At 41.7% G+C, this 115,343-nt stretch carries 94 protein-coding genes, 18 tRNA genes, 3 rRNA genes, 1 other RNA gene and 3 pseudogenes (2 of these 119 running past the window's edge); 27 read left to right on the plus strand and 92 right to left on the minus strand.

The annotated features are described in order from the left end of the window. Positions 1 to 228, minus strand: the start of a protein-coding gene (locus ACWPWY_RS17635) for an NAD-dependent epimerase/dehydratase family protein (RefSeq protein WP_454193017.1). It extends 561 nt beyond the left edge of the window; the window shows 228 of its 789 coding nt (coding positions 1–228); the start codon lies at positions 226 to 228; its stop codon lies beyond the left edge, outside the window. Positions 229 to 295: 67 nt separating this feature from the next. After that, positions 296 to 2,602, minus strand: coding sequence for an AraC family transcriptional regulator (locus ACWPWY_RS17640; protein WP_454193018.1), 2,307 nt, complete (start codon positions 2,600 to 2,602; stop codon positions 296 to 298). Positions 2,603 to 2,777: 175 nt separating this feature from the next. Between ACWPWY_RS17640 and ACWPWY_RS17645 the strand changes: the two genes are divergently transcribed. The 5 genes from ACWPWY_RS17645 to ACWPWY_RS17665 all read left to right on the plus strand — a co-directional run bounded on the left by ACWPWY_RS17645 (position 2,778) and on the right by ACWPWY_RS17665 (position 9,302). Then, entirely contained in the window at positions 2,778 to 4,286 is a 1,509-nt protein-coding gene (locus ACWPWY_RS17645) for an extracellular solute-binding protein (protein WP_454193019.1), read from the plus strand. 288 nt (positions 4,287 to 4,574) lie between these two features. Beyond that, on the plus strand, positions 4,575 to 6,125 hold the full coding sequence (locus ACWPWY_RS17650) for an extracellular solute-binding protein (protein WP_454193020.1): 1,551 nt from the start codon (positions 4,575 to 4,577) through the stop codon (positions 6,123 to 6,125). 195 nt (positions 6,126 to 6,320) lie between these two features. Then, positions 6,321 to 7,265, plus strand: a complete 945-nt coding sequence (locus tag ACWPWY_RS17655) for an ABC transporter permease (protein ID WP_454193021.1) — start codon at positions 6,321 to 6,323, stop codon at positions 7,263 to 7,265. A 19-nt stretch (positions 7,266 to 7,284) separates the two neighbouring features. Next, the gene (locus ACWPWY_RS17660; RefSeq protein ID WP_454193022.1) at positions 7,285 to 8,160 is read left to right on the plus strand and encodes a carbohydrate ABC transporter permease; all 876 of its coding nucleotides are present in this window, start codon (positions 7,285 to 7,287) and stop codon (positions 8,158 to 8,160) included. A gap of 41 nt (positions 8,161 to 8,201) precedes the next feature. Next, positions 8,202 to 9,302 (plus strand): glycoside hydrolase family 88/105 protein, encoded by a 1,101-nt coding sequence (locus tag ACWPWY_RS17665; protein WP_454193023.1) that lies wholly within the window; start codon positions 8,202 to 8,204, stop codon positions 9,300 to 9,302. Between the two features lie 136 nt (positions 9,303 to 9,438). Here the strand turns inward: ACWPWY_RS17665 and ACWPWY_RS17670 are convergent, their stop codons facing one another. From ACWPWY_RS17670 to ACWPWY_RS17690, 5 genes are all read right to left on the minus strand, one after another. Next, positions 9,439 to 10,578, minus strand: a complete 1,140-nt coding sequence (locus ACWPWY_RS17670; protein ID WP_454193024.1) for a DUF2087 domain-containing protein — start codon at positions 10,576 to 10,578, stop codon at positions 9,439 to 9,441. A gap of 201 nt (positions 10,579 to 10,779) precedes the next feature. Beyond that, positions 10,780 to 11,622 carry a manganese catalase family protein gene (locus ACWPWY_RS17675; protein ID WP_454193025.1) on the minus strand — a complete coding sequence of 281 codons (843 nt, stop codon included), beginning with the start codon at positions 11,620 to 11,622 and terminating at the stop codon, positions 10,780 to 10,782. Between the two features lie 291 nt (positions 11,623 to 11,913). Then, on the minus strand, positions 11,914 to 13,884 hold the full coding sequence (locus ACWPWY_RS17680) for a methyl-accepting chemotaxis protein (protein ID WP_454193026.1): 1,971 nt from the start codon (positions 13,882 to 13,884) through the stop codon (positions 11,914 to 11,916). Between the two features lie 162 nt (positions 13,885 to 14,046). Then, positions 14,047 to 14,700, minus strand: a complete 654-nt coding sequence (locus ACWPWY_RS17685; RefSeq protein ID WP_454193027.1) for an amino acid ABC transporter permease — start codon at positions 14,698 to 14,700, stop codon at positions 14,047 to 14,049. A gap of 104 nt (positions 14,701 to 14,804) precedes the next feature. Then, a complete protein-coding gene (locus ACWPWY_RS17690) occupies positions 14,805 to 15,638 on the minus strand; it encodes a basic amino acid ABC transporter substrate-binding protein (protein WP_454193028.1) in 834 nt (277 codons plus the stop codon). A gap of 362 nt (positions 15,639 to 16,000) precedes the next feature. On the opposite strand from ACWPWY_RS17690, the gene ACWPWY_RS17695 reads away from it, so the two are divergent. After that, entirely contained in the window at positions 16,001 to 17,431 is a 1,431-nt protein-coding gene (locus tag ACWPWY_RS17695) for a serine hydrolase (RefSeq protein ID WP_454193029.1), read from the plus strand. Between the two features lie 72 nt (positions 17,432 to 17,503). Beyond that, the gene (locus ACWPWY_RS17700) at positions 17,504 to 18,703 is read left to right on the plus strand and encodes an acyl-CoA dehydrogenase family protein (RefSeq protein ID WP_454193030.1); all 1,200 of its coding nucleotides are present in this window, start codon (positions 17,504 to 17,506) and stop codon (positions 18,701 to 18,703) included. 222 nt (positions 18,704 to 18,925) lie between these two features. Here ACWPWY_RS17700 and ACWPWY_RS17705 read toward each other — a convergent pair whose 3' ends face one another. Together ACWPWY_RS17705 and ACWPWY_RS17710 are read right to left on the minus strand one after the other, a co-directional pair. Next, positions 18,926 to 19,762 carry an ABC transporter permease gene (locus tag ACWPWY_RS17705; RefSeq protein ID WP_454193031.1) on the minus strand — a complete coding sequence of 279 codons (837 nt, stop codon included), beginning with the start codon at positions 19,760 to 19,762 and terminating at the stop codon, positions 18,926 to 18,928. A gap of 46 nt (positions 19,763 to 19,808) precedes the next feature. Continuing rightward, on the minus strand, positions 19,809 to 20,588 hold the full coding sequence (locus ACWPWY_RS17710; RefSeq protein WP_454193032.1) for an ABC transporter ATP-binding protein: 780 nt from the start codon (positions 20,586 to 20,588) through the stop codon (positions 19,809 to 19,811). Positions 20,589 to 21,062: 474 nt separating this feature from the next. Between ACWPWY_RS17710 and ACWPWY_RS17715 the strand changes: the two genes are divergently transcribed. From ACWPWY_RS17715 to ACWPWY_RS17725, 3 genes are all read left to right on the plus strand, one after another. Further along, a complete protein-coding gene (locus ACWPWY_RS17715; RefSeq protein WP_454193033.1) occupies positions 21,063 to 21,986 on the plus strand; it encodes a TauD/TfdA dioxygenase family protein in 924 nt (307 codons plus the stop codon). A 63-nt stretch (positions 21,987 to 22,049) separates the two neighbouring features. After that, the gene (locus ACWPWY_RS17720; RefSeq protein WP_454193034.1) at positions 22,050 to 23,072 is read left to right on the plus strand and encodes an ABC transporter substrate-binding protein; all 1,023 of its coding nucleotides are present in this window, start codon (positions 22,050 to 22,052) and stop codon (positions 23,070 to 23,072) included. A gap of 254 nt (positions 23,073 to 23,326) precedes the next feature. Then, the gene (locus ACWPWY_RS17725; RefSeq protein WP_454193035.1) at positions 23,327 to 24,241 is read left to right on the plus strand and encodes a TauD/TfdA dioxygenase family protein; all 915 of its coding nucleotides are present in this window, start codon (positions 23,327 to 23,329) and stop codon (positions 24,239 to 24,241) included. 72 nt (positions 24,242 to 24,313) lie between these two features. Here ACWPWY_RS17725 and ACWPWY_RS17730 read toward each other — a convergent pair. From ACWPWY_RS17730 to ACWPWY_RS17880, 31 genes and pseudogenes are all read right to left on the minus strand, one after another. After that, positions 24,314 to 24,384, minus strand: a tRNA-Gly gene (locus tag ACWPWY_RS17730). Positions 24,385 to 24,393: 9 nt separating this feature from the next. Further along, a tRNA-Pro gene (locus ACWPWY_RS17735) sits at positions 24,394 to 24,467 on the minus strand. Positions 24,468 to 24,476: 9 nt separating this feature from the next. Further along, positions 24,477 to 24,553, minus strand: a tRNA-Arg gene (locus ACWPWY_RS17740). 9 nt (positions 24,554 to 24,562) lie between these two features. After that, a tRNA-Gly gene (locus ACWPWY_RS17745) sits at positions 24,563 to 24,637 on the minus strand. 8 nt (positions 24,638 to 24,645) lie between these two features. Next, positions 24,646 to 24,732: transfer RNA gene (locus tag ACWPWY_RS17750), tRNA-Leu, on the minus strand. A 13-nt stretch (positions 24,733 to 24,745) separates the two neighbouring features. Next, a tRNA-Lys gene (locus ACWPWY_RS17755) sits at positions 24,746 to 24,818 on the minus strand. An 11-nt stretch (positions 24,819 to 24,829) separates the two neighbouring features. After that, positions 24,830 to 24,904, minus strand: a tRNA-Gln gene (locus ACWPWY_RS17760). 20 nt (positions 24,905 to 24,924) lie between these two features. Further along, positions 24,925 to 25,000 (minus strand) — tRNA-His (locus ACWPWY_RS17765). Between the two features lie 29 nt (positions 25,001 to 25,029). Beyond that, positions 25,030 to 25,115, minus strand: a tRNA-Tyr gene (locus ACWPWY_RS17770). 10 nt (positions 25,116 to 25,125) lie between these two features. After that, positions 25,126 to 25,201 (minus strand) — tRNA-Thr (locus ACWPWY_RS17775). A 50-nt stretch (positions 25,202 to 25,251) separates the two neighbouring features. Further along, positions 25,252 to 25,328, minus strand: a tRNA-Asp gene (locus ACWPWY_RS17780). Positions 25,329 to 25,339: 11 nt separating this feature from the next. After that, positions 25,340 to 25,411: transfer RNA gene (locus tag ACWPWY_RS17785), tRNA-Met, on the minus strand. Between the two features lie 10 nt (positions 25,412 to 25,421). Continuing rightward, positions 25,422 to 25,497 (minus strand) — tRNA-Val (locus tag ACWPWY_RS17790). Between the two features lie 8 nt (positions 25,498 to 25,505). Then, a tRNA-Glu gene (locus ACWPWY_RS17795) sits at positions 25,506 to 25,577 on the minus strand. A 32-nt stretch (positions 25,578 to 25,609) separates the two neighbouring features. Then, positions 25,610 to 25,698, minus strand: a tRNA-Ser gene (locus ACWPWY_RS17800). A 5-nt stretch (positions 25,699 to 25,703) separates the two neighbouring features. Beyond that, a tRNA-Asn gene (locus ACWPWY_RS17805) sits at positions 25,704 to 25,779 on the minus strand. 4 nt (positions 25,780 to 25,783) lie between these two features. Next, positions 25,784 to 25,859 (minus strand) — tRNA-Ala (locus ACWPWY_RS17810). A 22-nt stretch (positions 25,860 to 25,881) separates the two neighbouring features. Then, positions 25,882 to 25,958: transfer RNA gene (locus ACWPWY_RS17815), tRNA-Ile, on the minus strand. Between the two features lie 50 nt (positions 25,959 to 26,008). Further along, positions 26,009 to 26,125, minus strand: a 5S ribosomal RNA gene (rrf, locus tag ACWPWY_RS17820). Between the two features lie 135 nt (positions 26,126 to 26,260). After that, positions 26,261 to 29,192, minus strand: a 23S ribosomal RNA gene (locus ACWPWY_RS17825). A gap of 371 nt (positions 29,193 to 29,563) precedes the next feature. Continuing rightward, a 16S ribosomal RNA gene (locus ACWPWY_RS17830) occupies positions 29,564 to 31,115 on the minus strand. Together the 16S, 23S and 5S rRNA genes with 18 tRNA genes alongside form the textbook arrangement of a ribosomal RNA operon. A gap of 450 nt (positions 31,116 to 31,565) precedes the next feature. After that, positions 31,566 to 32,258, minus strand: coding sequence for an MBL fold metallo-hydrolase (locus ACWPWY_RS17835; protein WP_454193036.1), 693 nt, complete (start codon positions 32,256 to 32,258; stop codon positions 31,566 to 31,568). Then, a complete protein-coding gene (locus tag ACWPWY_RS17840) occupies positions 32,255 to 32,896 on the minus strand; it encodes a TetR/AcrR family transcriptional regulator (protein WP_454193037.1) in 642 nt (213 codons plus the stop codon). Before ACWPWY_RS17840 ends, ACWPWY_RS17835 begins: the two co-directional genes overlap by 4 nt. A 268-nt stretch (positions 32,897 to 33,164) precedes the next feature. Next, positions 33,165 to 34,097, minus strand: coding sequence for a hypothetical protein (locus ACWPWY_RS17845; RefSeq protein ID WP_454193038.1), 933 nt, complete (start codon positions 34,095 to 34,097; stop codon positions 33,165 to 33,167). Between the two features lie 151 nt (positions 34,098 to 34,248). Then, positions 34,249 to 36,327 (minus strand): annotated as a pseudogene (locus ACWPWY_RS17850) (alpha-amylase family glycosyl hydrolase); the annotation flags it as partial. Between the two features lie 225 nt (positions 36,328 to 36,552). Beyond that, positions 36,553 to 36,927, minus strand: coding sequence for a prenylated flavin chaperone LpdD (gene lpdD / locus ACWPWY_RS17855; RefSeq protein ID WP_454193039.1), 375 nt, complete (start codon positions 36,925 to 36,927; stop codon positions 36,553 to 36,555). Between the two features lie 157 nt (positions 36,928 to 37,084). Continuing rightward, entirely contained in the window at positions 37,085 to 37,750 is a 666-nt protein-coding gene (locus ACWPWY_RS17860; protein WP_454193040.1) for a nitroreductase family protein, read from the minus strand. Between the two features lie 126 nt (positions 37,751 to 37,876). Continuing rightward, positions 37,877 to 38,929: an ABC transporter substrate-binding protein gene (locus ACWPWY_RS17865; protein ID WP_454193041.1), complete on the minus strand. Its 1,053-nt coding sequence runs from the start codon at positions 38,927 to 38,929 to the stop codon at positions 37,877 to 37,879. Positions 38,930 to 39,031: 102 nt separating this feature from the next. Next, the gene (locus tag ACWPWY_RS17870; protein ID WP_454193042.1) at positions 39,032 to 39,916 is read right to left on the minus strand and encodes an ABC transporter permease; all 885 of its coding nucleotides are present in this window, start codon (positions 39,914 to 39,916) and stop codon (positions 39,032 to 39,034) included. A 21-nt stretch (positions 39,917 to 39,937) separates the two neighbouring features. Further along, positions 39,938 to 40,738 (minus strand): ABC transporter permease, encoded by an 801-nt coding sequence (locus ACWPWY_RS17875; RefSeq protein WP_454193043.1) that lies wholly within the window; start codon positions 40,736 to 40,738, stop codon positions 39,938 to 39,940. 302 nt (positions 40,739 to 41,040) lie between these two features. Continuing rightward, positions 41,041 to 41,631 (minus strand): DJ-1/PfpI family protein, encoded by a 591-nt coding sequence (locus ACWPWY_RS17880; RefSeq protein ID WP_454193044.1) that lies wholly within the window; start codon positions 41,629 to 41,631, stop codon positions 41,041 to 41,043. 184 nt (positions 41,632 to 41,815) lie between these two features. Between ACWPWY_RS17880 and ACWPWY_RS17885 the strand changes: the two genes are divergently transcribed. The 3 genes from ACWPWY_RS17885 (at position 41,816) to ACWPWY_RS17895 (ending at position 44,154) form a co-directional block, all read left to right on the plus strand. Then, positions 41,816 to 42,706, plus strand: a complete 891-nt coding sequence (locus ACWPWY_RS17885; RefSeq protein ID WP_454193045.1) for an NAD(P)-dependent oxidoreductase — start codon at positions 41,816 to 41,818, stop codon at positions 42,704 to 42,706. Between the two features lie 168 nt (positions 42,707 to 42,874). Then, a complete protein-coding gene (udk, locus tag ACWPWY_RS17890) occupies positions 42,875 to 43,501 on the plus strand; it encodes a uridine kinase (protein ID WP_454193046.1) in 627 nt (208 codons plus the stop codon). A 188-nt stretch (positions 43,502 to 43,689) separates the two neighbouring features. Beyond that, positions 43,690 to 44,154 (plus strand): hypothetical protein, encoded by a 465-nt coding sequence (locus ACWPWY_RS17895; RefSeq protein WP_454193047.1) that lies wholly within the window; start codon positions 43,690 to 43,692, stop codon positions 44,152 to 44,154. A 97-nt stretch (positions 44,155 to 44,251) separates the two neighbouring features. On the opposite strand, the gene ACWPWY_RS17900 is transcribed toward ACWPWY_RS17895, so the two are convergent. The 3 genes from ACWPWY_RS17900 to ACWPWY_RS17910 all read right to left on the minus strand — a co-directional run bounded on the left by ACWPWY_RS17900 (position 44,252) and on the right by ACWPWY_RS17910 (position 48,032). Beyond that, a complete protein-coding gene (locus ACWPWY_RS17900; RefSeq protein ID WP_454193048.1) occupies positions 44,252 to 45,508 on the minus strand; it encodes an L-lactate MFS transporter in 1,257 nt (418 codons plus the stop codon). Positions 45,509 to 45,638: 130 nt separating this feature from the next. Next, complete coding sequence (locus ACWPWY_RS17905; RefSeq protein WP_454193049.1) at positions 45,639 to 46,367, minus strand: LytR/AlgR family response regulator transcription factor; 729 nt, start codon at positions 46,365 to 46,367, stop codon at positions 45,639 to 45,641. Next, complete coding sequence (locus ACWPWY_RS17910) at positions 46,368 to 48,032, minus strand: LytS/YhcK type 5TM receptor domain-containing protein (RefSeq protein ID WP_454193050.1); 1,665 nt, start codon at positions 48,030 to 48,032, stop codon at positions 46,368 to 46,370. A 214-nt stretch (positions 48,033 to 48,246) separates the two neighbouring features. Between ACWPWY_RS17910 and ACWPWY_RS17915 the strand changes: the two genes are divergently transcribed. Then, positions 48,247 to 48,498, plus strand: coding sequence for a GlsB/YeaQ/YmgE family stress response membrane protein (locus ACWPWY_RS17915; RefSeq protein WP_454193051.1), 252 nt, complete (start codon positions 48,247 to 48,249; stop codon positions 48,496 to 48,498). A 158-nt stretch (positions 48,499 to 48,656) separates the two neighbouring features. Here the strand turns inward: ACWPWY_RS17915 and ACWPWY_RS17920 are convergent, their stop codons facing one another. From ACWPWY_RS17920 to ACWPWY_RS17935, 4 genes are all read right to left on the minus strand, one after another. Beyond that, positions 48,657 to 49,382: an ABC transporter permease gene (locus tag ACWPWY_RS17920; RefSeq protein ID WP_454193052.1), complete on the minus strand. Its 726-nt coding sequence runs from the start codon at positions 49,380 to 49,382 to the stop codon at positions 48,657 to 48,659. Continuing rightward, positions 49,379 to 50,227, minus strand: coding sequence for an ABC transporter ATP-binding protein (locus tag ACWPWY_RS17925; RefSeq protein WP_454193053.1), 849 nt, complete (start codon positions 50,225 to 50,227; stop codon positions 49,379 to 49,381). The genes ACWPWY_RS17920 and ACWPWY_RS17925 overlap by 4 nt, the downstream gene beginning before the upstream one ends. Positions 50,228 to 50,451: 224 nt before the next feature. Next, positions 50,452 to 51,684: a LytTR family transcriptional regulator DNA-binding domain-containing protein gene (locus ACWPWY_RS17930; RefSeq protein ID WP_454193054.1), complete on the minus strand. Its 1,233-nt coding sequence runs from the start codon at positions 51,682 to 51,684 to the stop codon at positions 50,452 to 50,454. A gap of 279 nt (positions 51,685 to 51,963) precedes the next feature. Further along, entirely contained in the window at positions 51,964 to 52,284 is a 321-nt protein-coding gene (locus tag ACWPWY_RS17935; RefSeq protein WP_332086148.1) for a winged helix-turn-helix transcriptional regulator, read from the minus strand. 679 nt (positions 52,285 to 52,963) lie between these two features. On the opposite strand from ACWPWY_RS17935, the gene ACWPWY_RS17940 reads away from it, so the two are divergent. After that, entirely contained in the window at positions 52,964 to 54,226 is a 1,263-nt protein-coding gene (locus ACWPWY_RS17940) for an MFS transporter (RefSeq protein ID WP_454193055.1), read from the plus strand. Between the two features lie 69 nt (positions 54,227 to 54,295). Here ACWPWY_RS17940 and ACWPWY_RS17945 read toward each other — a convergent pair whose 3' ends face one another. The 9 genes from ACWPWY_RS17945 to ACWPWY_RS17985 form a co-directional block, all read right to left on the minus strand. Further along, positions 54,296 to 55,519 carry an amidohydrolase gene (locus ACWPWY_RS17945; RefSeq protein WP_454193888.1) on the minus strand — a complete coding sequence of 408 codons (1,224 nt, stop codon included), beginning with the start codon at positions 55,517 to 55,519 and terminating at the stop codon, positions 54,296 to 54,298. 181 nt (positions 55,520 to 55,700) lie between these two features. Then, positions 55,701 to 56,699, minus strand: coding sequence for an SPFH domain-containing protein (locus ACWPWY_RS17950; protein WP_454193056.1), 999 nt, complete (start codon positions 56,697 to 56,699; stop codon positions 55,701 to 55,703). A gap of 19 nt (positions 56,700 to 56,718) precedes the next feature. After that, complete coding sequence (locus ACWPWY_RS17955; protein WP_454193057.1) at positions 56,719 to 57,513, minus strand: TPM domain-containing protein; 795 nt, start codon at positions 57,511 to 57,513, stop codon at positions 56,719 to 56,721. After that, positions 57,510 to 58,541: a TFIIB-type zinc ribbon-containing protein gene (locus tag ACWPWY_RS17960; protein WP_454193058.1), complete on the minus strand. Its 1,032-nt coding sequence runs from the start codon at positions 58,539 to 58,541 to the stop codon at positions 57,510 to 57,512. Before ACWPWY_RS17960 ends, ACWPWY_RS17955 begins: the two co-directional genes overlap by 4 nt. 31 nt (positions 58,542 to 58,572) lie before the next feature. After that, on the minus strand, positions 58,573 to 59,259 hold the full coding sequence (locus tag ACWPWY_RS17965; RefSeq protein WP_454193889.1) for a PspA/IM30 family protein: 687 nt from the start codon (positions 59,257 to 59,259) through the stop codon (positions 58,573 to 58,575). 159 nt (positions 59,260 to 59,418) lie between these two features. Beyond that, the gene (locus ACWPWY_RS17970) at positions 59,419 to 59,643 is read right to left on the minus strand and encodes a DNA-binding protein (protein WP_454193059.1); all 225 of its coding nucleotides are present in this window, start codon (positions 59,641 to 59,643) and stop codon (positions 59,419 to 59,421) included. A gap of 110 nt (positions 59,644 to 59,753) precedes the next feature. Continuing rightward, on the minus strand, positions 59,754 to 59,966 hold the full coding sequence (locus tag ACWPWY_RS17975) for a cold-shock protein (protein WP_454193060.1): 213 nt from the start codon (positions 59,964 to 59,966) through the stop codon (positions 59,754 to 59,756). A gap of 81 nt (positions 59,967 to 60,047) precedes the next feature. Further along, positions 60,048 to 60,248, minus strand: a complete 201-nt coding sequence (locus ACWPWY_RS17980) for a cold-shock protein (protein WP_191804286.1) — start codon at positions 60,246 to 60,248, stop codon at positions 60,048 to 60,050. 310 nt (positions 60,249 to 60,558) lie between these two features. Continuing rightward, positions 60,559 to 63,345 (minus strand): glycoside hydrolase family 3 protein, encoded by a 2,787-nt coding sequence (locus ACWPWY_RS17985; protein ID WP_454193061.1) that lies wholly within the window; start codon positions 63,343 to 63,345, stop codon positions 60,559 to 60,561. Positions 63,346 to 63,964: 619 nt separating this feature from the next. Here ACWPWY_RS17985 and ACWPWY_RS17990 point away from each other — a divergent pair. The 4 genes from ACWPWY_RS17990 to ACWPWY_RS18005 all read left to right on the plus strand — a co-directional run bounded on the left by ACWPWY_RS17990 (position 63,965) and on the right by ACWPWY_RS18005 (position 68,547). Beyond that, a complete protein-coding gene (locus ACWPWY_RS17990) occupies positions 63,965 to 65,140 on the plus strand; it encodes a M20 metallopeptidase family protein (protein ID WP_454193062.1) in 1,176 nt (391 codons plus the stop codon). Between the two features lie 35 nt (positions 65,141 to 65,175). After that, positions 65,176 to 66,417, plus strand: a complete 1,242-nt coding sequence (locus tag ACWPWY_RS17995; protein WP_454193063.1) for an MFS transporter — start codon at positions 65,176 to 65,178, stop codon at positions 66,415 to 66,417. A gap of 201 nt (positions 66,418 to 66,618) precedes the next feature. After that, positions 66,619 to 67,830 (plus strand): MFS transporter, encoded by a 1,212-nt coding sequence (locus ACWPWY_RS18000; protein ID WP_454193064.1) that lies wholly within the window; start codon positions 66,619 to 66,621, stop codon positions 67,828 to 67,830. A 117-nt stretch (positions 67,831 to 67,947) separates the two neighbouring features. Then, positions 67,948 to 68,547, plus strand: coding sequence for a TetR/AcrR family transcriptional regulator (locus ACWPWY_RS18005; protein ID WP_454193065.1), 600 nt, complete (start codon positions 67,948 to 67,950; stop codon positions 68,545 to 68,547). A 178-nt stretch (positions 68,548 to 68,725) separates the two neighbouring features. On the opposite strand, the gene ACWPWY_RS18010 is transcribed toward ACWPWY_RS18005, so the two are convergent. From ACWPWY_RS18010 to ACWPWY_RS18020, 3 genes are all read right to left on the minus strand, one after another. Next, entirely contained in the window at positions 68,726 to 68,926 is a 201-nt protein-coding gene (locus tag ACWPWY_RS18010) for a cold-shock protein (RefSeq protein ID WP_160036793.1), read from the minus strand. Positions 68,927 to 69,218: 292 nt separating this feature from the next. Further along, entirely contained in the window at positions 69,219 to 69,893 is a 675-nt protein-coding gene (locus ACWPWY_RS18015; protein WP_454193066.1) for a YdeI/OmpD-associated family protein, read from the minus strand. A gap of 227 nt (positions 69,894 to 70,120) precedes the next feature. Further along, on the minus strand, positions 70,121 to 70,321 hold the full coding sequence (locus tag ACWPWY_RS18020; protein WP_160036789.1) for a cold-shock protein: 201 nt from the start codon (positions 70,319 to 70,321) through the stop codon (positions 70,121 to 70,123). Positions 70,322 to 70,727: 406 nt separating this feature from the next. On the opposite strand from ACWPWY_RS18020, the gene ACWPWY_RS18025 reads away from it, so the two are divergent. Next, positions 70,728 to 71,366: a nitroreductase family protein gene (locus tag ACWPWY_RS18025; RefSeq protein WP_454193067.1), complete on the plus strand. Its 639-nt coding sequence runs from the start codon at positions 70,728 to 70,730 to the stop codon at positions 71,364 to 71,366. Between the two features lie 293 nt (positions 71,367 to 71,659). Here the strand turns inward: ACWPWY_RS18025 and ACWPWY_RS18030 are convergent. The 18 genes and pseudogenes from ACWPWY_RS18030 to ACWPWY_RS18115 all read right to left on the minus strand — a co-directional run bounded on the left by ACWPWY_RS18030 (position 71,660) and on the right by ACWPWY_RS18115 (position 91,012). Beyond that, positions 71,660 to 71,859, minus strand: a pseudogene (locus tag ACWPWY_RS18030) (cold-shock protein). Positions 71,860 to 72,056: 197 nt separating this feature from the next. Further along, positions 72,057 to 72,236: pseudogene (locus tag ACWPWY_RS18035) on the minus strand (cold-shock protein); the annotation flags it as partial. 126 nt (positions 72,237 to 72,362) lie between these two features. Beyond that, positions 72,363 to 74,168, minus strand: coding sequence for an ABC transporter ATP-binding protein (locus tag ACWPWY_RS18040; protein WP_454193068.1), 1,806 nt, complete (start codon positions 74,166 to 74,168; stop codon positions 72,363 to 72,365). Positions 74,169 to 74,197: 29 nt separating this feature from the next. Then, complete coding sequence (locus ACWPWY_RS18045; RefSeq protein ID WP_454193069.1) at positions 74,198 to 74,680, minus strand: lasso peptide biosynthesis B2 protein; 483 nt, start codon at positions 74,678 to 74,680, stop codon at positions 74,198 to 74,200. Continuing rightward, positions 74,680 to 74,973 carry a lasso peptide biosynthesis PqqD family chaperone gene (locus tag ACWPWY_RS18050; protein WP_454193070.1) on the minus strand — a complete coding sequence of 98 codons (294 nt, stop codon included), beginning with the start codon at positions 74,971 to 74,973 and terminating at the stop codon, positions 74,680 to 74,682. The genes ACWPWY_RS18045 and ACWPWY_RS18050 overlap by 1 nt, the downstream gene beginning before the upstream one ends. A gap of 158 nt (positions 74,974 to 75,131) precedes the next feature. Beyond that, positions 75,132 to 76,313, minus strand: a complete 1,182-nt coding sequence (locus ACWPWY_RS18055) for a nucleotidyltransferase domain-containing protein (protein ID WP_454193071.1) — start codon at positions 76,311 to 76,313, stop codon at positions 75,132 to 75,134. A gap of 42 nt (positions 76,314 to 76,355) precedes the next feature. Then, entirely contained in the window at positions 76,356 to 77,495 is a 1,140-nt protein-coding gene (locus tag ACWPWY_RS18060) for a glycosyltransferase (RefSeq protein ID WP_454193072.1), read from the minus strand. Then, positions 77,495 to 78,691 carry a glycosyltransferase family 4 protein gene (locus tag ACWPWY_RS18065; protein ID WP_454193073.1) on the minus strand — a complete coding sequence of 399 codons (1,197 nt, stop codon included), beginning with the start codon at positions 78,689 to 78,691 and terminating at the stop codon, positions 77,495 to 77,497. The genes ACWPWY_RS18060 and ACWPWY_RS18065 overlap by 1 nt, the downstream gene beginning before the upstream one ends. Next, on the minus strand, positions 78,688 to 79,878 hold the full coding sequence (locus ACWPWY_RS18070; protein ID WP_454193074.1) for a glycosyltransferase family 4 protein: 1,191 nt from the start codon (positions 79,876 to 79,878) through the stop codon (positions 78,688 to 78,690). The genes ACWPWY_RS18065 and ACWPWY_RS18070 overlap by 4 nt, the downstream gene beginning before the upstream one ends. A gap of 27 nt (positions 79,879 to 79,905) precedes the next feature. Then, entirely contained in the window at positions 79,906 to 80,958 is a 1,053-nt protein-coding gene (locus tag ACWPWY_RS18075) for a glycosyltransferase (protein ID WP_454193075.1), read from the minus strand. Between the two features lie 84 nt (positions 80,959 to 81,042). Next, positions 81,043 to 82,401: a lipopolysaccharide biosynthesis protein gene (locus tag ACWPWY_RS18080; RefSeq protein WP_454193076.1), complete on the minus strand. Its 1,359-nt coding sequence runs from the start codon at positions 82,399 to 82,401 to the stop codon at positions 81,043 to 81,045. Positions 82,402 to 82,544: 143 nt separating this feature from the next. Continuing rightward, positions 82,545 to 83,663 (minus strand): glycosyltransferase family 4 protein, encoded by a 1,119-nt coding sequence (locus ACWPWY_RS18085; RefSeq protein ID WP_454193077.1) that lies wholly within the window; start codon positions 83,661 to 83,663, stop codon positions 82,545 to 82,547. After that, positions 83,660 to 85,105 (minus strand): O-antigen ligase family protein, encoded by a 1,446-nt coding sequence (locus ACWPWY_RS18090; RefSeq protein WP_454193078.1) that lies wholly within the window; start codon positions 85,103 to 85,105, stop codon positions 83,660 to 83,662. The genes ACWPWY_RS18085 and ACWPWY_RS18090 overlap by 4 nt, the downstream gene beginning before the upstream one ends. Positions 85,106 to 85,130: 25 nt before the next feature. Beyond that, complete coding sequence (locus tag ACWPWY_RS18095; RefSeq protein ID WP_454193890.1) at positions 85,131 to 86,201, minus strand: glycosyltransferase family 4 protein; 1,071 nt, start codon at positions 86,199 to 86,201, stop codon at positions 85,131 to 85,133. Beyond that, the gene (locus ACWPWY_RS18100) at positions 86,165 to 87,109 is read right to left on the minus strand and encodes a glycosyltransferase family 2 protein (protein WP_454193079.1); all 945 of its coding nucleotides are present in this window, start codon (positions 87,107 to 87,109) and stop codon (positions 86,165 to 86,167) included. Before ACWPWY_RS18100 ends, ACWPWY_RS18095 begins: the two co-directional genes overlap by 37 nt. A gap of 235 nt (positions 87,110 to 87,344) precedes the next feature. Next, complete coding sequence (locus ACWPWY_RS18105; RefSeq protein ID WP_454193080.1) at positions 87,345 to 87,941, minus strand: CpsD/CapB family tyrosine-protein kinase; 597 nt, start codon at positions 87,939 to 87,941, stop codon at positions 87,345 to 87,347. Between the two features lie 16 nt (positions 87,942 to 87,957). Further along, positions 87,958 to 88,713, minus strand: a complete 756-nt coding sequence (locus ACWPWY_RS18110) for a YveK family protein (RefSeq protein ID WP_454193081.1) — start codon at positions 88,711 to 88,713, stop codon at positions 87,958 to 87,960. A gap of 502 nt (positions 88,714 to 89,215) precedes the next feature. After that, positions 89,216 to 91,012, minus strand: a complete 1,797-nt coding sequence (locus tag ACWPWY_RS18115) for a glycosyl hydrolase family 28-related protein (protein ID WP_454193082.1) — start codon at positions 91,010 to 91,012, stop codon at positions 89,216 to 89,218. Between the two features lie 495 nt (positions 91,013 to 91,507). On the opposite strand from ACWPWY_RS18115, the gene ACWPWY_RS18120 reads away from it, so the two are divergent. The 5 genes from ACWPWY_RS18120 (at position 91,508) to ACWPWY_RS18140 (ending at position 96,471) form a co-directional block, all read left to right on the plus strand. Beyond that, the gene (locus ACWPWY_RS18120) at positions 91,508 to 93,457 is read left to right on the plus strand and encodes an asparagine synthase-related protein (RefSeq protein ID WP_454193083.1); all 1,950 of its coding nucleotides are present in this window, start codon (positions 91,508 to 91,510) and stop codon (positions 93,455 to 93,457) included. A gap of 19 nt (positions 93,458 to 93,476) precedes the next feature. Then, positions 93,477 to 93,602, plus strand: coding sequence for a paeninodin family lasso peptide (locus tag ACWPWY_RS18125; RefSeq protein WP_454193084.1), 126 nt, complete (start codon positions 93,477 to 93,479; stop codon positions 93,600 to 93,602). 98 nt (positions 93,603 to 93,700) lie between these two features. Continuing rightward, positions 93,701 to 94,621 (plus strand): aldolase, encoded by a 921-nt coding sequence (locus tag ACWPWY_RS18130; protein WP_454193085.1) that lies wholly within the window; start codon positions 93,701 to 93,703, stop codon positions 94,619 to 94,621. A gap of 408 nt (positions 94,622 to 95,029) precedes the next feature. Next, complete coding sequence (locus tag ACWPWY_RS18135; protein ID WP_454193086.1) at positions 95,030 to 95,995, plus strand: glycosyltransferase family 2 protein; 966 nt, start codon at positions 95,030 to 95,032, stop codon at positions 95,993 to 95,995. Positions 95,996 to 96,306: 311 nt separating this feature from the next. After that, on the plus strand, positions 96,307 to 96,471 hold the full coding sequence (locus ACWPWY_RS18140) for a hypothetical protein (RefSeq protein WP_454193087.1): 165 nt from the start codon (positions 96,307 to 96,309) through the stop codon (positions 96,469 to 96,471). A gap of 138 nt (positions 96,472 to 96,609) precedes the next feature. Here ACWPWY_RS18140 and ACWPWY_RS18145 read toward each other — a convergent pair whose 3' ends face one another. From ACWPWY_RS18145 to ACWPWY_RS18215, 15 genes are all read right to left on the minus strand, one after another. Further along, a complete protein-coding gene (locus tag ACWPWY_RS18145; RefSeq protein WP_454193088.1) occupies positions 96,610 to 97,428 on the minus strand; it encodes a methyl-accepting chemotaxis protein in 819 nt (272 codons plus the stop codon). Between the two features lie 172 nt (positions 97,429 to 97,600). After that, a protein-coding gene (locus ACWPWY_RS18150) for an IS3 family transposase (RefSeq protein ID WP_454193089.1) occupies positions 97,601 to 98,955 on the minus strand; the annotation gives its coding sequence in 2 pieces (ribosomal slippage) (positions 97,601 to 98,502 and positions 98,502 to 98,955; 1,356 coding nt in all). A gap of 76 nt (positions 98,956 to 99,031) precedes the next feature. Next, entirely contained in the window at positions 99,032 to 99,667 is a 636-nt protein-coding gene (locus tag ACWPWY_RS18155; protein WP_454193090.1) for a 2OG-Fe(II) oxygenase, read from the minus strand. 494 nt (positions 99,668 to 100,161) lie between these two features. Further along, positions 100,162 to 101,028, minus strand: coding sequence for an Nmad3 family putative nucleotide modification protein (locus ACWPWY_RS18160; RefSeq protein WP_454193091.1), 867 nt, complete (start codon positions 101,026 to 101,028; stop codon positions 100,162 to 100,164). 13 nt (positions 101,029 to 101,041) lie between these two features. After that, on the minus strand, positions 101,042 to 101,287 hold the full coding sequence (locus ACWPWY_RS18165; RefSeq protein ID WP_454193092.1) for a DUF7669 domain-containing protein: 246 nt from the start codon (positions 101,285 to 101,287) through the stop codon (positions 101,042 to 101,044). A gap of 537 nt (positions 101,288 to 101,824) precedes the next feature. After that, positions 101,825 to 103,168 (minus strand): hypothetical protein, encoded by a 1,344-nt coding sequence (locus ACWPWY_RS18170; RefSeq protein WP_454193093.1) that lies wholly within the window; start codon positions 103,166 to 103,168, stop codon positions 101,825 to 101,827. A gap of 570 nt (positions 103,169 to 103,738) precedes the next feature. Next, a complete protein-coding gene (locus tag ACWPWY_RS18175) occupies positions 103,739 to 104,131 on the minus strand; it encodes a site-specific integrase (RefSeq protein WP_454193094.1) in 393 nt (130 codons plus the stop codon). 403 nt (positions 104,132 to 104,534) lie between these two features. Further along, positions 104,535 to 104,898, minus strand: a transfer-messenger RNA (tmRNA) gene (gene ssrA, locus ACWPWY_RS18180). Between the two features lie 257 nt (positions 104,899 to 105,155). After that, positions 105,156 to 105,635, minus strand: coding sequence for an SsrA-binding protein SmpB (gene smpB, locus ACWPWY_RS18185; protein WP_160036738.1), 480 nt, complete (start codon positions 105,633 to 105,635; stop codon positions 105,156 to 105,158). A 285-nt stretch (positions 105,636 to 105,920) separates the two neighbouring features. Further along, on the minus strand, positions 105,921 to 106,949 hold the full coding sequence (locus ACWPWY_RS18190; protein WP_454193095.1) for a Gfo/Idh/MocA family protein: 1,029 nt from the start codon (positions 106,947 to 106,949) through the stop codon (positions 105,921 to 105,923). 63 nt (positions 106,950 to 107,012) lie between these two features. Beyond that, on the minus strand, positions 107,013 to 108,080 hold the full coding sequence (locus ACWPWY_RS18195; RefSeq protein ID WP_454193096.1) for a Gfo/Idh/MocA family protein: 1,068 nt from the start codon (positions 108,078 to 108,080) through the stop codon (positions 107,013 to 107,015). A 57-nt stretch (positions 108,081 to 108,137) separates the two neighbouring features. Next, on the minus strand, positions 108,138 to 109,049 hold the full coding sequence (locus tag ACWPWY_RS18200) for a sugar phosphate isomerase/epimerase family protein (RefSeq protein WP_454193891.1): 912 nt from the start codon (positions 109,047 to 109,049) through the stop codon (positions 108,138 to 108,140). Between the two features lie 86 nt (positions 109,050 to 109,135). Beyond that, positions 109,136 to 109,960, minus strand: a complete 825-nt coding sequence (locus tag ACWPWY_RS18205; protein ID WP_454193097.1) for a carbohydrate ABC transporter permease — start codon at positions 109,958 to 109,960, stop codon at positions 109,136 to 109,138. 44 nt (positions 109,961 to 110,004) lie between these two features. After that, positions 110,005 to 110,967 carry a carbohydrate ABC transporter permease gene (locus ACWPWY_RS18210; protein WP_454193098.1) on the minus strand — a complete coding sequence of 321 codons (963 nt, stop codon included), beginning with the start codon at positions 110,965 to 110,967 and terminating at the stop codon, positions 110,005 to 110,007. 24 nt (positions 110,968 to 110,991) lie between these two features. Next, positions 110,992 to 112,368, minus strand: a complete 1,377-nt coding sequence (locus ACWPWY_RS18215) for an ABC transporter substrate-binding protein (RefSeq protein WP_454193099.1) — start codon at positions 112,366 to 112,368, stop codon at positions 110,992 to 110,994. A gap of 135 nt (positions 112,369 to 112,503) precedes the next feature. On the opposite strand from ACWPWY_RS18215, the gene ACWPWY_RS18220 reads away from it, so the two are divergent. Both ACWPWY_RS18220 and ACWPWY_RS18225 read left to right on the plus strand, forming a co-directional pair. Then, the gene (locus ACWPWY_RS18220; RefSeq protein ID WP_454193100.1) at positions 112,504 to 114,297 is read left to right on the plus strand and encodes a sensor histidine kinase; all 1,794 of its coding nucleotides are present in this window, start codon (positions 112,504 to 112,506) and stop codon (positions 114,295 to 114,297) included. A 79-nt stretch (positions 114,298 to 114,376) separates the two neighbouring features. Beyond that, positions 114,377 to 115,343: the 5' portion of a response regulator transcription factor gene (locus ACWPWY_RS18225; RefSeq protein ID WP_454193101.1), read on the plus strand. The gene runs 101 nt beyond the window's last position; 967 of the gene's 1,068 nt are visible here — the first part of the coding sequence; the start codon lies at positions 114,377 to 114,379; its stop codon lies off the right edge, out of view.

The raw sequence follows: 115,343 nt of genomic DNA on the forward strand, positions 1-115,343 counted from the left end.
TTTAGCCCACCCTATATGGAGGATGGTATCCACCCCCTTGGTAAGTTCCAATAGCTGATCTGAGTTCGTAACATCGAGTGGTTGGATCTTCTTCGTTTCGTCCCCCACGATATCCGTTGCGAGCACGTCGTATTTGCCCGTCTCTCGTAAACCAGCAGCGAGGCAGCTTCCGATTTTCCCTGCGGCACCGGTAATTAGTATTCTTTTACGATCTGAATGATTCCCCATCCCAATCCCTCCTGTTTTGTGTCATCACAGAAAGTATTAACCAAAAACCTATTAACTTATCACAAGGTCAGGCTTCCATTTGCATCGTTTTTTGTCTGTACTGGCCAGGTGTTAAACCTTCCTGCTTACGGAAGGAACGGATGAAATTCTGTGAATTGTTGTAACGCAGCTTCGCAGCAATGTCTTTTACAGGAATATCCGTTTCGGCCAGCCACTTCTTCGCAATTTGAAATCGGTAAACAGATAAGTATTCGCTGAAAAAATAATTCGTTTCTTTCCGAAACACACTGCTTAAATAGTTAGCATTGTAGTGAAGCCTAGAAGCACATTCCTCCAGTGTCAGATCGGTATCATAATAACGATGAATAAGCTCGATTATTTTCTCTGATATGTTGTGATACTGCGCATCCTGACGGTCTCGGAACACTTTAATCATCGGATGGATCACAGCTGTCCAGAACCAATCCTCAATTTCAGCTACAATATGGCAATCTAGCAGATCTTCAAATAGTGTCCCTGTTCCATAATAAATCTGCTTCAAACTAATGCCTGACTCTTGCATGGTAATCAGCAGGTTATTAAGCAATCGCGATAACGGAATCTGGTATTCCTGCGGTGACATCTCGGTTGCAAACACATGCCTGAGCAGCTGTTCGAGCAGTTCCTTTGCTTTCTCGGCGTTTGCAAGCTTAACCGCATCGAGCAGTTCATTTTCTAAATGATTAGGATAATTAAGCTTCAAGTAAGGTTTCCCAGAGTTAATATTCTCAAACTGAATAATAATACCGTCTCCAAGAGTCATGCGATGCTTTAACGCCTCTAACCCTTCTTTATAAGCGATCGAAAGTGTTCGGATATCGTGGAACGGAAGACTCATGCCAATACTGACCTGCACGCTTAAGTAACTTGTTATTTCGCTCATTAGCTGTTCCGTTGCGGTGTAGATTTTAGCTTGGAAAGCAATTTTCTCGCTCTCCCTGCTACCGATAAGGGCAACTACCGTGTGGTCAATCATCACAGGTGCCAGCTGTTCTTCCTCCGGAATAAGCTCTTCCACCATATTCTGAACCGCAAATAACAAGAGCTCTAAATCTTGCTTCTCATATCTCGTTTGCTCAAGTGTCCCCATTTGTATCGTAAGCACCGACATCGTCTTCCACTCCTCAAGCTGCCGGCTGTAGTCAAACTGCTCCAGCTTGTCATGCAGCTCCTTCGCCTTCACCTTGCCCTGAAAAGCGCGAATTAAGAAGAAGGTACGCACTTGCTTAAGCTGCTTTCTCACTTCATCTTCCAGCCTCGATTTCGATTGAAATAAGGCATGAACCTGTTCTCCGATCAGTTGGAACTCGTTGCTTGTCTTCTCATCTGCTTTACGGTGGCCAAATTGCTTCAGCAGTAATTTAATAGGCGAATACATCCGTTTTGAACCCAGCCAAGCAATGGTGATGCAGATAAGTAGAATGAGTAAACAGGCATAAAGTGTGTACGCTCCAATTTTTTTAGATTCACTGGTCATACTTTGAATAGAATCATAACTGACATAAGTCCAGTCGTTAAATTCAGAACGATAATAGGTTATGGAAAAAGGCTCCTCGCCAATGTGCGATTCATATTGCCCCGAAGTACCGCTCAGTTGCGTTAGACTATTAATACCTGTCTTCTCCGCAGACTCGCCAATTAACGATTTATCGGAGTGCAAAATAATCTTCCCCTCCTCATTCACAATCATCAGTCCACTTAGATCGGTATGATTCGTACCCAGCAAGGACTGCATATCACAGGCGGGAATGTTGGCAATCGCCAGCCCATGCGGATCAAGCCCTGTTGAAGGAAGGTGTTTAACAAGATTTATACTGTAGGAGCAGGCTGGATTATTTGCATTTTCTTCGCTGTAAAACCATGTCGATGGATTCAAAGACCAAGAGGTTGCGTCTGGAAGCCTCATCAGGCTCGCCAGCTGGTCATGATAAGGGTACTCATCAAACTTATAGAGACCCGAATTTTTAATCATCCAGTTATAACGCTCATTAATAAGAATGACATCTTCGAGCTTTGTATCGAATGATTGCATGTAGCGGATTTCGGTACGTAAGTCGTTGTACATAATGAAATCGTTTTCAGTTATGTTTAAATTAAGAGCCTTTTTCATAAAAGAGGAATTGATCACTTGATTAAGTGTTTGGTTGACAGTCGTTAATTTTTGCTCTACATTGGATTTAATTTGCATGATTAACATTAACTTGCTTTCATTTACGTTTTTCTGTATTTCATTGGATGATGTTAAATAAGAGAATGCACCGATAAAAATAACCGGAAGCGTGCTTAATAAGAACCCGAATATCGTCATTTTGGAAAGGAAACTTAAAGAACGCACTTAAGCATCACCTACACTTCATTTATCATATTTATCGTACTGTTATTGTAGTGGAACAGCCCTTTTGCGAGCAATAATCATCTACCTGTCGGATAATCATTAGATTAGATTACAGGCAAGGACCGAGAGGAACCAACGCTTCTCTCATTCTAAATAAGAAGGAGGCAGAATGCTTATGAAAGGGTTCCAATCGGAGAAAAGAATATTTACTATCACTTCCATATTTACCATTATACTTTTAATTGTAAGCGCATGCAGTAATAATTCATCTGAAAAACCAAATGCTGCTTCGATAGAGGATTCACCCATTTCCATTATGCTCCCCCTTCACTTCCCTACACCCCCAAGTGATGAAATGCAGTCCTTGCTGGAAGATTGGAGTGGCTTTACATTAGATCTCAACTGGGTTCCGGATGGGATCTATAGCGATAAAATGAATACCGCACTGACAACGAACTCCTTAAAGAAAGTGACCTTTGTTAGAAATACGGACTTCCTTCTCCTGAAAAACACAATAAGATCTGGTGCATTCTGGGAGATCGGCCCTTACTTAGAGCATTATCCTAACCTTAAATACTTAAATAAAAATATTCTGAAGCAGGCTGCCGTTGATGATCGCATCTACGGTTTATATACAGAGCGTCCATCGTCACGTCAAGGCGCAATCATCCGGCAAGATTGGCTAGAACATTTAGATCTTGCCGTGCCGCGAACCCTTGATGAACTGTATGAGGTTCTTCATGCGTTTACATATCGTGACCCTGAGGGAAACGGGAAGGCAGATACGATTGGCCTTGCAGACCGTAATGATCTTATATACGGAGCGTTCAAGACAGTCAGCTCGTATTTTGGGACACCTAATAACTGGAGTATGAAAGAGGGCACATTCATACCAGAGTTTGAGACACAAGCTTATATGGAGACAATGAATTTTTTCAAAAAACTATATAACGAGCAGCTCATTAACCGTGACTTTGCTGTGACAAGCAAAGAAGTGCAGCGAAATATGATCATAAACGGCAAAGCCGGCGTCTATATTGGAAGCATGACCGATATTCAGCGTTTATATGAAGAAGCTAAAATGCTAAATCCGAATGCTTCCTTTACTTTATCCAACCGAATTAAAGGTCCTAACGGGTATCGGGTGTGGTCTATTCCGAATTTTAACGGACTATATTTATTCTCCAAAAAAGCGATCAAGACAGAAGAAGAATTGAAGCATATTCTAGCTTTCTTTGACCGCACAATGGAAAAGGATGTTGCGAACTTACTGAAATACGGCATAGAAGGAAAGCACTATACGCTAGAGAATGGTCAAGTCCGCTTGCCGGAGGAAACAACTCAGCTGCGTGTTCAAGAAGTGAATGCTTTTTATATGTTGATGATTGCTGACATGAATAATCCGAGTGTTATGGAGGTGGCGGAGAAAGAGACATTAACCGCTATTGCGGACCAGCTTAGCCAGGATAATGAAAATTTTCTCGTTAAAGACCCCGCGGCTCATTTAGAATCAGAGACGTATGACGAGCGAAATGCAGAGCTCAGTAAAATCATTACAGACGCTACCTACAACTATATTCTTGGCAATTTGACGAAGCAGGGCTTTCAGCAGGAGACCAAGCGCTGGCGCACAAATGGCGGCAACACGATCATAAAGGAGTTATCTGAAGCTTATGAAAAATAACATGCTTCCCCCCAAGCCGTAACTGCTTGGGGCTTTTTTGTTGGCTACATCGTATAAGAACGAGTCCTTTTTCCGGCATTCGAGCAGCCTTCTTATCAATGGTTATCCTCTCTTCGCTCTCCCTAGCTCTTATATGGCACGATGGTGTCATTTCCCACGCAATAATCATTTCATCAGACTTTTGCTGGTATGCCTGCATATGAGCAAATGATTGTATACGATACTTTATCCATTCAGTAGTGTTTAGTGTGTAAGCAAATCTCAACGTTAAATGGAGGTCACAAAGGAATGAAAAAGAAAAAGCCTTTATCCTTGGCTCTATGCGCTGTCATGTCCCTAACGTTACTTCTCTCCGCATGTTCTGGCGGAAACGGCACAGGCACATCATCTACCGGATCGGGTGATACGGGTTCAAGCCCTAACGCCAGCACACCAAAGGATGATAAACCAGCAGAGATTACAATCATGCTACCGCTGAATACGGCGGAGACTCCAACTGACACCATTAAAACGGAACTGGAAAAGCTAACGAACACGAAGCTGACGTATCAATTCTTTCCTGCAGATACATATGAGGAGAAGCTGAATACCGCATTTGCTACCGGATCCTTACCGCAAGCCACTTATTTGAAAAATGCTACAACGTTCTTGCTCATGCGTGAAGCAATTAAAGAAGGACAGTTCTGGGAGGTTGGCCCTTACCTGAGTGAGTTTCCAAACTTAAGCAAATTGAAGCCAGAAGTCCTTGATAATACAAAGGTCGAAGGCAAATTGTATTCTTTATATCTCGGCCGCCCGCTTGCCCGTCAAGGAATAGTCTATCGTAAAGATTGGGCAGATAAGCTGAATATTGCCCCTCCAGAAACAACAGATGAGCTGTTCGCTATGGCCAAAGCGTTCACTGAACAGGACCCTGATGGCAATGGACAAAATGATACAACAGGCATCGCAGACCGTAACGAGCTGGTTTTCGGGGCATTTAAGACAGTCTCCTCTTGGTTCGGTACACCGAACAACTGGGGCGAAAAAGATGGGCAACTGCTGCCTGAATTTATGTTCCCTGAATATATCGACACCATGTCCTTTTTCAAATCACTTCGTGATAACGGTTACATGAATCAAGATTTTGCTGCTACAAGCAAAACAGATGCTGTTAATTTGTTCACGAGCGGCAAAGCAGGTATTTATATCGGCGGGTCTATGCCGGATATTACAACACTTGATAAGGACTTGATCAAAAACGTACCAACTGCTGTTCTTGATGCACATAGCATGGTGAAAAGCCCAGACGGCAACATTCATCAATGGATGATTGCAGGTTATAACAACCTTGTGTTGTTCCCAAAAACAGCAATCAAGGATGAGGAGGAACTCAAGAAACTTCTAGGTTTCTTCGACAAAATGATGACACCAGAAGTAGCTAACTTAATGTTCTGGGGCATCGAAGGCACACACTATACCGTCGTAGACGGAAAAGCGAAGCCATCTGAAGATAAAGAGCTGACAGAACGTGAAGTGAAGGGCTATAAGGATAGTGTCATCGGTGAGACAGAAACAAATGGGATGTACGAGAGCTTAAATGAGTTACCAGGACGTATTCGTGCAGAGGAACTCATTAAAGAAAATGAGAAGTACGGCGTGAAAGACCCTACTGCTGCATTGGATTCAGCCACCTATGCTTTGAAAGGCGTAGAGCTGCAACAGACGATTACCGATGCAACGTACAAGTTTATCTATGGACAAATCGACCAAGCAGGCTTCGAGAAGGAAATTGAGAAATGGAAGAAGCAAGGCGGCGAGCAAATGATCGAGGAGTTTAATGCGAGTTACAAAAAATAAAAGCGGGTGGCCAATATAAACCGGCCTTTCGTTTAGGCAGAAGGCAGGGCATGCAGAGTGTTTCATAAAGGAAGCCTGTATTCAGAACAAAGCCATATATGAGGCTCACTTAAGGAACCCTCTGCTCGTGCTGCTTAGTATGCCAAAGCAGGGTCTTAGCCCCTAGCAGAGCCAACTTTGGAAGGATGAGGACTTATGGAGGAGACCGTGATCAGCCGACAAGTTACCAAGATGCATCCCGCATGGCGCAAGCGATTTTGGCGAAATAAATGGCTGTATCTCATGATTTTGCCGGGCATTATTTATTTTCTTATCTTTAAATATATTCCGATGTTTGGACTTGTTATTTCGTTCCAAGACTATAAACCATTCAAAGGCATACTAGGGAGCGAATGGGTAGGGTTTAAGCATTTTGAGCGTTTGTTTACGGAGCCTGACTTTTGGAATATCTTATCCAATACATTACTTTTGTTTGGCATGAACCTCCTATTTTACTTTCCAATCCCTATTATCTTAGCCTTAATGCTTAATGAAGTAAGAATCACGTTTTTTAAAAGATTTTTTCAAACTCTAGTTTATCTGCCCCACTTTATGTCTTGGGTCATCATCGTATCCATCAGTTATGTCATGTTGACCATGGACGGCGGCATTATCAATGAACTGCTTGTTCAATTAGGGTTTAATAAAATCAATTTCCTGCTTAGTCCAGAATGGTTCCGGCCGACCTATATTATTCAGGTGATCTGGCGGGAAGCGGGCTGGGGAACCATTATTTACTTGGCGGCAATCGCAGCGGTAGACCCTCAGCAGTATGAGGCGGCAAGGATGGATGGAGCTGGACGACTTCGCCAAGTGTGGCATATTACGCTGCCGGCTATTCGTAGTGTAATTATCATCTTGTTAATATTGAAAATTGGCGATGTCCTAGAGCTGGGCTTTGAGCATGTATACCTGCTGCTCAACTCAATGAATCGGGAAGTTGCTGAAATAATTGACACATATGTGTATACGGCGGGCCTAAGACAAATGCAGTTCAGTTATAGCTCGGCAGTCGGCTTCTTCAAATCGCTTGTTGGTTTAGTACTCGTTATGCTGGCTAACCGCTTATCCAAAAAAATGGGTGAAGAAGGAATCTATTAATGCCAAGGGAGGATTCATTATGGTAGAAGATCGTACGCTTAGCGGTCGCCTGTTCGTTGCGGTTAACTACACGCTGCTGACGATTATCGCACTTGTTACCGTGCTCCCGTTCATCCACGTGGTAGCGGGCTCGTTTACGACGAACGCCGAGATTGCAGCCAAAAAATTTGTTCTTATTCCAACCGTTTGGAGTCTCGAGGCCTATAAGTTTATTTTTTCAACGGATACCATCTTTAGGGCAATGAGTGTATCGATTGGCGTTACCGTGGCAGGTACTCTTCTCAGCATGTTCGTCACATCCCTAATGGCCTATGGCTTGTCGCGCCGTGATCTAGACGGCAGAAACATAATTATGTTCCTCGTTGTATTTACGATGCTATTTAGCGGCGGGATGATCCCCACCTTTCTGGTGGTGAAGGAGCTTGGCCTGATTGACAGCTATGCAGCGCTTATCCTGCCATCGACTATTGGCGCATTTAATATGATCATACTCAAAAACTTCTTCCAGAACATACCGGAAGGACTCGAAGAATCGGCTAAAATTGATGGCTGCAATGACTTTGGCATCTTGTTTCGTATTGTCCTGCCGCTCTCTATGCCATCTATTGCAACCATCTCACTTTTTTATGCCGTTACCTACTGGAATACGTATTTGAGCGCTATTTTGTATCTAAACGATAGCAGTATGTGGCCGATTCAAGTGTTGCTTCGTCAGATCGTTGTACTTGCATCGGGAATGGATTATAGCTCAACGCTAGACTCCGCCGTTCCACCTCCCGATCAATCGGTCAAGATGGCAGTAATCGTCGTAGCTACTCTGCCAATCTTGCTAGTGTATCCATTCCTACAAAAGCATTTTGCCAAAGGAGCTATGCTTGGTTCTATTAAAGGCTAAAGAGATATCCGCCTAAACTCTATTAGAGGAGAGTAGATCAGATGATTAAATCAAATGTAGCAAGAACACCAATGCAATGGGCTGCAGCTGCGGCCGATTCCATCATGGCAACGTATAAACCAGGCGAACTTCCGCCAGCCCATCGCTGGCATTATCATCAAGGTGTCTTTTTATGCGGGGTGCAGCAGATTGCAGAGCAGTTAGGAGAGGCCCGGTATGATGACTATATTCAAGGCTATATTGATGATCTAGTAGATGATCAAGGCAACCTTTACTTCGCACGGGACGAGCTGGATTCCATACAGGCGGGATTGTTATTGTTCCGCCAAGCAGAGCGGACGGGGAAACCGCAATATAAAGTGGCTGCAGATAAGCTTCGTAGTTTATTCAGCACTTTAAATCGAACCACGGAAGGTGGATACTGGCACAAAGATAAATATCCTCATCAAATGTGGCTGGATGGATTATATATGGGCGGTGTATTTGCCCTAAAGTATGCTGACACCTATGGGGATGATGAACTGCGGGAGGAAGTAATGCAGCAGGAGCGGCTCATGCGTAAATATATGAAGGATGAGCGGACCGGGCTGCTTTATCATGCTTGGGATGAAAGCCGGCAAATGCCATGGGCAGATCCTGACACAGGCTGTTCTCCTGAGTTCTGGGGTCGATCGCTCGGCTGGTATGGTCTGGCACTCACCGAATTTATTGCTCTGCTCCCTGAGGAGCATCCGAGTCATGCCGAGCTGAAAGAGGAGCTTGGGGCATTCGTAGAAGCCATTATTCGTTATCAAGATGAGGAGACCGGCCTATGGTATCAGGTTGTCGATAAAGGCAGCCATCCGGATAATTGGCTGGAAACTTCCTGCTCAAGTTTATTTGTTTATACGATTGCTAGAGCTGTTCAGCAGTCTGCTGCTGACGAGACTTGTATGTCTGCTGCCCGCAAAGGCTTCGCTGGACTCGTTCAGATGATGGAGACCGATGAGCTAGGACACTTGGTAATGCCGTCTATATGCATTGGTACCCCTGCAGGAGATTACGAGAATTATGTGACTCGTCCAATAAGTAAAAATGATCTGCATGGCGTGGGTGCATTTATCATGGCAGCGGCTGCTATGCAGAATAAGATGGCGAAATAGCATTGCACAAAAAGAAACGAGCGTTAGCAGAAGAGTAAATCCCCTTCTCTAACGCTCGTTTTGTGCTAGAAACTTAAATTTCACTATATCCTCTGGGATCGGGTAGCTGCGAATCGGGTTATAAACGGATAATCAATCAAGCCTCGTTATACCCGTTCTCTCCATAAGGCTGGAGCTTCTCAAGCCAACTTGCCTCCAATTTCTTTAATGCATCTTTTACATCAAAAAAGATATTGCCCTCTGGGATTTTCAACTTTTCTACAACTTCAATAGCAAAAGCAGCTTCTCCGTACTGTTTCCATTCTTCTTGAAGTCTACGGTTGCGGTGACTTCCCATGTTCAGCATAAATTGTTGACCATTCAAACTTTTGAGGTTCGGTGTACTTGCTACATACCGTTTTCCATTTTCTTTATTTCGAATTTGATAAACACCGGCTTCTGTCTTGATTTCTTTTGCCATTTGTTTTAACTCTTCTCTACGATTTGCCATTTTACGACTCTCTCCTTCCTTCGGGGTAAGCCAGTAACTGCTTCCATCCTCTTCCCGGCTGAGTATGCCATAGTCCACCATCGATCTGCGAAGCAGCGCATAATCCTCATAAATTTGATCTAGGATCCCGTTCACTTCAGGCTCGGTGTATACTTTGTTCCGGTCAAAACGTTTTGCGATCTCATCCATAATGATAAGTCGATGTTTCTCTTGGATTGCAAAAGTCTCGAGCGGTCCATCTGTACCGAAAGGGAAATATTTAGTCAGTACTTTCTCCTGCTCGGCGGTCAAATCCGTCTCCTTATTGGTAGCTTGACCTGCTCTGTTATTAGGTGATGCCACAGGCATAGCAGGGGTATCGTGGTCGCGCGAGTGTAGCAGCTCCATTACAGCCAGCAGCACTTTTGCCTGTCTCTCCTTCTCCTTGAGCACAAACCGATGATTGCGAATCGTTGAGGTAGAGCCAATTCCTAGTTCTTTTTGAATTTCCGCATCTTTTTTCCCTTCATAAAACTCTGCCAGCAGCCTGCGCTGTATATCAGACAGTCCGCTCACTTTCTTGTCCTGTGAGATCAGGAACTGAAATACCGAACCATGCTCTTCTTGAATATGAATCTGTATATATCTGAATGATTCGTATAAGACTTCATTGTGAGGGTAAATCACTCCTTTTTCAGTGCTATAACCACAGCAGACACAGATATGTTCAGTCTCTGTCTCGATATAGCCGCGCTTGATTTCCTCCAATGAAGCATCATATGCAAAATCATTGTGTAGTTCATTCATAGTACTTCCACCTCGCTTTGTTTATATAGATATAATATGTTTTTGTTTATTAATTGTCAAACATAATAAATAATTGTTTGTTTAAATGTAGACGAAAACGAGTTATTGTCTACTTTTCTGTTGATGATTTCTAAAGAACAACTTGTACACAGCAAAAAAACCTCCGCCTAACATCGGGCGAAGGTTTTCTATAGTATATGTTTATTTTTTCGCTGGAACTTTTACATCCAGGTCATGATGGATATTCGTTGGAGGAATCTCTGGCTTGTACACTTGTCCTTGAGCAACAGGTTCTGCTACATATACAAAATCGCCTGTTCCATCCGGAGCGCTGCCTGTAGCCCACAATCCTTCACTGGATTCATTGCCTTCGGACAAGTCCCAGAATTTATAAGCTTCCGGTTGGGATTCCAGTTCTGCTTCTGGTGGGAAGGAAGCAGGAACAACTACTCCATTCTTCTCTTCCAATTCCTGAATTGCTGCCATCCATTGATACTGGTGATAACGATCCCGTGCTAGCATTTTACGGAACGTTGCACGAACGCCTTCATCTTTTGTCATATGATACAGTCTAGCAACCTGCAGTCTTCCTTGCGTCTCTGCATGGAGGTTGGAACGCATATCTGCAAGCAGATTACCGCTGGATACAATATAGTTACCGTTCCAAGGCACACCATTAGAGTTAGTCGGCAATCCGCCAAGACCGCTCACAATCAAATGTTGTGGGTTCATTCCGCCCATAATCGCTGCTGTTACTGGGTCCTTCGCAGCTTCTTCTTGATCTTCTGGTGAAGCTCCATCCAAGAGCTGGCTGATCATTGCACATAGCATTTCGACATGACCAATTTCTTCTGTCCCGATATCCATGAGCATATCTTTATATTTTTCCTCACCGCGACAATTAAATCCTTGGAACAAATATTGCATCATTACGGTCATTTCACCAAACTGCCCACCCAGAACTTCTTGCACCTGGCGTGCAAACAATGGATCTGGACGATCTACTTTCACTTCATACTGTAATTCTTTTTGATGACGAAACATGACTATCACTCCTCTTATTCTAGTTTTCGCAAACTTATATTTTGTATTTAAACCCTCTGATTCCAGACTAAACACAAGAAATTTTTACAAGTTTATTGCATCTCAACTGGAGTATTTAGATAGATTCGGAGTTTCGGGACGTAAAAAAGCAAGGTCCTCATAACGAACCTTGCTCACTATATACGACTATGATTACTCATCAAGGCACCCGCCGAACATCAGTTTGAGATCAGTCCGACGGCTAACTTCACTGTTACCTTAAGGAGTTATTGGTATGGACACTTCTAGGTTTTATAGTTTAAAACGTTCGATAATCTCCTTCATCTCATCAGCAATGCTTGATAAAGCTGCCGCAGAAGAAGCAACCTCTTCCATAGCTGCGAGCTGCTCTTCTGAAGCAGCGGATCCTTCCTGTGCTCCAGAAGCGATCTCACCAGATATAGTAAGAGCAATCTCAAACACTTCATTTACTTGATCCACAGCAGAATCCATCTGTTTAGATGCTACGGATACCGCCCCCATCTGCATTGCCACTTCCTGAATAGAGGCTAATATGGATCTAAAATGCTCGCCGGCCTCAGTAACCGTTGTAATCCCTTTATCTATCTCCTGCGAAGCAGAAGACATAGAAACAGATGCTTCCGTCGTACCCCGCTCCATATCATGCGTGAGCTGTGCTATGTCTGCTGCTGAGGCAGCAGACTGTTCCGCAAGCTCTTTCACCTCTTTAGCGACGACAGCAAAACCTCGTCCATGTTCCCCTGCTCTTGATGCTTCTATGGATGCATTTAGAGATAGAATATTGGTCTGCTTCGCTATATTCGTGATGATCTCAACAATCTGACGAATCTCCATCGTTTTGCTGCCAAGACCTTCAATCACTTCATTCAGGTTTGATGCAGAGATACCAATTTGCTTCATTTGAATACTTGCCTGCTCAATCTGCTCCATCCCTGCTTGAGATTCAGCCGATACTTGTTCGGTAGCGGAAGTGACGTCTTCTGCCTGAAGACTAATCTCTTTTATTCCCACTGACATGTCAGCAACTTGCTGCTTCGCTTCCCCAAGCACTTGATTGGAGTGTAGAATTCCGACAGCCGTTTGCTGCATAATGCTCGCTACCTGCTCTGTGGCACTCGTCGTCTGCTCTGAGCTAGCTGCCAGCTCCTGAGAGGACGATGCTAGCTGCTGAGAGGTATCATTTACTTCACCTAGGACGGACCGCAGAGATTTAGTCATCTTATTAAACCCTTCTGCAAGCAATCCATACTCATCCCGCTGTTTCACCGACAGGTCTATGGTCAAATCACCGCTTCCCACTGTTTTTGATGCGTGAACGAGTCCCCTAATCGGCTTATATAGACTTCGAATCATAGGAATCATAATGAGGATTCCTACAATGGAGGAAATCAAAAGCACAATGATCAGGGTTTTTAACATAGGTATAGACACTTTCTCATATTCATCAAGATCAAATTCCGCTATGATCTTCCACCCTGTTAAAGGTTGGTTTATAAAATAACCGCTTTTATTTTGACCTGATACAGAATACGTTAGTGATCCTTCTTCATTACTTACAATCTGATCAGACAAAAGTTCAATGGCACTGGATCCTGCCCCAAAGTGGGTATGGACGAGGTAGTTCCCCTTCTGGTCAACAAGATAGATGACCCCTTTTTCTCCAATCTTCATTCCGTTCACTGTAGAGGTGAGTGAGTTTAACCCCAGCTGAATACTAGCAACACCTTTACCATCTGATAAACGTTTTGCCAAAGTCACCACCACATTACCTGTTGAAGCTGATTTATATGGTGAGCTGATCACTGAATCACTCGTTCCCAATGCTTCTTTATACCAATCTGTCTCTTTTACTACCTCATCGTTACTAAGTGATGGTGATTTCATTTGTAATCCTGTTGCATCCGATACAATAAGTATGGATTCAATCTGTGGGTTGCTGTCTCTCATGTTATCTACCAGTTGCTGCACCGCAGGATTTCTATTTACAATCTGGGCTGTACTGGTTTGCATAGAGATCAAGTTGAGATTTGCTTTTTGATTGTCTAACAGTGACTCGATCTGTTTGCTGACGAGCAGCAAAGACTGTTTTCCCGTTTCCAAATCCGCTTGGCGGATCTCCTGATCTGCTGTTCGAAAGGAAAATACAGCGATAACAATACTAGGGATGAACAAAAAGAGGACAAACATAGAAATCAGTTTCACTCTTATCGACATCAAGCTTTTCTTTCGTTTTCCATTCAAAAAAACAACCCCCTTCTGCCTGAATCGTAATTACAATGAAATGAGTTCAGATGGTTCATCTGACCGAACATTACAAAAGTAATTTATATATCGGCATACTGGAGGCATTATTTTACGGGCTTTCATTCTCAAATATTACAAAGTATTGTATTTTTTAAATTCTTAGTAAACTAATTTGCGTTCCACATAATATAGAAACTTACTAAGCAGATACGTAAGTACGAAATAAATGAGGGCAGCAGTTAAATAAGGCTCCCATACGGCGTAATATTGTCCGCTCATCATCTGACTATAATACATAATCTCTGGTATCGCGATAATGGCAAGCAGGGAAGAATCCTTAACTAGAACAATAAACTCGTTACCAAAAGCAGGGATCATCCTTCTTATTGCTTGCGGAATAACAACGTGCTGCATCGTCTGAAATTTAGTCATTCCAAGAGAATAAGCTGCTTCCGTCTGCCCTTTGTCCAAGGACTGAATTCCTGCACGGTAGATTTCTGCTGTATAAGCGGCTGAGTTCAGTGTCATTGCCAAAATTCCCGCTACAATGGAATTAGAACTTCCGAGAATAAGAGGAACCAAACCAAAGTGAATGATCAGAATCTGCACATAAAAAGGCGTACCTCGAAAGAAATTAATGTATAGACTAGACGGCCACTGTAAATAAATTTTCGAGGAGATTTTACCCAAGGAGACAATGAACCCAAGTACCGCGCCTAACAAGATGGATACAATGGATAACCCGATCGTGATCAGCATTCCCTTCAGTATTAATGGAAGATATTCACTAATGATATCAAAGCGAAAATCCATACAAGCACTCCCTCTTCTTAACATAGAAAAGCATGTGCTGGCATCTTTGCTGACACATGCTTTCTGGTTGTTTACCGTTGTTTATGTTAATAAAAGTATCCGCCTTACTGCGAAGATTTGTTTATCTCCTCCTGTAAACGACTCATATCCGGCTCTTCACCAAACCATTTCTTATAAATTTCTGTATACTTGCCATTCTCTATTATTTTCTTGATGGCCGAATCAATCTGTGCTTTTAGCTCACTGCCTTTAGGAAACAAAATCCCATAGTACTCCGACACAAAGTTCTCCGGGTCTAGTACGGAGTCAAAGGGCTTGTTCGGGTTGTTCTTCATGTATTCCTGCACGATTGCTACATCGGCTACAACAGCATCTACCCCTCCGCCCTCCAGTTCCATAAGGGCAAGCGCATTGCTGTCTAATCTCTTCAGGTTGTTATTGTCTTTACCAATAATCTTCGTCATTAATGAATCGGCTGTGGTTGCACCCTGCACTGCTACTTTTTTGTCTGTTAAGTCCAGTGCGCTTGTAATACCAGCACCCTTATTAAACAAAATCATGTTTGTCGATTCAAAATAAGGCAAGGAATAGTCATATGTCTGCTTACGTTCTTCAGTAATGGATACACTGGAGATCCCCGCCTTATATTCCGTACCTTGCTGAACACTGGTTAACATTGCATCCCAGCCTGTATTGATCACTTCATGACTCATCCCTGCTTCTTCCATAACAGCAGCTACAAAATCAATATCAAATCCAGTAATCTTTCCTTTGTCCATAAATTCCATTGGCGCATATGCAGCATCGGTAGCAAGTTTCACGCTCTCAGTCACTTGATCATCGCCCCCTGTAACCGAAGCAGGACTTGCTTCCTTGCCGCAAGCAGATAACACAGCGATAATAAAGACAAGAAATATAACACCCAACTTTTTTATCATTACTAAACACCTCCGGAAATAGGATAATCACAAGCAGATTCTATCAATTATTGGTTAATTTAACAATTATTTTATTTGTATATGTTATATATAATGACACAAATAAAAAAGCACGATCCTACTCGTGCTTTTTCTAGCCTTACTTTTTAAGTCGTTCCAATTCTAACACCCATCTGGGTAATCCAGCGGCGGTAAGCTACAGACAGGAGATCTGCTTTGATAAACATCCAGTATATGGGTTGTTTACCACCCTTACTTTCGTTAGAATAAATACCAGTATCTTCATACCAACTCTCATTCATTTGATTAGCAGACAAATTACAAATTAGGACTACATTCCTGACAGGAGGATTTATTACTTCATGACTTTCACCAAACAGCCATCCAAAAACATGCAAAAACTGCTTACGGTACTCTTAGCTGCCGGTCTCGTTCTTACCCCAGCTGGGGCTTTCACCGAAACCACATATGCTGCTTCAGCTATGGTAACGAAACCCGCAAATATTGAAGTCGATTCACAGACAGTTACTTGGGAGTTCCCTCCTTTTGTGCAAAATGGAACAACCTTCGCCCCACTTAGACAAGCGGCAGCAGCCCTCAAAGGAAAAGTGAAATGGAACCAAAGCACACAAACGGTGCACATCGAGAACCACGGAGATCTCATCTCCCACCAGGCAGGAACAAACATCATCACCGTAAATAACGTCACGCTTACCTTACCTGCGAACTCCAAAAACATGTCCGGAACCCTGATGATCCCTCTGCGCTCTCTAACCGATGCCATGAAATCAACGCTTCAGCTAACCAATACATCAACACATATGAACATCGTACTGAAGTCCGACAAGGTCACAAAAATAAGTAAAGAGTCGGCCTCCATTGACTCCTATTTGCAAACAGCTGGGTTCTCCGGCATTGCACTTGTTGCAAATGAGGGAGAAGTTACGCTTCGCAAAGGATATGGCCTATCTAAAGAAAACCTACTAGTAAGACCCGATCAAAAATCACGAATTGCTTCTATTACGAAAGGATTTACATCAGCTGCCATCATGCAGCAAGTGGAAGCCGGCAAACTTTCGTTAACAGACAAGTTATCTAAATATGTGACCGGTATTGATCGTGGAGATGAAATTACATTGCATATGTTGCTGTCTCATACATCTGGCCTTCCTTCTAATTTCACAAGAGAAGAAGGAATAACGCTAGAGGATACCTTGAAGGAGATACGCACCAAAAAGCTGATGGCTGAACCTGGAGCTGAGTATCGCTACAGTAATAACGGATACATCTTATTAGCCCATATCCTTGAAAAAGTAACCGGAGAAGAATATGGTTCTTACTTACAGAAACATATGTTTACTCCGCTTGGAATGAAAGATACAGGTACGGCTGCAAAATCGACTAACACGATTAAGGGATTTGTAGATCAAAGTGGAAAATGGGTCACAGCGGATTATTACGTCTCCCAGTCTGGAACAGGTACACTCTATTCTACTGTGGATGACCTTCTAAAATGGGATCAAGCACTCAAGGACGGAAAAGTAGTCAGCGAAGCTTCTCTTAAGAGCATGTTCACTTCATATTCCGAGAAGAATTATGGTTATGGCTGGATGATCAGCGAAACTTCCAAAGGTCTTAACGTCTTCCATAACGGTTCAGGGACAGGTTATTCTACAGGTATTATGCGTGATCTAGGTAACGGAGTGACCATCATTCTACTTGGCAATCATGCCAGCATGGATACGATCAAGATGATGAATGAGATTCGTAAACAGGTAACTGAAGCAAAATAGAAGAAAAACGGACTTGCTGGTAATGCCCATACATGCACTCAAACCACCATCTATTTAAAGGGAGGGTTACCGTTGTCACTATTTGAGAACTCCTTTATTAGAACGAAGAATGAGCAGGATATGTTGATCCATGTCCGCACGGTCGCTAACCGGCACATCGAAGGGGCCAGACTTGCTGATGAGAAGAATGAGCTCAACTCCGCGCTGATCTCTGATCTGCTTACAGAAGGATATCACACCTATTCTGTACCGAACGAATATGGGGGCGCTCAGATTTCACTCTCCCTTTTCCTTATGTGTCAGGAGCAGATTGCTATGGTTGACGGGCCTGCTGCACTTGCCATCGGTTGGCATCACATCACGATGTTTAACCTTGGTTTTCAACGACACTGGACTGAAACTGTCTTTCAGTCCTTGTGTAACGATGTGATAAAGAAACAAGCACTGATCAATGCAGCCGACTCAGAGTCCGCAACAGGCAGCCCTTCCCGAGGAGGAAAACCGCAGACGAAAGCACGTAGCAACAATCACGGATATATTCTGAACGGCCGAAAAACTTTCGCTTCCTTATCTACTGCGCTTAGCTATTTTATCGTCTCTGCGACGGATGAGGACACTGGGGAGATCTCCGAGTATTTGATCCATAAAGACATGCCTGGGGTTTCTATTGAACCTACATGGAATATGGCCGGTATGAGGGGAACAGCAAGTCATGATCTGGTGCTAAAGGAAGTGCTGCTTCCTGAAATTGCACTTGTCTTCCATCGTCCACCGAAACCTACGGGTAGACCGAATGTGTATTTGCTTAACATTCCGGCTGTATATCTTGGAATTGCACAGGCTGCACGTAATGAAGCAGTTCGGTTTGCTGCGAGTTACCAGCCCAACAGCCTCACGCATCCCATTTTAGAACTCCCTCATATTCAGCAAAAACTAGGTCAGATTGAACTTGAACTGACCACAGCAAGACATTTTTTATACAGCGTTGCAGAACGCGTGGAGCGCCTGGGTCCTTCCCCTGCGAAAGAAGATTTGCAGCAGATTACACCCGATCTTGGAGCAGCGAAAGTATTCGCCATTCAGACCGCACTCTCCGTGGTAGATATAGCGATGCGCATCACTGGCGTTCATAGCCTTTCTATGACTAGTCCTTTGCAGCGATATTACCGGGATGTCCGGTTTGGACTTCACAATCCGCCGATGGATGACGTAGTTATCGGACAACTTGCAAAGCGGTTCATTACCGAACATTCATCTAGGATTGATGTGTAGATCAGTTTCATAAAGTAACCTACCGATGAATAGTCTACCTGCAGCAAAAAATCCTCCCAAATCCATAGCAGATTGGGAGGATTTTTTATATTTTCAGAATTATCATTCTACTAACTATAATTCTATTAACTATAAGTCTACTAACCATTCTTATTTATTCCTTCTTACCTCGTCTTTTTACACATATCTTTAGCCCATCTACCCTTCATTCGGCTGTCATTCCTATCCCTTATAGCTGTCCTGCCAACGAAGCAAGCGATTCTCTAACATCCGTACAACCGAATCAGATAATTTGCCCACAAGAGCGAAGATGGTTATCCCCACAAACATCACATCCGTTTGCATGAAAGAGCGCGCTTCTTGAATCATATAACCCACTCCTGTATCTGCTCCAAGTAACTCAGCAACAACAAGGCAAAGCCATGCGATACTTAGAGATAACCGAATTCCTAGGAGGATATTAGGGAGTGCAGCAGGAATGACCAGTTTCACAACTTGTGAGAATCGGCTGAACTCCATTACACGGGCGACATCGAATAATTTCGAGTCCACATTGCGAACGCCAAGGAAAGTGTTCACATAGAGCGGGAAGAAAGCACCCATCGAAATCAGCAATACTTTAGATAGTTCGCCAAAACCGAACCACATAATGAATAAAGGAGTAATTGCAAGCAGTGGAATCGTTCGAATCATTTGAACGGTTGGATTCAGTACTTCTTCAACAGGTCTGTACATGCCGACAAGCATTCCGAGTATTAACCCACTGCTTGCCCCAAATAAAAAGCCGAGCGAAGCCCTCACTACACTAATCCGCAGATGATGCGGTAACTCCCCAGAGCTTGTTAGATAAAAATACTGTTTTACAATCAGCCAAGGCGATGAGAACATCTGCTGTGAGATGGTACCCGTTCCGCTAAGTATTTGCCAAAGAGCAAGTATACCTATAGGAAGCAGTGCTCCTCGTAAAAAGAGTCTCCACTTACCTCCCATTCCCTTTCTAGGGTGCCTCTTTCCTATTTGTACAGACGGATTTTTTCGTAATGTCAGCGGTAAAGCCATCTTCACTTCGCCCCTTTGTTTCATAAATTTGTAGTGCTATCCCGGCTTAGATACTGTAAGCTTCTTGTTCTTCCCGATGATCGAGCTCTTCCAGTACATGCGTGCGCAGTTCTGTGAAAGCACGACTTGTTCTCTTACGAGGATAGGGCAGATCAATGGGAACAATCGATTTTATTCGTCCTGGGCGTCGGTCCATTACAACAACACGTGTTGATAAAAACACAGCTTCATCAATGTCATGCGTGACGAGGACCATTGCTGTTTTATTCGTTTGCCATATATCCAGCAGCGCTTCTTGCATATGCCCTCTAGTGAAAGCATCGAGTGCCCCAAATGGCTCATCCAACAGCAGCACTTCGGGTTTACGAAGGAGAGCTCTTGCGATAGCTACCCGCTGCGACATCCCGCCTGATAACTGCCGTGGATAGGATTTTTCAAAACCATTCAATTTAACCAGTTCAATCAGTCGCTGTACGTCATTCCTTACTTCTGAATTTTTGAGAGACAGATCAGCTGCGATATTTTTCTCCACATTCAGCCAAGGGAATAATCTCGGTTCCTGAAAAATAAATCCTTTCTCTTGAGAAGGACGCTCCACCCTTTTCCCTTTGAGCAGTACCTCTCCTTCATAATCCCGATCAAGCCCTGCAATAATTTTAAGCAAGGTACTTTTTCCGCATCCACTGGGTCCGATGACCGTAGTAAAGTCTCCTTCCTTCACAGACAAATCTATGGAATCCAGTACATGTGTATCGCCTTGCTCGCTTCGGAACGTTTTACTAACCTCATTAATTTCTAATATGTAGCTTAGTTCATCATTTAACATCTACAGTCCCTCCGATTCATTATCATTGTTCTTGATTTGCCGTACGGAACTTCTGTCCATAAAAAAAGAGATCCGACAGCACCTTATGTGCTTGCCGAATCTCTGGTGGTTCCAGTCAATTCGTAGTCCCTAAAACTTTGGGTCATCGTATAGGATTTGGCTCATCTTATCAGAGAAAAAAGGATCTTGTCAATACCCGATTATTTTAGTATGAATTAGTTTTATTAATAGTACATACAAAGAATAAAGTTACATTATTTTCTATATAAATAAAAATAAGGGTTGACAAGTTGGTTTGTAGACTGATAAGATTTGGTCCATCAAAGCAACACTATCTAGCTGAATCTACTGGACGACCAGTGATTTGGAGATCAAAGATCCTCTTTATGATCTCTCAAAATCCTGTCGTTCTTTTTTTTCGGCTAAATACTACTAAACAGGTGTGAATACATTGTAAAAGGAGGCTAGACCATCATGAATCAAACTGCCTATTTATCTCGTAGTTATGCACCAGTGAGAGAAGTCAAAGCAGGTGCCAGGCAATTACATCGCTTAGCGGAGGGAAGTCAACCTGAGCGGCCTTATACTTTATTTACGCTCAAACCTTTCGGTCCCTTGCTGGGAGCGGAAATCGAAGGTATCAATTTAGCAGTTCCCCTCAGTTCAGAATTAAAAGCAGAGCTGCATCATGCCTTTCTTGAATGGAAAGTTCTCTTCTTCCGTAATCAAGATATCACCAGTGAACAGCAAATTGCTTTTGCCAAAGAGTGGGGCGAACTCGAAAAACACCCTTTTCTACCCCAAGGAAATGCGGAGGAGATTACCCGTTTTGAGAAAAATGCCAATATGACAGGAAACGAAAATATTTGGCATACGGATGTATCCTGGCGTCAAGAACCTGCTCTTGGATCCGTCCTCCGCCTCTCTGAAGTTCCGGTTCTAGGTGGAGACACATTGTGGTGCGACATGGGAGCAGCCTACGATAATCTGCCTGACGAGATCAAAGAACGCATTGATGGTCTAACTGCTATACACGATTTCACCTCTACTTTTGGTCGCTTTCTTCCACCGGATGTGCTCAAAACGAAGCAAGCCGAATTCCGGCCCGCAGAACACCCTATCGTACGTACACATCCGGAGACAGGGAGAAAAACATTATTCGTAAACGCCATCTTTACGATTCGTATTGTTGGACTCGAAGAAGAGCAGAGCGAGCAACTTCTTAATTACCTATTCAGCCAGGCTCATATTCCCGAATATCAGATCCGCTTCCGCTGGGAGCCTAATTCAGTAGCCTTCTGGGATAACAGAGCAACCCAGCATTATGCTGTATCCGATTATTTTCCTAACCGCCGGGTAGCAGAGCGAGTATCGATAGCGGGAGATCGTCCTTTTTAGATCATTTTGAACCTTGCCGCAGTATTTCCGCATAACCACAAACTTTGGATGGGAGATGAAAAAATGAATCGTCGTTCTAGCAATAAATCCAAAATGGTTACACTCGTAACCGTTCTACTCATGGTGCTTACCGCTTGTAGTAATGAGAAAGGAGTTTCCCCATCCATTAGTGGATCTGTAGATGCTGCTGCAGGGAATACATCAGCCGAAGTAACTGTTCATATTGCTCGCCTTGGAGGAATCAGTCCTCTTCTGATTGCAGAGGAAAAAGGATGGATTGATGAGGCCTTCGCAGAGAAAGGCGCCAAAGTAGAGTGGAGTAATTTCACGAGCGGTCCTCCTATATTGGAAGCCCTTGTATCTAATCGGATAGACCTCTCTTCTATGGGTGACGGAGCAGTGATCACTGGCTTAGCCAATCAGTTACCTTTTGAAATTATCGGACTATTAGGTGATGGAAAAGATTTAAATACTTTGATTGTTCCTATAAATAGCACGATCTCCTCTGTTGCCGATTTAAAAGGTAAAACGATCGGTGTTGCCAAGGGCACGACCAGCCATGTGTATTTAATCAAAATATTGCAGTCCATCGGTCTATCACAGGATGATGTTAAACAGATCAATCTGCAAGCAGATGATGCTTTAGCTGCTTTTGAGACAGGACAACTGGATGCTTGGATAACCCTTGATCCTTATGTAACGTTAAGTGTTGATCAGAAAAAAGCAAAAATCATTGAAGTGAAAGGCGAATTCCTCGCTCCTCTATCCATGATCGCTAGAACTGGTTTTGCCAAGGAACATCCAGAGCTCGTTACCGAGTATCTAAAGGTGTACCAAAAGACGCTCGACTGGCAGCGCGATAACCTTGACGAAGCTGCTGCTATTTATGAGAAATATTCTAAAATGCCTGCTTCTGTCATCAAGACGGTGCTAGAGCGAAGTGCCAATCAACTCTCCGCCTATACGCCTGAGGCTATACAAGCTCATGAGGCATCCTCAGAAATACTACTGAACAATAAATTTTTGAAAAAGAAGCCTGAGTTTGCAAAAGCAATTAACAATACCTTTGTTGAAGCACTGAATTAAATGAACTCTATCCTCATCTGTTTTAGTCCGAATGCTTAGAGTATAAAAGGCGCTAGAGTACTTAGAGTTACTGTGTCTCTATCTGGTCACTATCGTAAGTAGACGGGCATTAATTCTGTAAATTGTAAATTATATAATGCTATCTCTATCCTGCTTTTGACAGATCTCGTACGCCTCGTATTGTTATTGTATCTGTCCCTTATTGTAGGAAAACCATTATGGCGGGAGACCGCATACCAAGGAGGAGTTTATTCATGAATAATGTTACCCAAAACCAGGTAGTTCAGCTTGAAATCGTACCGGTAGCCGGAAGAATTGGAGCGGAAGTGAGAGGTATTGATTTATCAGAGGATCTCTTCCCTGCGGTCGTTGAATCCATACAAGAAGCTCTGCTCAGATATAAAGTCCTCTTCTTCAGGGATCAACATCAACTAGATGATGAGGGGCAAGAGCGCTTTGCCAAACTTTTAGGAGAGCTGTATGCACATCCCACTGTACCCGTAAAAGACGGAACACGAGCTGTACTTGAGCTGGATTCTGCTCATGGAGGTCGTGCTAACGCTTGGCACACAGATGTAACCTTTGTTGATGCTTATCCCAAAGCATCCATTCTGCGATCAGTAGTGATTCCTCCTGCTGGAGGGGACACGGTATGGGCCAACACGGCAGCCGCCTATGAAGATTTATCTCCTGAATTAAAAGAGCTGGCAGGCAGCCTTCGGGCAATTCACTCCAACGTTTTTGATTATGCAGCACCTGCACAAAAAGAAGTCGCAGGAGAGCAAACGCAGCGAAAGAACAATGTTTTTGCTGCAACGGTATATCAAACCGAGCATCCCGTGGTAAGAGTTCATCCCGAAACAGGGGAACGTCACTTGCTATTAGGGCAATTTGTAAGAAGAATATCGGGGCTCAGAACTGCAGATTCCGATCGAATCATCAATATTTTACAAGAGCACGTCACTAGACTTGAAAATACAGTTCGCTGGCGCTGGGCAGTGGGTGATGTGGTAGTTTGGGATAACCGAGCAACACAACATTATGCAATTAATGACTATGGTGATGAGCACCGTGTGGTACGGCGTGTTACCATTGCTGGCGATATACCGATTGGTATCGATGGTCGTAGAAGCATAACGCTCCAGCCAAAAAAAGAACAAGCAGAATAGTTCCTACTTGTTCTTGACTAATATAGTAATAATAAAAAAACCCCTTCGCGAAAGCGAAGGGGTTTACTGTGAAGCGGGTGATGGGAATCGAACCCACGCTATCAGCTTGGAAGGCTGAAGTTCTACCATTGAACTACACCCGCGTAAAAATATCGGGATGACACGATTTGAACATGCGACCCCCTGGACCCAAACCAGGTGCTCTGCCAAGCTGAGCTACATCCCGTTATTTAAATGGCGCGCCCTGAGAGATTCGAACTCCCGGCCTTTTGATTCGTAGTCAAACGCTCTATCCAGCTGAGCTAAGGGCGCAAATATGATTGGAGCGGACGACGGGAATCGAACCCGCGACCCTCGCCTTGGCAAGGCGATGCTCTACCGCTGAGCCACGTCCGCAAAATATATGGTGCGGTCGAGAGGACTCGAACCTCCACGGGGGTTAGCCCACACGGACCTGAACCGTGCGCGTCTGCCAATTCCGCCACGACCGCATATATATTAAAGTGAGCCATGAAGGGCTCGAACCTTCGACACCCTGATTAAAAGTCAGGTGCTCTACCAACTGAGCTAATGGCTCGTACTAAAAAATGGCTGGGGATATAGGATTTGAACCTATGCATGACGGAGTCAAAGTCCGTTGCCTTACCGCTTGGCTAATCCCCAACAGTGATAAGGTTTAAAAATGGGGCGATCGATGGGACTTGAACCCACGAATGCCGGAGCCACAGACCGGTGCGTTAACCCCTTCGCCACGACCGCCATATAAATAATGACTTTAAAAATAAATCTGGTGGAGGATGATGGATTCGAACCACCGAACCCGTAAGGGAGCAGATTTACAGTCTGATGCGTTTGGCCACTTCGCTAATCCTCCATAATAAAACTGGTGCCGGCGAGAGGACTTGAACCCCCAACCTACTGATTACAAGTCAGTTGCTCTACCAGTTGAGCTACACCGGCTAAATGATTACGATATATCATACTTCATATAACTGGAGTTAAGATAAAAGTGGCGGAACTGACGGGATTCGAACCCGCGATCTCCTGCGTGACAGGCAGGCATGTTAGGCCTCTACACCACAGTTCCAGGTATTACAATTGCGGGGGCAGGATTTGAACCTGCGACCTTCGGGTTATGAGCCCGACGAGCTACCGAGCTCCCACCCCGCGATATTTGATATGGTGGAGATTGAGGGGATCGAACCCCCGACCCTCTGCTTGTAAGGCAGATGCTCTCCCAGCTGAGCTAAATCTCCATATAAAGTGACCCGTAGGGGATTCGAACCCCTGTTACCTCCGTGAAAGGGAGGTGTCTTAACCCCTTGACCAACGGGCCTTACTGTATTAAACATTCTAGAAAATTCGCAACGGAGAAAGAGGGATTCGAACCCTCGAGACGCTTGTGACGCCTACACGATTTCCAATCGTGCTCCTTCGGCCAGCTCGGACACTTCTCCAGAAATGGCTCCCCGAACAGGGCTCGAACCTGTGACAACTCGATTAACAGTCGAGTGCTCTACCAACTGAGCTATCAGGGAATATTGGTGGAGCCAAGCGGGATCGAACCGCTGACCTCCTGCGTGCAAGGCAGGCGCTCTCCCAGCTGAGCTATGGCCCCATAATGGAATTATGAATTTGAATGGTGGGCCCTAGTGGACTCGAACCACCGACCTCACCCTTATCAGGGGTGCGCTCTAACCAGCTGAGCTAAGGGCCCTCATCGTTAATTGTAACGATCAGGCAAAAAAATAACCCAAAAGGGTATTCGCTTGGCGACGTCCTACTCTCCCAGGACCCTGCGGTCCAAGTACCATCGGCGCTGGAGGGCTTAACGGTCGTGTTCGGGATGGGTACGTGTGGAACCCCTCCGCTATCGCCACCAAACGAGCATTTGTGAAACAAATGCGATCCGCGTTGGTTTTGGTACATCACTATAAAGTGTGTATAAAAAAACCAATAGCGTATTCAAGGTTTTGCTCCCTGAAAACTAGATACGAAACAATCTTTGCGATTTATATTTAGGATAAGCCCTCGACCGATTAGTACTGGTCAGCTCCATGCATTGCCGCACTTCCACCCCCAGCCTATCTACCTCGTCGTCTTCAAGGGGTCTTACTAATTGGGAAATCTCATCTTGAGGTGGGCTTCGCGCTTAGATGCTTTCAGCGCTTATCCCTTCCATACATAGCTACCCAGCGATGCTCCTGGCGGAACAACTGGTACACCAGCGGTATGTCCATCCCGGTCCTCTCGTACTAAGGACAGCTCCTCTCAAATTTCCTACGCCCACGACAGATAGGGACCGAACTGTCTCACGACGTTCTGAACCCAGCTCGCGTACCGCTTTAATGGGCGAACAGCCCAACCCTTGGGACCTACTTCAGCCCCAGGATGCGATGAGCCGACATCGAGGTGCCAAACCTCCCCGTCGATGTGGACTCTTGGGGGAGATAAGCCTGTTATCCCCAGGGTAGCTTTTATCCGTTGAGCGATGGCCCTTCCATGCGGTACCACCGGATCACTAAGCCCGACTTTCGTCCCTGCTCGACTTGTAGGTCTCGCAGTCAAGCTCCCTTGTGCCTTTACACTCTGCGAATGATTTCCAACCATTCTGAGGGAACCTTTGGGCGCCTCCGTTACTCTTTAGGAGGCGACCGCCCCAGTCAAACTGCCCACCTGACACTGTCCTCGCACCGGATCACGGTACCAAGTTAGAACCTAGATACGATCAGGGTGGTATCCCAACGTTGCCTCCACACAAGCTGGCGCTCATGCTTCTTAGGCTCCCACCTATCCTGTACAGATCGTACCCAAATCCAATATCAAGTCGCAGTAAAGCTCCATGGGGTCTTTCCGTCTTGTCGCGGGTAACCTGCATCTTCACAGGTATTAAAATTTCACCGGATCTCTCGTTGAGACAGCGCCCAAGTCGTTACGCCATTCGTGCGGGTCAGAATTTACCTGACAAGGAATTTCGCTACCTTAGGACCGTTATAGTTACGGCCGCCGTTTACTGGGGCTTCGGTTCATAGCTTCGGGACTAATCCCTAACCACTCCCCTTAACCTTCCAGCACCGGGCAGGCGTCAGCCCGTATACTTCGCCTTGCGGCTTCGCACAGACCTGTGTTTTTGCTAAACAGTCGCTTGGGCCTTTTCACTGCGACCCCCTCGTGCTATTCACACTACCGGGGTACCCCTTCTCCCGAAGTTACGGGGTCATTTTGCCGAGTTCCTTAACGAGAGTTCTTCCGCGCGCCTTAGAATTCTCTTCTCACCTACCTGTGTCGGTTTACGGTACGGGCACCTTCATCTGGCTAGAGGCTTTTCTTGGCAGTCTGAGATCATGACCTTCGCTACTGTAATTTTCACTCCCCATCACAGCCCAGCCTTAATGATGTGCGGATTTGCCTACACATCAGCCTCACTGCTTGGACAGACATCCATCAGTCTGCGTCACTACCCTACTGCGTCCCCCCATCGCTCGTAACGATTTACGGTGGTACAGGAATTTCGACCTGTTGTCCTTCGACTACGCCTTTCGGCCTCGCCTTAGGTCCCGACTTACCCTGAGCGGACGAGCCTTCCTCAGGAACCCTTAGGTTTTCGGCGGATCAGATTCTCACTGATCTTTTCGTTACTCATACCGGCATTCTCACTTGTATGCAGTCCAGCAGTCCTTCCGGTCTACCTTCAACCCGGCATACAACGCTCCCCTACCCCTGATACATAGTATCAAGCCATAGCTTCGGTGGTGTGTTTAGCCCCGTTACATTTTCGGCGCAGAGTCACTCGACCAGTGAGCTATTACGCACTCTTTAAATGGTGGTCGCTTCTAAGCCAACATCCTGGTTGTCTGTGCAACTCCACATCCTTTCCCACTTAACACACACTTGGGGACCTTAGCTGATGGTCTGGGCTGTTTCCCTCTTGACAATGGATCTTAGCACTCACTGTCTGACTCCCGGAATACAAGTCTATGGCATTCGGAGTTTGACTGAGCTTGGTAACCCTTGCGGGCCCCGCACCCAATCAGTGCTCTACCTCCACGACTTACTTGTTCCGAGGCTAGCCCTAAAGCTATTTCGGGGAGAACCAGCTATCTCCGAGTTCGATTGGAATTTCTCCGCTACCCCCACCTCATCCCCGCACTTTTCAACGTGCGTGGGTTCGGGCCTCCAGTGCGTGTTACCGCACCTTCACCCTGGACAGGGGTAGATCACACGGTTTCGGGTCTACGTCCACGTACTATGTCGCCCTATTCAGACTCGCTTTCGCAGCGCGCTACGGCTTTTCACCTTAACCTTGCACGGGAACGTAACTCGCCGGTTCATTCTACAAAAGGCACGCCATCACCCCTAAAACGGGCTCTGACTTTTTGTAAGCACACGGTTTCAGGTTCTATTTCACTCCCCTTCCGGGGTGCTTTTCACCTTTCCCTCACGGTACTGTTTCACTATCGGTCGCTAGGGAGTATTTAGCCTTGGCAGATGGTCCTGCCGGATTCATAGAGGTTTCACGTGCCTCGCACTACTCGGGATCCGTCTCGGAGGGAACAGACTTTTGACTACAGGGCTTTTACCTTCTCTGGCGGGCCTTTCCAGACCTCTTCAACTAATCGGTTCCTTTGTAACTCCATGTGAGACGTCCCACAACCCCAACCAGCAAGCTGATTGGTTTGGGCTAATCCGCGTTCGCTCGCCGCTACTGACGGAATCACTATTGTTTTCTCTTCCTCAGGGTACTTAGATGTTTCAGTTCCCCTGGTCTGCCTTCAACTACCCTATGTATTCAGGTAGAGATAACTATCCATTACGATAGCTGGGTTTCCCCATTCGGACATCCCCGGATCAAAGCTTGCGTACAGCTCCCCGAGGCAGTATCGTTGTTCGCCACGTCCTTCATCGGCTCCTAGCGCCTAGGCATCCTCCGTGTGCTCTTAATAGCTTAACCATATGCTCATTTTTGAATGATTCACTCCGGTTGGCATTCGCCAAAAGTCGTTCATCATTCAAAAATTTCGCTATGCAATCTATTAATCTTCACTTGTTTAACACAAGTTCAGCTTAAAGGATATTTCTAAAATCGCAAAATTGTTTCGTTATCTAGTTTTCAAGGAACAAAGCTGTTTCACTGAAACAGCGATCATGGAATTTTGGTCTAACACAAACTGTGTAGATAAAATTACATGACTTGATTTTGAGAGATTAAACTCTCAAAACTGAACAACGAGTGAGTGTTTACTTTGCTTTCACAAAGTGGTCCGTCGACTTTCGTCGTACGTATATTTGAATGTTTCCATTGCAGGAAACAATTCTCCATAGAAAGGAGGTGATCCAGCCGCACCTTCCGATACGGCTACCTTGTTACGACTTCACCCCAATCATCTACCCCACCTTCGACGGCTGGCTCCTTGCGGTTACCCCACCGGCTTCGGGTGTTGTAAACTCTCGTGGTGTGACGGGCGGTGTGTACAAGACCCGGGAACGTATTCACCGCGGCATGCTGATCCGCGATTACTAGCAATTCCGACTTCATGCAGGCGAGTTGCGGCCTGCAATCCGAACTGAGACCGGCTTTTAAGGATTTGCTCCACCTCGCGGCTTTGTTTGCCCGTTGTACCGGCCATTGTAGTACGTGTGTAGCCCAGGTCATAAGGGGCATGATGATTTGACGTCATCCCCACCTTCCTCCGGTTTGTCACCGGCAGTCACCTTAGAGTGCCCAGCTTTACCTGCTGGCAACTAAGATCAAGGGTTGCGCTCGTTGCGGGACTTAACCCAACATCTCACGACACGAGCTGACGACAACCATGCACCACCTGTCTCCTCTGTCCCGAAGGAAAGGTCTATCTCTAGACCGGTCAGAGGGATGTCAAGACCTGGTAAGGTTCTTCGCGTTGCTTCGAATTAAACCACATACTCCACTGCTTGTGCGGGTCCCCGTCAATTCCTTTGAGTTTCAGTCTTGCGACCGTACTCCCCAGGCGGAATGCTTAATGTGTTAACTTCGGCACCAAGGTATCGAAACCCCTAACACCTAGCATTCATCGTTTACGGCGTGGACTACCAGGGTATCTAATCCTGTTTGCTCCCCACGCTTTCGCGCCTCAGCGTCAGTTACAGCCCAGAAAGTCGCCTTCGCCACTGGTGTTCCTCCACATCTCTACGCATTTCACCGCTACACGTGGAATTCCACTTTCCTCTTCTGTACTCAAGTTACCCAGTTTTGGGTGCGACCCGAGGTTGAGCCCCGGGATTAAACACCCAACTTAAATAACCGCCTGCGCGCGCTTTACGCCCAATAATTCCGGACAACGCTTGCCCCCTACGTATTACCGCGGTCTGGCACGTAGTTAGCCGGGGCTTTCTTCTCAGGTACCGTCACTCCTTGAGCAGTTACTCTCAAGGACGTTCTTCCCTGGCAACAGAGCTTTACGATCCGAAAACCTTCATCACTCACGCGGCGTTGCTCCGTCAGACTTTCGTCCATTGCGGAAGATTCCCTACTCGCCGCCTCCCGTAGGAGTCTGGGCCGTGTCTCAGTCCCAGTGTGGCCGATCACCCTCTCAGGTCGGCTACGCATCGTCGCCTTGGTAGGCCTTTACCCCACCAACTAGCTAATGCGCCGCAGGCCCATCCACAAGTGACAGATTGCTCCGTCTTTCTTTCTTCTCTCATGCGAGAGAAGAACCTATCCGGTATTAGCTACCGTTTCCGGTAGTTATCCCAGTCTTATGGGCAGGTTGCCTACGTGTTACTCACCCGTCCGCCGCTAAGTTTCAGAGAAGCAAGCTTCTCATTGACTCCGCTCGACTTGCATGTATTAGGCACGCCGCCAGCGTTCGTCCTGAGCCAGGATCAAACTCTCCAATAAAGTTATTGAAAAGAGCGATATGCTCATTTAGAAAATGCTGACGAGAACTTAAAAGTTCTCTATTCAATTTGTTATGACCAACAAATTGAATTTTGTATCAATTCACTCACGAGTTTCACTTACGTAAAACTCCTCGTTGTTCAGTTTTCAAAGATCAATCTCGTTAACAACTTTCGCTGTCAACAACTTTTATATCATATCATGTCCGGTTCAGAATTGCAAGCTTTTTTTTCGAAGTTTTTTCAACTTCGTTTTACGAAGCAGGTTATTCAGTGTGTTGCTTACTGGCTAACTTCTTGGCCGGAATTAGAATATACCATGCTGATATTATTTATGCAAGTACTTTTTTTAAAAAAAAGAACAAGCTTTTTTATGAATATGGTATGTAGTAAACAAGTCATCATCATAATCCATTTCTTCTATAGTAGGTTCTTCATGAAAAATAAAGAGCTAGATTCTTTTTTTCTGAAGACTGGACCATTCCTCTATATAGGAAGCAATCTGTTTCGCAGGATCGAAGACAGGTCCACTGTGACATACTTCTAACCTAAGCGGCTTTAACTTTTCAACGATACGACTGCTTCGGACCGCTTCATGCATATCACCCGTAAACATCGTCATTGGTCTTCTTAGTTTCCCCTTTTTGGATGTGAACAAATCACCTGCAAGTAGAACCTGGTCCTGCTCATGATAATATACAACATGACCTGGAGAATGACCCGGCGCTAAGTAAGTTTTCAACGCTCCAAAAGCAGAAAGCTGACCATCTTCTTCTATATAAAAAGAACGGACTGCATCTTTAGGCAAGGTCTGCTCTGTCTTTTTTCTTCTTGGATAGGGTAGGTTGCCTTCCAGGTAAGGAATCTCAATTGGGTGACCGTATACAGGTGCCTTCGTGCTCTCGACTATTTTTAAGACAGATCCAACATGATCCGAATGACCATGCGTTAAAAGAATTTGCTGTATAGGGCCTTTATCCAGTTTATCTACAAAAGCTAGTATGTCTTTAGCCATCCTCTCTATACCCGCATCCACTAAAGTAACACCATTCCCATCTTGATTTACAACGATCCATACGCGAATCTCAAAGAGCATCCAGCTTTTTAACGTCCAAATATGATCTGAGATTTGTTCTATCTTCATGATCCACTCTTCCCTTCTTTTATTTTCTCATCGAACCCGAGTAGCAGCGTCTCAAACGCTAAGTTAAATGTCTTTTCTAAACGCTCATATAACTCTTCCATACTTTCTTTAGAGTAAACATAGGTTCCCACGATTCCATGGAGCATATAATAGTATATTCGGGTGAAGGTAAGAATTCTTTCGTCTCCATTGTGTAAAGAGAAATTTTGTTGAATTGCCGTTTGAAGCATTCGGAAAAGATGATTACGAAGTTCTGTGAGTGGAATTGCTGACTCATTAAGATCCACCCTCTCTGCATTAGCACCAAAAAAGAGTGCATGCATGTTCCGATGCTGTAAGCAAAAAGAGATAAACAAAATGCTCAACTGAATGACTCGTTCTTGCGGCAGAATATCTTGTTGATCAAGTACATCCTGCATCTTACCTCGCAATACAGAAAGCGGTGGTATAGATAACGCATGAAGTAATGCTTCCTTGTCTTTAAAATAGATATAGATCGTGGTGTGAGAACATCCTGCCGTTTTTGCGATTTCACGCATTGTTACAGAGTCATATCCTCTTTCTGAAAACAAGGTAGCTGCTGCCGCTAAAATAGCTCGTTTTGTATCCTCTGATCGTTGGGCTTGACTCCTTGCCATGAAAATTAAACCCTCCTCTTTTTATAACCATTGGTTAGTAACCGATGGTTATATTGTAATATATTAGATGGCTTATTGTATATAGGAAAATAAAAAACAAGCATAGTAGGATGACTCCCCTGCTTGTTTTCATATTTCATGATTTGTAAGTCATGACCTATAATTCACGATTGTCTTTTAGACAAGCTATGGTTTTATAAGGTGAAAAGATCCGTAAAAGTGATTCGTTCATTTGTAGTAGCAACCATGCTTACCTTGGTAATATCATTTATTTCTCTTCTATTATGTAATCTCCCCCAACGATAACAAACGTTGTCAACTCTTCTTTCTCAACCGGCCTAAAGGGCTTGCTCTGATCCCTTATTCTCATAACCTCATCATGAAACCCGTGCTTCTCTAAAAAACGTTCTACAATGAGCAGTGACGGATAATCCGCTTGAGCTCCTACATCACGTGCAATCGCAAGGGCAGCTGGAAGGCTGGCTTTCTCTAAAAATGCTTGAACAGAAGATTCATCTCTACTCTCGATCTGTTCTAACCATTGCTTCTCATCGTCTGACGCTGTACCGAACTGATCAGGCAAAACAACATGGAGAGATTCCCTAGTTAGAATACAAGCCTGTTTTCTTCGTTCTTCTTGTAAAGCACATATATATTCATAAGGGCGATCCATAACAGGAAGTTCAAATGTAGTACGCAGCATTGCTTTTACATCTTCCGCATACTGTTTCTCTTCCGGTGTATTACGATAAGGGCTCACTTCATCTTCGCACTTCCATTCAGCGACTTGATCCAAGTAGGCAGCTTCACTCTCAAAATCGTTATAAAATAATTCACTGTTATCCAAATGGATACTAAGAAAGTCACGGAAATTACGAGCGATGAGCTTATTCGTATGTCCAAAAGACATGGGACTGATACAAACAATGGGGGCCTCGTCTAGAGTGTCTACTGTACCGAAATCAGTGAGGAAGCCGTAATGGATCCCATCACAACCATTCGATCCAAATACGATTACATCACACGGAGTACAGTAGTAACGAAACCCTTCTATTTGTGGAATTAAACCAATTGTTGAATCTAAAACCTTCATACTCCCCTTCATTTCGTGCCAGTCATCCAGGTCTATTAGACGTTTCAGGTCATTTGGAATTTCGTATTTCCCAAAGTTCATTCTAATCGCTTCATCTTGTTCCTTCATAATAATGGCACCCTCCATTAGACTGTAATAACTAACAATACGGGAAGAGTGCCATGTTATCCTGCATTTCCATCAATCTTAAAATGGCTATATAACTGAATCTATATATAGTTGCAAATTTATCGTTTTATTGAGTTATGAAATTGATTCCCTACCTGTGCTCTCTAAGAACAATCGCGGTTAGAGGTTCAAGAATGATCCCTTTATCTATCCATTGCAAGCCTTTTGGATCCTTCAAATTATGAATGCCTGCTCTTGTCTGATCGACAATAACATCAAATTCCGAATAATCTTTCGTTAGTCTAAGCCTTCTTGGCTTATCATCCGCGTTCACAAATACATGATAATACTCACTAAGGTCGCTTGCAGCAAAGCTATATGCAATCACCAAATCTTCCTTAGCAATATCAGGGGAAGGAATAAGGGATACATTTTGATCAATAAGAGAACGATCTCCTAATCGAAATGCATCGGATGACTTACGCAGCTGAATAAGGCCCTTCATATGTTCACGGGTTATATGATTTACAGGATAGCTTGTACTATCTGTTGCTTTTGCCCAGTCAAACCGGTTAATCGCATCAGATGAATCACAGGAATCATGAATAAAATAACCCATTACCTTACCTTGGCTATTCGTAAGTTCGTTATATTTGTCCTCTGGCTGACCTGCTGCTTCCCATTGCTTCGTCCGGCCATATTCCTGACCACCGTGTATAAATACGGTCCCTTGTGAAGTCAACAAAAGCACGTTTCCGATTCGAATACGCTGGTGAATTTCTACATCGTGCTCAGCTATCTTTGGATCTTTATGAATTGAAATAGCAATCACATCATAGAGGGTTAGATTGTCATGAGCCTCAATATACTGCACCACATCTCCCGGGCTGTCGGCCGGAAAATTAGATGGCTGTGCTTTTATATTTTGAAAGATTAATTCTACGTTCCTAGCTCCTCCTGTCAGAAAATGCGGCTCTCCCTCAGATCCAAAACCGGACTTGAGCTCATTACGCATCTCATCTGAGAACACACCTACATTATCCGTTTTATCCATCCAGTCTTGATCTGCTGCCATTCCTTTTAGAGATGCATCATGCTTGTCCCCTGCAAAGGTTCGCCATCCTTCTCCAATAAAGAGCGGGCTTGGATGGATACGAGCAGCTTCATTGTACGCCTTTTGTACAGCAGGATACGTTGCATCCCCCATCATATCCCAGCGCATCCCATCAATTTTATACTCGCTAAACCAGTACTTGACCGAATCAACGAGCAGTTTCTCTGCCATGGCGCGGTCTGTAGCAAGATTGTTGCCAAAAGCTCCAATAAATTCACCATCTGCATCCTGCCAAGCATAATACCCTGGTACGATATTATTCAAGAAGTCCACAATTGCCATATGCGTATAAACGACATCTAAAATCACACCCATCCCTGCCTGATGAATCGCATGAATCAGTGTTTTCAGCTCTTTGATGCGAAGAAGAGGATCTGCTGGATCTTCGGAATAAGCTCCCGTGGGTGAAAAATAATGCTGGGGATCGTAGCCCCAGTTGTACTCATTGTTTTTAGCCGAGTGATGGAGTTCCCTCTCCCCCATTTTGGTCTCGTCACCATAATACCAAGCCATCACGGGCAGCAACTGTACATGCGTCACTCCAAGAGATCGAATATAATTAAGCTTATCTTCAAAAGCTTTATATGTACCCCATCTTGCTGACAGTTCACCTTCGATAGTTGGATCAGAGGTGAAATCTCGTACATGAATCTCCCATATGATCGCATCTTCCCTTTTCTCATATCCTTCAATATGTGCAAAGTCAAAGTTGTCAGGAGCTGTATCTGCCAGATTTACGATCGCTGCTTTTCCTATTTCGTCGCCATCACTTCCTGCATCTCCTGTAGTATTAACCCTCGACGGAGCCATGGATTTGGCATAAGGGTCCAGCACTTTTCGAGCTACCCCGTCATTAATTACTTCGTACTGATAAAAGTACCCGCATAGATCATCTGTACCGAGCTGGGAAGGCAACAGATGAATAGCCCACACCCCGCGATCTTCTCTATCAAGAGGAAACTTTTCTATAAGCCGGGTGTCATCATTCTTATCGTATAAGAAAACTGTAACTGCTTCTGCTAGCGGTGCCCATAGTTTTAACGTGACACTGCCTGAATTGTAAGTCGCCCCTAAATCTCCCCCGCTATATGCATACATTTGATCAAACACTTTCCACTCGCTTGGTTTACGTACTACATTTGCTCTCGCATCTTGATACAATAATTCTTTTTTCCCCATATGTTTTAACTCCTCCGCTGTATGACTCGTAATCAAGCCATATATTTATATAATTCATTATTTCCCTAAAATCGAGTTACTAAGAACTATTAAGTCAAAAACGGCGAGTAAAAACATACGGAATAAATAGTTCGTCCTTTTTTTTCTGAAAAATTGTATTGTTTATTCAATATGATCTTGTCGTGACTGCACTGGATTCAGCCTTAGTTCCTGGATTAATTCATCTCCTAGCTGAACAGCCAGTTCGGTTAAGAGCGGGATTTCTTCTTTTGTAATCTGGTCGAGATGGGCACCGCAGCAAACCGCGAAGTTTCCACGAAATGATTTGCGCAGCCGGACAGCAACTTCTTCTGTAATATAAAATTCCTTATGCGTCTGTAGTTGAATCGTTTGAAGAGGTTCTAAACGGGCTCCCGCTGTAATGGTGCCAAGGTGCGGTCGATCTCCGCCCGTAATAAGGACGACTATATCCTCACCCATAAAAAGTGCCCGTAACTGCAAATGAATTCGTCCGGATTTTTTTTCGAGTTCAATCATTAATAACTCACTCCTATCTCTCTCATCTTATCTATCTAAAATGAGCCTACTTGGATCAAGATATGTATTCTGCTATAGAAATCACAAAAAGGCAGTACTCTATAGAAAATAGAGCACTGCCTTACACCTATTACCTGATCTCCGATTAAATAGAAATCTACTCTCCTATGGTTTCCCTAATCTCCAGAATGCTTTCACTTAGAGCGCGGCGGTCCGTTGGCTTCTCTTTATTGTGAAACTTTTCATCGAGCTGATCAATAGTACCTTTATAACCCAGTGCCACAACTGCATGCGGTTCAATATATTCAGAGAGTCCAAGAACTTCACTTGCTTTTACACGATTAAATCCACCAATAGCTCTTGTAGAAAGGCCGAGGAGGTTCGCTTGTATGGACAGATAACCCCAGGCTGTTCCTGCATCAAACTTATGGGCACCATTGATTTCTCCGCTTTCATCTCGCCTTTTATCTGATGCAATCAAGATAAGTACAGGAGCTTTATCCGTCCATAGACGGTTTCCTGGCAATATAAATTGCTGAAATAGGTTATGCTCTTCTTCCGTTTGTGCCAGAACAAAACGCCATGGCTGAAGATTACTGGATGAAGGTGCCCATCTAGCAGCCTCTAACACGGTGTATAGAACCTCACTTGATACCGGTTTATCTGCGAAAGATCGGGAAGACCAGCGTTCGATAAATAGAGGATCTACTGGGTATTCCGCATTTCGATACAACGAGATGTCTTCTGTGACTCGTTTCGTAAGTACTTCATTCTGTTCCTTATATCCCTGATTTGTCTGCAGTCCGGTTTCCTTTGTGCTCACTATAACCAACTCCTTAGATTAGGTAAGATCATATAAAATGCTACTGTGGGTTTAAAGCAGGTCTATCCATTTCTGCAACTTCGTTTCCCTCCTCTCCTCACTCATAGAGTGATCTTGTATCTTTCCTTATCTGAGCACCCAATCATTAATTTCAAAATTCTTTTTTGCCAGTTTCTCAGCGACGAGGAAGTCTTTTGTTCCTTCTAGCAGTTTCAGTCCTTCGTCTGTAAATGGTTCTTCCTTAATCGCACTAATTGGATTCGTCTTCTTCACGATCTCCACAGATTGACCTTGCACCTGAGCGATGAACTCATAGTACTCTTCTTCATGTTGCTTCAGGTCAGCCAGCGCTTTTTTACGGGCATCATTCCATACTTTTGGAAAATCAGAGAAAGAAGCAAGATACTCATCCGAGGCTACTGTCGTTCCGCTTCCTTTCAAATGTGGATGTTTTGTAGCATCATCGAGATGAGTAAATCCTTCCTCGATCTGTTCTAAGGCTCCCTGAGTAGTATTGTTCGTCATTGCATCTACATCGCCCCTTGCAAGTGCAGCCTTGGCATCGGGAATCAGCATATGTACGAGTTTATAATCCGTTATACCCGCGTCATTCAGTAATCCAGCCACATATCGATGCATAAAAGAGCCTTTCTGAATGGCGATCGTTTTTCCCTTCAGCTCCGAAAGCGTCTTTGGTCCATCCTTTTTTCCTAATAGATAGCCGATAGAATTAGTTGATCCTTGTGTAATAAGCCGGATTTTTGCACCGGATGCATATGCAATAATGGAAGGCGTATCTCCCATGCTCCCAAGATCAAGACGACCACTGATAAGAGACTCTGTTAAATCTGGCCCGTTAGGAAAACCCGTCCATTTCACTTCAGTAATTCCATGTTTCTTTAGCTCTTCCTGGATAATCCCCTTATGGAGCCCCCAACCTTCAGGACCCCCAGGCAAATTAAGATCATTCGTCCCAATAAACCCGTAGTTCAGTACTGTTTTCACGTTCCCTTCTGCTTCTGTAGCGTTAGCTTTTGTATTTGTCTTAGTGCCTGTGCTTTCTCCTCCTGCATTACTGCAAGCTTGGAGCAATAATAAACTTAGGAACAACCCCGCTATGAATAACCTTCGGGATAGTAGATTGCTTCTTTTTTTCGGTTTTTCCAAGTGAATTAACATATCTAATGACTCCTCTTCATTTCGATTAGCGTAAGCTGTTACATGTATACAGCGATTACATTATCGATGATTTCCTTCATAGTTTTTCTTTGTATCTAAGTATCAGCCCAGATAACTATCCCGATAATGAAGCAGCTTTTTCTCTAAAATCCGCATCATAGAATCAATCAGCTTACCTATCACAGCGAAAATGATAATGCCTACGAAAATAACCTCCGTGTCAGAATTCTGCTTCGCCTGATTAATAAGGAAGCCTACCCCTGACTGCGAACCAATCAACTCTGCTACAACAAGTCCTATCCATGAGACAGCCAGCGACAAACGGACCCCAAGCAAAATACTCGGTAAGGCTGCAGGAAGAATGAGTCTCAACAGTTTTCGCTTCAAGCTGAATTCAAGCACCTCGCCTACTTCATAAAGTTTGTTATCGACATTTCGAATTCCCGTATAGGTATGGATATAAAGCGGGAAAAAAGCTCCGCTTGTAATGATGACTACTTTGGATACCTCTCCAAATCCGAACCAAAGGATAATGAGAGGAGCAATGGCAAGATGCGGAACAAGCCGCAGGACTTGGATACTTGGATCCACCAGATAGGAGGCTATTCGCGAGAAACCTGTAAACGTGCCAAGCGCTAATCCTAGAAAGGACCCCGCAAGAAATCCAATAAATGCACGATACATACTGATACCTAAGTGATGAAAGAGTTCTCCTGTAGCGATAAGACGAATAAATTCCTCTGCAATGGAGAGCGGAGTTGGTAAAAAAAGAGAAGAGATATAACCCTTACCCGCTGCGTATTGCCATATCGCAATGATAAACAGCGGAATAAGCATCGCCGCGGCTAGATCAGCTCCTTTTTTCCCCTTTCGCTTCTGGATATTTCTCGGTCGATATTGCTTGCCATGGTTTGCTGTGACTGTTCCCTGAATCTTACTTGGCCTATTGGCTTTATGCTGCAGTATCGGATCTGCTCGCTCGTTCATCTCAATCCTCCCTTTCTTTTTTTATCCACCGTATGTATCTTTCCAGCGCAGCATACGAGCCTCGAGCAGCCTTACGAGTCCGTCTGTAACCAAACCCGCACAAGCGAAAATAATGATGCCGACAAAAACAACAGGAGTGTCAGCAAATTGTCTAGCATCAGACATCATATATCCAATCCCTGAGGTAGAAGCAATCAGCTCGGCTACGACTAGTCCAAGCCAGGAAAGACCAATCGACAGCCTCACACCGAGCAAAATGTTTGGCAGGGCACCTGGAATGACAAGTCTTACAATTTGCTTCCATTTGTTGAAACCAAGAACCTTAGCTACTTCAAATAACTTATTATCTCCCCCGCGGATTCCCATAAAAGTATTGATGTAGAGGGGGAAAAATGCACTTTTTGCAATCAGTAATACTTTTGATTCTTCTCCGATTCCAAACCAGAGTATAAAAAGAGGTACAACAGCAAGACTTGGAATCATTCTTATCATCTGAATCGATGGATCAAGAAATTTTTCTGATGTTTTAAAAAGACCTACCAAGAGTCCGAATATAAAGCCCAAACTTCCGCCAAGCAGAAAACCAGCGAACGCTCGCACGATACTCACTTTAAAATGTCCCCATAAATCCCCAGACAAGGTTAGCTGGATCAGTGCTTTTCCAATGGTAAACGGGGTCGGAAATAATAATTCCGAGATGACACCGTAAAATCCAAGAAGCTGCCATACCCCAAGCACAGATACGGGAATAATAAGACCAAGTCCCAAGAGACTCCATCTTCCTGGACTCTGCTTTGAAGTCGTCACTGTAATACTGCTCAACTTGATTTCCCCTTTCCAACCTAAAATAGCGAAAATATCTTACCACCCTAATCAGGCTAGCAGGATATCTCCGCAGGTACGGTCGATATGTTATGGCATCCGTATGTTGACACAAAAAAGAGGTATCACAGCGCGGTTGTACGCGTGCAATACCTCTGTATGAACAGTCGGTTTTTGCATTTCATATTAATCCAATGGGTATTAAGTAAATTAAAAATATCACCTTTCCCATTCATTGTCAATTAAAATCAGGTCGGTTATTTTACATCTCATCAGACAAAAATTTGGCTATACCTTTGCGGCTAAGAAACAAAACCCATCAGCCGTTTCACTTCATTTGTATTCGCCTTAGAAGTGAGCTTCTCCAACAGAAGGAACGCTACATCAAAACCCATTGATGGACTAGATGAAGTGATCAGATTATCGTCGATAACAATCGGCTGGTCAGGAATGACCTTAGCACCCATCTCAGCAAGCTGGGCTTGTCTTTTTCCATTACTCAGATTGTATGTTGTGGCGTTTCTTCCTTCGAGAACTCCACTTTTTCCAAGGATCAGCGCTGCTAAACAGATCGTCGCAATGATCTTTCCTTGACGATCAAATTCACGTACCAGCTCAAGCACATCTTCTCTGAAAGCATCCTTAAAATAACCCGCTTCTTCAAATCCGCCGGGTATGGCTAGTACATCGAAATCATTTGCACTAATATTGTTAATTAACCGTTCCGGTGTCACCTTGAAATTCCACGTACACTGTAGTATTTCTCTCGTTCCTACTGTTATTAGTTCCGTTGTTCCATCACCCTCCAGCTGATTCCAACCAAGTACATCGGAAAATACACTGGCTTCTATTGCTTCAAATCCATTAGGCAGCAACAAACAAATTCGTTTCATAACTCTTCTCCTCCTGTGCTTTTCTCACTCAACCTGGCTAGTCTTTCTGTAAAAGTATGTGGAGTAACTTAATAATTGATGTAAGGTACTGTCATTCACTTCATAGAACCTTAGTAAAAAAAGGGATATAATACGAAAAATAAGAATAGAACAAATCAAACCAACGACCCAGGAGGTAAAATAAATGATCGTATCCCCAGAGAAAACCGCTGTAGGATTTATCGGTACCGGCGTCATGGGAACAAGTATGGCAGGGCATCTGCAAAAAGCCGGCTATGCTCTTCATGTCTACACAAGAACCGCCGCCAAAGCAGAGGAATTGATGAAGCAGGGTGCAACTTGGCATGAGTCACCAGCAAGCCTTGCTGCAGCATGCGGCGTTATCATTACTATGGTAGGGTATCCCAAAGACGTGGAAGAAATCTATCTTGGTGAAAATGGAATCATTGCAAACGCCCCTTCCGGAGCTTATCTGATTGATATGACGACATCCAGTCCGCAGCTGGCTGCGCGGATCCATGAGGAAGCTTTGAAATCGGGGCTGCACGCTCTTGATGCGCCGGTATCTGGCGGAGATATTGGTGCGAGGGATGCCAAACTGTCCATCATGGTCGGCGGAGAGAAAGCAGATTATGAAGCAGTCAGACCCATCTTTGAACTGATGGGAAAAAATATTGTGCTCCAAGGACCCGCAGGAGCTGGTCAACATACGAAAATGTGCAACCAGATCGCAATTGCTTCTAATATGATGGGTGTCTGCGAAGCAATCGCTTATGCAAAAACTTCAGGGCTTGATCCTGAAACCGTATTGAAGAGCATTGAGACAGGTGCAGCAGGAAGCTGGTCTCTCAGTAACCTTGGTCCGCGAATGATTGCGGGTGATTATGAGCCTGGTTTTTTCGTCAAACATTTTATTAAAGATATGGGTATTGCTCTATCTTCGGCAGAAGAGATGGGACTGCATACACCTGGACTTGCCCTGGCCAAATCTTTGTATGAAGAGCTATCCGAACTTGGATACGATGATAAAGGAACGCAAATCTTGTATCAGTACTATATGAAATTCAGCAACTAAATCTATCCTATATGAGAGACATAATTCCAATATCATCGGGCAAAGATATAAGGGCATAAGAACTGCCTAATCTTCCCTTTATGAGCCTTGTAGATGAAAAAAAGGACCTTCTATGCTACAATACTGAAATTGCTCTGGCAATTATTCTAGGGAGGTTTATGGTATCGCATGCTGATTATTGGTATTGCCGGGGGAACCGGTTCAGGTAAAACAACAGTAGCTCGTTCCGTTATTGAGCGTCTAGGTTCGAGTAAAGTGACTTTTATATCTCAAGACAACTACTATAAAGATCAGGCTCATCTTAGTCTGGCTGAGCGTGAGCTCACCAACTATGACCATCCGTTTGCGTTTGATAATGAGCTGTTAATTGAGCATTTGAATGCTCTTAGAAACGGACAAACTGCCTATGCTCCTGTTTATGATTTTACAATACATGCACGTTCTGCATCAGAGACAGTCGAGCTAGAACCAAACAATATCATCATCATTGAAGGGTTACATGTTCTTTCAGATGAGAACCTACGCGCGATGCTGGACATTAAGGTATTCGTAGACTCTGATCCCGATGTACGGATTCTGCGCCGTGTTGTGCGTGATATTGAGGAACGTGGACGGACGATTCAGTCCATCCATCAGCAGTACCTCGCAACGGTAAAACCGATGCATGAAGCATTTATTGAGCCATCTAAAAAGTATGCTGACATTATTATCCCAGAGGGTGGACATAACCAAGTAGGCATTCAGCTGCTGACTGTCCTTACGGAAAAATATCTGTCTGGCGAAAAAAATTGGTGAGATCACTGGCTGTAATAGCCTCATTCATTGATTTATGTAAAACGAGATAAAAAGGAGAGACTCTCTTGCCTAAAAAAGGCTGTGGAGTCTCTCTTTTTTTCATCTATAATGCAACCTCCTGCCATTACTATTGTTTAATAGTTAAGTATTAAATTGAATTTAAGCTACAAGTAAGGGTGGGAACGACTATGAAAATGAGTGCCTCAGAACGATGGGCTTTGTATCCTATGCATCTAATCTTCATGTTTCTTATCCATTTCTGCTTTGGAGGGATGAATGTTCTCTGGTCCATTATCTACGGGGAGGATAGTGCTGGAACGTATGTCTTTTCTGCTCTCTTCTTGTTCACCTGGTTGCTCTATGCTATGTCGATGAGAAAACGTCGGATAGATTTCATGATTCTAACTTCCATCTACTGGCTTGGCGGACTCGCATTCTTTTTGTTTTTTTACACATATTATCAAGAATCCAGTATTGCCTTTATTCTGTTATTCCCCTTCTATGGCAGCCTTCTTGGATTTAACAATCTTTTTATAAATACACCTTATGAAACCACCGGACTGATCACTCTTCATCTGTTTTGTTATGCCATCATCATACTCTTCACCCTGTTGGCAGGCAGGCATTCAAAGCAGCTTAACAAGACCAAGTAATCCTTCTGCAACGATAGCACTATGAATTGTGAAAAAGAAAAAACAACCATCCCCCGATGTTACTTACGCTGGGGGATGGTTGTTTTTTCTCATAGGTTTAAGCTGTACGTTTGTAAGCTTTGAATGCTGCCTCTTTCTCTGCTTTTTTGCTCACTGGAGGATTCATTGTCAAAGCAATCAGGAAGGAGATTACACATAGTCCACCAATGACGATGAAGGTCGGCTTAAATCCGCCCATCATGGCAGCGATAAACGAACCGGACAGCGCACCAATACCGAAACCTTGATAGATAACACCATAGTTTTTGGTTTGATTTTTCAGTCCGAAGAAATCACTCACTATTGCTGGAAATACGGTAATATTGCCCCCAAAACAGAATGCAATCGCTGCTACACAAGCGAAGAACAGTCCAAAGTTTAATGGAACTACGCTAAGTACGACAGCAGATGCTGCCGTTACAGCTAGTGTGCAGCCCACAAGTTTTAAGCGGCTGACTTTATCAGACAATGCCCCGAGAATAAGCCGTCCTGCTGTATTAAAGATAGCAACAAGAGCTACCGCATTAGCCGCCGTCGCTGCATCAAGATGGGCTAGCTGAACACCGATATCTTTTACAATACCGATTAAATACAATCCGCTCATACAAGCAGTGAAGAAGATAACAAACAACAGATATGCTTGTTTGGTGCAAAGCATCTCTCCCACCGTATAATTCACCTGCACAGGAACTGCTGCATTCGAGGTTGTTGTCTGCGTTTTAGAATTGGTCTTCGCTTCTTCCGATTCTACCGATGCTTCTCTTACGAGCACCGAACCCACCAAGATCATAGCCATGACAATGAGTCCCCAATACAGGAATGCTTGAGAAACACCAACCGAATTAATCAAACCACCATTAACATATTTAAAGATAAGACTTCCTGTACCATATGCCCCAACCGAGATACCAGAGATCAGCCCTTTGCGATTAGGGAACCACTTCATAAGATTGGATAAAGAAGTTATATAAGCCGTACCGTCAGCAAATCCGACAATTACACCAGCTAGAATATACAGAGAAGCTAGTGAACTTGCTTGCGAACTAAGTATTAACCCAATCCCAAGCAGAATACCGGCTGCTGCTGTCAATTTACGAAGACCCATTTTTTCTTGTATTTTCCCTGCAAAAAGAGTTGAAAAGGCAAGCGCAAAACTGGTTATTGAAAATGTAATGGAGACCGAACTAAGCTCCCATCCAAATTTATCAACAAGCGGTGAATTAAATAAACTCCATGTATAGATGGTTCCAAGACCCATCTGCATAATGATTGTACCAAGAACAATAAGAAGGCGATTTACAGGTTTTCCATTCATGTTGCTTTCCTTCTTTCTTTTGTCTAATGTAAGTGTACTTGAGCTCTTAACACACTCTTATTGTAGCGCTTACATTTAGAAAAGAAGCGAAAACAGGAATGAAATAACCTGAATTCGGAATGAAATGCCTCTATAGTCGCATAAGTTGCCTAAACTCTTTAGCTTTACTGCGGCTGACGGGGATTTCAGCATCAATCTCACTTAACCGAAGTAAGTACGTATTATTAAACCATGGGACAATCTCCTTAATTTTCTCTGTGTTCACAAGATAGGAACGATGACAGCGGAAGAAAATATCTTTAGGAAGACGCTCATAAAATTCACTGATACTGAGATGCATCGTGTATTTCTCGTTCTTCGTCACTACCTCTGTTGTCTTCTCCTGGGCAACGGCATAATAAATATCATCTGCATCAACAACAATTATTTTTTCATTCTTATATAGATTCACCTTTGTAATCGAAGGCAAATGCTGCTCCGGGATCGCTCTGCGCTGCCCTGTATATGCCGTTTCCAATTTTGTTAGCATAGATGTAATGCGGGACTCACTGTAGGGTTTGAGAATATAGTCAAAGGCCTCTACCTCAAAGGCCTCCACAGCGTGTTCCTTATATGCGGTGATAAACACAATGTAAGGTTTAACAGAAAATTTGCTGATATTATGGGCAAGTAATACCCCGTCAATAGAAGGAATATTGATATCCAAGAACAGAACGTCAACCTCTTGATTCTGCAAAAATTTCAGTGCATCCAGACCATCTTCAAACTCGGCCTCCACCTTGATCTTACTATGTGTTTCGATTAAATAACGCAGCTCTTGCCTCGCTAATACTTCATCTTCCACGATAATCGCTCTCATTTACTGAACCCCTCTTTTTGTCACATCAAAATCAATGCTTGTCCCCTGCTCCAACTGGCGGATACGAAGACCTTCTCCATAGATCAACTTCACACGCTGATGAACGTTATATAGTCCAATTTTGTTATCAGGCATATTGTCACTGTACACTTTCTGGATAATATCGGGTGCTATTCCCGCTCCTGTATCGGTGATGCAAATCCTTACGTTTTCTCCGAGATCCTTGACCGAGATCGTCACTTTACCCGGTCCCTTCACCTTCAAAATACCATGGATTATTGCGTTCTCAACAAGCGGCTGAATAATAAGGCTCGGGATGCACACTTCTACTTCGTCAATATCATATTCCACTTCAAGCCGATTGCCGAATCTAGCTTTCTCAATCTCAACGTAATGATTTACTTGCTGGAGTTCTTTACGGATATCGATCATTTCATCACTAAGCTCCAAGTTGAAACGCATATAACCCGACAGGTTTACAATCAATTCTCTCGCTTTATCAGGATCAGTCCGAATAGAAGAAGCGATGGCATTGAGCGCATTAAATAGAAAATGAGGATTGATCTTCGTCTGAAGAGCCTTCAGCTCTGCTTTATTTGCCATTTCTTTAATCCCCTCTACTCTGGAAACTTCCATGAGTGTAGAGATCATCTGCGATAGTCCAACTGCTAACGCTTGCAGGGAATCCGTGATCTTATGTGCCTTCGCATAATAAATCTTGAGGGCTCCGGTTACTTCTCCCTTTTCTTTTAACGGAATAATAATCAGGGACTTAATAAAAGGGTTTGTATGTTCTGCATCATTGTTACGAATCATGATTTCCCCGCTTTTCAGCGTGTTTTTCGTTTCCTCACTGATGATGGCATGCCGCTCCTTATAATGCTCCTCACCAACACCAATATAAGCCAGAATCTGCTTCGTATCGGTGATCGATACCGCATCTGCACCAATGTCATCCTTGATAATGTGGCAAATGGTATGAAGAGAATCCGGAGTGATGCTTCGAAAATAAGGTAATGTTTTGTTCGCAATATCCAGGGATAGCTTGGCCTGCTTGGCTGCAACTAGTTCCTTCTCTCCTTCAACACTCTGTACGAGCATAACAATAAGACCCACGCTGACTTGGCTGACAATCATGGGGAAGCCAATTTGAGAAACGATGACCATACCAAGCGAAGCTGGCTCAGCCAATACAATAATTAAAATCATCGTTAATGCTTCACATGCCATACCTGCTATGATGCCAATCTTCCATCTCCGTTCACGGGATGTAATACGGTATATCTGTCCCGCCACTAATCCAGCTGTAATACTCGTAATCAGACAAGGCAAGGAAGTAACACCACCGATATCAATCAAAAAACGATGAATTCCGGAGATGATCCCCGTTGCAAGACCGACCCAAGGACCAAATAGAATTCCACCGGATAGGATGGCAATGATTCGTACATTCACAAGCGAGCCCTCTACATTAATGCCACTATAAGTACCAAATAAGGCAAATCCACTAAATATAATGGTTGCTAGTACAAGTTCAAAGCCAGATTTCTCCCTTGGCTCAAAGAAAGCTTTAAATCCTGGTATTCGTGTCAGCACAAATAAACACATCAGCAAAAGGGCTGCGCGTTCTAATAACTGAAGCAACATTAGTAAAGTCTCCTGCATGACGTTCTATCACTCTCCAAAACCAATATAGCGATCCGTTCCATGCCCTCTTATTTGTTATTGTACCACAGAAAAACGCTCGTTTAATTCCGGTGAGCCCTTACTAGGACAACACCCAAATTTTAATTTATTTTTCTGTTTATGATTAGAACTTTGATTATGCGGTTATAAAATCAAAAGCAAACGAAAAAACAATTGAAAGGTGATGTTAAATATGGGTTGGTTATGGGCATTAATTATTGGTGGTATCATTGGTTGGTTAGCAGGTCTAATCGTCGGCAAGGATATTCCATTCGGTATTGTTGGTAATATTATCGCTGGTTTTATTGGGGCATGGCTTGGTGGTCTTCTACTTGGAGAATGGGGACCTGAAACAGGTGGATTTTACATCTTCCCTGCACTGATTGGTGCGATCGTTCTCGTTGCTATTCTTAGTCTTATTCTTCGTAAGACAAGAAGAGCATAAGGAAGATCAAAGTAGGATCTACGTTCATTAAAACAACGATATTTTACTTAACGAAAATAGTAGAGAGAGTTCCGTCTCTCTAAACAAACCCGAATTCTCTTAAGAGACTTCGGGTTTGTTTATTTGTAACGAATACACTTCTTCACGTCTACCAGACCTTAGTTATCAAAACGTCTGCGGCTGTAAATGACTGCTGAGGCAACAATAGACGCGATCATCCAAAGGATCGAGATCATGAGACCTCCACCTATTTCTTGCAAGCCTTGGCCCATCGCCATACTGTCCATCATGTCCATAAACTTCTGTGTAGGGAGTATACTTACCACTTGTATTAATAGCTCATTATTTAACATAGGAGCAAATATAGGTGCCATGACAAAAATAAGCAGCACGGGTAAACCAATAATAGAAGATTCTTGCACCGTGCGAGAAAGCAGACCGATCATAAGACCAATGGCCATAAACATAATAAGATTAATAAGTATAAACAAGACCAGGATACCTGCAGGTACACCTGGGATTGCACTCACCATAATCGAGAACACAATGGCAACCACCGTAAGTATCGCTGTCAAAAAGCTTTTACCAAGCAATATTTCGAGTGTACTGGCCGGAGACAACATAAGCGCGCGCAATGTATGCTTCTCTTTTTCCTCAGCAATCATCATCGCGAGTACGAAAGAACCTGTCATAGATAATGCCATAAGGATCGGAAAACTTACTATGAGGATATCTTCACTAACCGTACGGTCTGTGCCCATGCGTGCAAATAAGAAGGCAAACACGATCGGAAAAGCGGTCATCGTTAGTACCTGTGGATTTCGAAGGCTATCTTTCCATTCCTTTTGAACGATCGCTTGAAATCTCTTCATTGAAAATGTCATTGTAGTTCCCTCCCCGTCATTTGTACGAAAATATCACCTAACGTTGGTTCATTGGAATGAATCGATAATAGTTTACCTGTCTGCATCCACCCTGCGATCTGCCGGGCAGACTCTTCATTTTGCTGAAGTACCATTCGGCCCTCTTCTTTCACGGTTACGGTTAAGGAATCATCTGAATGTTCCAGACGGAGTTCTTCAGGCGTGCCTATCGTCTTAATGACACCTTCGTGAATAAACGCAACCCGATTACATAAACTCTCTGCTTCAGACATGTTATGTGTCGTAAGGAAGATCGTTGTTCCCTCTCTGTTCAGCTTGCGTAACCCTTCATGAATATGTAAGGTATTCACCGGATCAAGTGCCGATGTCGGCTCATCCAGAAATAGCAGGTCAGGTTTATGTAACATGGCTCTTGCAAGCATAACGCGCTGCTTCATCCCTTTAGATAATTTCTTCACTAACGTCTTACGATCATTCGCAAGATTGACTTCCTCCAGTACCTCAGCAATTCGTTTATTTTCTACCTCATATAAGCTGCAGAACATTTCCAAGTTATCCTGAATCGTAAGCCTCTCATATAGGGCACTGTTATCCGTCAAGATCCCAATCCGACGTTTGTGATCGGCATCATTCATCTTTCTAATTTCCTGCCCGAACACATTCACTGTTCCCCCAGTCGCTAGCAGCTGGGAGGTGAGTATTTTCACGGTTGTTGTTTTGCCTGATCCGCTCGGTCCAAGAAATCCGAAGATTTCGCCTTTATTAATAGTAAAGTTGATATTGCTGAGTGCTCGTTTATTCCCGAATGCTTTGACCAGTCCGTTTACTTCAATGATTGTTTTCACTTGTCATCCATCCCTTTCATTGCGCAATCGCTTTGATATCCTCATGTTACGAAAAACCGCGCCACACCGCATTATATAAGGGATGAAAGGAGGATAAACGGGGCTAAAACCTGCAAATAAGGACCTGAATGGAGGATCTTTCGAGCTGGAAATTGTCACTCTAAGCGGTCCGAGGGAAGTCATGACAGAACTTAAGTAGTGAATGATTGTGTGAACCTGTAAAATTAGATTCCCAAAATCTGCTTTAACTCATCGTATTTCCCTTTAGATAATGGAATTGAACTTTTCTCCGCATCCTCCAAAATAAGACTATAGCTGTTTCTCGTCCAAGTGATGACTTCTCTTACCTTCTGCAAATTAACAAGATAAGAACGATGACAGCGAAAAAATCCATATGGTTTAAGTTTCTCTTCAAGAACGGTTAGAGAAAAAGAGCATGGGTATGTCCCTTGCAAAACATGGAGGTTTGCTACTCCCTCCTGGCTTTCAATATAATCCACTTCTGTCGGATCAAATAGAATGAGCTTGTCTCCCACCTTGGCCGGAATTTTCTCCAAACGAACGGGTTGAACAAAAACCTCAGACTTATCTTCATCCCTTACCGATTTGTTCTTTATCTGGGTTGTATCTGACTCCATCGTCATTACTTCGTTCTCTGTTATGTAGGGTAAAGTGTTTATCTCTTTGACAGAGTTATCAAGTAACAACTCCCGGCTCGCTTGGTCTATCCGCAAACGACCTGTCCGATCCGTCTCTTCGTTTGCTGTCGCAGTGACATGAAGTCCGTCTTCAGGTGCTTCTGTCTCTAGAACTTCTGAAGAAGTGTCCAACTTTTTGAATCCAGAATGACTGTACAGATATACCTCACTTGTTACCGATATCGCCTGTTCAAGCACCATCGTTGTAATAAGCACAGACTTTCCTTCCTCAACCAAAAGAGGAATCAGATTACGTAAGATATAACTGGTTTCTAGGTCCACATTTTGTTCCGGATCTTCTAGAAGCAACAACTTCGGTTTATGGACTAGTGCTTTGGCTATTAAAAGTCTTCTTTTCTCGGACAATGATAACTTGCTAATCAACGTATTCTCCTGTTCGGAGAGCCCTATTCTCCTGAGCAGCGTATGAAGATCTGCCTTCACTTCATGAAGCTTCGCGTAAAAACGAAGAAATTCCACTACTTTAAGCCGCTCATATACACCTTCGTTCAGACGCTGAATTCCAACGCTTTTACTTACTACCGCTTGAGAGGCCGTGTTCACATGTGTTCCTTCAAGTAAGATTTCACCATCAGATATAGATAATCGTCCCATAATCGACTCCAAAAGCTGGCTGCCCAGCTCATGATTACACTGAATAGCGACACACTGTCCTTGCTTGACCTCGAAATCAATATAGGGAATAAGCACATTGCTGCCCGCATTTTTTCGAACTTGCTTAACCTGTAGTAAACTCACAATATATCTCCCTTCAGCAACTTATTTAAAGAATATTTATTCTACACTTTTAGAGTTATTTTACTATAATTTGGTAGTATTGATATGGTTTTTAGCTATTTCCCGAGAAATATGAATTCATATGAAGAGGATTGGATATTGATCTTTTCCTTATGCGATCCGTGCTATGAAAAATAGAAATAACCACAACCTCAATCGGTTGTGGTTGGTTAGATATCGCAAGGCAGATGTAGACTCATTGCAACAATCGACTTACATGAGGTCTCACGTACCCTAAGTTTACATCCATTTCTCAGCCCATTTTTCAAACACTCGGAGTGTAACCCCAAGTTCGTTTCCTTTTCGGGTTAATGAATATTCGGTTCTTACAGGGCGATCCGTTATTACGTTTCGAATCACAATGCCGTAATCTTCTAATTCTTTCATGCGCTCATTCAACATCCGCTTACTCAAATCAGGAATGGCACCTAAAATTTCACTAAATCTCTTGGGTTCCTTAGATAAGGTATGAATGATAATACCGATCCACTTCTTACCTAGAAAATTATACCCCTCTTCGACTTTATTACATACCTCCTGTGTATCGTTCTGCTCAGTCACAACCTACACCTCCGAATTGTTCTGTTATTACTTTTATTCCCTTATGTTCAAATATATAACTAAGTAACATTAAATAACCTATTTATATTATTCTACCACAATATCTTCAACTCTAAAATCTTGACAAATCTTACGTTTTATTTAGGTTCACAATATTGACACAGATTTAGTGAAGAGTTAATATGGTTATGTAAAGTAACTCGTATATAAAAAGTTACTTATAATTCTAATCTTTCAAGAGGTGTAGCTATAGAAGAATATTGGTTTGTCTCATTAAGAAAGTGCAGGGGATCAACAGATGGAAAACGAATTCGATTTTTTGATCACTATTAATATCGCTTACATTGCCTTTTTAATGAAAGATATTACAACAAATGAAACAACTAGGGAGAAAAGCGATGGCCATCACTGATGAAGTGGGCTTATTGCCAAGAACTGAAAAACTATTTTTGCCAATAATGCACTATAGTAATAATCAGTATTTAATCCCACCGATGTTTATTTATGCCGATCTTATACAACATAAAAACTTTTCTGCATTGTGAAAAAAGTCGCTGAACATTTAGAAGTCTTGCATATTTTAATGATTATTTATTGTATATCTAGTGATGTATCTTTTCACAAAACTACACACAAATTTAGATTTATACATACCCTAAAAGGGAATTAAGGAGACATCATGAATAAGAATAAGAAAAAAATCCACTTTGCTTGGTGGATACTTGTAGGCGTATCAATCATGGTCGGATTAACAAGAGGTGGCCTCAATAGCTCAGGCGGACTGTTCCTAACTCCAGTTACTCAGGATTTAGGCATTCGCATGGGGGACTTATCCATATACTTTAGTATTGCATCTATTGTTACTATGATCTTCCTACCCATCGCTGGTAAGATGATGGCTAAATATAATATACGCGGTTTACTTATGGTTGCGGCTGTACTGCAAGCCGGTTCATTTGCTATGTTTGGGTTCATGAGCTCGGTATGGGGTTGGTACTTGTTCTCTATTCCTATGGCTGTCGGAGCGGTTTTCCTTACTCAGATGGCAGGCCCGGTACTGATCAACAATTGGTTTAAAAAGAACAAAGGTCTGATGATTGGTATTATGATGGCAGTCTCCGGTGGCTTGGGCGCAGTGCTTCAACCCATCGTTGGAACCTTGATTGCGAATGAGGGCTGGAGAAACGCCTATATTATCATTGGTATCGCAGTTATCATCATCGTCATTCCTGTCGTATTTTTCACACTTAGAATGTCTCCAAAAGAAAAAGGTCTGCAGCCTTATGGTGCAGATGAAGTTACGGAAGAAGATGAATCAAAAACACCTGTACTTGAAAAAGGGGTTACACTTGGAGTTGCTAAGAGATCCTCTGCACTCTATGCATTAATTGCATTCTTCTTCTTTATTACAGCTATCGGATGTTTTGCGCAGCACGTTCCAACCTTTGCGGCTGGACTTGGATATGATGGCATATTTGCAAGTAACGCAATGGCTGGATGGATGGTCGGTGCATTACTTGGTGCTCTAGCTTTCGGATTCTTAACTGATAAAATCGGTGCGAGAAACACAGCCATTTTCGCAATGGTATTAGGTTTGGTGCCTGTAACGATTCTATTAACATCTGCTGATAACTCAGTTATGTTCTCTATCGCAATGGTAATCTTCGGATTTGTTGTGGCAGCGATCGGAACACTTGGACCATTGCTTACATCTGCTCTGTTTGGTAATAAAGAATACAGTCAGATTTATGCAATCGTAGCGCTAGGACTCGCTGTAGCAGGAATTATTGCGTTGCCTGGTTATGGATATATTTATGACGCAACCGGTTCTTACACTCCTGTATTGATTGCGATTGCGTGTATGATGGTTATTAATATCGTACTGATTATCCTCGCGTTTAATGGAAAGAAAAAGCTTGAAAATGCAGGTGCATTTAACTAATTCTTCATACGAATCAACAAAAAGAGGTTTCCTATTAGGAAACCTCTTTTTGTTATCCATTTGTTGTAATTATAATAATGTCCCGCTCACAAGACGCCCCTTGTACCATACGGCTGCTCGTTCCGATCTTCGGGCAACTGCTTCAGCAGCGCAACTGGCATGCACCAAGACAAAACTTGCTGTGTCGCCTGCTTTAGGCCACACTTGTTCGCCTTTGGAACTGAGCGGTGTTATGCCACCTGTGATGAAACCAAGTGACTGAGATAAAGAAAACTCATCACTACATCCATATAATTCTGCGTAGCGTCCTACCTTCTCTAGCTGATCACCATTACCAAAAGGAGACCAATGATCTGTTAGACTGTCCGTTGACAGTTTAACGTTCACTCCCATCTGATATAACATAGGAAGAGGCATTGTTGATCTTCCGATCGGTACAGTTGATGTGATCGACATACCTAGCGAAGCCATTCGGGCTGCTAACTCTTCTGCTTCATGTGCTTCCGCACTGGCAAACCAGAATGCATGACTCACCGTAACCTTACCTTGTAATTCTGCTTCTTCCGTCAAATCAGCGAGTCTCGTTAATGTTTGTTTACCCGCTTCATTTCTATCATGCAGATGAATATCGATTCCCGCTTTACCCGCTACAGCTATCTCTACCATTGCCTGCAGTGATCTCTCGATATCTCCATCAACAGTGTATGGATCTACCCCGCCTACATGAGTTGCGCCCTCAGCTATTGACTGCTTTACCAGCTGTACAGAATCAGATCTAAGCAATCCATGCTGTGGAAAAGCTACAATCTCCGAGGAGATTTTCCCCGAAAAGGTATCCAAAGCTTGTTTTGTTGCTTCTAATCTATGTAGTCCGCTCACCGGTTCAATATTACAATGACTACGAACATAGGTAGAACCATATCCTTGTATAAGTTTCAAAATACGCTCTGCTTGATGTCTCGCCGTTGGTAGGAGCTTCGGTAACAAACGTTTCTCTTCTTCCATTCTTTCGAAGATACTACTTACCTTCCGTACCGCTTGCCAAGGACCACCATAATACGTTTTATCCAAATGAATATGTGCCTCTTCAAAAGAAGGAAGCATTAATAATTGTTTGCCATCGTATTTGGGTAGTTCACTCACGATCTCTGTGCCTGCCTCCACGACTTCAGCAATTACACTATCTTCGATTCGAACGTGACAGACTTCTGTCTTTGTACCCACTACTTGTCCATCTTCCACAACATAGCCTTGCTCTAACCTTACATTGGTTAGCCAATAAGAAGCATTCATCATATGATCACCCTCTTTTCCTCCCATATGGTATCATAGCTACTAATAAACGAATAATATAAATAAAGTTCCATTGCTACACTTTTTTCATATATGAAGAGGCATATCTATATGGAAAATATACAGAAAAAGACACCGTTTAGGTGTCTTCTCGTAATTTCACAGAAAATATCGTTATCTATTAACTCAATTTCTGACCACAGTTAGGACAGAAGTTGGCTCCTTCTGTTTTTGTACCACAGTTCGGACAGAAATTCGGTTTTTTCTGGCCTCCTTCTGCAGAAGAAGATGCCGAAGGTTTAGCATTTGAATTTTCAGAAGCAGCTGGTTTCTCGTTAGATTCTATATTTTTCATCATCTGATTTGCCATATTCATTCCCATTTGTATTCCTACCATATCGGCAGCAGTACTTCCACCTTTGAGGTTACCAGATGCAATCCCATCCGTGATACTAACCTGCTGATACTTTTGTAGATTACCGATCATTCCATGAGAAGCAGTCTTCGTGATCATGTCCTGAATCTCTTTTGGATAATTAAAACTCATCACCTGAAATCCAGTAATCGTCATCCCATTATCCATCACTTGCATATCCAAATCTTCCTGAATTCCTCTTGCAATTTCAGATGCATTGGCCTGCAAATTGAACATATCCTTACCTTCGCGGCTAATCCATTTCATTAGAAGCTGATCGAGCACAGAAGTAATCCGAATCTTTATGTCCTCTACTAGATAACTATTCTTCACCCCTGCGATTTTATCAATAAGGGTCACATAGTCATTAACTTTGAAATTGAACGTACCATTCGCACGAATCGGCATTCCGCCCGGCAGCTGTGGGGTTGGAATCAGTATAGGGTTCTGCGTCCCCCATCTGACAGTGAACTCTTTGGTATTCACGAAGAGCACTTCGACTCTCATTCCACTGTTAAAACCAAACTTAAATCCTTTCAGTGTAGACAGGAATGGAACAATGTCAGATTCAATGCTATACTCGCCTTCCTCTTCAAAGATCCCTTCAATTTTCCCGTTATTAATAAAAATCGCATCTTGCCCGGATCGGATAAGCAGCTTACTTCCTTTTTTAATTTCTCTATTACTCCACTTCCAGAAAATCATATCATCTCTGAACTCTTCCCACTCAACTACATTTGAAAATTGATTTTTGAAAAATGACATTACTTCTCATCCCTTCCGTTTAAAACGATCCTCTGCTTCCGCTATGCGAGTGGCCGCCCTTGCTGACTCCTCCACCGCCGCCCCCACCAGGACCGCCGTTATTATTTCGTTCAATCTTGCGTTTGGTTACCGTTGTTCTCAGATACCGATCTTGACGATCCAATATGCCTGATGTACTTGCATCCTCATACGTCTGCCGGTTTACCGTGATACGTCCACCAGATCGATAAGCCATAATCCCGACGACTAGAGCACCGATCCCTAGAGAGACGGACAATTGAAACCAAATATTAAATAAAACGCCTGGGCGATGTTCCATAAACTCGTGGACTGTTAGAATATAATTCTCAAATGCAAGTTCATAGTTACCATAGCTTATGTCAGGACTAATCTTGTTTCGTATTTGATCAAGCCTGCTGTCATTAAGATAATCTAGCCCTTTATAGAACCCAGCGAGATTTATGTGTCTATTTTTCATATCCAGTGTCAAAATAACGGCATTTCCATGTGGCCGGTCATATCCGGGAGCATGCTCATCATAGAAATCTTCCGTCAAAACCTCAACATCTATATCTTCTTCATTCAATGTTGTATAAATAATTATATCCGTGTTTCGCTCAGCCCCATACTCGTTCGCCATGGCATTTAAGCGATCTACCTGTTCCTGAGTTAATAACGCGGCTTCATCGTAGATTAACTGTTTATCGGCGACGGTAGAATTCGATTCGGCTGCTCCTGCCAGGTCCAAAGGAATAATAACAAGAATAAAAGCAATGAGTAGAAGAGTAGTCAGGATGGCTTTCATCTTTTTCACCAAAATCCTCCTCCCATCATCCAGGAAATCAGCTTCAGTGTTAGAAATGAAATGCCAGAGATTCCTGCAAACCAAGCACCTACTTTTCCTTTGCTAATGGGAGGTTTCCCTACCACTTTACCCGTCTGTCCGTTCATCGCAAACGTATGCTCAGCTTTTTTATAATCATATTGCACCATCCAGACAGGAAGCAGCACATAATCCGCACGCGCTAAGGTGGTATCAATCTGCTTATCCGTGAAGTTCAGGGTAGCATAACCAGAAGCTGAAGACTGAATGTAAGAATCGATATACTTTCGAATCTTCTCTTTCGCCCGGGGCAGCAACGCTGATTCGTCATAGCTATATTTTTCGGCAATAAAACCAGCAAGATATGGGGATTTAAAGCTTTTTAGCTGACCGTATGGGAAGGGTTCGAGCTTATCCATCAGTTCATCATTCATTTTCTCTGCTGCATCAATCGGCACATTATCATAATTGAGCCGGATTTTACGGTATACCTCAAAATGCATCGTTTCCGTATAATGATAATCCCCTCTTGTATAACTTCTCACTTTCGTACCTAGTCCATGTACTTCAATGTGATTATGTAATCCATATAACCAGAACGGTACGTAGATTCCTGTCATTCCTTTAATTCGGTCCGCTGTCATAAAATCACTGGGCGTAAGCAGTCCATTCCGGCACCATTTTCGAAAAGCTTGCATTGCTTCTTCTTTGCTGATTGAAAATGGAATGATCTTGGCCGGGGCCAGCTCTCCCGTGAGCCGGTCGCCAAGCACAACAGAGGAACCACAAAAACTGCATACCGTAGCTGTTGTTTCTGCCTCTGTCATGATGACCGCACCGCAACTGGTACAGTGGTATTCGTTCACTTCATTTTCGGTAAACACATTTCTGGTTAAAGGATCAGGGATTTCCTCAATATTATCGTTACGGCCACAACTCGGGCAATGCAGCTTCCCTGTCTCACTATCAAAAACCATGCTGCTTCCGCAGTTCGGACATTTATATTCTATGACTGGCATATGTTCACCTCACTATCCACCCAAGAATTTATCACTTCTTGTTGTTGAGTCTTTCTTTCATTGCGGCAAGCTCCTCTTCTGCATTCCGATCCGGACTCTGATTGTTCTCCCTCTCTAACTGAGCAATAAGATCATCGAGATCGTCCTTTGGCTGCTCTCTGAGTTCAGCTATAGCCATAGCTTCATTATAGGCTTTATTAACCTTTTCTTCGATTACATCGAACACCGAACCGCTAACATCCGCATTTGAACCCATCGCATTTATTTTCTGCTGGGCAGCCGTAGCGGCTATCTTCCCGTTTAATTCTGCACGACGTTCTTCAAGAATAGTAAGATCAGAACTCAGTTTATCTTGCATTTGCTTCATACTTTTCTTGTTAGAAGAAGCACGTTCATACGCCGTTTTCAGTTCACCTAATTTCTCCGCTTGTGCTATCTTCCGATCCAGAAACTGCAAAGCTTGCTCCTCATTTCCGGATTCCACTGCTTTCTCCGCATATCGCTGTAGTTTACTGACTTCTGCTTTGACCTCATCCAGTGCTCTCTTCGCTCTTCGTTCTTCCGCTGCTACCAAAGCAGTCTCTGATTTCACTTTACCTATGTCCATGTTCAGTTGCTTCATATAGTTATTCATTATTATCCCTGGATCTTCTGCTTTGCTAACCAACTCATTCATATTCGCTTTCATAATGTCTCTGAATCTAGAAAGAATACCGATGGAACTCTCCTCCTTTGGAAAGAATCTTTACTCTATAATACATAAAGAAGGATACGAAGGTTTCAGTCTCATAAATAAGTTCACTGAAGATACCCATCCTTTTTTACTGTCATCTTAATATTTTACCCAATAAAAAAAACACCATATCGTTGGTGTTCATTACGTTTTAACTATTTTATCAATTTCTTCTTTTAGTAAAAGATATCGATGTACACTTCTATTAATCGGGACTTTGGTTAATTTATTTTTATCTACATATAGTTTCATTTGGTCTTTAGATAAACCCAGTATATTTCCCGCCTCAGATACGGTAAGTACCTCTTCGGTGTTCGTTGCGTTAAATGTCTTCTTCACTTTTAAATTATAATCTTGAAACAACTGCATATAATTCATCCCTTTCTTATTCGACTGACTACGCAAATAAAAAAAAAGAGCACCGAAGCAAGTAAAATCGGTGCCTTTATAGAGGAATAGAGAGCATAACTCTCTTTTCTTTATTTTTTATTCTGGTTAGGACTCGTGTTCGTCACTGTTGCAAGCATTTTTTCATTTTTCACCATGCTAGACTGACACTGAGGGCATACGGGAACCACGGAGAACACGAAGTTATCTCTCATCCATCCTTTGCATCCGTCGTTTGAACAAGACCATATTGCCGTTAACTCCATCGGTACATCTTCCATTGGTTTTCTTCGAGAATTGTACATTCGCATCCCTCTTTCTGTATCTGAATAGGCTATATAAATAAAAATGCCCCAAACGATACGTTTGAGGCATAAGACTCTAAATTAGAGTTTTACAACATTTTCAGCTTGTGCACCGCGTTGGCCTTGAACGATGTTGAATTCAACACGTTGTCCTTCGTCCAAAGATTTAAATCCGTCTCCAGTGATTGCGCTGAAGTGTACGAATACGTCGCTTCCGCCTTCAACCTCGATGAAGCCAAATCCTTTTTCTGCGTTAAACCATTTTACTGTTCCTGTTTCCATTGTTATTACCACCTAATTTTTAAATTTACATGAAATTCTTACCTTAAAATAAAAATACACATAGGGTACAAGGTTATTATTAAAGAATAACCCTCTACGCTATGTGGATTCGTTAGGTCAATACTTCAATAAACTTAGTATAGCATATCTCCGAACATTTAGCCACATATATTATAAATGTATAAAATGGAAGAGAGCCAGCCTGACTCCTTTCTTCATCTATAATAGCAAAAAGTCTGTAGAGATCCTCTTTGTTCTAGGAAGACCTATCTACAGACTTTTTCGTTAAAAAAAGAATTGTTTTCGCTGATTATACCCGCTTAAATTCAATCCAGTCGATATGCATGCCAGGCTTAATATGTTCAAACTTCATTTCATAAAGCCCTGCTTTTAGCTCTACTTTCGTTTGTTTCAGCTTGATCCATTTGCCTTCTGTACCGTTGGTCTGAATGGTTGTTACCACTTGGTCATTCAGAATGAGATTACACGCACTTTGTGACAGCTCTCCACCCGGAGACATCAGGCCGGCAAACATACGATATACGCCTGACTCATTCACTTTCATAATTGTCGAGCCCGATGGAACCACTTTTACCTGCTCCTCTTGCCCTACGATTTGCGCTTCATCTGCTTGCAGAGCAGCATCTGCCTTACATGTCTGGATGTTCTCCTCCGTAACTTGATCTCTAGAGAATACAAGTGCTTGCATCAAAAATCCGCAGATATTCATTGCATTGCGCTGTAACTCACCGCGGGTAAGGGTACCATTTTCAAGTGACTCTATCGTGTTGTCGCCAAAGACATTCGTTTCAGCCCCGTAATTATTAACGACCATATATAGATCATTTTGAGCGCGAGCCATGTAATTTGTATATTTACGATCAGCCGGTCCCCCGTTTATGACATCGTTCATCACAGCCCACCAGTCCGTCATCACAATCCCTTTAAAATCCCACTCACCGCGAAGAATCGAGGTATTCAGATCGTAATTGGATGCTGCCCAATGTCCATTGATTGGATTATACGAAGTCATAATGGAATTCGCTCCGCCTTCTTTTACTGCGATTTCGAATCCTTTTAGATAGATTTCTCGCAAAGCGCGCTCAGATACGACCGCATCAACTTTTGTACGGTACTTCTCCTGGTTGTTGCAGGCAAAGTGTTTCAGCGTTGCATGCGAACCACCCTTACGAATTCCGCGGGTACAAGCAGCTGCAAACAAGCCGGAGATCAGCGGATCTTCGGAGAAATATTCAAAGTTACGTCCATTTAGCGGACTACGGCGAATATTAAGTCCTGGTCCAAGCAAAGTATCGATATTGTTTCGCACCAGCTCTTTGCCTTCCAAAACATATAATTCTTCCACTAGTTCAATATCCCAAGTTGCTGCAAGCAATGTTCCGATCGCAACCTGAGTGGCCTGCTGACCACTGTCCATTCGGATACCCGAAGGGCCGTCAGATGTACAGCCGACTGGAATACCATAGCTAAGAAGACTGTCGCTTACGCCGCCAAAAGCAGATGCTGTTCCCGGTGTAACTAACGGGCTGCTCATACCTTCGCCTCTAATAATAGCTGCTAAATCTTGATCACTGAGTTGTGCTATAAAAGCTTCCATGCTGACTTTCTGCTCATGCACATCACTCAGCTTGTAACCCTGATCTCCTGTTTGATCCCATGTTTTCGGAAGATTCGCTTTGATTCGATCTGCTAAAGAAATTTGACGGGTAGGAACTTCCGCCTCTGTCAATTCATAAACACCGTTTTCTTTACGAACACCCGGCATCATTCTTTTGAATTTTTCTGTTGGCGCCATCGCTTCTTGTAGCTGTTCAACGACAGTAAGTTCCGCTATAAGGTAACCATTCTGTCCATCCACCGATACTTTTTCTACCTGTTTTACACTTGTTCCAACATAAAATAGATAGCTTCCTTCTTCTAAAACATAAGCAGATGGGTATCCCGTTACCCCGCTGTCATCATACGAAGCCATCGAATTCACAGAAAATTGCAGGCTCAAACGTTCGGATTCACCCGGCTGAATCATTTTAGTTTTAGCAAAGGCCGCGAGCGCTTTGGCCGGCTGGCCGAGCTTCCCTTGCGGCGCTTCATAGTAGACTTGTACCGTCTCCTTACCAGCATAAGTATCTCCAGTGTTTGTGACAGTCACCTCAATCTGAATATACTTCGATCCGTCTTTTGTGATCTGCTTAGCTTCTTCAGACTTCACCTGAAAAGTGGTATAAGACAAACCATAGCCAAATTCAAATTGAACCTTATCCGGATAAAACGTTTCAAAGTAGCGGTAACCTACATAAATATCTTCTTCGTAGAGGTTTTTCAATTCATTGCCGTAATTCTGTGTTGATGGATAATCTTCAATAGAGTAGGCAATCGTATCCGTCAACTTCCCGCTTGGTGTTACATCACCGACAAGCACGTCCGCAATTGCATTTCCGCCTTCCATTCCGCCCTGCCAAGCGTAAATCACCCCTGATACGGGATTCACAAAAGTCTCCTCACTCAGCCAGCTCATATCAATGATATTGGATACGTTCAGTACCACAATCGTCTGTTTAAAATGTTTGGTAACGATCTCTAGCATTGCTTTTTCATCACCAGTCAGCTGATAACTTCCTTGTTCATCAGCATTATCTTGATCTTCACCAGCCGTACGACCAATGACGATGATTGCTTTCGCTGATTTCTGTCTTGCAGCAGCTACCAAGTCATCTGTTAAGAGCATTTCTTGTTGATGCCATGGTTCTGCAGCCCAGCCTCCTCCACCATTATCGAATGGATTCTCTTCAATCCACTTCTCATATACGGATGCCAGTTCTTCATTAACGGTAATTTGTTCCTTAGCTCGGAGTCCATCTAGCAGATTTGTCGTGTATACGACATTGACACTTCCGCCTGATCCTGTACCGCTTCGATAGTAATTTACCTGAGTGCGACCAAAAACGGAAACGTTTTCGGAAACCTGTATAGGAAGAACCATTCCTTCGTTTTTTAAGAGAACTGCACCTTCTGCCGCAACTTTTCTACTGAATTCTGCAAAACCTTCTAATGGAACTCCAATAAGATGTGAACTCAAATGATTTCCTCCTGATCTGCCCTATTCTAGTAATAGGAATATGTAATGATGTGATTAGGTATGAATGTAGAGTCACGTCATTCCTGTTGTATGCGCTTGCATGTTGTTTTGAATGCGTCTACTGATTTTATAATAACAGATTTCTTGGAATTTAAAAGCTTCTATTTTTTACATTATGTTCTAATCATCTTGTTTTGAATCGTGGTCCGAAGGACAGAAAATGCTGTATCCATCAGTGATAAAGTTTACAATAATAAAAATTTAATTTATTTATGAATGCACGTTTTCTGCGCCTAACAGTCTAAATAAAAGTCCCCTGAAAGTGAATATAACAACTGTTTGTAACACCTCTAAGTTCCTTATTTTTACGAGGATGCTCTCGAAAATCGGCAAGAATGCTTTTTTCACGTTCACAAATTAAACACCAGGAAACTCTAGAAAGTTTTTTAGTTTCGTGATATGCTAGATTCATAAACAAGAACAGTCCTTTGTTGCTGGTACCCAAGAAAGAACGTTCACATCTTTTTCTACTAAAATCAGCTTTTCTATTTTCAAATTCATTGAAATGTGTGAATAATTTCACAATACTATTCTTTTAATTGGAAGGGAGATATTTAATATGATGAACTGGTTTGATCAAATACCTGTAGAGAAAATTTCGGAATGGAGACAACATCTTCATCAACATCCTGAACTCTCTTTTAAAGAATTTAAAACTTCTCAATATATTTATGATACGTTATCCACTTTTCCTAATCTTGAATTAACACGCCCTACCCCAACAAGTGTAGTTGCTACCTTAGTCGGCAGTGCAGGAGATGGAAAAACGATTGCACTTCGAGCAGATATGGATGCTTTACCTATTCAAGAAGAAACCAATGTGGATTTTAAATCCGTTAATGACGGTGTAATGCACGCTTGCGGACATGACACTCATGTTGCAATGTTACTTGGAGCAGCAAGTGTCCTATCGGGTATGAAAGATAAACTAGCCGGAACCGTTAAATTTATTTTCCAACACGCAGAAGAACAAGTGCCTGGCGGTGCTCAAGAACTCGTAGATGCCGGTGTACTTAAAGACGTAGATCAGATCTTCGGTATTCACATTATCCCAAGATTAAAAACAGGCTCTCTTGGAATTGTAAAAACGGGTTATACCACTACTGCAGCTGATGGATTCTTCTTGAAAATCCAAGGCAAAGGATCTCACGCTTCTACACCTGAATTGTCGATTGACCCCATTGTAGTCGGCAGTCATATGGTTATGGCGCTTCAAAGTATTGTATCTCGTAATGTTCCAGCAAGTGAAATGGCGATCTTAAGCATTGGTGAATTCCACAGCGGCCAAGCTGCAAATATTATTGCGGATACAGCTACATTAAGCTGTTCGATTCGTACGACGAATGAAGAAATTCGTAATCTTATGGAAAAACGTGTTAGAGAAATCGTTGATTATGTAGCTGCTGCACACGGTGCTACGGTTGAACTTGATTATGTTCGTGGTTATTCAGCTGTATACAGCACGCCTGAACTCGCTGAATTCGCTTATCAATCCGCTACGAAAGTTCTGGGAGAAGATCTAGTCTATGAATCTCCTATGCTAATGGCAAGTGAAGATTTCTCTGCTTATACGAAAGTTATTCCAGGCTGCTTCATGTTATTAGGCGGCGGCTTAGAAGAGGAAGGATGCGGTTATATGAACCACCATCCTAAATTTAGAGTAATGGAAGAAGCATTGGTTAACGGTACAAAAGTTGAAGTTCAATTAATCTTGGATTTATTGGGTCAAGAATAAAGACTATCCACATCTAACTCGGGAAGGTGCAACTCATGGCTAAAAACAACAAAATGTTCTATGGCTGGTGGATTGTAATCACAGCCTTTATGTCAATGACATTCCTTTTCACACCCATTGTTAACTTAATCTCTTTTTTTACAGACCCTGTATCACAGGAGCTCGGGATTGAAAGATCTCAGTTCAGTCTATACTTTACCATCGTTACATTAGTTGGTTTAGTAGCGGCTCCGATCGCGGGGAAAATACTTAAAAAAGTGAATATTCGAGTTTTTATGACGGTATGTACCCTTCTAGGTGCACTATCATTTGTTGGTTTTTCTTTTGCAAGTAACATCTATGTATTCTATGCTCTATCTGTTCTTCAAGGTATTTCACTTATCGCAGGATCGATTGTTCCCTCTTCCGTACTCATTACGAACTGGTTTAATGAGAAACGCGGATTAGCACTCGGTATTGCCTTGTCAGGTAGCGGCTTGGGCGGTATTATTCTGAGTCCAGTCGTAAGTTCCTTAATTAGTTCAGTCGGTTGGAGAACAACCTACCTGATCATTGGTATTATGATTGTCGTTACTATCGTTCCACTGACTGCATTTGTTGTCAGATTCCACCCATCGGATATGGGTTTGACACCACTTGGTCAAGCACCTACGAAAGATAAAAATCAAGTGTTAACAGGTATGAACCAAAAAGATGTATTAAGAACACCATCCTTCTGGATCTTGTGCGCTGCCATTATAGTAACAGGTATTGTTGCTAATACCATGATTATCAACCTTGCTCCATTCTTGACAGATATCGGTGCTACTTCGTCAAGAGCCGCATTTTTATTATCTTTGGGATCGGCAATGGTCATTGTCGGCAAACTGCTCGTTGGCAGAATGTTTGACAAGATGGGATTAACACTTATGATCATCTTCTTAGGAATTTGTAACTTACTCAGCTTTGTGTTCTTAAGACATGCAGATGCGCAAATTCCAGGTATTCTTTATGCAACATTCACCGGATTTGGTGCAACTGCACTTACGATTGCTCCATCTTACATTACTGCTTACCTATTTGGTGAAAAAGATTTCAGTTCGATCTTCGGAACGGTTTCTATGTTCTCCTCCTTAGGTACTGCACTCAGTGCCGTATTTGGCGGAGTTGTATATGGAATTAATAATTCTTATGGCTTAGTTTTAACTGTACTCATTGTACTTTCTTGTGTAAGCGCCGGTTTGTACTTCCTTGCAGCTAAAACCAAACCTAAATATGAATCTGTCGCTTCCCAATAAAGAGAACCAGCAGTTCGGAAGTAATGCTTACTGAAGTATATACCGAAGAAACAACCCATCTCCTCCCTTTTCTAGATTGATAACTATAACGCTAACTACAACGATTTTGCCATTTTCATTGGTTGGTTGTAGTTAGCTTTTTTAATAGGACTGATCTTAATAGAACGGTCAATAAAGTTTACAGCATATGAGGTGCACACCGTGATACTAACAAAAGAACAATGGAAAATTGCGATAACGGTTTTAATTATGGGCAGTTTTGTCTCTATGGATAAAAATATGATTTCGATGACTGTTATGGCCTTGGGTGATCAATTCCACTGGTTGCCGAATCAAACGGGAATTATTCTGAGTGTCTACTATATCGGATTTACGTTAATTACAATTCCAGGAGGGTGGCTGGTAGATCGATTCGGGTATCGCAAATTCATTTTATCCACATTGTTTATCCTCATTCTGTTTACTATCTTCTTTAGTCTATCCAGCTCATTAATTGCACTGGCCCTGATGCGGATGGGCGTTGGTCTTGGGCATGCAAGTTATACAACAGGTACTCCCAAAATTATAAGCACAAATTTCGACGGGGAACATCATGCTTCTATTCAGTCTAAAGCACTTGCCACAGCAGGAGTTGGCGGTGTCCTCGCATTTACTATCGGAACTCAAATAATCGGTAGTAATTGGCGAGTTGCTTACTGGTTAATCGCTGTTTTTTACACTGTCTTGTGGTTGATGATGTTTATACTTGTGAAAGAAAAAGAGCAATCCCCGAAAAGAACACAATCCAAGAAGTCTGTATCTCTTTTTGATGCATGGAAAGAAAAAAATGTGCTCTATATCGCACTCGGCATGTTATTTACGAACTTAGTAGCTACGGGAGTCATCTCCTGGCTGCCATCCGTCTTAAAAGCTAACTTTCATATGATGGACAACACAAAAATCGGATATCTACTAACGAGTAATTCTATACTTATGGCAGTTGCTACGATGGCGGCTGGCATTTTGATCAAAAAATATTTTAAACAGAAGGAGAAAACATTCATTACTCTTTCTTCTTTGGCTGCTGCCGCCTGCCTAATCGGGTTTATCTATTCGACTCATTTTGTTATCACTGTTCTACTCTTGTATGCCATTTCGATCTTACTTATGTTCGCCTTCACAGCCTATATGGTATTGCCGTATCGCTTAGTATCCAATCAGATCATCGGCTCCTCTTTCTCTGTCATCAATATTGGAGCATTTATGGGAGGAATTATTGCACCTATCATCATCGGCAATCTTGTCACTGAATCAGGCGGCTCCTTTGTAACTGCCTATATCGCAATGAGTATTTGCTTGGTCGCTGCAAGTATTGTTCCGTTTTGTATAAACCTGAAACAAACGGTTAATTCTTTAGCAGAACCATATAAATAAGTAGGATCTATATATATGTGCGTTTTTTACCATTTTTACCGGAGACTTTAATCTGTATAATAAGGTATCTCGGTATTTATATTTCCTGTATATAAACTTCACAGAGGAGGTGCTGATATGAATACGGAACAACGAATTATCGAAGAAGGAAAAAAGTTAATTGATGAGTATGGATTTCGTAAATTCACGATGCATGAACTGGCAGATAATTTGCGAATCAGCAAAAAAACAATCTATCTCCATTTTAAAGACAAAAATGATTTAATCAGCTCGATCTGTGATTCGTTTATCGCTAATGACCGAGAGGAACTGAACCGGATCATTCATGAGAAACATGATTATGTCGAAAAACTGCGCGCTGTTTTTTATCTATACAACATCCAGACGCTTCGCAAAAGACATCTTAATGAACTGAAGAAATATTTTCCGGAGGATTGGGAGAAATTTAGAGCGTTTAGTGAAAATCGAAGAGAATGTGTTCGAGAAATCTATCGTGAGGGAGTTGAAAAAGGGGTCTTCATTCCTCAATGCCCTACTATTCCGAATACACCTACGCCAGTGGGTAAAGATCAAACCGTTGATCTACTCATCTTCATTTTATCTTCGGTTATTAATCATGCCTTTGAATCCGAAATGACAGATTATGATTTTGATGTGAACACGATGCTAATTTATTCTTACGAAATGCTAATTCAGTTGTTCCTTGTTAAGGAATAAGTGACGATGACATGCGCGGAACTTTTGACGCTTCAAAGTATATGGTTCCCTGAAGAACATATAAACACCAAATGAGCCAAGCCATTATATATATGGCTTGGCTCATTTGGTGTACGAATAAAAGTTAGAAATAAAAAAAGCCCCAAACCTAAAGTTTGGGACTTTTGAAAACTTGATACTACAGTTTTACAACATTCTCAGCTTGTGGACCACGTTGTCCTTGTGTGATGTTGAATTCAACACGTTGACCTTCGTCCAAAGATTTGAACCCGTCTCCAGTGATTGCGCTGAAGTGTACGAATACGTCGCTTCCGCCTTCAACCTCGATAAAGCCAAATCCTTTTTCTGCGTTAAACCATTTTACTGTTCCTGTTTCCATTGTTATTACCACCTAATTTTTAAATTTACATGAAATTCTTACCTTTAATAAAAATACACATAGGGGACAAGGTTATTATTAGAAGAATAACCCTCTACGCTATGCGGATTTTCTTAGGTCAATCACTTCAATAAACTTATTATAGCACATCTGAGGACATTTAGCTACTCATTCAATCCGGTATAATGTGGAAAAATTTTAGATAGGTGCTATTTCTAATCGTTTCTTCGCTTCCATAAGCGATGGTCCCATGTAAATGAGTGTACCATTGCTTATTCTTAATAGGGCTTCTTTATGATTGATCTCGGCGATATAGTTCACGACTTTTATAACCCTTGCGAAGGATCATTTTCATCTCTTCACGCCGTTTTTCTATCGTTTCCTCTTGTTTTGCACTGTAGATATACCGCGCCCAATCTTTACGATACCCAGGGGTTAACGATTGGTAGAAGGCAAGCAAATCCGGCGTATCATAGAGATCCTTTTCTACACTTGGTATATATGAAATATAATCATCTACATACCCGCTTGGTTTGGAAGAAGCCTTCTGCTTGTTCTTCGCATCTTCTTTGAGTCCAACTACAGTAAAGATGGAGTCCAATCCCACCATTCGCGCAAACTTTATATTACTTGTCCCGACGTAACCATTCTCATCACTGCCAAGCCCTTCTAACAATTCGTCACGATGAATAAATGTGGGGTAGACTTTGTTTCCCTTTTTAGGATACGCTGCAAAGAGATATCCACCTGTCTGAAGATGCTGATTCGCAATCACACGATCTACCAGAGCTTTTAACGAATCCATATCCAGTACAAAAGCAAATATGAGATCATATGCATGATGATCTTTAAGCTCTGTATCATAACCCGTTAATTCCGCTAAGTAATTAGAGCCTTCTGGGGCATCCAAAACAGCGACTTCATTGTATTTATGTAAGTTTAATTTTTCCACGATGGATTTAGCCATATATTTGATAACTCCTCCGTTCATCATGATGCCTGTATTCGAGCATAGGTCACTTTTGTTGACAAACATTCTCTCAAAAGTTTTGGCATATGTTCTAACTACTATTCATGTACTATCTAAAAGCGATAAGATTAGCTGATCCACCTCGTCTATATAGACTTAAATAGATTTTTAATGCAAATAAAAAAAGCCCTAAACATAATGTTTAGGGCTTTCTAAAGCTGATATTATAGTTTTACAACATTTTCAGCTTGTGCGCCACGTTGGCCTTGAACGATGTTGAATTCAACACGTTGTCCTTCGTCCAAAGATTTGAATCCGTCTCCAGTGATTGCGCTGAAATGTACGAATACATCGTCTCCGCCTTCAACTTCGATAAAGCCAAATCCTTTTTCTGCGTTAAACCATTTTACTGTTCCTGTTTCCATTGTTATTACCACCTAATTTTTAAATTTACATGAAATTCTTACCTTAATAAAAATACACATAGGGGACAAGGTTATTGTTTTTAAAGAACAACCCTCTACGCTATGTGAATTCGCTAGGTCAATACTTCAATAAACTTATTATAGCATAGCTCCAAATAAAAAGCTACTCTTTTTATATAATTATATTGTTTTTGTCGCTATAAAAGCGTGACATTCACTGAAATAGTTCTCCTGCTGATCTTCCTAACTTATGATAACCCTTTATTTATAGTGCTCTTTTTAGTGATGTCATTTTATGATATTTGCATTATTGGTTTGGTTGTATTATATTATTGATACATCAAACATTGATGGGTCAATAATTGACGGATCAACCAAATGAACATACCGAAAGAAGGAATACACTATGCATAACAATCAGAAAACAAACGACTTTAATGAAATTACACTGGGACGCCGTTCCATTAAAACTTATGACCCTACCGTAAAAATTAGCCGTGAGGAAATGTCAGAAATCATAGCGAAAGCCACACGTGCTCCTTCATCCGTCAATTTGCAACCATGGCGTTTTGTAGTTATCGATAGCGAAGAAGGAAAAGAAACACTTAGTCCTCTTGCGAAATTCAACAAAGATAAAGTCATGAGTTCTTCAGCGGTAATCGCTGTTTTTGCTGATATGGATAACTTTGATTATATCGAAGAAATTTATGAAAAAGCTGTTGAGTTAGGCTATATGCCTAATGAAGTGAAAGAGGGGCAGATGAATGCAATCAAGCAATTTTATGATGTTATGCCTGAAACAACATTAAGAGAAACCAACGTATTAGATGCAGGTCTTGTCTCCATGCAGCTTATGCTTGTTGCACGTGCACACGGTTACGACACCAATGCGATTGGTGGTTATGAGAAGGATCAAATTGCTGAAGTATTCGGCCTTGATAAAAATCGTTATGTACCGATTATGCTCATTACGATCGGCAAAGCAGCTAGCGAAGGCTTCGAATCCTACCGCCTGCCTGTTGAGACGGTAACCACTTGGAGATAATCTAACCAATAACCTAGATCTATCAGTTGTAGATTTTAGAACGGTAATAACCGATAACAATAAACCCAGACTTTAACGGCTCATCTATCTGAATCTTCGTAAATTCAGTAGCGAGTTTGTAAAAAGCTGTTCTTTATATAAACCTCGTTCCTTGTTTACTCAGGGAACGGGGTTTTTGTGAAGAAATCTAAGTTACACCCAGATCCCATCCATACCTTCACTGGAGAGTCGTATATGTAATTTCAAATAAAAAAAGCCCTAAACATAATGTTTAGGGCTTTTTAAAGCTGATATTATAGTTTTACAACATTTTCAGCTTGTGCGCCACGTGGCCTTGAACGATGTTGAATTCAACACGTTGTCCTTCGTCCAAAGATTTGAATCCGTCTCCAGTGATTGCGCTGAAATGTACGAATACATCGTCTCCGCCTTCAACTTCGATAAAGCCAAATCCTTTTTCTGCGTTAAACCATTTTACTGTTCCTGTTTCCATTGTTATTACCACCTAATTTTTAAATTTACATGAAATTCTTACCTTAAATAAAAATACACATAGGGGACAAGGTTATTGTCTTAGAAGAATAACCCTCTACGCTATGCGAATTTTCAGGTCAACAATTCAATAAACTTAGTATAGCATAGATCCAATTAAAAAGCTACTCTTAATGAGAAAATATAATAATTCTATATCTAAGGAATCATATTAAATGCTGATAAGTCTATGAACTTTGCTAAGTTTGAGTTGCCTTCAACGACATTGAACTCGACGCGATCGCCTTCATCCAATGATTTGTAGCCATCTCCAACGATTGTGCTGAAATGTACGAACACATCGTTTCCGCCTTCGATCTCGATAAAGCCAAATCCTTTATATTTGAGGCACGAAGTTTAAAAGATAATATAATCGTTATCCTATTTTGGATAACACAAAAAGGCAGCTGTCCTCTCCATCTTAAGGAACAGCTGCCTGGGCAGATTCATAAAGCTAGCTAATCACTACGCCTGAACACCAGTCTGGTAATTAAGCAACTGTCGGAAGGTACCTTTACTTTCCTGAGACAATTGCTGATATCCACCTTGTTGAATAACGTTGCCCTCTTCCATCACGATGACCTGATCGGCATTGCGGATCGTGGATAGCCGGTGTGCAATAACGATAATCGTCATTCTTCCCTTAAGAAGCTCCAGCGCATCTTGGATAAGTCGTTCATTTTCACTGTCTAGCGCACTGGTTGCTTCATCTAATACAAGAATTGATGGACGCTTCAAGATAGCCCTTGCAAGAACGAGCCGCTGACGTTCTCCACCCGATAAGCGGATACCACGGTCACCGATAATCGTGTCTAACCCTTGCGGAGACTTACGAATAAATTCATCCGAGGCAGAGAACTTCAAGGCTTCCCATAGCTCAGCATCGTCTGCATTAGGAGCAACAAGCTTTAGGTTGTCCCGGATACTCTCATTGAAAAGAAATGGATCCTGTGCCACGTAACCGATGGCTCCGCGCAGTCCGAGAAGTTGCTGATCATCCCGAAGTGATACCCCGTCAATCAAGACTTCCCCGTTTTCCGGATGAATTAACCCCATGAGCATATCGATAAGCGTACTCTTGCCAGCACCGGATTTCCCTACAATCGCTGTCATGCGATTTGCAGGAATATGAACATTAATATCCGTTAAAGCATATACAGATGAAGTTGAATCATACCGATAATCAACATCCCGGCATTCAATTCCATATTTCATTCGGAACCCATGGGGGTTAATACCAGCTGTTACATCTTCAAGTTCCTGGTCTACCTCATATTCCATCTGTAACTTACGCATAGCTCGAAACGCAGGCAAATTAGAAGCAAGCTGCTCTGTATTCGATTGTATACTAATAAACCTTGGCCATAGACGTGAGAAAATGAGAATAACTACAATTAATTCCTCTGGTGGCGTATAAAACACCTCAAGCGCCAGATATACGAAGCCCGCCACCAGTATAACCGAGGAGAGTCGATATATGAGCTGGGACAAAGAATTCATCTTCCCAAATTGGATAAAGTTATCTTCCATTCTTCGAGATAAATTTTTAAACCAGTGGATATGAGACTGCTCTAACCGATTGCTCTTGATATCCTTAATTCCATTGAAATGATCATTAATTCCCGCAAAGTAATACTTAGACAGCTCTGTTGTCTGCTCCCCAATATGCTTTGATTTCTTAATAAACCTACGCCCGAATAGAGCAAGCAGCCCGCCACTAATGAGAACAACAATTGTTAACATCGGTGACAACCATAGAGCAAGACCAATCTGTATTATTGTGAACAGAACGGAAGTGATCATTTGCAAGAATAAAGATGTTCCGTAATTCACACGCCCGAGCTCATTAGACATCACATGATTAAAATCCGACTTCCGTCTCCGTAAGAAAAACTCCCACTTCGCCTGCAGCAATCCCTGGTACGTCTCCACCCGAAGTGTACGGATAAAGCCCTGTAAAATCTTCGCATTCAATAAAGTCTGACTCCGCTGAAGCAGTGCCTGTCCCCCAACAATCATGACATATAGCGCCAGCACCATCGGTAAATTCAGTTCAAATGACCATGAATTGATGAAGTCTTGTAGTAAGGAGATCAGCGGTATCCCATCCAAATTGGTGTTAAATATACCTATAATGCTGAGGAGAGGAACGATCAAATAAATTCCTATACCATCTAATAAACTGATGAACAATGTCATGGACATATTTATGTATAACTTCATACCTGCGAAATGGTGCATTTTACGAATAAAATAAAATAGATCCTTCAATATACATAACTCCTTGTGCGGATGACGGATCACCGCTTCATGGGCGATAAAATTTCTCCCTTTACACTCTTCCCGAAAATCCCTACAACAGCATACCTTTCATGGCCTTCTTTACCCGTTACAATATATGGACCACTGCGTAGCCAAGCGTGAGCAGCCATTTGCCCCTTCTCATCCCTGCCACTCCCCAGATAGAGCGTGCTTGGTATCCCTCTTCGTTCAAGCATCTTCATCGCAGCGACCGCCTTAACCAAACACTGACTCTCCCATAAAGTAAGACGGCTCATTACATGGACTGTCCTGGAGATCTTACGCAATAGCAAAAGGTCCTGTTCCGTATAGCCTGTAGAAGGGGTTTCCTTCATATGCTCCCCTAAAGAGGGAGCTACCTTGGAAAAGGGAAGCAGCTTAAACACCCTCCCCCAGGCAAGGTAAAAATAAGCCTCAAAGAACATCCGCTTCATATCTAATGGATATGACATAAACTTGCGTGCTTTTGTATAGAGACGCATTACTGCTGTTTCACCTGCACAAGCCCCTCAGAGATAAGCTGCTTCAGAAATGTATGTACTTGCTGCTCGCACACCTCGGGTTCGATCTCATACTCGGTTACTAGTTGCTCAACCATGCCAGCGATGGTCACTGGAGAAGAAGCCAATTCCCAGATTCGGCCGCCGATCAGACCCAAATTATAATACTTACCGTTCTCGATGCTCAGCATCACCTTTTCGCCATCCATATCACTAACCAAGAAACCTTCGGATTGTACGATAAGATCGTCCGCTGTAATGAATTCAACGCTCATGGAAAAGAGCCTCCCTTAGAAATAAATGATACATTTTGTATCGATTATAGCAATGGTGTCCCATTTTGTATATATGATTTATGTGAAGTATGGGGTCGTGGGAGCTACTGCAGGATCGGATGATGAATAACAAAGATAGCAATTCACTGCGATATCTCTTATCCTTTTAAGTCAGCTGTTCTTTTGAAATATCTTCGGACCCATAGGAAAGGTCTCAGAGGAAAATAAAGAAAATAAAGCTGTTTAGGCAACGGCAACATCAGCGCATCCTGTGAACTAGGCTGAAACTTATTTAATAGATAAGTTATTTTTTGTTGTCCCGACATTAATGAAAAAAGATAGCGGTTATAGTGCAAAGCCACACTTTTTTCTGGTACCGGGTTCAATCTTACGATTCTTTTAATGTAGTGGAGTGCCATACCTGCTAGTCGATGCGACCTCGAACTGATCGTTACACTTTCCAATTCACGAGGAATCTTTGTTGAGAAGAGAAGCGCTAACAGGATAAAGGCCTGTCCTGTGTACTGCTGACCACCATACTGCTCAAAATGTTGTTTCATATCCTTGATGTTTATTTGAGGAAGCAACCGTTCGATATCCATCAACCAGCGTAGTCGAAACCAACCGTGTCTAGCTCCATGGTCTGTAAGGTAGTAGAGTAAATCCTCATTCCCTAAATAGTGAAAGGTATGATTCGACAGACTCACGTCATTCTTTCGTTCCCACAATTTATCGAAGGAGTATGACTTACTGTAATGAGGGTTTAAACGCCAGTGAATTTCAATTTGTGTGGCATGTTTTGTATGCTCGAAGGAAAGATGGTGCGTTTTCTTCTTCCAATTACTCAAAACATGCTCATCCATTAATTCATAACCAAGCTGTACAAGTATCTCGCCTGCCTTCTCCACTTCATCCTCAGCAACGAGTATATCTAGATCTTTAGATGTTCTATGTGCTAAGTCCCCATAAAGCTGGGTAGCCAAAATAGGTCCCTTAAGCAAAAGATTACGTACTCCACTGTCCTTCAAGGCTTCGCAAATATGACTCATTTCCCGGCTAAGATGTAGCATTTTCATAGTGTTCTTATGGTACTCGACATGGAGTGTTTCCTTAACTTGAGCTGGAATAATAGAAGAGCTGAGTCCTTTCAATTTCAAATGCACAAGAGGATGCACTCGGTGATGTATAACGAGCTTTATAAACAGTTTCCAGTCTAAGTCCGCTGTATACTGCTGAATGTGCACCTCATCTTGATCATGGTCACACAAAATAAATAGTAAAAAGGACAACTCTTTCGAAATGTCATTCAAGTCAAGCTTATTCGCATCTTCTAGTATCAATGACTCCACCTCCTTAATCGTAAAATTGTAACGAGCTTAAAGTTAATAATTACCTTTCACTTCCATAAGCTTTGATTCGTTTTTTCTTGCTCTGAGCTGGCCATCAATACTAGACTGCAACCGTGTTATAAATATATCCTCACTGAATTTCTCAGCATGCTGACGAATCGATTTTGGTTTCCATTCATATTGATCAAAGCTTCCAATTACTGCAGACAATGAATCTACCGACTGTTCCTCAAAGAATAGTCCTGTTTTTTCTGATACGACCGTGTCGAGAGCCCCTCCCTCATGGTAGGCAATGATTGGCCGACCACATGCATTCACTTCAAGTGGCGTTATTCCAAAATCTTCAATACCGGGAAAGATTAGCGCTCTGCAACGCTGCATATAGCGAACGACATCTTCATCACTTTTTCTCCCAAGAAAAGTAACCGTATCACCAGCTAGCTGCTCAAGTCTTTGCCGATCCGGTCCATCTCCCACAATGAGCAACCGCCTACCTAGATGGGTGCAGGCTTCTACGGCAAGATCAATTTTTTTGTAAGATACTAATCTGGAGACAACAAGGAAATAATCCTCTGAGTTCTCTTCATCGATGCTAAACCGACTAATTTCTACCGGAGGGAATATAATTGACGCATTCATTCCATACCATTGTCCGATCCTTTGTTTTACGATACTAGAGTTGGCAATGAGGCAATCCACCTGCTTAGAGTTCTTCTTATCCCATACCTGAAGAGGATAAGTGAACCATTTTGCAATCCGTTTCACGAGATTCGGCACTTGCACGCTATCCATATAGGATTCGAAATCCCACGCAAAACGCATAGGTGCATGGCAATAGCATACATGGGTGCCTTGGCGTCCTTTTCGTGCACCTTTTGCATAAGCACTGCTAGAACTGAGTATCAAATCATACCCTTTTACATTCATACTCCGTACTGCAAAAGGGTATAGCCAGAAAAACAACTTAAATTTGCTTAGTATTCCGGGTATGCGCTGCATCCAAGTTGTCCTGATATCGGCATCTTCCAATTCTGCAAGCAATTTATCTCGATCTACAATCGTTGTATAAATAGGGGCTTCAGGGAACATTTTGTGGAATACTGCAACGACCCGCTCCGCGCCCCCCATCTGGTTCAAATAATCATGTACAATGGCTACTTTCAGCTTTCGCATTATACGATCTCCTTTTCCCGCTGACGCTCTATTAATTCGATGCCAGGTCTCGTCAATAGCTTCTTGTAGATTCGTTCAACTTTCTGAGATGTTTGCGTAATGGAGAACATCTCCTTTGCTCGTTCCTGTCCGTTGTGACTGAATGAAGACCATATACCCTGATCATCTAGTACCTGACGGATGTAATGTGTCAGTTCATCCGTATTTCCAATTTCATATATGAACCCGCTCATTCCATGTTCAATGATCTCAGGTACGCCCCCGCCTCTTGTCCCTATTACAGGAGTTCCTTGGGACATGGCTTCAATAATGACTCGGCCGAAAGGTTCATGATCTGAACATAATAAAAGGAGATCTGCAGCACAGCAGATCTCCAATACATCTTCTCTAAATCCTGTAAATTTCACTTTATCTTCAAGGCCCAAAGCTGTAACCTTCTCTTGTAAACTACCCAGATAACGTTCATTCTCTTCCCTGAACTTGGCCTCACCTATGATCCATAAAACAACGTTTCGGTCCTCACGAACAAGACTCGCGAATGATTCTATGGCATCTTCTTGCCTTTTCCATGGAGCGATTTGACCGATAATGGCTAGCACTTGTGCCTCCTGCGGTGTTGTTAATTCTGAACGGATACTCGCTTTAATGATTTGTTTCTCCTCACTCGTATAACTCTTAAGTTCTACACCGTTATGCACAAGGTAACACCGTTCAGCCAGAGAAGGATGTTCGATCCCTTGAATAACAGACTCAGAGATTCCAATGATTGCTTGAGCGGTACTCCCTGCAAGTCGTTTGATAAGTTTCCCAATAATACCTTGAGGTGGCATATCTCGAACATGCCATACAACAGGAAGGCGGTGGTACCACCTGAATAATCCAGCCATCATGCCAGCTCTTATGGAATTGGCATGAATGAGGTCCACCTGACTTTTTCTCATTAGAAGAGCAAGCTTCCATCCTGCCCATAACATCCCCATCATATAGATGACAAGGAGAAACGGATTTTTGGTCATCCGCGCTCGGTAACTAGGCAGAGCAACAACTTCGATCCCTTCACTCTGTGCCTTCTGCAGCAGCTCCCCCTCCGGGGCAAAGATAATTGGATGTGCTTCCGTTAAATTTTTTGCGGTGAGCAAAAGACTGATCTCCGCTCCACTAACCATGCTTGTATGATTATAAAAGGCTATTTTCATTTTCTGAATACCTTTCTTTTTTCAACTTCTTCTGTAAAGACTTCAGTAACAGATTCTGCCACTCTACTCCATGTATACCGATTCAATACATGTTCTCTGCACGCTTCCCGTGAAGGAAGGAAGGAATCCTTATTCAGAACATCAATAATCTTCTTGCTTATCGATTCAGAGGTTCCATCTTTGAACATCAATTCGTCCGATACCTGATGTAATATCTCTTTCGTTCCTCCATAAGGCGTACCCAGCACTGGGGTGCCACAAGCAAGTGACTCAACAGTAATAAGGCCAAACCCCTCTAGCGTGAGTGTTGGAACCAAGCTAATATCGGCAGCTTGGTAGTACTGAACGAGCTCCTCGTTCGAAATCCTCCCAAGCAATTTAACATGAGAAGAAAGACCAAGCTGACGAATGAGCTCCTCATATTCAGCCCGCATGGGTCCATCTCCACCGATGAATAATCGGACATCAGAATGTGCACGAACGACATCTGCCATCGCATGAATCAGACGATCGATACCCATTCTGCGAACTAGTCTTCTGATGCAGAAGAGCACCGGTTGATTCGGAACGATACCTAATTGCAATCTCAATTCATTGCGATTCGGATGGGGTCGAAATCGGTTGTGATCGACCGCGCCGGGTATGATATGTATTTTTCTCTCATCGACACCATAGGTTTCGGCCAATACATCCCTAAAATACTCACTGAGTACGATAAAGCTATCGGAACGGCGGTAGGTTAGTTGCTCTACTTGTTTTTTCAACCAGAATTTAGCTTCTTTTATGGCGTTTATCGCTGTATTTGTCTGTTGTACCTCTGTTTCCAACGCCCAAGGGCCATGAAAGTGTGTAATGATTGGGATATGGGGTGGAATCTCTTTCCTAGTGACCATCGTTGTATAGAATGCAAAGTGGGGATTGAACACATCTGGCTGAAAGGATCTCACAGCTTGATTTGTATGCTTTTTAATTAATTTCATTCGAGGTAGATAATGATTTATCTCCATTTCATGTGTAACATTTTTGATATTGAGATCAGTACTTATTTGGGATCCATGTGGTGCAACGATGAAGCCAAGTTCAGAATGTCCATGTTCTTTCATGGCACTAGAGTAATCAGCAAAATAACGGTTCAGCCCTCCGTACTGGATATCTATCCAGCCCATTCCAGTAGACAATACATTCATGATTATCTCTCTTTTCTTCAATATGATTTAACTGATTAGTAATTTTTCGTAAATCTTTAGCGTATCTCTAGCCACTCTTTCTACTGAATAATAATCCAGTCCTGTCAATGCTCGTTTCCGGTATTGCTCTCTGACTTCGGAATCTTGCAACATTGTCAAGATAGCTTCCGCCATTTTCACAGGTGACTTTGGAGGTACGAGTATACCTGATTCGCCGAAATCAAGAGCTTCTGGAATTCCATCAACATCTGTTGCGACGATCGCACAACCCGCTTCTCGAGCCTCAATCAATACTAATCCAAATGATTCTTTATGCGAAGGTAATACAAAAACATCAGCAGCCCTCATATAATTGTGGGGATTAGATTGGTAGCCTAGGAAATGAATATTATTTCCCTTAACTAATTGGTTAGCTTTTGATTCAAACTTAGATCGGTCAGGACCATCTCCTATAAGATACAAATTTGCATCAGGATATTCATTCGCAACGATTTCGAATGCTTCAATTAAATCATTAATTCCTTTTCGTTCATACATGCCGGCCACAGTTACTATGGATAGCCCATTAAGCTGAACCTCTTGCGACACTTCCTTCCGTGAACTTCCAACTGTTCCATTCAGTACTGTACATAACTTTTTCTTCTGAACGCCTCGGTCTATCATTGCCTTAGCTACAGCCTGACTTACCGCAATTACAGAATCTCCAACCTTCATAATATCCGCACTTTTTTGAAACTCATTATGTACATGAGTAACAATTTTATATTTCTGAAATCCTTTCAAAATCCGCGATAACAGTGCCCCCGTCATCATATGTGCGTGTATAATATCTGGCTTAAATTGTTTTACTAACTTCCTGAAATCAAAAAAAGCCTGCATTATCTGTGCGGGCCTTCGGGTCTGATCCAATTTATAATGTTGAATATTATTCTTCTGTAGCAATTCTATATATCTTCCACCTTCAGATGCAACCGCTACATTATGACCTAATTTCGCCTGCTCGCAAGCTAAGTCAATCATGACATTGACAATTCCGTTGCCGGACTGATTGACATGATTGGCTATATGAAGAATCTTCAAGCTATCACCCCACAAATTACTTTTATTAAAGCCAGACTTTTTGTTTATAGATTGCTTGATATAAATGACTAATTATAGACTTACCTAGACATTTTCTTTACTAACAGAAGCTTTAGTAAATTTGTTCTTCAATGCATTAAGAAAAATTCTGTATAGATCTGCGACATCCTTCCATCTCGGTAACATGGTTAAAAAAGAAATGTTGATGATCCGCTTTCTATACTCATTATAAAAAATATAAAATCTCACTATACTTGATAAAGTTGTAACAATCGCTGCCCCTTCTAATTGCCAACGAGACAAAAACACATAAAGAAATGAAGCAGTACAGATGAGAACTATAATCTCAACCTTAGTATTAATAAATGTCATCCCTGCACCGTTTAGAGCATTTCTGTACGTGTTTGATACACTATTAAATATAACACTTGGTAATAAAATCAAGGCGGAAATGGTAGCTGATTTGAATTCCTGACCATAAATTAACGGAAGAGCGAAGGGAAGTAAGCATGCCAATCCGCAGGAGCAAATTCCTATTAATACAATCGACTTTCGAATAATCTCTATAACGCGAGTATGAACCTTAGATTTTTCTTCAGCTGTTAACATAGGTTGAAGTGTAATTCCTATTGTTGAAGTTATCGTGTTTAATGGAGATATGGAACTTTGTGCTGTTGAATATATACCAAGTGCTGAAGGATGGAGAAACACTGACAATATCATCTGAGTAGAATTGACCGAGGCGAGCCCCGCTACATTACCACCATGTGATTTAGAACCGTATTTAAATGCACTCCACATTAATTTCCAATCAATATTACGCCCCAATAATTTACTTTTCTTTATTTTTAATAGATTTATAATAAACAAACAGGTGGAGATAATAAAGTAACTATACAATCCTGACACGCTGTTCAACTGCCCCATTAAAAACAAAACTAACATGGAGCAAGTTGTGAGGCTTGGAACAGCTACACGGAGCATATTAGAATACCCGAATTTTTCATCACCCGCCATAGAAGACATAAGTACGTCAGAAAAAGCAGCATAAATAATCCCTAAAAAATAAATCCTTGCTGCTATCACAACTTCTTTACTGTACTCGGTCATTACCAAAGGGACTATTACCAACTCCGCAATAAGTATAGCTAAAGCACAAAAAAATAAAGCGTATACTAAGAAGGTAGTGAAAATCACTTTTCTTGAACTATTATACGACTTCCAATAATACAGAACAGTTTGATATATACCAAAACTCAATGCCCAGTATAATATATTAGACCACATTGTTATTGCAATGTACTGTCCTCTGCCTTCAGTGCCAAGTCCTCGAGCTAGCAATACACCAGACATTAATGTTACACACATTATTATTATTTGACTTCCGAATGTTTGTATAAAACCTTTGAATCTAACATCTTTATTCATAATGTTATTCTGCATGATCCAACTCCATAAAAAATATAATCAAAAAAAGAAATATCTTCTTCATTCGTACCATACATCCAATATTTACTGACAATACAATTTAGAAAATAAGTGCCCCAATTTGAATAAGAATAGGAGAAGTTAATCGCTAAATGAAATTAGACAGCTCCTTCAATAGTTTCCGTTAAGTAGTGCTCAAATCGTTTTGCCATTTCTTCTGATGAATATTCCTGTTTAGCTTTCATCTTGGCATTTAAACCGATGTACTCTAGATTATCTTTGTCATCTAATACCCGTTGTATTGTGGAATATAAATCTTCAATTGATCCATCATAATGAAATCCTGTTTGATTATGATCAATAATCTCTGAAGGACCACCGCTATTAACTGCAATAACAACACGTCCATTTGACATTGCCTCCACAACAACAAGCCCAAAGGGTTCCTTAATCGATGAATTAATGACAATATCACTAGCCGATAGGAACTTAGATGTTTCCTTTTGGTGACCAACAAAAATAACTTTATGATTGATTCCCATTTGATTTGTTAATTCAACCAACTCTTCCTCAAAATCATTATCAACCCCAAATAAGGCTCCTCCTACTATCATTAAGTAACATTCCTTATTTGTAATCTGACTAAATGCTTTTATAACATCATCTGGTCTCTTCCAACGTTGAAGTCGACCTACATAAGTAATGACCTGAGCATCGAGCGGGATATTAAATTGTTCTCTAATTTGTTCCCTATCAATCTGATTAAAACTATAATGTTCAGTGTCAATACCAGGATTATTCACCTTAATATTACTATTTTTATAGATTTCAGATTGAGCACTGGCGACAGAAGCTGATGGACACAATATACAAGCGGCGGGAATTCGACTAATAAGAAGATCAAACATAGAGCTTGTGGATGGATATCCATGTTGCCACCAAATAACAGGTTTTTTTATAAACCACGCTGCTACACCTGCATAGATAAATGGTTTTGAAGCCCAACCGACAACTATATCTGCTTTATATAGACGAATGCTATGAATAATTTTACTTACTGTCTTAAAGTATTGAACTATGTTTCGTATTCTTCCAGATTCAATAACTGTAACTTCATAACCTAGAGAACGAATAATATCTACAAGTTGCCCTTGTTGAAATAAAATTACCTGAACATTAAAGTGATTCTTATTCAAATTCTGTAAAGTGGAGATCATAACATTCTCAGCTCCACCAGACTCAGCTACGTGATTTATAATTACCAAATTCCTCTTCAAGGCTTTCCCTCCAAATATGTGCCACTACTAGAATCGATATATTTACCACTTTGCTTAGTCAAAACCAATGAAACAAAAAGCCAAAATAGAACTGCTTGATAGCCTTGTAAGCTACCTCCAAACATATAAGAAACTAAAAGCTGAGCAATAGTCGAAACGGCCAAAGGCCTGTATTCATTTCCTTTCTGTTTATAGACTTTTATGAATAACAGGAACATTCCGATAAAAAAAGCTCCCCCTCCAATAACGCCGAATGTAGCAAACACACCTAAATATCCATTGTCTACACTGTTTAACCCAGCAAAGGCTTCACCATCGCCAAGTAGTGTGCTTCTTCCAATACTTCCAAACCCTCCACCTATAGGATTGCTTAATATTTGTGGCGTTGCAGAAATAACAAGCTGGATCCTTTCTTGGAAAGAATGATCCTCCTGTATATTTTGAAATGTTTGAAATCTTAAGAAGACGTTCTCGGCACCTGGCAATTTACTCATAATAAAGAATAAACACCACCCTACTAGAAAGATGGTAATAATTTTCCCTATTTTTTTCCCTCTTTCCATAAACATAATATAAAAAATCAATCCAATAACTAAAGTAACCCATGCAGAACGAACTAAAGTTATCATCATGGCGGTTGAGATAATTATTATTCCAATCCAACTAAAAGGTTGCCTCCACTTTTTGTTAACAATCATCAATACCAATATCACTCCTAGAAACACTGCAACTGGCCCTTGAGAATTCATGGTAGAAAACATACGAAAGCCTAATGGCTCTGGTCTCCCTATTGAATTCATATTTGCATTCTCAAGCCAAAATTTATCCCAAGGAGGGAGGATAAGATACTGAATCCAGCCATATATTGATACAATTAATGCAATTCCTACTAATATGTTTATCATTTTATTCAGATCAACTTGATTAATAGGTTTGAAGAATAAGTATAAAAATATTAAAGCCGGAGAGATGTAACCAACCAACTCATATATTCCAGCTATTTTATTAAAAACAATACCTAATATTGCAGCATAAGAATAAGCAAATAGTATGTATACATAAAATTTATTGTCATGTAATTCTTGGCGTAGACTCCTGTTCTTATTATTCTTGATTATGCTAAAGATAAGAGTTAACGTAACCAAATGAGGTAGTATTAGAATTAACGAGAACGAATGAAATTCTCCTAGTGACCAATCTATAAGTCGCCTTAATGCAGGGGAAAAAACCCAGCAACCCACGATATACGGTAGAAGCAGTTTATGATCTCTCAGAGACATAATAAAAGCAGGAATAAATACTAATAGCAAACTTCCAATTTGAATCATAAGTTCATTATGGCTAGGAGTAATGAACCCAATAAGTGCTGCAGCAAGTGTTAAACCACAAATCAATGAAAGTTTATTTCTCGATTTTACGAATTGAAACAGATTATCACCCATGATTTCCCTCTCATAATCTATATAATTAGGTTATATATGATAAATACTTCCTAGTAACTGACTCCCAAGATTGATTATTAGCAAAATCGAGTCCTTTCTGAACCATGGATTCGTATTCCCCTAAATTTTGTATTGCGTCTATTATGGACGAGGCCAATGCATTGTCATCAACAATTATTCCGTATTCTCCATTTGCCAATATTTCATTAGCTCCCGGATTTGGAGTTGTGATAACTAACGTTCCACTAGCAAGTGACTCAAGATAAGGAAGCCCAAACCCCTCATAAGTGGAGGGCATACAGAACACGTGAGCTCGACTATACAATTCAGCTAACTCTTGATTAGATAACTTGTTGAAATATGTCACTCCATCGATTTTTTCATCAGGATTACATACCATCCAGAGCTTACAATTTGGGATCTGTTTTTTGATTTTAGATAGATATAGATCACGGACCATACGTCCTCTTTTTCTAGTATCTAGAGCCCCCACAAATAGTATCGTTGGTTCCTCCTCCTTCTTTGCTGGATAAAACAAACTTTTATCTACTGGAAGATATACAACTTCATCTTGCTTCCTTTTCTTATATAAAGTCTGTGTATCTTTTGAATTAAATAAAGTAACTGTAGAACGCATTGAAGAGTACCTTTCTAGAAGATACAGTACAGACAAATTTAATTTTCTAAGTAATCTACGATTATGTTGAAGCTCTCTTATAGCACTTCCATGCATAATACGCACCCAAGTTGTTCCAGACTTACGCATCGCCCAATCATCCCCATTGGAAATAACAAGGTCGTACTCGTTAAATTTAACCTTTCTTCCATTTAACGGAGCTAGGTAGTAACGGTGGAACCGATTGTTAAAATCTACAGATTGTGATAGTGACTTAATAGTATAATTAGTACCTTCTAACGAAGAATTCATTGTTATGGCCGTAACTTCATGCCCCATATCAGAAAGTTTCGTACATAATCTATGATTGAAATGACTGACACCACCTGTTCGTTGATTAGGCACAATCAATTCAAATGCAACTACGGCAATTCGTAATTTTTTCATGTTTTCAATAGAACCTTTTTGCTGAGCCTCCATGTTTTCCACCCTTCGACTCTTCCTTTATATGAAATATATATTTTTTTAAAACTTTTATATTTTTCTCTAGGAAGCATCCTGACAAATTGAATGATCCCTGGTGAAGCCTTACTTCCAACAAGAATAATCCATAATATAAATAACAGTCTTCTGTTCCAATTCAAATGCTTTAGTAAAGTGTATGTCTCATTATGAGCAGTATTAAAAAGGGCAGTCTCATTAAATTCATTCCTCTTGTCCTCATCAAATCTTTCTGCGGGAAAATGATTTACGCACAATTGTGGATCATAGATCAGCTTCCAACCTTTTTTCTTTACAGAAAGACTGATCTCCATTTCGTTGTATACTTGTGCACCTGTACCTTTTAGTTTCTCATCAAACTTCAGCCCTAGAATTGCATCTTTTCGAAAGCTCATATTCGCACCTTTTAGAATATCTACCTCTCGGGCATTACCTATACCAATATGGTGATTACCAATGACCCGACCGTACGCCTTAATAATCCCAACTTTTTTTTTGACAGCCGGAATCGGTTTTCCCCGGGAATGTACAATATCTCTTCCGCCAACTCCGCCGATGTTTTTTTGCGTGAGATAGTAATTTTCAATTTTTTCAAGCCAGTCTACATAAGGAACTGTATCATCATCAGTAAGAACCACAATAGAACCCATGCTTTGCTCTATCCCAAAGTTCAAAGCGGCTATAACACCAATCTGTTCTATTAGAACAACTTTTAAATTTTTTATAGAATTTATTGATAAACACTTTAATGTATACTCATCAGTTTTTCTTACAACAACTATAATGTCATCAAGATATCTAGTGTGTCTTTTTATTCCTTGGATACAGTTCAATAGAGCTTCAACTCTATTATACGTCGGAACAATTACGCTTATGGTCATATTCATTCTCTAAACACTCCATATTTAATATGCTAAATTTGGAAATAAAATAAACTTTATAGATATTAACCTAAGAATTGTCTTATATTCTCTGAAAAAGAACATTATTTTATAAGGGCATTCAACCCGTCCTCACACCACACCCTTGACAATAATGTCTAAGGTCCTTAGGACCCACAGCGTGACCGAGTGCCCACAGTGAAAAAGGTGCAGTAGACAATACCTTTGTTTCGACATATGTTTAGCTGTTAATTACAATGCCTAACATTCGTGCATTCACATGTTTCAGTTGTTCCTTAGCTTTCTTCAGATGATCTTTCCTTACTTTTCCTAAAGCGACGATCATTACAACACCATCGCATAATGTGCTAACGATAACACTATCGGATACTGAGAGCACAGAAGGTGTATCAAGGAGAATCACATCATATTGCAGTCTGAGTTGATCCAATAACTCTCGCATTACTTCTGAATCCATAAGCTCTGACGGATTCGCAGGTATCGGTCCCGAAGGAAGTAAGGATAAATGACCCACATTCGTTTCTTGAATTGAATCTAGCGTATTCGTTTCTCCTGTTAGGATTGTACTGAGACCTTTGAGGTTAGACTGGGAGAATACAAGGTGAAGCGAAGGCTTTCGCATATCTGCATCAATAAGAAGCACTCTTTTTCCTTCCTGTGCATAAGTAACCGCCAAATTGCTAATCGTTGTAGTTTTTCCTTCTCCTGCTTGAGTCGATGTAATCATAATAATTTTCAATTCCTGATCTCTAGAAGTAAAATGTATTTTTGTTGGAAGCAGACGATATACTTCCGATATAGGTGATTTAGGGTTCATAGATACAATTAAACTGTTATCGCTGATTGATCATCGCATACTGGCTCACGCCTGCTTTTGATTTCTTCTTTGCTTTCATTCTTGATGATTTCTTCATATCAGTCTTGCTTAGATTTCCTACAACAGCAAGTATAGGAGCTTCCAAAATCTCGGTGATATCAGCTTCTGTCTTCAGAGTATCGTCCAAATAATCTAGCAGAAATACAAATCCAACTGCTAACATCAGTGAAACAACAAAACTAATTAATATGTTCATGACAGGATTAAAATTGATTGGTGTAGGTGACGCTGTTGCATCTGCTTCACTCAAGATGGTGATGTTATCAACGTTCATAATGCGAGGAATTTGTTCTTTGAATACCGCTGAGACTACATTTACAATCTCAGCAGCTTTGGCGTAGGAAGTATCCTCATAAACTAGGTTCATAACTTGCGAGTTATTAGCAGATGTGACGGATATTTTTGCAGATAATTCCCATGCGCTCTCCCCCAAATTAGGATATTCTTCTACAACCTTATTCATAATGGCTGATGATTTGATAATCTCTTTGTAAGTATTAATAAGAACAATACTAGTCTGTATTGTGCTTGCATTGAGGGTTGCCCCTCCTTCGTCGGAAGACTGATTAACGATAAGCTTTGCATTTGCAGCATAAATTGGTGTTGTAAATAAGTAGCTTTTTATTCCTGATGCTGTGATTGCAATGATTACAATTGCCACTATCAACCACCACTTCTTTTGCAAAACTCTAAAATACTGTTTAAGTTCCATTCGTCTTGAACCCCCCGCTTATTCTAAAGCAATTTTTTTGCGCTTTATTTTCCGTGTATTTGAGTAACATTCTCAAATATGAATTCCTGACGATACATTGTGTATTAATCACATCCCATAATTTACGATACATTATGTATCGTGTCAAGGATACGTTGTGTTGCCAATCTAATTTTTTTTGCAATACATAAATGAGTTTTTATAATATCCATTACTTATTTCAGGTTTATTTTCTGGACTAAAATTAAATAAAAAATTAAAAAATGGATGGGTTTTTTGATTAATTGATCAAAAAACCCATCCACAGTCACAATTTACAAATCAATCTATTTATTCATTAGATTGATTTGTAAATTCCCATTTAAAACAGATAACTTATAACGACTGCCTGTAGCGGAATCAGTTAATATAAGTCCAGTGCACGACCCGCCGATTTCTAATGAATCTGTCATGTAGCTGTGCGTGTATGGAGAATACGAGCCAATATGATCCCATGTTACCATCACTCCGGCGATATATAGATCTCACCTGATTTTGGTAAAGCACCGATGCTAAATTCATGCAATAGACCTGTTTTGCTAGCCAAGTCCCTTCCCCGTAAATGTGTCCATCCTTCTGTCTTCCAGGTAAATGCGTCGTTGAAAATATGCTCAGCATTCTGAGCTGTAATACGTCCAATGGATCTATAAAAATTAGAATTATCATATTCTGTTTCAAATATAAAATATTGCATGGCTAAGTTTCGATTAGCATCTCCCTTATACGGCAAACTCTGCGCATTGAATTTTATTCTAATAACTGGTGAATCGACTCCATCGGGAGTTATTTTCAAAATCACAGGATTATTCCCTATAACCTGCTTCATCTCATTACTAATAGGCATTGGCAGTTGATCCACTGCGACAATACTGATAGTACCGTTTACTATAACCCAATTCGATAATACTTCTGGATTTCTAAGCAGATTTGGAGCCGAAACCGGCATTAGCGCCCTATGCTCTCTTTCCTGCATTCGTGATTGTAAGTCAGCGTTTCTATACAATGGAGTTATTTTTCTGCGAATCACCGTATATTCTGGTCCCAATCCGGTTAGATCCGATTCTTTGTCACCAGTTAAGGTGTCGATATAAGCCGTTCCCAATGCTCCCTGAGCCGTTGATTTTCTTAGTGTTCCAAGCTCATCAGAAAATATAGTAGGAGCAGTAATAGTTCCAAACCATGCTGCATACTGTTGTTTTTCACTGGCTTTTTTTAAATCATCTGGCAACGGATACTCCCAGCCAGATAAATTAGCTGAATACTTTGTAACTGACCAAGAAAATCCAAAACCAAATATTCTAAAATTGCTAGTTGAAGATTTCGGTAGCAATTTTATAGCTGCTTCTCCACATTGCTCAAATTGAGCACTCGTGTATATACCACTTAATCCACTAACATTTGGAGCGCTGTTGTAATCATTAATTCCACTATTAATACATTGATAAATGGCATATGGTGAGAATCCGAGATGTGTTCTGTGAATAAGGGCACTGAAGCCTCCCCGATGTCCTGCTGATAGGATTGTACCGAGCATAATCCCACAGAATGCTCCGGATATACCACCTCCTTGGTAGAAGTAATCTCCTGAATTAATACGGCAATATACACCAATCAAACCTCCCCAGCTACAATCATAAGAGGATACATGTCCATGAGTACTATTAAGAAGTTGTCCCACTTTCACTCCGGTAGTAGAGATATTCCTGAAAATCGGCGTTGCTCCTCCTGATATTTCGATTGCCGATGCCCCTGCTACAAACATGTCATATGAGCTTTGATCAAAAAAATCTTTATTAATCCAAGTGGAGAGATTTCTTGAGCTATATTGTGAATTACCTGAAACAGTGAAATCTTCAAACACAGCTTTTATTCCAGAGTTTTGAATTCTTATACATGGGAGCAAATCTGTTTTCGTGTCGAGGGGATCCCAGATAATCTTGGTACCCATTTGTCCACTATCTACAAAAGTTCCAATTCCATAGATCCCACGACTGTTATTTTCAATGGTTTGTCTTATTCGATAACTCCCTGCAGGTACAAACAACTTATAACGTTTATCACACATTAACATCGCCGCCTGAAATGCTGCAGTATCATCTGTCTTACCATCACCAATAGCGCCGAACCACTTCACATTAATACCATGACTCTTCATTTCCTCATCAAGAACTTCGAAATTGGCACTAACATCTTGTGGAAGCATCATATCTGTAGATGACCATTTATTCATTTTCATATATTTCGTTAGCCGTTTTGCCATGCTCATCTCCTCCTTCTAATATAGTAGTGATTCTATGTCATAAATGCTTGATGGAGATGCCTATCTTAATGAATCAATCTTTGCCCGATTATTGAATTAAAGTTAATTAGGTCTTGGAAACATATTTAGCTATACTGCATCAGCTAAATAGATACCTAATGTATCATGAATGAATATATAACAAAGTTACTCTCACTTAAGAATTATTTATGATCATTATATATACAGTTATATAGGTCTTTTTCGTAGCTACCGGCTCTATATTTCTTTAGGCACTCTATTTTTTTATCAATAGTGTTTTATTTTTCCTTCATAGAAGAAGCAAATCGTTTAAAGAAAACATAAAATATATAAACTGAGAAAACTGAGAATATTTATTTATTTTGGATATAGCCTTGAAAACTATTGATACAAATTGTATACATGATATAATGACTATAGAACTAATTCATGAACACCTCATCTAACTGCAATAGGTATATCGGAGGAAATAAAATGAGTGCAATTGCCGGTATTTATGGTTTTAATGGAGTACCCGTTTACATGGAGCACGGCCGTCTTGTAATGCAATCTTTAAGCAAATACCCGGCTAATCAAAGCGCGACTTGGAATAAGGATCACGTCATGTTGGGCTGTCACGCTCAGTGGATTACAGAGCAATCCACTCATGAAATCTTGCCTGCTTATGATCCTCTCCGTGGGCTTGCCATAACTGCAGATGCTATGATCGACAACCGGGAAGAATTGATGGAGCAGTTGCAAGTTGCTCGAAACCTCCGCCCCCATATGACAGATAGCGAAATTTTACTGCTGGCTTATGAACGTTGGTCTGAACAAATGACGGAAAGACTCGTCGGTGATTTTGCCTTCGTCATTTGGGATGAACGTAAACAGACACTTTTTGGAGCAAGAGATTTCTCCGGTGCGCGAACGCTTTATTATCACCGTAATGATGAGTTCTTCTCTTTCTGCACAGTTATTAAGCCTTTGTTATCCTTACCTTATGTACATAAAGAACTGAATGATCTATGGCTAGCTGAGTTTCTTACGATCAGCGGTGTTTTCGAACCGCCAGATGTATCTACTACGATTTATAAGCATATTGAGCAGCTACCGCCATCTCATACGATAACAATTAAGAAGGACCGAGTATCCATTACCCGGTACAATAGCCTTTCGAACGCAGTACCTTTGAAGCTTAGCTCATCGCAAGAATATGTGGAAGGATTTCAAGAAGTATTTAGTAAGGCCGTCACAGCCAGGATTGGGAGGACAAACCAGAATGTCGGTGCACATCTTAGCGGAGGATTAGACTCTGGCTCTGTTGTCAGCTTCGCTGCGAGAGCATTACAGAAGGATAACCGAATACTCCATACCTTCAGTTATGTGCCAGATGACGGGTTCAAAGACTGGACACCCAAGCATAGGCTAGCAAACGAAAGTCGTCACATACAACAGACCGTAAATTATGTAGGTAACATTGATGACAATTACTTAGATTTCAAAGGAAGAAACTCCATTTCAGAAATTGATGACTGGCTAGAGATCTTAGAATCTCCATATAAGTTCTTCGATAATACTTTTTGGTTAAGAGGAATTTATGAACAGGCACAGCAACGCGGAATCGGTATATTACTCACCGGTGCCCGTGGAAATTACAGCATTTCCTGGGGCCCAGCAATCGAATATTACACCAAACTTATGAAGAAGTTTGAATGGATTCGCTTATCTCGAGAGGTCAATCTATTTAGTAAGAATGTGGGAGTGGGACGCAAGCGTATCTATTCCATAGTTAGCCGTAAAGCATACCCAATTCTAGAGCGAATTAGACCACGCCTCTCAGCATATACCTATCCTCAGCTCATAAATTCTGAGTATGCCAGACTGAACGGAATCTATGATAAGCTTAGTGATCCTACATTTGTCGGTATAGGTTCAACAGCAGATCTTCCATCAGATCCAATGGAAGCGAGAAGGCAACATTTCGACCGTGTAAATATGTGGAGTACGACAGGAACAAGTAACAGTAAGCTCTCTCTCCATTATTCTGTATGGAGCCATGATCCTACCAATGATCTACGAGTGATTCGATATTGCCTGTCGACTCCAATAGAACAATTCGTTCACAATGGAGTGGATCGGGCACTTATAAGACGAGCTACAGAAGGAATGCTTCCTGATTCTATTCGGCTGAATCAACGTACTAGAGGGACTCAAGCAGCTGATTCAATCCATAGAATGTCTAATGACTGGCCTGATTTTATTGAGGAACTTGAACATTTGAGCCATGATCCTAGAATGCAACAATTCATCAACATGCCAGTCTTCCATAATGCGTTAACAGAAGCCCGTCATGGTCTTGAACCAAATCAGGCATACAATTCTACCATTAAGCTGTTAATGCGAAGCCTAATCTTGTATCGTTTTCTCCAAAAAAACTTTTGAAAGGAGGTGAAAAATACATATGAAAAAAGAATGGAACATTCCTACTTTGGAAGTGCTTGATATGAATATGACGATGGCTGGCCCTGGCGATGCAAGAGCAGACTCGTTTCAATCGGATCCAGATGAAAACGTTCACTACAGCTAAGCAGCTATTATATCCCACAAGACTCAGCCCTTATACGCCTACTGGGTATACGGGCTATCTTTTTTTATATTCGTATTTCGAGCAATGGAGTGAGGACAGTGACTCAAATCCTTAACAAAAACCTATATACGGCCTTCGGGTATTCCATACATAGCGATATTGCCTTGCCTGAGGTACAACAACTGGATTCCCCTAATCATAGTGTTGATATTGCCATTCGCTACGCTGACTTAACAGAACAATGGTCAAAGCTCTCAATCACATCGAAAACATCCGTATGTATGGAGAACATGGTAATGTTCAGGGTCCCTAATCTTGCTGTCTTCGCCATAGAAGACGGAACGACCATCTCTATTTCCCCTGATCATGGTGCGGATGAAGATAAAATTCGTTTGTATATACTTGGAACATGCATGGGTGCTATTTTAATGCAGCGAAAAATCCTTCCCTTACATGGCAGTGCTATTGTGATTAATGGCAAAGCTTACGCATTCGTTGGACATTCCGGACACGGTAAATCTACGCTTGCTTCGGCTCTTATCCAACAAGGATATCAACTATTAACAGATGATGTCATAGCAGTTACGCTGGAACATCAGAATATTCCTTATGTAACACCGGCCTACCCACAACAGAAACTATGGCAGGAAAGCTTAGATACTTTGGGCATGAATTCAAATCAATATCGCCCCCTATTCGAACGTGAAAACAAATACGCCGTTCCTGTGGAATCTCATTTCTCCTCCGATACCATCTCACTAGCCGGTATATTCGAACTCATTAAAACAGATTGCGCTCATCTCCAGATTCGAGCGATTCAGAAGTTAGAACGGTTACCGCTTCTATATCGTCATACATACCGTAAATCCCTTATACAAGACAGTGGGTTAACAAAATGGCATTTTGACACTACAGCCCGCTTAGCCGGCAATATTGATATATACGAAATTCAAAGACCAATACATAAGAATACCGTTGATCAACTAACTACGATGGTTTTAGATACCATTAGGAAATAAAAACCAATTATTCGTCATGCAACAACCGTTTTCTGGGTATCCACCGGATAACGGTTGTTACATTTTTTTGAGCGAATAGTTACATAGTATCCAGCAAACTATTATCTTTATAACTAACTCAATTCATGACCAGGACTTATGAATTGAGTCAAAACCAACCTGACTATATCATGGGGCGGTGTATCCGTAAAACCATTTATTTTTGTTCTATTAATTTTTTTTGATTTACTAGAATATAGCTAACTTTTCAATTCGTCGCATTCTAGTTTATTATAAAAAATCAATTTTAACATATAACCAATTATTTGAAGGCGGTCAATGTTTTTGATACAATATGTATCAGTCTAACTTTGTATTGATTTAAGATTATTTAATATATTTTAGTTTTGTAGAGGAGATGCAGGAAGAATGAATAAGCCTAGAATCAGTGTTGCTGTTCCAACACACAAGAGAGCGGATTATTTAAAAGATTGTTTAACATCAATTTTTAATCAAACACTTTTGCCAGTAGAAGTTGTAATAAGTGAAGATGGTAGTGATGTTGATACTAAAAAAGTAATTGACCAGTTTATATGTACATATCCCGACATCATAGTTAAACACATAGTAAATGAAATACCACTAGGACAATTAGCAAATCGACAACAAGCTTTTAGATTAACAACTGGAGAATATGTTGCCATGTTGGATGATGACGATATATGGCACAACGATTTCTTGAATTCAACTTATAGTGCACTGTCAAAACATGAGGAGAGTTCATTTTGTTCTTCAAATCATTATTTTATGGATGACAATAAGAACTTTTTAGAGGAAAAATCATTAATGTTTGCTGACTATTGCGGACGTTCTAACATGGACTCAGGTGAATATAATGATGTATTTATGAGAACTCTCACAAATAGGGCATGTATATTTACTATTCATGTTACTTTATTCAAGAGAAAAATTTTAGAAGAGGTCGGATTCTTTAGAAATTATGGTGGTATGGTTCCTGATTACACCTTAATGCTATCTTTAGGAGCTCTAAACCATAAAGCATATTTTCTAACAAATTATTTAGGATATTGTCGTATACACGAGGGTCAACAAACAGCAAAGAGACTAGAAAACACAATTAGTAAAGTAGAAGCTATTCACTGGCTCTACAATGACTATAAGAACCTTTTATCTAAAAGTCAGATCAAGAAACTCAGAAAAAAATATATTGAAGTTGTACTCGAATGTTCTATTGCTTATGCTCATCATAAAAGAAGGAAAGACTCCTTGACGAATATGTTAAATATATATGAATTAGGCTTTGGGGGAATTTCTCTCTATAGAGCGTTGGTCCTTATCGTGCTTCTTGGAGGAGTCAGTAAAAGGGCACTCTAAATTATGGTTCAAAAAGTAGACTCCTATTAACGACAGCCCGCTTAGCCGGCAATATTGATATATACGAAATTAAAAGACCAATACATACGAATACCGTTGCTCAACTAACTACGATGGTTTTGTATACAATCGGGAAATAAAAACAATCATTGGTCATATACCTGTTAAAAACAAAATAAGTTTTAAGCAGTAACCGTTTCCTGGGTATTAACCGGTGAACGGTTGTTACTTTTTTCTTAGCGAATAGTTACATAGTATCCAACACATTATAATCTTAATAACTAATCCAATTCATGAGGAGGATCAATCAATTGAGTCCAAACCAACCTGATAAAAACCTGATCAACGAAGTAAACGATTTGAAATCAACACCTGTAAACAGCCTGGATGCTCAGCAACAACAGCAGGCCCGTAATGATCGCCGGAAACAAGCGCAACATGATGACAACGGTAAGAATAAGGAAAGTTATCACTAGTTCAGAACCTATGAGTGAATACAAACAAAAGGACAAAGCAACCGCTTGGTTCTTTTGTTTACTAAGCATCAAAATTGATTCTTAGTCGTCTTTTAGAGTCGCTGATCTCCCAATAGTTAGACGCTAATTAGAACTAATTTATAATTTCTTTGCAAATTCATTTAGCCGTTCTGACATCCGATCAACTTCTTCTATAAAATCGGATACCTGGCGGGACGATGTTGCCTGTCGTTCAACAATTACCGTCATTTGTTCAATGGATGCCTGCATTTCATTAATTGCCTCTTCAAATGTTTTCAGAGTAGTTTGAATCACATTCGTAGAGTTAAGCGACTCCTTGGATAATTTCCGTATCTCACTCGCTACCACACCGAATCCTCTTCCTAGATCTCCTGCATGAGCTGCTTCAATTGCTGCGTTAATTCCTAATAAATTCGTTTGATCTGCTACTCTTTTGACAATCGTTACAACTTTATCCGTTTCTTTCACCTGTTCTACCGTCTGATGGGCAAATGTTAGCAACTGCTGAGCAGAATCCGCTAATTTGGATGAATCTTCTGCGACTTCTGAGATTTGTTTGTTGGCTTGTGTTAATGAGAGCGAAATTTGATCCGCTATGGCTATTAACTCACTTTGTTTACGTAACTGAATGGCTATACCGCCAATGACATGGCCACTTGAATTATGGAGCGGTGTAGCCGTCCCTATAAATTCAAAACCATAAAATGAGGCAGGTACCTGAGCTTTTAGTGCGATATTATCTCGAATTGCCTGCGTTAACGGTTCTTCGTGGTGCAAAGGTTGGCCGACATGGATCTCCAAATTAATATCTTCTCCAGGCCAATAGGCAATAAATTTCTCTGTATCACAAATAGCAATCGATAGTTCAGCAGGAACTGCTGCCTTTAAGATGGGAATCATGGTAATCAGACTGTCCAAGGATTCAATGGTGTTCATTCTATAATTCTCCTTCATGCGTAGCTATGTATTAAAACTTTAGTTCGATCTAAGTTAAATTACTAATCATTTGATTTTACCACCATTGGTTAATTCTGTGAATGAGTATAGAAACAATAACAAAGACCACCTCTACTGAAGTGACCCCTTAAAGTTAGACACGGTTATTTCATTAGGCAACTTTTTCAAAATGAGTTCGGTATTGCACTGGACTCATTTTGAATTTTGCCTTGATCCGTTTCATATTATAGTAATTGATATATTTTTCTAATTCTGATTTAAAATGTTCTATACTTTCAAATTCCTTTAAATAGAGGAACTCTGACTTCATAATGCCAAAGAAGTTCTCCATTACAGAGTTGTCGTAACAGTTTCCTTTACGTGACATACTTTGAATAATTCTTCTTGATTCAAGGGCATGACGATATTGCTTCATTTGATAGTGCCATCCCTGATCTGAATGTATCAATAGTTTATGTTTTTTCGGGAGACGTTCTAAAGCCTTTTCTAACATCTCTGAAACAAGTGAATACGTTGGTCTAGAGCCGATTGTATAGGTAATAACTTCTCCGTTAAACAAGTCTAACACAGTTGATAAATAGAGCTTCTCACCAAATAATTTAAATTCTGTAATATCCGTAACCCACTTTTCATTCGGAGCTTCTGCCGTAAAGTTACGGTTTAGAATATTTGGCGCAATTTTGCCCACCGTTCCTTTGTACGATTTATATTTTTTCATGCGAACTACGCTTTTTAAGCCTAATTCTTTCATGATACAGCGCACTTTCTTATGGTTCACCTTTTGCTCACGATTGGCTAGTTCATCTCGAATGCGACGATAGCCATATCGACCTTCATGTTCCTCGTAAATCGCTTTGATTTCAGCCTTCAAGTCAGCATCTGGATCTGGACGATCTAGCTTCTTCACTACATCGTAATATGTGCTTCGTGGAATAGCGACAAATGCCACAAGCGCCTTCACCGAGTATTTATGCCTTAATTCATAGATGACCTTTACTTTGTCTTCCTTGGTGATTTTTTCTTGTTTTGAACTAAGGCATTTAACTTTTTTAAATACTCATTTTCCATTCGTAAACGTTCCACTTCTGCCTGTAAGGCCTCTACGGACCCTTCTACTAACGTTTGATTCTTTCGTTTGATCGATTCTTTTTTCACGGATGGACGCCCCTTTTTCTTTGGTCTTAGGGCGTCCATTCCATGTGATTTTAAGCTCTCTTGCCAGCTTAAAATGGTGCTATGACTTGCAATATTAAATATTGCGGCCGTTTCTCTAGCAGACGTCCCGAATTCGTTCATATAATTAAGTACGTCTAGTTTATCCTGTATGGAATACGGTGTATAGCGCTTTTTAAAAACTTCTTCACCATGGTGCTCATATTGCTTAATCCAATTTAATAAGACAGAATGATGGATTCCTATCGATTTCGCAATCGATTTTATTCCTTCCGATCCATTTTGATAACGCATAACTGCTTGTAATTTTTTATCTGAACTAAACTTAGCCATATAAAAACTGCACCTCCAATGTTAGTTAATGTCTAACATTTGGGGTGCAGTTCATACGTAGTGGTCTTCTTAAATTTTAGTATCCTTCTCGTATTCGTTGTTTTCGCATCCACTGAGTCGCTACCCATTTTTCACCGCGGATAACTGGCTTTCCACTATGCAGAGTTAATTCGTTTAACTCCTGGTTGTTATAGAAATATTCGAAGTAAATCGCAGAACCTTTCACTGGTTTCAAGGTAATACCTAACCTCGGAAGGGTTGTTTCTCCACCTTCTTCTACCTCATTTAAATATATAATTAAGGTACTAATTCGATTGTTATGACTAGAAGGACTACTGGCCCCAAAATAATCATAATGTTCTTTAAACTCTTGCCCCGGTTCATAATGTAATACTTGCAGTCCTTCCGCATGGGACATGGGTACATGCATTAGATTTGATATGCGATTTTCAATTTCCGTTATTAAAGGGCTTTCATTTTCTTTAAAAAACATACCACTGCTAGTCCGAATCTGACTCTCCTCTTTATTCACCAGTTTGGATTTTTTAAGACGTAATGCAAGAGAATCAATAAACATCTGACATTCCTCTTCACTTAATACATCATCAAATTTCATTACTAAAGGTTCTTCATGTAAAACGGTGGCAGTAATCATGTGATTATCAATAGAATAGACGGATTGAATGGGTAAGATCGAAACTTCCTTTGTCATAATATAAATCAACCTCTCTATAATCACTTATGATGACTAAACAAGAACCTAAACTAAAAACCTCAAAAATAAGAATGGATTGAATCACTACCATTAATTACAAATATACTATAAAAACAGTTCAAGTATAGAATATACTCAATACATATTTTTTAGACTATGTTAAACAAATTAAAAAGACCCTTTATCCTAGAATGGAAAAAAGGTCAAAAATATCGTCTCTATAATAAAAAGAACCTACACCATAAGAGAAATCAAGGAGAGATGATAGTACATCGAACATTACCGGAATAAGAATTCCAAAATTACAAACAGTATAGAACTATAATCATAATAATTGCAATAACTTCTGCCTATAATAACCCCTTTTCAAACCTCTTTGTTACAGAATTAAATGTATCTCTTATAAGAGCGTTCGAAGTAGTCAGCGATTCAATTCATTTTACATTAATATTTCACTAGAATACTATATTACATCCAAAATCAACAATTCCTTATGTAAACTGCCCTTGGACCAATTCTTTTGCCCAATTCTCTACTTCTTTATTGCCTTCTACTATAAACTCTTGCCCTCTACCTACCGAGTTCAATATGCAATGGTTATTTCCACTTTCCCAGACTCTTTTCCCCGACTTACTAAATATATTTTCATGGTAACTCATCTTTGTGCCCGTGCTAGGATGAAAAGAGTTAGGTAATTTCCATACTGATCGTTTCCGTTGTCCGTCTTTGGTTAGTACCAGTGAATCCGAGTAATTAAACGTTCCACTTCCATGAAGAGCATTATTAAATGACAAAGTAGGGGCAGCTATATAGGCTGTATTCATATCCCTATCACGACATTTGTAATGAGGATGAGATAACTTCCAACTGTCATAATGCCCTGCTTTATCAATAAGCTCTATCTCTCCAACCTGCATGTAACCCCATATGATATGCCTATCTGTCCCATTAACGTACCTATAACCAGATGCATCCCTAACAACGTCCTTGAACCAACCAAAAAACAGAAACAAATCCCCTACCTGCACGTTCTTTCTAGCTAAATGCGACTGTGCCGCGCTAGATTGACCAAATACTCCTCTCCATTCAGGATGGTTCCTTTCAATTACTGTAGCATTGATATCGGGATCGAGATGTACAAATGTGCCATTACTGTATTTCTTAATTCCAAGCTGTTCCATCAGACCAAGATAAGTATGGTTCTGGTCAACTCTTAAATCAGAATATCTTACACTTGTATTCACTTTTTCATCTTCAGGTATAGGAAATGAGATTAACCTTCTTGAGTCAATGAGATGCGGGCTTGGATATTTCCCAGCGGATGAGTCAAAACCTTTCCTGCTCAGAATAACTTTCATCGATTGTTCACTCCTATAAATTGATAACCTTGTATTCACCATTGCCAAGAGCTTCATAATCATTATAGGTAACCACATGATGGCGCTTGGCATTATTACAACATTTGGATGTGATATGCGTCCTCATCGTCGATTCTGCATATACAGAATTATTTAACTTCATATGCTCAATTGCTTCCTTAATTGTAAACCTATTATCTCCCTTAGACTTAACAATCGCTCTTTTTATTATCAGCAACTCATCTCTGCAACTACTCAACCTATATAGAATATATAAAAGAAATCAATTACCAATTCCAACAAGAAGTCTACACGCCGCTTCGAGAGTTTATTGAGGAATTCATCATGAAATACACGAGTGGGAAAATCACAATAGTCCATTGGGTAGTTTTGAAAAAGATAAAATTCATATAAATTTAAGTTTACCCTCGGGAGCAAGAGGAACGCTTAAGTTTGAAGTGTTATTTGATAGAGATTTTGAAAAGATAGCTGAGGATCGGTTCCTTGAATCAAAAAGAAAAGTAATTCAAAGACCAAAATTAAGAAATCGGCTGCCTTAGGTTGTTGTGATAGATCGGGCTTATGTATGTTTGTATCGTTAGACAGTAATTCTACTATCATATGACCACAAGTAAGGTAATAAACATAGATACAGCGAACTTCTTGACCTGGAGTTTTTTCAAAAATCGTTAGCTGTGACTATCCACTAAATCAAGCGCTACAGGGGTACTTTAATTTAGTAAAAAGAGCAATCAGATCTAAACTGATTGCTCTTACTTTATATAATTACTTATGTTTACTCTTGAATGGACGTGACAACACCATCATCTAAGTATATATATTTGTAATCGTCATAAACCCATTGCTCACTCACACCATAGGCATTTGTGGTTTTATTAATATCTTTCGGGGACCCCCAGTTAGAAGATCTTACCTCACTAGCGGTCATTCCTATTCGTGGTGGTTGTTTTTCTTCAGGGATAAAAGTATGGTCACTCACCTTACTGTATTCTTCCGCTTCCCAGTTGTAATTATCATCATATTCCTCATATAAATGATTTTTTGTAAGAGAGTACGTTGTTCCATAACTATCCTTCACTGTATAAGCATATTCAACTTCTATCTCACTAGTATAGGTTTTAGTCTTAGGTGAATTTGGAAAATAAACTATAGTAACATTTATCCCTGAAAAGATCAATTGACTAGATCCATATTCAGATTCCCACGTTCCATTAAATTGTTTTAACACAGCCATATTACTTAAATAGGTTTCTGTATCTTTATAATCTTCTTTATTAGCAAGGAACAATGCCTCAGCATCATCAAAATTGCCACTCTCGTATTTTGCTATTCCCCCTAAATACCTGGTTTCGGCTAGTAGGGTATTAGTATCTTCATAACCCTTTATACCTTCAAAATAAGAAATTGCTTCCGGATAGTTTTTCTGATCAGCTAGCTCTTTTCCATAGAGATATCTCGATTTAATACTAAGCTGCTTACTATCTTTAAAACTTATACTAGCGTTAAAAAAGTTTATAGCTTTCAGATACTCTTTTGACCGTAAGCATTGCTTGCCCCTAAGATAGTCTATTTCAAGCCTTACTGTATTACTGTCTTTATATGTATAATGTAATGTATCAATTACTTCTCTTGCCTGATTATAATCCTTACTTTCAATTAATTGTTTCGTATATAAGTACTTACTTTCCACTACCAATTCTTTAGAATTATTGTAATCCTCGAACTCTATAAATGCGGAAATTGCTTTCCCATACTTTTTTTCTGCCATCAAAGATTTAGCGTGCTTATATTTCATATAAGGTAAACCATAAAAACAACCAATTGCTAATACCGAAATAACTATTATCGAAGTGGCCAGCTTAATAATCTTTTTCTTAACAGTTCGCTTCCTGTTATCTTTATAATCTAGTGCCTCGTTGCTATGATTACTCATTTCAACACTTTCATTTATTGATGTACCTGCATAATTAATTTCCACATCATCAGTCGCTGCTATATTTACTTCTTGGTCTTTTATAAGATCAACTTTTACTTTCTCCAAAGACTCAACTTTTTCTCCACAGTTATGACAATAGTGGCTCCCCTGAACCATTTCATTCCCGCAATTGTTGCAAACCAATGTAGTGTCCCACCTTCAAGAGTATTCGCATAACCTCATAATTTTAATATAATTAAACCTAAATTCCTACTGCTTTTTACCTATTTTCACTCCTTTCTTCCATACATTGATCTAAGTTCTATATTGCTTGCTTATAACTATTAAGTTATAAGGTTATATCGCTTCTTGGCAGATCGAAAGATCGTCGGCAAAGTGACCGTTTCCTTGAATGATCTGAAGAGCGCTTTTCACGATTAGGATTTTAAAAGGGGGATACCCATGATTACAACAGTATCAATCCAAATGAATTACAGCTTGGTCTGTGGGGCGATTTCGGTCCGGAGGCAGGATGACAACGAGAATGAATAAATCTATTTTGATATATTAAAGAAATATCCTATCCAAATTAGTTGGGGGTCAGCCTGATTTTCATGTTTACATTTACGTAAACATGCTCACGAAAGCAACCAGTGAGTTAATCTCACTAGTTGCTTTGACTTCTCTATAGACCATTATCCCTCTAATTCTGGTCTTGATTTTGATTTTTGAAATTTGTCATCATTCTTCGGTTACTTTGACTTTATCAGATTATTAGCTTCGCTTGCCTTTAAACACTTCATTAAAACAATTTATTACTCCTATTTTTTCAAAGCCTGGCTCATCGCTGTTACAATCTTTTTTATGCGTCTTATCAAATCGATGTGTGTAAATCTTATTAGTCGTCCCGAGATCAGAATGACCCATCGCCTCAGAAATGACCTTCAAATCGACACCCTCCTCATAGAGAATACTTGCAAAGGTATGTCTCAGATCATGAAGTCTGATCTTCGGCAGGTTATTCTTCTCCAAAAACTTTTTAAACTGCTCAGTTACAGATTTCACCCGGTTAGGCTTTCCATTATCATGAACGTATACATAACCGCTATCTATATACTCATCTCCAAGCATGAGTTTTAATTCCTCTTGCTTGCTTTTTGCCTTCAACAGGAGACCTCCAACAGTTCATCCGTTATAAAGAGCACTCTCCTGCTTTTATCCGTCTTTGGAGTCTTCACAACCTCCTGACTCCCGACACTTGTACGAACCTCAAAATCAACATATTTCCAACGCAACCCTACGATTTCCTCACGTCTTAACCCTAAGTAACCTGCTAAATAAATCGGCAGTTCCAGTTTCGTATTTTCAAATTTTCAAGTAAAATATTTAACTGTTCCTTGTTATAGGATTGTCCTGTAAAACGTTCCTTTTTGGGTAACGTAACGGTGTTGTAGCGCCCAATGGACTACGGAATTCCCCGAAAATATAGAGAGTAAAAAGTTTGGGCTACATTTGGACTACAATTCAACCATAAGAAATGCAAAAACCCGCTCAATGAGCGGGTTTTTTAAAATGGAGGCGAGGGGAGTCGAACCCCTGTCCGAAGATAACGCCACATAGGCTTCTACGGGTGTAGTAACAGATTTAATGTCACCCTAGAGACTCCCCGTTACCGGATTCCCTTCAGGTCAGCCTGGTTGTCTTCTTCAGCTAGCCGCAGGCGGAGACTAGACAGCGTATCCCACTAAAGTTGAGCCCTTATCCCGGTACATGGGCGATACAGAGTAAGAGCACGCTCACAGGTTATTAAGCTGCGAAAGCGTAGTTGTTTTGTTGTTTGCCGTTTAATAGGCTTTAGCGTTGATGAAGCGGACGCGTCCCCACTACCCGCTACCCATGCTCGAACTATCCCCGTCGAATCCATAAACGCCCCCTTAATAAAAAGGGCTTCTTGGATAGATCGGATCATGATCCTGAGCAAAAAGTAGATCTATTCCGCATCCTTTTCCTCCATGGTAAAAGGATGATCAGAAGCAGTAAAAACTTGTCTTCACGAGATCGTATGTTCCTCTCTCGTACGAAACTTAGTATATCACAAAAATATATATAATGCGACAGATGGCAGCCTACATCTTGCAGGTAAACAAGGAGACCGTTACCATATGAAGCTTCATACCCTAAACCTTACATCTTAACGAGCAATCTTCTGCTTCTCGCGCAGTGCACGCTGAATATCACGTTGTGCATCCCGCTTCGCAGCAGTATCTCGCTTATCATATTGCTTCTTACCTTTACCAAGTCCAAGAAGCAGCTTCGCGTACCCATTCTTAATATAAATCTTGAGTGGTACAATCGAGTATCCATCCTGCTTGGATAATCCAAGGAGTTTATGGATCTGCGATTTATGCATCAGCAGCTTACGCGTTCTTGTCGGGTCATCCGGATTGTTACGGTTCCCTTGCTCAAATGGACTAATGTGCATGTTGTGAATATGAATCTCACCATTACGAATCGTCGCAAAGGCATCTCCAATATTCGCACGACCATTCCGCAAAGATTTAATCTCCGTACCGGTCAACACCATCCCTGCTTCATACGTATCCTCGATAAAGTAGTCATGGGAAGCTTTTTTATTCTGCGCAAGCACTTTACTGTCCGTATTCTTCGCCATGTTCTCACCTCTTCTCAGGATCATTTATTCACTGGACGGTATTGCTAGCTAACTCCATTCCGGTCTTTATTGTAACAAATATACAGACCCAAAATCAAGGTAACAAACCTCTATATGCATTGTACCCCAAACAAGCTTTTTTGAAGCATTAGGAATTATTAATATTACCTCTACATTAGACTTCATTCCTCCCCCTGTAAATCCTCATAAAAATAAACCAAGGCCCGCAGAGAATTTATCCTGCCGGCCCATCTTTCCTCTTCCAGTCGCTCCTACATGTTACGCCTATCTCACAGCGAAATACTCTTTCAGCCGTATTTCTTCTTGCTGACGAGAAGAAGCATATGTTCCAAGGATGATCTCCAGCGAATGTCTTCCCTCTTCTCCGGTTATCACCGGCTCTCTTTGCTCACGCACGGCATAACAGAGATCTCGGATCTGCTCCCTATGTCCATCAGGAATCACTTGAAATGGCGGAAATTCAGGAAGCTGAACCTGCTGCCCTTCAATCTCCAGCTGTACAATATCTTCTTCTTCGATGATCAGCGAACCTTTCTCACCGTAGATTTCTATTCGCATTCCTTTGCCTTTGAAAGCAGTTGTAGTAATCTCCAGCACACCCATTGCTCCACTCTCATACTCAAGCATGGTGATGGCCGTATCCTCTACCTCGATGTTTCTGAGTACATTCCTGGCTTTTCCCTGTAATGAGACGACACTCCCAGCAAGCCACTGCAGCATATCGACCGTATGAATTCCCTGATTCATCATGGCTCCCCCGCCATCCATCTCCCAGGTTCCACGCCAGCCGGCACTGTCATAATAATCCTGACTGCGATAAATTTTGACGTAAGCAGAACATAAGCTCAGCTTGCCCAGAGCACCCTCTTCAATGAGCTGCTTGGCATATTGTGCTTGGGGAGACATCCTTCTTGGAAAAATAGTAGCCAGCTTGACACCCGCCTCATGGCAAGCCTTAATCATCCGGTCCATTCCTTTTATTTCAATGGCCATCGGCTTCTCGCAAAGTACATGCTTCCCTGCCTTAGCGGCACGAATCACTTGCTCGACATGCAGCCCGCTAGGGGTACAGATACATACTGCTTCAATATCCGTCCGTGCAAGCAACTGATCGAGATCGCTGTATGCAGCCGCCCCGTATTGTGCTGAGAACCTAGCTGCCTGATCGGGCTTGCTATCACATACGGCGATCAGCTCAGCTTCTGGTATTTTGACCATCTCCACTGCATGAACTTCTGCGATAATCCCGCAACCGACAATTCCATACCTTAGCGGTTCCACCTTAGATCCCATTTTTATTTTCCCCCTGCCCCATTCATTATGCTCTCACCTTTAGCTAGATCTGGGTTTCAAGATTTATGACTGTGAGATTGGTCTTACGAACTCCACGCGTTTTGCCTGCTCATCGGCAAGCAACGTTGCTTTGGTCGATTCAAGTAAATCTTGGTGGGTGAAATCATGTGATTCTCCTCGGACACGTCTCAAAAAATCCTCTGTAACCGATGCTATGGGTGCTCTTAGTGGAACTTCCACAAGTCCTTGTTCATGCGTCATCATAAGCAGCAGCTCTTCCTCAGCCGAAACAGCAGGGTCACCCGCAAGCCGAATCTCCGCACTTCCTTTTGTCCCCGTTACAAAAATACGGCCATCTCCCCATGTCCAGCATTTCTCGGGTGCATGCCAGTCAGCATACAGCTGTGCTATAATTCCTTGATCCATTTCTACTTGTACTGCTGCCGTATCATAGAACTCGGGGTACTCCGGCAACATCTGTTTCCCCATTCTGCCGCTCACTTCGCTTACTTCCTGCCCTGTAAGCCATCTGAGGAGATCAAAATCATGTATGAGCAAGTCAACAATAATCCCGCCGGACTGTTCCTTGCTAAAATGCCAATCGGGCCTGGTATCAGGTCGTAATCGATGTGGTTTTCGCATCGTAATACTAATCAATTGTCCTAGTTCATCCTTACGAATGAGATCATACAGCGTATATACAGCCGGCCGGTATCGCTCCGTTAACAGCATGCCGATCTGAATCTTTCCCCTGCGAATGATCTGTTCCAGCTGATCCAGTCCTGCCTGGTCTACCACAGCAGGCTTATCCAGCATCAGATGTTTTCCGTACCGCTCACAGGCAGCAGCGATCTGAATCTTCTCGTTATTAATAGCAGAACTGCCGATATACTGTACCTTTTCATTTGCCAGCAGTTCTTCCATACGATTCGCAAAAGGAAGCTGGTACTGCTCGGCTATCTTCCTTGCCAGCGTTTGATCGCCTTCATCATATATCCCAGCACACTCGTGCCCGAGTGCCTGCATTTCCTCTATAAAGATAGAAATATGGGGATGCTGACAACCCGCTATAGCAAAAGCAACGTAATCACCCTTTCCATCCGTTTCTGTTCGTTTGCTACGAAACGTCATGGGACCATTACCTCCTTCTACTTGCATCTGCATGGGGCCACCATCAGCTGACTCCAGTTATTCAAGTGAACTGCTTCTCTTCCCCTCTTTCAAAGCTTCAAGCTGACTTTCGATCTCAGCTAGATCGTAAGCAAGCCGCTCTTTCGGTGGAAAAGGAGCTGCGCACTCCAGTGTGATCCAGCCGGTATACCCGCTCTCCAGAACAGCAGCTAACATAGGCCGGTGATCTACGGCCCCTTCCCCTAGCCTGCACTGCATAAATGCCTCTATGCCATGCCGAGTCCGATTGCTAAAAGATCCTTCTGCTCCTTCTATCGCAATTCGTTTCTCATCTTTTATATGGATGTGACTCAGATGACTTCCAAGTTTATGCACCGAAGTTTCTCCATAGTCCACGCCCGAAATATACATATTGCCTGCATCATGGATAAAACCAAGCCCTGATCCTCCTGTTAGCTCTAACAGCCGCAGCGCACTGTCTGCATCTTCCACTAAGGTCTGATTGTGAATCTCAAGTAGCAGCAGAATTCCGGACTCTTCGGCTTCTGCGATACATTTCTGTAGATAGTGAGCCGCTCTCTCATAATGCTGATCCTCTGCCAAGAACGAATTAGGCCCTCCCGGAAAAACCCGAATGTAAGGAACGGATAATACCTTGGCAATCTGAAGCAACTTCCGAAATTCCTTCAGTGCAGCTTCACATTCTTCATCATTTAAAGTAGAGAAGTGACCCGTGTATCCTGCTAGTGCCGGAATGCAAAGTCCAAGCCTCGCTGCATAATCGCCTAACTCTCTCACCTCTTCCAGGGGTGTATCCAGCCCAAGGTGAGGAGAGCGGCAAGCAATTTCCATCCCATCGAATCCAAGCCCAGCCGTAATTTCCATTGCTTCTCGCAGAGGGTAATCTATCAGTGATCCACTAAAAGCAGCCAGGGGTATCTTCTTTGTAAACTCAAGCCCACTACTCATCAGCACGCTCACTCCTCTTCTTCCTTAGTGTGAAGCGACATATGATTTCAAGCCTTCTTCTTAGTCTGACTGGGATAACCCTGCCCTTACTTAATTCCTGACGCAGAATGATTTTGCACAAAATATTTCTCAGCAAACAAGAAGACAAGCAGGATCGGAAGCAAACTCATCAGTGCCGCAGCAACCATCAATTGCTCATTCCCTACCCATTGTCCTTTCAGCCCCAAGATCCCAATCGGAAGGGTAAACTTCTCACTGGAACTCAGGTAAATGGAAGGAGCCAAAATCTCATTCCACTTACTCATAAACGTAAAGATTGCGAGGGTAGCAAGCGAAGGTAAGCTCATCGGCATGTAGATACGCCAGTAAATCCGCAGCGGGTTGCACCCTTCCATTTTGGCTGATTCCTCATACTCCCCCGGGATCGCGAGAAACGCCTGCCGCATTAAGAAGATGCCAAACGGCTGAGCAAGCCATTCAATGACCCACAGCGGGGTTAGTGTATCTAGCATGTTCATGGAGTTGAAGATCATAAAGTGCGGGATAATAATAACCACAGGCGGAATCATCATCGTACCGAGTACAAATAGAAAGAGTATATTTTTCATCGGAAACCGAAGTCTCGCGAACGCATAACCGACTAAAGAGCAGGATAACAGCGTCCCAATCACCGAGAGTATGGATACAATAAAGCTGTTCATCGTTTGGGTTCCGAAATCCCCCAGCTTCAGCACTTCAGCATAGTTTGACCACTGGAAGATGTCCGGGAACCAGGTAGGCGGAACGGCTGTATATTCTTTATAGGTCTTTAGAGAATTGAGTACAGCCTTGGCAAATGGGACAAGCATAACGAGCGAACTGATCATAATAGCCAGATATGCAGCTGCTTTACGCAGGTTTTTACCGGGCATCCGTATCCACTTCCTTTCTTACAGAAAAACAGGGCAAGCCGCCGTCAATTGTAGTGCACCCACCGGTTCTGCATTTTCATCTGTACGAGCGTGAGGCTGAACAAGATCATAAACAGCACCCAAGCAATCGCCGAGGCATAACCCATATGCATGAAGGAGAATCCTTCTCTATACAAATACAACATGAGCACAAGACTCGCATTTCGAGGACCGCCTGCGGAAGAGATATCCCCGGCCCCTGTCATGACGTAGACTTGTTCGAATGCCTGAAACGTAGAGATTGTACTTAGGATGATGACAAGAAACGTGGTAGGCGATATAAGCGGTACCGTAATGGCACGGAATTTACGAAAAGCACCTGCTCCATCCATTTCTGCCGCTTGGTACAGCTCGCCGGGAACACTTTGGAGCCCTGCCAGAAATAGAATCATGATGTACCCGATTCCTTTCCATACGGCAATGATAACGAGCAAGGGAATCACCCATTTTTCGCTGTTCAGCCACTGCTGCGGATCAAGACCCCATTTTATGAGAAGCGAGTTCGCAATCCCAAAACGGGGATTAAAGATCGAATCAGCCACATAAAGAATAACCGTCCAGGAAGAGATCACCGGAATAAAGTGAGCCATTCGGAACAATTTCAGCCCCTTCAGCTTCTGATTCAGCATCACAGCAAGAATGAGCGCAAGCACCGTCTGGATCGGCACGAAAAGGATAGCAAAGTAAAGGGTGTTCCACAGGGATTTCCAGAATAAAGGTTCCTGAAATAACTGCTGATAATTCCCCAGTCCAATCCACTTCGGTGGAGTTAACATGTCATACTTGGTGAAGCTGAAATAGAGGGAGACAGCCAGCGGTCCTGCCACGAAGACGAGAAAATGAATCAGATAGGGGGACACCATGAGGAGTCCCCACCTGCCTTCTGATCGCAATAACCTGCTTCGTCCCGCCGCCTGAAACCTCCGCTTTTTTTTCTGTACTTCTTGAGGAGTTTCACTTGGGATCATGGGCGGCTCTCCTTTGTCTACATATTACTGATAAAAACCATCCAGCACTTTCTGTATATCTTCATTCGCTTTTTTCAGTGTTTCTTCTACAGGTGTATCGCCAAGGAAAGCACGCTCTGCATTTTCGTTAAACTTCGATACCCATTCTTCCCATACCGCATTCGTATCGAGGGTACCGGCAAACTCAAAGCTATCAAGGAAAGCCTGACGGTTCGCAGGGTTTGCTCCTGAGGTAAGGAATACGTCGGAATTTGCTACCGACTTTTTCACCGGAACGGCTTCGCCAAGTGCTGCCCACTCTTTTTGCACTTCATCTTCCGTTGCCCAGAATTTCATCCATTCCCAAGCCGCTTGTGCCTTAGCTTCATCTGCCTTTGCACTGATCACCCATGAATTTGCAATAACGGGAGAAAAACGCTTGCCATCTGGACCTGTCGGCAGTAACGCTACATCATAATTAAGTCCTGCTTCATTGGCTGCCTGAACACGGGCATAAATTCCGATCCGCATCGCCGCAGAGCCGCTTGGGAATACCGCCATAGAGCTTTGGAAACTTTTCAGATCAACCGGATCCGTAAAGATTCCTCTGTTCATACCGTCTACGATCCAGTCCATTGCCTGTTTATTTTCGGAGGAATCTACGATGGATTTTGTATTTGTCTCATCCAGAATGCCTCCGCCATACGATTTCAGTACAGAGAACCAACCTTCGGTAATGCTAAAAAAGGTTAAACCGAACTGACTTACGTTGTTTGCATCAAAACTTGCATCTACAGCTGACTTTCCACTTGCATCGACCGTTAGTTTTTCCGCCGCTTTCTTCAAATCTTCCCAAGTCCAGCTATCCTCCGGATAACTCACTTCTGCTTTATCAAAAAGATCTTTGTTGTAATACAGCACACCAATCTGAATTCCTTGGGGAATTCCCCAGTAGTGGCCTTCGGCATCTTTATTGAACTCTAAGCCGTAATAATCATCTGTATTCAGATCCTTGTTGATCCACTCCGTCACATCTTTCAGCGTTCCACGCTCTGCATACTTCATGACAAGTGCTCCATCTGATAACCACACATCCGGGGCTTTACCCGCCGCAATCTGGGTATCGAGTTTTTGATAGAACTGGCCATACGGTGCACTTTGCGTTTTTACAGTAATGTTAGGATGCTTATCCGTAAATGTAGTGATGAGTTCTTTCATCTTGGCGTCGCTTTTCCCATCTGAATAATAACCAAGGGTAATCTCGGTTTGCTCCTGCGCTGGTGTATCTGTGCCTGGCTTAGGTTCTGTTACTCCCCCCGGTGAATCTGCAGTACCACTCCCGCCCTTGCTGCAACCTGCTGCGAATACTGTCAGCACAAGCAGCATACATACGAGTACAGACATGCCTTTACGCTTGACCATGAAACCGCCCCCCGTTATATTAGATCCATCTCACACCTTATATTGTAAATATTGTAAGACTAAGTGGAATGGTTTTTCGTATTCCGGTTGTCTTTTCCTACACTGAAGTTTGGCAAGGGAGTGATCAAGCAGTCCATGCTGAAGAATCTAACCATCAACAAAAAACTCATTGCCATTAGCCTGTTGTTCGTCTGTCTGCCTGTTCTTCTGCTCGGCACCTATTGGTACAATGCCTCCACGGAAACCATTGAAGAATCAACTATTGCTTCGAACCAGCGGATCGTGTCCCAGACCACAGAGTACTTAAACTTATATATTGCCGGTCTTGAAACCTCCACCTATCCTTCTCTATCAGGCGCAAGCATTCAAAATCTAATCAATAGTCGCAGCCTGTCTCCTTACGCCTATCTGAAATTATCTGAATCAATTGAAAAGGGGATCTTTGCCCAAATGCTTTACGGCAGGGATGATGTAGTGGGCATGTCCCTTGTAGCGAAGAACGGCTTTGTTGTCAGTGACTACACTCGTGCTCCAGAACTTCTGAATATGGACCAAATTACGCACCGGAATCGGCTCCTACTAGGAAAAATGGAGCAAATGGACGATTTTCATATTGAGGGGATTCGTTATGTAGGTTCTGAGCCCGTCCTAACCGTGACACGAAAGATTCCGAGCAATCAGAGCTATTTATTTGAAGGTTTGCTAATTGTTGATCTCCATCTCAGCCAGATTGCAGGCATATGCAAAAATGTCTCTCACCATGAACTTGAAATATGGATTACCGATGCAACCAGTGGACAGGTCATTTATCATCCAGAGCAGACGAGAATTGGTACTTCTCTTGCGCCGCCCCTTGTTCATGAACTTACATCCAGCAAGACAGGTTTATTACATGAATATGAAACGGATCTTCAAAATATTTTAATGTATGAACACTCTTCTCAGACCGACTGGGTTGTTGCTCTAGAACAGCCTAAGGATGCCGTGATTGGCGAACTATTAGACCTTCGTGCTACGGCAATTTATTTTTTTGCATGCATTATGATCGTTACTGTCTTTATCCTAGGGGGATTTTCACTCCAAATTAGCCGTGCTTTATCATTGCTAGAAAGGTTAATGAAGCGGGTCCAGACGGGGGACTTCTCGCTGCCGATTACCACAATGACGGAGCGGCGCGATGAGATTGGAAAGCTTTTTCGAAGTCATGCTCATATGGTCGGGGAGTTGAAACGACTTGTGAAGGAGGTACAGTCTGCCAAGCTGAAGGAGCGGGAACATGAACTGGCTCAGAAAGAATCTGCTCTGCAGGCCATGCAATCACAGATTAATCCTCATTTTCTATACAACACACTAGAGGTCATTAATAGTCATGCGATCATCGAGAACAATGAGGTTATTAGCAAAATGACGACCTCTCTTGCGGATCTTTTCCGCTACAATTTAAAGAATGCACACCAAATCGTTACTCTTCGAGAGGAGATTGATCATCTTAGAGCGTATTTGGATATTCAGACAGCCCGGTACCGCAAACTGAGGATCGATATAGACCTGGATGAATCGATACTCCATCACGTATTTCTGATTCGCCTGACGCTGCAGCCACTGGCCGAAAATGCTTTTATTCATGGATATCAGAATCATCGCCTTCCGCCTGCCTATATAGGACTTACCCTGAGCACAGAGGAAGATCGGTATGTTCTCCACTTGAAAGATACTGGGCATGGAATGAGTGAAGAAAAGCGGAAGCAGTTAAATGCCTATTTTCAGCAAGCACCCGCATCTCAGGCTATTACATCAAGTGGTATTGGCCTCGCAAGTGTACATGAGCGAATACGTCTGTCTTTTGGAGATCATTACGGGCTGTATATCGCCTCATCTAACCATGAAGGAACGCATATCGAAGTTAGACTACCACGTCAATTGAAATGATCATAGCTCTTTAGGTTCATCAAAATGAATGACGAGATGCTCACTGCCTATCCCACCTTTACACTTAGGAGGAGTTTTCATGTATAAAGTAATCATTGCTGATGATGAGTACATGATTCATCGCAGTTTGGCGAAGCTGGTGGAATTCTCGGAACATCCTTTCCGTGTCGTAGGCGAAGCCGAAGATGGAGCGGAAGCACTTTTACTGCTGAAAGAGAAACCAGACCTCATCATTACCGACATCTGTATGCCAGGTCTGGATGGTCTTGCTTTTATTGAGGAAGCAAAACAAGTAAGGCCCGATGTTCTCTTTCTAGTCATCTCTGGATATGGAGAATTTGAGTATGCACAGCGTGCACTGCGATTAGGGGTAGAAGACTACTTGCTGAAGCCCGTAAGCCCTGTAAAGTTTCAGCAGACACTTACAGCCATCTACCACCGTTTAGAGAAACAAAAACGGAAAGTAATGGATTATAGAGAGTGGTTTCTAAGTCATGAAAAGCTCCTGCTAGAATTAGCCGATGCGATCTGGCGTTTGGATGAAAAAGCTGTAGACGAATTGCTTCTCAAACTCGTTCATCATTACGAAGAAGAAGCCGCGGATGAGATTCCTCTTCCCACTTTAGATAACATATTGCAAGAAAAACTCACGAAGGAACTCAAGAATCGGGGGCTTCCTTTTCCCGATCCTCCAATCTATAAAGAGTTAATTGCTGATACAGAAGACATAAGTAAAAATACTTCCTCTGTTCTGTCCCAGTGTAGATCTTATACTCAAGTCTTGCTCCATGCGGTGAAGTCATCACGAAATTTCGGCTCACGGACTCACATCTCCAAAGCAATTAGATATACAAAAGAAAACCTATCTGACAATACCCTATCTGTTCAGGTTGCAGCTGATATGGCAAGTATGTCGGTCACCTATTTCAGTCGTTTATTTAAAGAAGAAACCGGGACTAGTTATGTACAGTACCTTACTCGGCTACGCATGGAAAAAGCGAAGATACTGCTTGACGGGCAGCTTCACAGTGCCTCCGAAATCTGTG

It is taken from the genome of Paenibacillus sp. Marseille-Q7038 (assembly GCF_965111595.1).

Bases quoted from the DNA above. Each gene is read 5' to 3' on its own strand.
- ACWPWY_RS17645 (WP_454193019.1), top strand. From the start codon at position 2,778: ATGAAAGGGTTCCAATCGGAGAAAAGAATATTTACTATCACTTCCATA.
- ACWPWY_RS17650 (WP_454193020.1), top strand. From the start codon at position 4,575: ATGAAAAAGAAAAAGCCTTTATCCTTGGCTCTATGCGCTGTCATGTCC.
- ACWPWY_RS17655 (WP_454193021.1), top strand. From the start codon at position 6,321: ATGGAGGAGACCGTGATCAGCCGACAAGTTACCAAGATGCATCCCGCA.
- ACWPWY_RS17660 (WP_454193022.1), top strand. From the start codon at position 7,285: ATGGTAGAAGATCGTACGCTTAGCGGTCGCCTGTTCGTTGCGGTTAAC.
- ACWPWY_RS17665 (WP_454193023.1), top strand. From the start codon at position 8,202: ATGATTAAATCAAATGTAGCAAGAACACCAATGCAATGGGCTGCAGCT.
- ACWPWY_RS17670 (WP_454193024.1), bottom strand. From the start codon at position 10,578: ATGAATGAACTACACAATGATTTTGCATATGATGCTTCATTGGAGGAA.
- ACWPWY_RS17675 (WP_454193025.1), bottom strand. From the start codon at position 11,622: ATGTTTCGTCATCAAAAAGAATTACAGTATGAAGTGAAAGTAGATCGT.
- ACWPWY_RS17685 (WP_454193027.1), bottom strand. From the start codon at position 14,700: ATGGATTTTCGCTTTGATATCATTAGTGAATATCTTCCATTAATACTG.
- ACWPWY_RS17690 (WP_454193028.1), bottom strand. From the start codon at position 15,638: ATGATAAAAAAGTTGGGTGTTATATTTCTTGTCTTTATTATCGCTGTG.
- ACWPWY_RS17695 (WP_454193029.1), top strand. From the start codon at position 16,001: ATGACTTTCACCAAACAGCCATCCAAAAACATGCAAAAACTGCTTACG.
- ACWPWY_RS17705 (WP_454193031.1), bottom strand. From the start codon at position 19,762: ATGGCTTTACCGCTGACATTACGAAAAAATCCGTCTGTACAAATAGGA.
- ACWPWY_RS17710 (WP_454193032.1), bottom strand. From the start codon at position 20,588: ATGTTAAATGATGAACTAAGCTACATATTAGAAATTAATGAGGTTAGT.
- ACWPWY_RS17715 (WP_454193033.1), top strand. From the start codon at position 21,063: ATGAATCAAACTGCCTATTTATCTCGTAGTTATGCACCAGTGAGAGAA.
- ACWPWY_RS17720 (WP_454193034.1), top strand. From the start codon at position 22,050: ATGAATCGTCGTTCTAGCAATAAATCCAAAATGGTTACACTCGTAACC.
- ACWPWY_RS17725 (WP_454193035.1), top strand. From the start codon at position 23,327: ATGAATAATGTTACCCAAAACCAGGTAGTTCAGCTTGAAATCGTACCG.
- ACWPWY_RS17835 (WP_454193036.1), bottom strand. From the start codon at position 32,258: ATGAAGATAGAACAAATCTCAGATCATATTTGGACGTTAAAAAGCTGG.
- ACWPWY_RS17840 (WP_454193037.1), bottom strand. From the start codon at position 32,896: ATGGCAAGGAGTCAAGCCCAACGATCAGAGGATACAAAACGAGCTATT.
- ACWPWY_RS17845 (WP_454193038.1), bottom strand. From the start codon at position 34,097: ATGAAGGAACAAGATGAAGCGATTAGAATGAACTTTGGGAAATACGAA.
- lpdD (WP_454193039.1), bottom strand. From the start codon at position 36,927: ATGATTGAACTCGAAAAAAAATCCGGACGAATTCATTTGCAGTTACGG.
- ACWPWY_RS17865 (WP_454193041.1), bottom strand. From the start codon at position 38,929: ATGTTAATTCACTTGGAAAAACCGAAAAAAAGAAGCAATCTACTATCC.
- ACWPWY_RS17870 (WP_454193042.1), bottom strand. From the start codon at position 39,916: ATGAACGAGCGAGCAGATCCGATACTGCAGCATAAAGCCAATAGGCCA.
- ACWPWY_RS17880 (WP_454193044.1), bottom strand. From the start codon at position 41,631: ATGAAACGAATTTGTTTGTTGCTGCCTAATGGATTTGAAGCAATAGAA.
- ACWPWY_RS17885 (WP_454193045.1), top strand. From the start codon at position 41,816: ATGATCGTATCCCCAGAGAAAACCGCTGTAGGATTTATCGGTACCGGC.
- udk (WP_454193046.1), top strand. From the start codon at position 42,875: ATGCTGATTATTGGTATTGCCGGGGGAACCGGTTCAGGTAAAACAACA.
- ACWPWY_RS17895 (WP_454193047.1), top strand. From the start codon at position 43,690: ATGAAAATGAGTGCCTCAGAACGATGGGCTTTGTATCCTATGCATCTA.
- ACWPWY_RS17900 (WP_454193048.1), bottom strand. From the start codon at position 45,508: ATGAATGGAAAACCTGTAAATCGCCTTCTTATTGTTCTTGGTACAATC.
- ACWPWY_RS17905 (WP_454193049.1), bottom strand. From the start codon at position 46,367: ATGAGAGCGATTATCGTGGAAGATGAAGTATTAGCGAGGCAAGAGCTG.
- ACWPWY_RS17910 (WP_454193050.1), bottom strand. From the start codon at position 48,032: ATGCAGGAGACTTTACTAATGTTGCTTCAGTTATTAGAACGCGCAGCC.
- ACWPWY_RS17915 (WP_454193051.1), top strand. From the start codon at position 48,247: ATGGGTTGGTTATGGGCATTAATTATTGGTGGTATCATTGGTTGGTTA.
- ACWPWY_RS17920 (WP_454193052.1), bottom strand. From the start codon at position 49,382: ATGACATTTTCAATGAAGAGATTTCAAGCGATCGTTCAAAAGGAATGG.
- ACWPWY_RS17940 (WP_454193055.1), top strand. From the start codon at position 52,964: ATGAATAAGAATAAGAAAAAAATCCACTTTGCTTGGTGGATACTTGTA.
- ACWPWY_RS17945 (WP_454193888.1), bottom strand. From the start codon at position 55,519: ATGAATGCTTCTTATTGGCTAACCAATGTAAGGTTAGAGCAAGGCTAT.
- ACWPWY_RS17950 (WP_454193056.1), bottom strand. From the start codon at position 56,699: ATGTCATTTTTCAAAAATCAATTTTCAAATGTAGTTGAGTGGGAAGAG.
- ACWPWY_RS17960 (WP_454193058.1), bottom strand. From the start codon at position 58,541: ATGCCAGTCATAGAATATAAATGTCCGAACTGCGGAAGCAGCATGGTT.
- ACWPWY_RS17970 (WP_454193059.1), bottom strand. From the start codon at position 59,643: ATGCAGTTGTTTCAAGATTATAATTTAAAAGTGAAGAAGACATTTAAC.
- ACWPWY_RS17975 (WP_454193060.1), bottom strand. From the start codon at position 59,966: ATGTACAATTCTCGAAGAAAACCAATGGAAGATGTACCGATGGAGTTA.
- ACWPWY_RS17980 (WP_191804286.1), bottom strand. From the start codon at position 60,248: ATGGAAACAGGAACAGTAAAATGGTTTAACGCAGAAAAAGGATTTGGC.
- ACWPWY_RS17990 (WP_454193062.1), top strand. From the start codon at position 63,965: ATGATGAACTGGTTTGATCAAATACCTGTAGAGAAAATTTCGGAATGG.
- ACWPWY_RS17995 (WP_454193063.1), top strand. From the start codon at position 65,176: ATGGCTAAAAACAACAAAATGTTCTATGGCTGGTGGATTGTAATCACA.
- ACWPWY_RS18005 (WP_454193065.1), top strand. From the start codon at position 67,948: ATGAATACGGAACAACGAATTATCGAAGAAGGAAAAAAGTTAATTGAT.
- ACWPWY_RS18010 (WP_160036793.1), bottom strand. From the start codon at position 68,926: ATGGAAACAGGAACAGTAAAATGGTTTAACGCAGAAAAAGGATTTGGC.
- ACWPWY_RS18015 (WP_454193066.1), bottom strand. From the start codon at position 69,893: ATGGCTAAATCCATCGTGGAAAAATTAAACTTACATAAATACAATGAA.
- ACWPWY_RS18020 (WP_160036789.1), bottom strand. From the start codon at position 70,321: ATGGAAACAGGAACAGTAAAATGGTTTAACGCAGAAAAAGGATTTGGC.
- ACWPWY_RS18025 (WP_454193067.1), top strand. From the start codon at position 70,728: ATGCATAACAATCAGAAAACAAACGACTTTAATGAAATTACACTGGGA.
- ACWPWY_RS18045 (WP_454193069.1), bottom strand. From the start codon at position 74,680: ATGCGTCTCTATACAAAAGCACGCAAGTTTATGTCATATCCATTAGAT.
- ACWPWY_RS18050 (WP_454193070.1), bottom strand. From the start codon at position 74,973: ATGAGCGTTGAATTCATTACAGCGGACGATCTTATCGTACAATCCGAA.
- ACWPWY_RS18060 (WP_454193072.1), bottom strand. From the start codon at position 77,495: ATGCGAAAGCTGAAAGTAGCCATTGTACATGATTATTTGAACCAGATG.
- ACWPWY_RS18065 (WP_454193073.1), bottom strand. From the start codon at position 78,691: ATGAAAATAGCCTTTTATAATCATACAAGCATGGTTAGTGGAGCGGAG.
- ACWPWY_RS18070 (WP_454193074.1), bottom strand. From the start codon at position 79,878: ATGAATGTATTGTCTACTGGAATGGGCTGGATAGATATCCAGTACGGA.
- ACWPWY_RS18080 (WP_454193076.1), bottom strand. From the start codon at position 82,401: ATGCAGAATAACATTATGAATAAAGATGTTAGATTCAAAGGTTTTATA.
- ACWPWY_RS18090 (WP_454193078.1), bottom strand. From the start codon at position 85,105: ATGGGTGATAATCTGTTTCAATTCGTAAAATCGAGAAATAAACTTTCA.
- ACWPWY_RS18095 (WP_454193890.1), bottom strand. From the start codon at position 86,201: ATGGAGGCTCAGCAAAAAGGTTCTATTGAAAACATGAAAAAATTACGA.
- ACWPWY_RS18100 (WP_454193079.1), bottom strand. From the start codon at position 87,109: ATGAATATGACCATAAGCGTAATTGTTCCGACGTATAATAGAGTTGAA.
- ACWPWY_RS18105 (WP_454193080.1), bottom strand. From the start codon at position 87,941: ATGAACCCTAAATCACCTATATCGGAAGTATATCGTCTGCTTCCAACA.
- ACWPWY_RS18110 (WP_454193081.1), bottom strand. From the start codon at position 88,713: ATGGAACTTAAACAGTATTTTAGAGTTTTGCAAAAGAAGTGGTGGTTG.
- ACWPWY_RS18115 (WP_454193082.1), bottom strand. From the start codon at position 91,012: ATGGCAAAACGGCTAACGAAATATATGAAAATGAATAAATGGTCATCT.
- ACWPWY_RS18120 (WP_454193083.1), top strand. From the start codon at position 91,508: ATGAGTGCAATTGCCGGTATTTATGGTTTTAATGGAGTACCCGTTTAC.
- ACWPWY_RS18125 (WP_454193084.1), top strand. From the start codon at position 93,477: ATGAAAAAAGAATGGAACATTCCTACTTTGGAAGTGCTTGATATGAAT.
- ACWPWY_RS18135 (WP_454193086.1), top strand. From the start codon at position 95,030: ATGAATAAGCCTAGAATCAGTGTTGCTGTTCCAACACACAAGAGAGCG.
- ACWPWY_RS18145 (WP_454193088.1), bottom strand. From the start codon at position 97,428: ATGAACACCATTGAATCCTTGGACAGTCTGATTACCATGATTCCCATC.
- ACWPWY_RS18155 (WP_454193090.1), bottom strand. From the start codon at position 99,667: ATGACAAAGGAAGTTTCGATCTTACCCATTCAATCCGTCTATTCTATT.
- ACWPWY_RS18160 (WP_454193091.1), bottom strand. From the start codon at position 101,028: ATGAAAGTTATTCTGAGCAGGAAAGGTTTTGACTCATCCGCTGGGAAA.
- smpB (WP_160036738.1), bottom strand. From the start codon at position 105,635: ATGGCGAAGAATACGGACAGTAAAGTGCTTGCGCAGAATAAAAAAGCT.
- ACWPWY_RS18190 (WP_454193095.1), bottom strand. From the start codon at position 106,949: ATGGGATCTAAGGTGGAACCGCTAAGGTATGGAATTGTCGGTTGCGGG.
- ACWPWY_RS18195 (WP_454193096.1), bottom strand. From the start codon at position 108,080: ATGACGTTTCGTAGCAAACGAACAGAAACGGATGGAAAGGGTGATTAC.
- ACWPWY_RS18200 (WP_454193891.1), bottom strand. From the start codon at position 109,049: ATGAGTAGTGGGCTTGAGTTTACAAAGAAGATACCCCTGGCTGCTTTT.
- ACWPWY_RS18205 (WP_454193097.1), bottom strand. From the start codon at position 109,960: ATGCCCGGTAAAAACCTGCGTAAAGCAGCTGCATATCTGGCTATTATG.
- ACWPWY_RS18210 (WP_454193098.1), bottom strand. From the start codon at position 110,967: ATGATCCCAAGTGAAACTCCTCAAGAAGTACAGAAAAAAAAGCGGAGG.
- ACWPWY_RS18215 (WP_454193099.1), bottom strand. From the start codon at position 112,368: ATGGTCAAGCGTAAAGGCATGTCTGTACTCGTATGTATGCTGCTTGTG.
- ACWPWY_RS18220 (WP_454193100.1), top strand. From the start codon at position 112,504: ATGCTGAAGAATCTAACCATCAACAAAAAACTCATTGCCATTAGCCTG.